This is a genomic window from Klebsiella sp. JN_Kp121 (assembly GCF_040062145.1).
Taxonomy (GTDB): Bacteria; Pseudomonadota; Gammaproteobacteria; order Enterobacterales; family Enterobacteriaceae; genus Klebsiella; species Klebsiella aerogenes.
Genome location: NZ_JBEAHX010000036.1, coordinates 1 through 115,343, shown reverse-complemented (window position 1 = coordinate 115,343; position 115,343 = coordinate 1). Strand labels below are relative to the sequence as shown.

Below are 115,343 nucleotides of genomic sequence, written 5' to 3'. Positions count from 1 at the left end.
AATAGTCCTTTTTTTGCACGTTCTCCGAGTTCGATCCGCACGTTAATTTTTTCACTCATCGCGCACAAACTTTCAAAATAAAATATTTATCTTTCATTTTGCGATCAATTTAACACTTTTAAACCTTTCAAAGTGATTAAAATCAGCCTCCAGTTAGCAAGAAAAATAACACGCTGAAGGAGAGAACAATGATTGAAATCGTTACCCACGGCGCTGAGTGGTTCATCGGCCTGTTTCAGAAAGGCGGCGAGGTGTTTACCGGTATGGTGACCGGGATCCTGCCGCTGCTGATAAGCCTGCTGGTGATCATGAACGCGCTGATCAACTTTATCGGCCAGCAGCGGATCGAAAAGCTGGCGCAGCGCTGCGCCGGCAACCCGCTTACCCGTTACCTGCTGTTGCCCTGCATCGGTACCTTTGTCTTCTGCAACCCCATGACCTTAAGCCTTGGCCGCTTTATGCCGGAGAAATACAAACCGAGCTACTACGCGGCGGCCTCCTATAGCTGTCATTCGATGAACGGGCTGTTTCCGCACATCAACCCCGGCGAGCTGTTTGTCTATCTCGGCATCGCCAACGGCCTCACCACGCTGGGCCTGCCGCTTGGCCCGCTGGCGGTGAGCTACCTGCTGGTTGGCCTGGTAACCAACTTCTTCCGCGGCTGGGTCACCGACCTGACCACCTCTATTTTCGAAAGAAAAATGGCGATTCAACTTGACCAGAAAGTGCATCTGTCAGGAGCGACATCATGACCCGTATTCGTATTGAAAAAGGAACCGGCGGTTGGGGCGGCCCGCTTGAACTCGACGTTGTTGAGGGCAAAAAGATTGTCTATATCACCGCAGGCACCCGCCCGGCGATCGTCGATACGCTCGCCAGCCTGACCGGCTGGCAGGCGGTTGATGGATTTAAAGAAGGTGAACCGGCGGAAAGCGAAATTGGCCTCGCCATTATTGACTGCGGCGGCACCCTGCGCTGCGGCCTCTACCCGAAGCGCCGTATTCCGACTATCAACATCCACGCCACCGGTAAATCCGGGCCGCTGGCGCAGTATATCGTCGAAGATATTTACGTCTCCGGAGTCAAAGAAGAGAACATCAAACTGCTGGAAGATGGCGGCGAGACGGCAGTGCAACCACTCCCCGCCGCGGGCCGCGATTACGATACCAGCAAGAAGATTACCGAACAGAGCGACGGCCTGCTGGCTAAGGTCGGGATGGGGATGGGTTCAGTGGTCGCGGTGCTGTTCCAGGCCGGGCGTGACACCATTGATACGGTGCTGAAAACCATTCTGCCGTTTATGGCCTTCGTCTCGGCGCTGATCGGCATCATCATGGCCTCCGGCATCGGCGACTGGATTGCCCACGGCCTGGCGCCGCTCGCCAGCCATCCGCTGGGGCTGGTGACGCTGGCGCTGATCTGCTCCTTCCCGCTGTTATCGCCGTTTCTCGGCCCCGGCGCGGTGATAGCCCAGGTGATCGGCGTGCTGATTGGCGTCCAGATCGGCCTTGGCAACATTCCACCGCATCTCGCCCTGCCCGCGCTGTTTGCCATTAATGCCCAGGCCGCCTGCGATTTTATCCCGGTAGGCCTGTCGCTGGCCGAAGCCCGTCAGGATACCGTACGCGTCGGCGTGCCGTCGGTGCTGGTCAGCCGCTTCCTCACCGGCGCGCCAACCGTGCTGATCGCGTGGTTCGTTTCCGGATTTATTTACCAATAAGAGGTTCCTGAAGATGACCGTCATTTACCACACCACTATTACCCGTATCGGCGCCAGCGCGGCGACAGCGCTGGAAGAACAGATGCTCATTACCTTCCGCGAGGGCGCCCCGGCGGATATCGAAGAGTATTGCTTTATTCACAGCCACGGCGAGCTGTGCGGCGAGCTGCGCCCGGGCGCAGAGCTACAGCTCGGCGATCGGCATTATCCGGTGACCGCCGTCGGCGAGGTCGCCGAGCAAAACCTGCGCGAGCTGGGCCACATCACCCTGCGCTTTGACGGCCATCGTCAGGCGGAGTTTCCCGGAACCGTTCACGTCGCGGGCCCGGTACCGGACGCCATCGCGACCGGCTGTGTACTGAAATTTGTTGCTTAGAAGGAGAGAAAGATGAATCAGGTTGCTGTTGTCATAGGTGGCGGACAAACCTTAGGAGAGTTTCTGTGCCGCGGTCTGGCCGCCGAGGGCTACCGCGTGGCGGTGGTCGATATCCAAAGTGAAAAAGCCAGCCGCGTCGCCCAGGAGATCAACGCTGAATATGGCGAAGGTACGGCATACGGCTTCGGCGCCGACGCCACCAGCGAAGCCAGCGTCACGGCGCTGGCTCACGGCGTGGATGAGATTTTCACGCGCGTCGATCTCCTGGTCTACAGCGCCGGTATCGCTAAGGCCGCCTTTATTAGCGACTTCGCGCTGGGCGATTTTGACCGCTCGCTGCAGGTCAACCTGGTGGGCTATTTCCTCTGCGCCCGCGAGTTCTCACGGCTGATGATCCGCGATGGCATTAAAGGTCGCATCATTCAGATCAACTCGAAATCCGGCAAAGTCGGCAGTAAGCATAACTCAGGCTATAGCGCGGCGAAGTTCGGCGGCGTCGGGCTGACCCAGTCGCTGGCGCTGGATCTGGCGGAATACGGCATTACCGTGCATTCGCTGATGCTCGGCAATCTGTTGAAATCACCGATGTTCCAGTCGCTGCTGCCGCAGTACGCCACCAAGCTCGGCATTGATGAGAGCGAAGTCGAGCAGTACTACATCGATAAGGTGCCGTTGAAACGCGGCTGCGATTACCAGGATGTGCTGAACGTGTTGATGTTTTACGCCAGCCCGCAGGCATCGTACTGCACCGGGCAGTCGATTAACGTCACCGGCGGCCAGGTGATGTTTTAAAAGGTTCCCGGATGGCGCTGCGCTTATCCGGGCAACAAAACTGTAGGTCGGGTAAGGCGTCAGCCGCCACCCGACAAAAAACGGTACCCGGGTTGTACCCGGCATCACACCTTCAGGAGACATTATGGTTACCGCACTCATTACCGTCGCCGCTATTGCCTGGCTTTGCCAACTGGCGTTCGGCGGCTGGCAGATCCGCCGCTTCAATCGCGCCTTTGATCGCCTTTGCCAGCAGGGCCGCGTCGGCGTCGGCCGCTCCTCCGGGCGCTTTAAACCGCGCGCGATTGTCGCTATCGCCGTCGATGAAAACGATCGTATTTGCGATACGCTGTTGATGAAGGGACTCACCGTCTTCGCCAGTCCGCAAAAAATCCCCACGCTTAGCGGTAAACATCTCGAGGAATTGCAGCCTGATGTGATCTTTCCCAATGATCCGCTCTGTCAGAATGCACTATCATTAGCGCTTAATCCGAAACATGCATAATTTCGTTGTGAAAGTTAATATCTTGCGAAATTATCACTTCGAAACTTAAACGCAGGATACAACGCCTATGAAACCACGTCAGCGCCAGGCAGCCATTCTCGAGTACCTGCAATCGCAGGGCAAATGCTCGGTCGAAGAGCTGGCGCAACACTTCGACACCACCGGCACCACTATCCGTAAGGATCTGGTGATACTGGAGAATGCCGGGACCGTCATCCGCACCTACGGCGGCGTAGTGTTAAATAAAGACGAGGCCGACCCGCCTATCGACCACAAGACGCTGATCAACACCCACAAGAAAGCGCAGATTGCCGAGGCCGCCGTGCGATACATCCACGATGGCGATTCACTTATCCTCGACGCCGGCAGCACCGTGCTGCAGATGGTGCCGCTGCTGAGCCGCTTCAATAACATCACGGTGATGACCAACAGCCTGCATATCGTCAACGCGCTTTCCGAGCTCGATAACGAGCAGACCATCCTGATGCCGGGCGGCACCTTCCGTAAAAAATCGGCCTCTTTTCACGGCCAACTGGCGGAAAACGCCTTCGAACAATTCAGCTTCGACAAGCTGTTTATGGGCACCGACGGCATTGATCTGGTCGCGGGCGTCACCACCTTTAACGAGGTCTATACCGTAAGTAAGGCGATGTGTAACGCCGCCCGCGAAGTGATCCTGATGGCCGACTCATCCAAGTTTGGCCGTAAAAGTCCCAACATTGTCTGCGGCCTTGAACGCGTGGATAAATTGATTACCGATGCCGATATTGACCCTGAATTCCAGCGGGCGCTGGAAGCCAAAGGTATTGAAGTCATTATTACTGGAGAACATCATGAGTAACTTTTTGTTAGAGGCCGGACGCCAGACCCTGATGCTTGAGCTGCAGGAGGCGAGCCGCCTGCCGGAACGCCTGGGCGACGACTTCATCCGCGCGGCGGAAACCATTATCCACTGCGAGGGCAAACTGATTGTCTCCGGTATCGGTAAATCCGGCCACATCGGTAAAAAGCTGGCGGCAACCTTCGCCAGCACCGGCACCCCGGCCTTTTTCGTCCATCCGGCGGAAGCCCTGCACGGCGATCTCGGTATGCTCGATAGCCGCGACGTGATGCTGTTTATCTCCTACTCCGGTAGCGCGAAAGAGCTGGATCTCATCGTGCCGCGGCTGGAAGAGAAATCCATTCCGCTGCTGGCGATGACCGGCAAATCCACCTCGCCGCTGGCGCTGGCGGCGAAAGCGGTGCTGGATATCGCCGTGGAGCGCGAAGCCTGCCCGATGCATCTGGCGCCGACCTCCAGCACCGTCAACACGCTGATGCTGGGCGACGCGCTGGCGATGGCGGTGATGCAGGCGCGCGGTTTCAATGAAGAAGATTTCGCCCGTTCCCACCCGGCGGGCGCCCTCGGCGCGCGTCTGCTGAACAAAGTGCATCACCTGATGCGCCGCGACGAAGAAGTGCCGCGGGTCAATGCCGAGGCCAACGTCATGGACGCCATGCTTGAACTAAGCCGAACCGGGCTCGGCCTGGTGGCGGTCTGCGATGAAGCCAACCGCGTGCAGGGCGTTTTCACCGACGGCGACCTGCGCCGCTGGCTGGTTGCTGGCGGTACGCTCAACGATAGCGTCACTCGGGCGATGACCCGCAACGGCGTAACGCTGCAGGCGGAAAGCCGCGCGGTGGAAGCCAAAGAGTGGCTGATGAAACACAAAATCAGCGCCGCGCCGGTCGTGGATGAAAACGGCCAACTGGTCGGCGCCATCAACCTGCAGAACTTTTACCAGGCAGGGATCCTTTAAGCCCCAGTCGTTTCGCCAGCCGATGCAGGTTGGCGACGTCCAGCTCCAGCGCACGGGCGGTCGCCGCCCAGTTGCGCTGGTTCGCCTCCAGGGCGCGGCTAATCGCTTCTCGCTGAAAAGAGTCAGTCGCCTCGCGCAAATTGACGTTTTCCGTCGCCGGCGCCGCTGCCGCCGTCTCAGTCGGCAACATCGGCGCCGTCACCGCAAACTGGAAATGCTGCGGCTCCAGTACCACTTCATCACCGGCCTGGGTGGCCCGCGCCAGCACCACCGCCCGGTGAATAGCATGCTCCAGTTCGCGCACGTTGCCCGGCCAGGACCACTGCTGCAGCCTGTTTCGCGCCGCCTCAGCCAAAATGACCCGCGCCAGCCCCATCCGCAGGCGGCACTGCTCACAGAAATAGCCCGCCAGCAGCACCACATCGTTCTCCCGTTCGCGTAGCGCCGGAACCGACAGCGGGAAGACGCTCAGCCGATGGTACAGATCGGCGCGAAAGCGCCCTTCCACCACCTCCTGGCGCAGATCGCGGTTCGTCGCCGCCAGCACCCGCACATCGACCCGCAGGCTGCGGTCATCGCCGACGCGCTGAATATCGCCATACTGCAACACGCGCAGCAGCTTCGCCTGCAACGCCAGCGACAGTTCGCCGATTTCATCAAGGAACAGGGTGCCGTTATCAGCCATCTCAAATTTACCGCTGCGGTTGCTGATAGCCCCGGTAAATGCCCCTTTAACATGGCCGAACAGCTCGCTCTCCGCCACGCTTTCCGGCAGCGCCGCGCAGTTGAGATAGACCAGCGGATTGGCGGCTCGCGGCGATCCCTGGTGCACCGCCTTCGCCACCAGCTCTTTACCGGTGCCGGTTTCGCCGCTTATCAACACGTTTAAATCCGAGGCGGCGACGATATCGATCTCTTTTTTCAGCTGCAGCATGGGCGCCGACAGGCCGATAATCTCCTGACGCTCAGGCTGCGCGTCATTCACCGGTTGCACCGGCAACACATTTTGCGCCTCTAGGCGGGCGATGAGCAGCGCGTTATTCAAGGCGCCAGCCACCAGCGCGGCAATCAGCCGCAGCTCTTCATCGCTGAAACTATCGAAACGATCGGCATCCATACCATCAAGGGTCAGCGCGCCAATCAGCGTCTGTCCGGCAAACAGCGGCAGGCCAACGCAGGCGTGAACCTTCAGGCTCTCATGACCGGGGATCAGCCCGTCGTAGGGGTCAGGCAAATCGCTATCCGCCGGGAAGCGCACCACATCCCCGGCGCGCGCAATCGCCTCAAGCCGCGGGTGTCCTTCCAGGGCAAAGCGCCGACCGAGCACATCCTGCGCCAGGCCATCGATCGCCAGCGGCACAAACTGATGCGCCTCATAGCGCAGCAGCGCCGAGGCATCGCAGCCGAGGATCTGCCGCAGGGTAGTAATCAGGCGCGAAAAACGGTCGGCATGACCGATATCGCTTTGTAAATCAATGGCGATTCTCGCCAACTCGTCGACGGAAAAACTCATTGCCGCTCCATTGTCATTGTGACAATACACATTGTCATAACGACTATTTTAATCATTGTCATTTTGACAGCAACTAAAATCAGAAAAAATTAAAAATAGCTAATTATCAATGAATTAAAAAGTTGGCACGCAACTTGATATAAGCCAATCAACTGAGTTTAAACACACTGTATTGATTGAGGTTGCTATGTCTATTGCGGTTAAAAATAACATTCTTTGGGTTGGCCAACGCGATTGGGAAGTGCGTGATTTCCACGGTACCGAATATAAAACGCTGCGCGGCAGCAGCTACAACAGCTATCTCATTCGCGAGGAGAAAAACGTGCTGATCGATACCGTCGATCATAAATTCAGCCGCGAGTTCGTGCAGAACCTGCGCAGCGAAATCGATCTGGCTGACCTCGACTATATCGTCATTAACCACGCCGAAGAGGACCATGCCGGCGCGCTGACCGAACTGATGATGCAGATCCCGGATACGCCGATTTACTGCACCGCCAACGCCATCGACTCGATCAACGGCCACCATCATCATCCGGAGTGGAACTTCCACGTGGTGAAAACCGGCGATACTCTCGATATCGGTAATGATAAACAGCTGATCTTCGTGGAAACGCCGATGCTGCACTGGCCTGACAGCATGATGACCTACCTGACCGGCGACGCGGTGCTGTTCAGCAACGACGCCTTCGGCCAGCACTACTGCGACGAACACCTGTTCAACGATGAAGTGGACCAGATTGAACTGTACGAACAGTGCCAGCGCTACTACGCCAACATCCTGACGCCCTTCAGCCGCCTGGTGACGCCGAAAATTACCGAAATCCTCGGCTTCAACCTGCCGGTGGATATGATTGCCACCTCCCACGGCGTGGTCTGGCGCGATAACCCGACGCAAATCGTCGAGAAATACCTCGAGTGGGCGGCGGATTACCAGGAAGATCGCATCACGATTTTCTACGACACCATGTCCAATAACACCCGTATGATGGCGGACGCCATCGCTCAGGGGATCACTGAAGTCGACCCGCGAGTAGCGGTAAAAATCTTCAACGTCGCCCGCAGCGACAAAAACGACATTCTCACCAATGTTTTCCGCTCGAAAGGCGTGCTGGTGGGCACCTCCACCATGAACAACGTGATGATGCCGAAAATCGCCGGGCTGGTGGAAGAGATGACCGGGCTGCGTTTTCGCAATAAACGCGCCAGCGCCTTTGGCTCACACGGCTGGAGCGGCGGCGCGGTAGACCGCCTGTCCACCCGCCTGCAGGATGCCGGCTTTGAGATGTCGCTGAGCCTGAAAGCCAAATGGCGCCCGGATATCGACGCGCTGGAACTGTGCCGCCAACACGGACGCGACATCGCCCGCCAGTGGGCCCTCTCGCCGCTGCCGGTTGCTGAAGCAGCGACAACGCCGGAACCACAGGATTGCGCCTGCGCCGCCGCCGCGGCCGCCGATCTCGGTCCCATGATGCAGTGCAGCGTGTGCCAGTGGGTCTATGACCCGGCGAAAGGCGAACCTAACCAGGATGTACAGCCGGGTACGCCGTGGAGTGAAGTGCCGGACAATTTCCTTTGCCCTGAGTGTTCTCTTGGCAAAGATGTCTTTGACGTACTGGCGACGGAGGCAAAATGAGTGATGGCATTGTCATCATCGGCTCGGGCTTCGCGGCCCGCCAGCTGGTGAAAAATATCCGTAAGCAGGATACGCAAATCCCGCTGACGTTAATCGCCGCCGATAGCATGGATGAGTACAACAAACCGGACCTCAGCCATGTCATCAGCCGCGGGCAGAAAGCCGACGATCTGACCCTGCAAAGCGCCGGCGAGTTCGCCGAGCAGTACAATCTGCGTCTGTTTCCCCATACCTGGGTAAGCGATATCGACGCCGAAAACCGGTTAGTGAAGAGCCAGGATAACCAGTGGCGCTACGACAAACTGGTGCTGGCCACCGGCGCGACGCCGTTTATCCCGCCGGTGCCGGGACGCGAGCTGATGCTGACGCTGAACAGCCAGCGCGAATATGGCGCGGCGCAGAGCCAGCTGCACGATGCGAAGCGCGTGCTGATCGTCGGCGGCGGCCTGATTGGCTGTGAACTGGCGATGGATTTCTGCCGCGCCGGTAAAGCGGTAACGGTAGTCGACAATTCAGCCAGCGTGCTGGCGGCGCTGATGCCGCCGGAGGCCAGCAGCCGCCTGCAGCATCGGCTTACCGAGATGGGCGTACATCTGATGCTCAAGGCGCAGCTTGAGGGGTTAGAGCAAACCGCCGACGGCATTCGCGTCAGTCTCGATCGCCAGCGCGCGATAACCGTCGATGCGGTGGTGGCCGCCGCCGGCCTGCGCCCGGAAACGTCGCTGGCGCGCCATGCCGGATTGCAGATTAACCGCGGCGTGGTGGTCAATAACCAACTGCAAACCAGCGACCCGGCGATTTATGCGCTCGGCGACTGTGCGGAAATCAACGGTACGGTACTGCCGTTCCTGCAGCCGATTTTACTCAGCGCCATGTGCCTGAGTAAAAACCTGCTGGCGCAAACGGGCGAGCTCACCTTGCCGCCAATGCTGGTGAAAGTGAAAACGCCGGATCTGCCGCTGCATCTGGCCGGCGACACCCGCCGCGACGATCTGACGTGGAATATCGTGGCCGCCAAAGAGGGGCTGGTGGCGAAAGGCGTGGATGCCGAAAACCAGCTGCGGGCCTTTGTGGTGAGTGAAGACAAAATGAAGGAAGCCTTTGCGCTGCTCAAGCAACTGGTGAGGTGATTACCGTCCAGGCGCCCCTGTTTTGCCGGGTGGCGCTACGCTTACCCGGCCTACGGTCCGTGCGGCCTGCCTTTAATTTATTCACCATGCTGGCTGTAACTACTGGTGCTGGTGCTCTCAAAACCCCCGGTGGCGCTGCCGCTTACCGGGGCTACAGCGCTGTGCGATTTGGTAGCCCGGAGAAGGCGCAACGCGCCGCCTCCGGGCCCCCCCTTAAAAAAGTTGCAAACCGATAACAGTATCTACAGTTCTGGTGAGGTGATGGTTTTCCCGGCTAAGCGCAGCGCAAGCCGGGAAAATAGCCAGGCTAGCGCGCCAAATTATCGTAGCCGCGCCAGCGATAATTAAGCACCGACAGCGCCCAACAAACGACGAACAACCCCACCACCGCAAACCCGGCATCGCCGAGGTTATCGTTTAACGCCCCTACCCAGCGCCACACCCCGCCGCTTAGGGCGAACTTATCCATTAACAGCCCCAGCGCTTCCAGGCCGCCGATAAACAGCGCCACCACCACCGAGGTGCCGGTGATGGTCATATTGTAATAGAGCTTGCGCTGCGGCTTGCTGAACGCCCAACCGTAGGCGCCGACCATCAGCACATTATCAAGCGTATCCACCAGCGCCATGCCGCTGGCGAACAGCGCCGGGAAGACCATTATCGACCAAATCGAAATGCCGCTCGACGCGCCGGCGGCGGAAATACCCAGCACGCCGATTTCGGTGGCGGTATCAAAGCCGAGACCGAACAAAAAGCCCACCAGATACATCTGCCAGCTGCGGCTTATCAGCCGGAAGGTTTTGCCAAACAGCCAGCTCATCATGCCGCCGCCGCTGACGATTTCGTCGCTGACCTTTTCACCGCGCTTCCACGCCTGGAAGCTGCGCCACACGCTGCGCAAAATCACCAGATTGACCAGCGCCATTGCCAGCAGAAACAGCGCCGATACCGCAGTGCCAATCACGCTGCCGGTATCGTGTAGCCAGCTCATCTGCTGGCTGAAGGCGGTGGCCGTCGCGGCGATCGCCGCCGACGCCAGCACCACGATCGACGAATGCCCTAGCGAGAACCATGCCCCGACGCCAAACGGCCGCCGCCCCTGCTGCATCATTTTGCGGGTGACGTTATCAATCGCCGCAATATGGTCGGCGTCGACCGCATGGCGCAGGCCGTAACCCCAGGCCAGCAGACTGGCGGCCATCAATGCCCCGCTGTCGCCAAACGCCTGAAACGCCCATAGCCAGGCCAGGGCGTTCGCGGCGATAAGTCCCAGTACCAGCGCCGCCGCACGCGGCTGTTGGCGTAAAATCATCGTTATCATCTTAAATCCTTTGAGACTGCCAGCGGGCAGCGGCCACCACCGCCTGACCGTAGGCGATCGCGCCATCGCCAGCAGGAAGCTGCTGCGGCAAAAGCAAAGTAAAGTCAGAGAGGTAATCGCTGAGGCGGGCGGCGAGCAGCTGATTATGCAGTACGCCGCCGCTACAAACGATCGTCGCGATCCCGCGGGAAGCGGCGCGGTCGCGCGCCAGCGCTGCCAGCCCGCAGGCCAGCGCATCATGAAAGGCCCAGGCTTTCTGCTCGGGCGTCGCCTGCCAGCGCAACCACTGTTGCCAGAAGGTGGCTAAATCCAGTTCGCCGCCACGACAGGGCAGCGTGACCGGATGGCTGACGCCCGGACAGCTGGCTGCCAGCGCCTCCAGCCGACAGGCAGCCTCGCCTTCGTAGCTCAGGGTTTCCGGCGCGCAATCCAGCGCGCAGGCGACGGCATCAAACAGCCGTCCGCAGGAAGAGGCGCGCGGCGAATTAATGCCGCGTTCGATGGCCTGCGCCAACAGCGGCCAGTTTCGCTGCCCCAGCGCGGCGGTTTGCGGGTATGACTGCCAGTCGGGAATAAATGCCAGGCACTGGGCCAACAAATTTCGCCACGGCTGGCGCGCCGCCAGATCGCCGCCCGGCAGCGCGACGGCCGGGAGGCCGCCAAGATGTTCGCATTCGCGGTAGCTCACCCGCAGGCATTCGCCGCCCCACAGCGCGCCGTTTTCCCCCATCCCGATGCCATCAAGGGTCAGGGCGATCACATCGCCGCCGTCGAGCGGCCAGCGGTGTTCCGCCAGGCAAGCCGCCGCGTGGGCATGGTGATGCAGTACCGGCTCGACCGGTAACGACATTGACGCCGCCCACTGTGTCGAGCGATAGCCGGGATGGGCGTCAACCGCTACCCGTTGCGGCGCAAATGCATAAATGCTCTGCATTAACCGCAGCGCACTGCGCCACTGTTGCTCGACGCCCTCCTCGCCGAGATCGCCAAAATGCTGGCTCAGCACCGCTTCGTCGCCGCGCGCCAGGCAGAAGGTATTTTTCATATCTGCCCCCAGCGCCAGCAGCGGCGGAATATTATCCAGGCCCGGCGGCAGCGGCAGCGCATCCGGCACGTAGCCTCGGGCGCGGCGCAGCATCTCACCGCTTGAGCGCACCAGCGAATCGTCCATACGCTGCACGATATCGCGATTATGTAGCAGAAAACCGTCGGCGATAGCGGCTAAGTCGGTGAGCGCTTCGTGATTACTCAATGCCGGAGGGCGGCCGCTGAGGTTGCCGGAGGTCATCACTATCGGGCGCGTCAGCGCCTGCAGAAGTAAATGCTGCAGCGGATTAGACGGCAGCATCACCCCGACTTCCGCAAGCCCTGGCGCAATCTCGTCACACAGGCCGGGAACCTGCGCTTTAGCCAGCAATACAATCGGCGCGGCGGGCGAGCGCAGCAGCGTTGCCGCCGCGGCGGGTAATCCCGTGGCCGTCGGCAGCATTACCGCCAGCGGTTTTGCCGGGCGCCGTTTTCGCGCGCGCAGCGCTGCCACCGCCACGCTATTGCCGGCATCGCAGGCCAGATGAAAACCGCCAATCCCTTTTATCGCCACAATATCGCCTGCCGCCAGCCGCGCGATGGCCGCCTGCAGCGCCGCTTCAGCGAATAGCGTTAGCGTCCCCGCCCGCCACTCCAGCTGTGGGCCGCAATCGGCACAGGCCACCGGCTGGGCGTGAAAACGGCGATCGGCAGGCTCCCGGTACTCGGCAGCGCAGCGCGGACACAGCGGGAACGGCGCCATCGCGGTATAGGGACGATCGTATGGCATGGCGCGAATGATGGTGAAACGCGGCCCGCAGTGGGTACAGTTGATAAAGGGGTAGCGGTAGCGGCGTTCTTGCGGATCGTTCATCTCCGCCAGGCACGCCGGGCAGGTTGCGGCATCGGGAACAATCTGCGTGCGCATACTGCCGCCGCCGCTGTGGCGAATGGTGAAATCCTGAGGAAGCCTGTGCCAGTGAAACGGGGTGCAGTCGGTGCTGTCAATACGCGCCAGCGGCGGGCAGTGACGAGCCAACGCGGCAGAAAAGCCACCATCGTCGCCGATCAGCCTGACCAGCACGCCGTCGCCGTCGTTACAGACATCGCCGCCACGCGCCATTTGCCGCGCCAGTTGCCAGACGAAGGGGCGGAAACCCACCCCCTGCACTTTGCCGCGAATGCGGATTTGCACCCCGTTCATGCGGCGTATTACCAGGCCAGCGCCGTACGGCGACGTTTTTCGAGGTTCATCTGCTCAAGCTTGTTGCGGTCGACGCAAACCAGCGCGTGGGTCGGGCAGGCTTCGATGCAGGCCGGACCGCTATCGCGCTGGTGGCACAGGTCGCACTTGTTGGCTTCGGCTTTTTCCGCCATGACGTTCAACCCGGCGCCGCTGTGGCGAACGACCGGGCGCACCACCACTTCCATCGCCCCATACGGGCAGGCAACAACGCAGGTTTTACAGCCGATGCAGCGCTCCTGCATCACGTGGACAAAGCCTTTATCGCGGCTGATGGCGCCGTTCGGGCAGACGTTGGCGCATGGCGCGTCTTCACATTGACGACAGGCCGTCGCCGTCGACACATTGACGCCTTTGATCACGTGAATACGCGGCAAGAACGACTGCGGCGTCAGCGCGGCGCAATCCTGATTTTCCTGATGAGAGACCACGCAAGCCACTTCACAGGTGCGGCAGCCGATGCATTTGCTCGCATCGGCGATAATGAAACGGTTCATCCATTTCTCCAGCGGAAAGAAGTTAACGCGCCGGATTATGCATAATACGTTCCAACTTTTATTTTATTGAAATATAAGAGAATTAAATTAAACTCCGCTGTCATCGTCACAACTGACGATGACAGATGACGACATCAGGCATGCGGGCCGCGCGCCAACGACTCGCGTTCAATCAGCTCGCCGGGGAAAGTTTGCTGATATTTAAATTCGCCGCCGTCGAGCATAAAGATCAGCCTGTTGATGCTCTCTTTCATCATTTCGGTGACCGGAATTTTAACGCTGGAGAGCGAAGGGATCACATACGGCGCCAGCGCGATGTCATCGAAACCGATCACCGATACCTGCTGCGGCACTGCAATCCCCTGCTGGTGCAGTTGCTTAATCGCGCCGATCGCCATGTCGTCATTACTGGCGACCAGCGCGCTGAAACTGACGCCGCGTTGGCAGAGCGCTTCGACAGCGGCGGCTCCGGTTTGTGGCGTCCAGCGCCCTTCAACGATCATTTCTTGCCGCACGGGAAGCCCCAGTCCTGCCAGCGCATCTCTATAACCAGAGAGACGCTCAACCCCGGTAGGCGAATCCAGCGAACCGGTGATAAAAGCAATGTCGCGATGCCCGCTGGCAATTAACTTTTCGACCGCCATCCGCGCCGAGGCTTTGTGATCGGACCATACGCAGTGGCTGGCGTGTCGGCGCAGGCGACGGTTCAGCACCACGATCGGCTGCTCATGATTGTCGATTATCTCATCCATCTCATCGACGCTAAGAAAGCGCGGATAGATGATGATCGCATCACAGCGCATATCGAGCAGATACTGAATCGCCTCACGCTCCTCTTGCGCGCTGTGTTTGCCGTCGGCCAGGATCAGCTGCCGCCCCTGATCTTCCGTCAGCCGCGCCACGTGAAACAGCAGCTCGCTGAAATAAACGCCGTGATAAAGAGTGTTGGTTACCACCAGTCCGATAGTCTGGCTTTTTTTGGTCGCCAGATTACGCGCCAGCAGATTCGGCCGATAGCCGCTTTCGGCAATTGCCTGAAACACCCGGTCTTTGGTTTCCTGGCTGACATAGCCGTTGCCCGACAGCACCCGCGACACGGTCGCCTTTGATACTCCCGCGCGCTTCGCAACCTCCAGCATCGTTGCCATGGGGTTCTTCCTGTAACTTAAGTTGCCTGCAGTGTACTGCACGTCTCGCCGTTTTTCAGCAGTCGGCATCGCCCTGATGTTGCTCTGCCCCTGCCCACAAAGCGATCAAAATCACAAATTTGCAAAGTGGTTTTTTTAGTTCTTGTATGACTCAATGAAACTCATCATGATTTTGTGGAACCGGTTTCCTATGCATATACCGCGCATAGCCGCCGTCAGGCGCTGGCGTGTAATCAGTACCCTATTGATAAAACAGGATAAAATCCGATGTCTAAAAATTATGCAGCCCTGGCGAACCAGATCCTGACGGCGCTCGGCGGCGCAGATAATGTCGTTGCCGTGACCCACTGCATGACCCGCCTGCGCTTCGTGGTGAAAGATAACCAACGCGTGGACGCCCCGGCGCTGAAAGCGCTGCAAGGGGTACTTGGCGTCGTGCGTAGCGATAACCAATGTCAGGTGATCATCGGCAATACCGTCTCGCAGGCGTATCGCGAGGTGCTGAATCTGCTGCCCGGCGAGTTGCGCCCGGCGGAGCCGCAGGGGAAACCGCCGCTGACCTTAAAACGCGTCGGCGCCGGGATCCTTGATGCGCTGATCGGCACCATGTCGCCGCTGATCCCGGCGATTATCGGCGGATCGATGGTCAAACTGCTGGCGATGATCCTGGAGATGAGCGGCGCGTTGCCAAAAGGCTCTCCGACGCTGACCATTCTGACGCTTATCGGCGACGGCGCGTTCTTCTTCCTGCCGCTGATGGTTGCCGCTTCCGCGGCGATAAAATTCAAAACCAATATGTCGCTGGCTATCGCTATCGCCGGGGTGCTGGTGCATCCGGGATTCATCGAATTAATGGCTAAAGCCGCGCAGGGAGAACACGTTGAGTTCGCCTTCATTCCGGTTACCGCGGTGAAATACACCTACACGGTGATCCCGGCGCTGGTGATGACCTGGTGTCTCTCTTATATCGAGCGCTGGGTCGATCGCATCACCCCGGCGGTGACGAAAAACTTCCTTAAACCGATGCTGATCGTGCTGATTGCCGCGCCGCTGGCGATCCTGCTGATTGGCCCGCTCGGCATCTGGATCGGCAGCGCGATCTCCGCGCTGGTGTACACGATCCATAGCTATCTCGGCTGGCTGTCGGTGGCGATCATGGGCGGACTCTGGCCGCTGCTGGTGATGACCGGGATGCACCGCGTCTTTACGCCCACCATCATTCAAACCATCGCCGAAACCGGCAAAGAGGGCATGGTGATGCCATCGGAAATCGGCGCCAACCTGTCGCTGGGCGGATCGTCGCTGGCGGTGGCGTGGAAAACCAAAAACCCGGAGCTACGCCAGACCGCATTAGCGGCGGCGGCATCGGCGATTCTGGCCGGGATTTCCGAACCGGCGCTGTACGGCGTGGCGGTACGTCTGAAACGCCCGCTGGTCGCCAGCTTAATCAGCGGCTTTATTTGCGGCGCGGTGGCGGGAATCGCCGGGCTGGCCAGCCATTCGATGGCGGCACCGGGGCTGTTCACCAGCGTCCAGTTCTTCGATCCGGCCAATCCGATGACTATCGTTTGGGTCTTTGGCGTGATGGCGCTGTCGGTGGTGCTCTCCTTTGTGCTGACGCTGCTGCTCGGTTTTGAAGATATCCCGGTAGAAAATGCCGCCGCCGACGCCAGACAGCGCCAGGGCGCGGCCACTCACGCCTGAACACTTTTTTGAACGCGAGGTAACGCATGTCGAGTTTTCCACACGGATTTTTATGGGGCGGCGCTCTGGCCGCCAACCAGTCTGAAGGCGCTTATCTTGAAGGCGGCAAAGGGCTGACGACCGTTGATACTATTCCGCACGGCGCCCATCGCCTGGCGGTGAAGCTGGGCCAGGAGAAGCGCTTTACGCTTCGCGAAAATGAATTCTATCCAAGCCACGTAGCGATCGATTTTTACCATCGCTATAAAGAGGATATCGCCCTGATGGCGGAGATGGGGTTTAGCGTCTTCCGCACCTCTATCGCCTGGAGCCGCCTGTTTCCGCGCGGCGATGAACAACAGCCAAACCCGGAAGGTATCGCCTTCTATCGTGCGATGTTTGAAGAGTGCAGAAAGTACGGGATCGAACCGCTGGTCACCCTGTGCCACTTTGATGTACCGATGCATCTGGTGACGGAATATGGCTCCTGGCGTAACCGGAAGATGGTCGATTTTTTCAGCCACTATGCGCGCACCTGTTTTGAAGCGTTTGACGGACTGGTGAAATACTGGCTCACCTTCAATGAAATCAACATTATGCTGCATAGTCCCTACTCCGGCGCCGGTCTGGTATTTGAGGAGGGAGAAAATCAGGAACAGGTGAAATACCAGGCCGCGCATCACGAGCTGGTGGCCAGCGCGCTGGCGACAAAAATTGCCCATCAGGTTAACCCGCAAAACCAGGTCGGCTGCATGCTGGCGGGCGGTAATTTCTACCCCTATTCCTGTAAGCCGGAAGATGTCTGGATGGCGCTGGAAAAAGATCGTGAAAACCTGTTCTTTATCGATGTGCAGGCACGCGGCGCGTATCCGGTGTGGGCCGCGCGGGTATTCCGCGAGAAAGGCGTCACTATTGCCAAACAGCCGGGCGACGACGAAATCCTCAAAAACACCGTTGATTTTGTCTCCTTTAGCTATTACGCCTCGCGCTGCGCGTCAGCGGAGATGAACGCCAGCAACACCAACGCCGCCAATATCGTCAAGTCGCTGAAGAATCCGTACATTGCGGCCAGCGAATGGGGCTGGGGCATCGATCCGCTCGGCCTGCGCATCACCATAAACATGATGTATGACCGCTATCAGAAACCGCTATTCCTCGTGGAAAACGGGCTCGGCGCGCGCGATGAGATCGACGCCAACGGCGAAATCAACGACGACTACCGCATTAGCTATCTGCGCGAGCATATCAAGGCGATGCGCGACGCCATCGATGACGGCATTCCGGTCATCGGCTATACCAGCTGGGGCTGTATCGATTTGGTCTCCGCCTCCACCGGCGAGATGAGCAAGCGCTACGGTTTCGTGTATGTCGATCGCGACGATGCCGGTAACGGCACGCTTGCGCGCAAGCGTAAGAAATCGTTCTGGTGGTATAAGAAGGTCATCGCCAGCAACGGGGCGGATCTGGAATAGCCGGTATTGCCGGGTGGCGGCTTACGCCTTACCCGGCCTACGGTCCGTACGGCCTGCCGTTATTTTATTCACCACGCTGGCTGAAACTGCCGGTGTTGGTGGCCTCAAAATCGCTGAGACGTTCCCGGCAGGCTGGGGCAGCCCGCATGGATGCGGGCTGAGGGCCGTGATTTGCATGGACGCAGCCTCGGCCCGACCCGAAGCCTGCCGGGATAAGTCGAAGGCACCACGAAGTGGCGATTTTGGCGGCCAAAGCCCGGGGGTACAGGGGGCGGCGGCGACTGGCCGCCCCCTGTGCGCTCCCTGCGCCATGAGAGCCATAACGCAGAAAAAATATCGGGAGCGCAATGTGCTCTGAATTAACACAAAACACGTGTTTTTCCCGGACCCAAACGGTTGCAAAACGATAACAATATCAACGGTCCGTACCATTTATAGCCCGGCGAAGCATTAGCACAAGCCGGGGAACGCCTGCTCCTCGGCCGCTTCCAGCGCGGCAAAACCGCCCTGCTCCTGCCAGCCATCAAGCCGCGCGTATACCGTCGCGACGGCGTCTTTCACAGGCTGAGTCATCGGGTAATAGAAACCGACTATATCGGGCTGAATGCCCACAAAAATCACCTCGCCAACATCCTCTTTTAACTGATCGATAAGATAGTTAAGCGGCATATTGTGAGTGGTCATCATAAACATGTCGGCGATATCGTCCGGGTCGACAATGCGGATTTCGCCGGGGTTGAGCCCCATATCGGTCGCGTCGACGATCAGCAACCGGGTCGGGCGCAGCTCGCGGATGGCGACGATATCGTTTTCCGGCGCGCTACCGCCGTCAATCACCACCCAGCCGCCGATCGGATTGGCCGCGCACATTTCCGCCAGCAGCGGGCCTGCGCCGTCATCGCCCATCATGCTGTTGCCGACACACAGTAAAACGTCAGTCACGTAGTCTCCTCACCATCAGATAGATGGCGCTTTCCTGGTGAATATCGTGCAGCATGCTGAGCAGGGTTTTACTCCACGCCTGCTGCTGCGGGGTCTGCGCGGACTGCGCTTTATCAAAGGCGTTAGCCAGCATCGCCACGTGATTGCTGTCGATAACGATCTCGCCATACTTCGGCACGCCCTCCATTTTGCGCCGCGCGGCGCTGCCCGCTTCCAGCGTACCGATCCACGCCAGATAGTCCTCCCACGGGCAGCTTAACGCCGCCTCCAGGCAGTCAATGACGCCGAGGTGGTGGCCAATCGCCAGGCTGTAATAGACCACCTGCTGCGCCTGATCCGGCGTCGCGTCGTTCTCATCAATAAATTTACGGCTCAGCTGACTGAACACCACCGTCTCGCTCATCGGATACGCGCCCCCTCGACCACCTGATTCAGGTGCGTGACGATCTCGGTCAGACGCGGATCTTTCTCCGCTTCCAGCCAGCGCAGTACCTGGTTATCGCCCTGCCCTAGTAGACGCATATAGTCGTCGGCGATCTGGCGGCCATAGCGATAGCCGGCCAGACGGCGCGCTTCGCGATCGATACGCACCCGCAGCGGCTGCACCATGTTGGGATGCAGCAATTCGGTTGGCTGGTCGTCAAGCTCGCCCGGCTGGCGGGCATGGATTTTTTGCTCCAGCAGACCAAGCGCCATCGCAAAACCGTACAGCGTGGCGGCAGGCGTCGGCGGACAGCCCGGAATATAGACATCGACCGGCACGATTTTGTCGGTGCCGCCCCATACGCAATACAGATCGTGGAAGATACCGCCGCTGTTGCCGCAGGCGCCGTAAGAGATGCAGATTTTCGGATCCGGCGCCGATTGCCAGGCGCGCAACGCCGGCGAACGCATCGCACGGGTCACCGCGCCGGTAAACAGCAGAATATCGGCATGGCGCGGCGACGGCACCACTTTAATCCCGAAGCGTTCGGCATCGAAAAGCGGCGAAAGGGTGGCGAAAATCTCGATTTCGCAGCCGTTACAGCCGCCGCAGTCGACACGGTAAACGTAGGCGGAACGTTTGATTTTTTTCAGCAGCGAGGCCTTCATGCTGGCGATGGATTCATCCACCGTCATCGGCAACGGAATGCCGTTTTCATCGCGCGGGCCTAATAAATTGCTCATCAGCTGGCCTCCCTCATGTGGCGAGTCAGTTCAATACGATCGGATGGCACCAGGCATTTCTGGCGTTTGCATTCCGGGCAGGTCTCAAAACTTTCGCGGTGCAATTCGGCGCGGGTATCGCCGTTGTGCTTAAGCAGCGCAATGGCGTAGTCGATCTCTTTTTGTACCGCGAAAGGCCGCGCGCAGACCCGACAGTGGCAAATGGCAAAGCGCGATTGCTGGAGGAAATCCTCTTTTTTCCACACCGCCAGTTCATACTCCTGCGACAGCTTAATCGCCGCCGTCGGGCAGACCTCTTCACAGCGGCCGCAGAAAATACAGCGCCCGAGGTTGAACTGCCACGCCAACTGGTTAGTCGCCAGATCGGTCTCTACCGTCAGGGCGTTAGACGGACAGGCATTCACGCAGGCCGCGCAGCCGATGCACTGCTGCGGATTGTGCTCCGGTTTGCCGCGGAAGTTTTTATCCACCGGCATCGGCTCCAGCGGATAGGAGTGGGTCGCGGTGCCGGTCTTGATGACTTTTTTGATAAAGGTAAACATGGCGATTCCTTATTTCAGCGGCGAGTTTTTACGCTCGATGCTGTAGCGCTCCAGCTCTTTGTACGGCACCACTTTGCTTTTCTTCTTACGTACATCGACCACCGTCATACGGTCGGTACAGGAGTAGCAAGGGTCGAGGCTGCCAATAATCAGCGGCGCGTCGGAGACGGTGTTGCCGCGCAGCATATAGCGCAGGGTCGGCCAGTTGGCGTAGGTCGCCGCACGGCAGCGCCAGCGGTACAGTTTTTGGTTGTCGCCGGTCATGCTCCAGTGGATATCGTCGCCGCGCGGCGCTTCCGAGAAGCCCAGCGCGAAGCGGTGCGGAATATAGGTGAAGCCATCCACCATCAGCGGGCCGCCGGGCAGATTGTCGAGACCGAAATCAATCATATTCAGCGCGGTATAAACTTCGTTGATACGCACCTTGAGGCGGGAAATCACGTCGCAGCCCTGCTCGCTGTGAACTTCCATCGGCAGCAGACCGTAACCAACGAACGGGTGATCGGCGCGAGTATCGCGGGCGTGGCCGCTGGCGCGGACCATCGGGCCGACGTTACTGAAGTCGCGGGCGATTTCTGGATCCAGACGGCCAATACCGACGGTGCGCTGTTCCATGTTCGGCGTGCTGAGCAACATATCCACCAGCTCCTGCACATCGCGGCGCATCTGCTGCGCCAGCTGGCGGGTCTGGATCATGTCCTCTTTCAGCAGATCGCGGCGAATCCCGCCGATCAGGTTCATACCGTAGGTTTTACGCGCGCCGGTGAGGATCTCCGCCATCTTCATTGAGGTTTCGCGCACGCGGAAGAACTGCATAAAACCGGAGTCAAAACCGGTGAAGTGGCAGGCCAGGCCAAGGTTCAGCAGGTGCGAGTGCAGGCGTTCCACTTCCAGCAGAATGGCGCGGATCATCTGCGCGCGCTCCGGCACCACGATGCCCATCGCGTTTTCCACCGAGGTGGTATAGGCGGTACTGTGGGCGAAGCCGCAGATGCCGCATACCCGGTCCGACAGGAACGTTACTTCGTTGTAGCCCATGCGGGTTTCCGCCAGCTTTTCCATGCCGCGATGGACATAGAACAGGCGGTAATCGGCGTCGATAATGTTCTCGCCGTCGACAAACAGACGGAAGTGTCCAGGCTCATCGGAGGTGACGTGCAGCGGGCCAATCGGCACCACGTTGTTTTTCTTACTGCCGAGCTCGTTAATGAACTCGTAGGTCTCCGCGTCGGTGGTCGGCGCCGGGCGCTGGCGGTAGTCCATGCTGTCTTTACGCAGCGGATAGAGTTCATCCGGCCAGTCATCCGGCAGCACCAGGCGGCGCTCGTCCGGCAAGCCCACCGGCACCAGACCGTACATATCGCGTACTTCGCGTTCACCCCATACCGCCGCCGGCACGCGCGGGGTCACCGACGGATATTCCGGTTTATTAGCGTCGACTTCCACGCGCACGGTGATCCAGCACTTAGTGCCCTGCTCCATCGACAGCACGTAGTAAACCGCGTAGTGGCCGTTCAACTTACGTTCGTCGTTGCCGAACAGTACCGACAGCCAGCCCCCCTGCTTGTAGTACAGGAACTCGACCACTTCCGGCAGGTAGTTAACCTTCACGGTGACGGTAAGCTGATCTTTGGTCTGCCAGGCTTCATCCAGCACCACGCCAGGAAAGGCCTGGTGCAGCGCCGCAAGATAGTGTTGACCGATTTTTTCTTCAGACATGCTCAAATTCTCTTAATCACGCCACCAGCAAGGAGACGAAAGCTAAAAAGGCGAAACCAAACCCGGCCCAGGTAACGCGGGAGGTGGCACAAAAGCGCAGACGCGCCATGCTGTTTTCGAACAGCGCGATAATCAGCACTCCCGCCACCAGCTTGACGATGGCGACCACCAGCGCCAGCAGCAGGCCTGGCGCGCTAAAACTGGTCATCTGTCCCCACGGGATAAATACGCCGACGAACATCTGCAGCACCACCAGCTGTTTCAGGCTGATGCCCCACTTCAGCACCGCGAAACCGCTGCCGCTGTACTCGGAAAGCGGCCCTTCCTGCAGTTCCTGTTCGGCCTCGGCTAAATCGAACGGCAGCTTGCCCATTTCGATAAAGGTGGCGAAAGCGCAGGCGCACAGCGCCAGGATCAGCGGGATGCTGCGCTCGGCGGGCCAGTGGTAAACGGTATCGGTAATCGCGCTAATATGGGTGGAGCCGGCAACCTGCGCCGCGACCCACAGCCCAAGCAGCAGGATCGGTTCGACCAGCACGCCGAGCATCGCTTCACGACTGCTGCCGATGGCGGTGAACGGACTGCCGGTATCCAGGCCGGAAATGGCGAAGAAGAAGCGGGCGATGGCGAACAGATAGATAAGCGTAATCAGGTCGCCCAGCCCCGGCAGCGGTGAATCTACGGTCACCACCGGCAGCGCGGCGGCGATGGTCAGCATCACGCCAACCATCACAAACGGCGTCAGGCGGAATACCCAGCCGGAAGCGTCCGGGCCCACGCTCTGGCGACCCAGCAGTTTCAGGATATCCCGATACTCCTGCAGTACCCCCGGCCCGCGGCGGTTATGCAGGCGCGCGCGGGCAACGCGGGTCAGGCCGGACAGCAGCGGCGCGACGGCAAACAGTACCAGCGCCTGTATTAATGCAACGAATAGGTTCACTCTCAGGCTCCTCGCGAAATCACAATCACCACCAGTACCGCCAGTTCGATCAGCGCCACGCCGCGCAGCAAGGCGGGCGCGGCGGCATTCTGCCAGCCGGGCACCAGCCGTACCGGATTCAACCAGTGACGCAGCTTCAGCAGCGGCGCAAAGGCTTCTTTCACCGGCATGGCGAAGCCGTGGGCGGTGACCACCATCGCTTGTTCATGGTCGTAGCCGCAGACCCACGCCGCGCCGCGCGAGCGCGCCGGCAGGCGGTCGCCTTTGAAGAAGATCATCAGCAGGAACGGCAGCAGCGGACAGGCAATCAGCAGAATGGCGATCAGCGGCTGCGACACGACGCTTGTAGCCTGCGCAGGAACCGGAATAACGTGGCCGACCAGCGGCAACAACCATGGCGCCGCCACGCCGCCGATGACGCAGCACGCGGCGGCCAGCACCACGCTTAAGGTCATCAGCCAGGGCGCGCAGGTGGCGTTTTCCGCCTCTTTACTGCGCGGCGCGCCGAGGAAGGTGACGCCGTAGACTTTGGCCATACACATCACCGCCAGCGCCCCGGTAATCGCCAGGCCAACCGCCAGCAGCGGCCCCAGCAGACGGCCGATAAACACCTCGCCGGTGCTCAGCTTGAAGAAGGATTGATAGATAACCCATTCGCCGGCAAAGCCGTTCAGCGGCGGCAGCGCGGCCATCGCCATCAGCCCCACCAGCATGGCGAGTGAAATCAGCGGCATTTTTTTACCGATGCCGCCCAGCTTCTCGATATCGCGATGACCGGTACGGAACCACACCGCCCCCGCGCCAAGGAACAGCGTGGTTTTGAACAGGCTGTGGTTGATCAGGTGGTACATGCCGCCGATAAAGCCCAGCACCATCAGCGCATTATTGCCGGTAGCAATACCGGTGACGAACGCGCCGAGGCCAAGCAGAATAATGCCGATGTTTTCCAGGGTGTGGTAAGCCAGCAGGCGCTGGATATTATGTTCCATCAGCGCGTACAGCCCGCCGATAAAGGCGGTAATCATTCCCAACACCAGCAGCAGCACGCCCCACCACAGCGGTGGCACGCTACCGGCCAGCGACACGGTCAGGATGCCGTACAGACCGACCTTCATCACCACTGTAGAAAACAGCGCGGCGGCCGGGGCGCTGGCGCCCGCATGCGCCTGCGGCGCCCAGCCGTGCAGCGGGATCACCCCGGCGAGCAGGGCAAAACCGAGCAGACCCGGCAGCCACAGCGCCATGTTCTGCGGCGCGCCAGCGGCCAACTGGCTAATCGCCGCCAGATCGAGAGTGCCGTAGAACGACCACACCAGCCAGCAGGTCCACGCCAGCAGCAGGGTACCGAGACGCCCCAGCGCAAACCACAGTTTGCCGGACTGCGCGCAGCCGGTAAGGAACGCGGCGCACAGCGCCATGATTTCCGCCATCACCACCAGGCTGCCGAAGTTAGTCACCACCACCGCGCAGGTGGCGGCAGCCAGCAGCAGGTTAACCAGCAGGCCGTTGGATTTGACCTGCGGATGACGATGCCAGGAAATGTTAAACAGCGAAATCGGCAGCGCCGACAGGCCGATAGCCAACAGCCACAGAGCGTTAATCCCGCCCACCCGCATCGCCAGATGCAGATACTGCAGCATGCCGCCGTTGATCCGCTCCGGCGCGATCAGCGCCGAGAAGCCGGCGACGATTAACATCGCGCTGGCGACCGCGCCGCCGATCCCGGCAATCGCGCCGCTCAGCGGTTTACGCAAACTAAATAAAAACGCCAGCACCGCGCTGGCGGCATACCAGGCAACCGCCTGATTCACTAATGCAACCACGCTCATTTCACGCCCCCTTGTTGCGCCTGAAACAGCGACAAATCGCCGAGGTCGGTATTAAAGGTCAGTTCGCGCTTACGCTTGCTGGACTTAGCAATGTCGCGAATATCCACCAGCACTAAGGCTTTGGTCGGACAGGTCCGCACGCACGCCGGGCCCTGCTCATCAAAGTGGCAGAGGTCGCATTTCACGGCGATAGCGCGAACGCCAGGCACCCAATCGAGCAGCGAGCTGACGCGGGCCGGAGCCGGCGGCGCGGCGGGCGCCATCGGCGTGTTAGCGTTGGCGGGAATATCCAACGGGCGGCTGCCGGAGAATTCAATCGCGCCGAACGGGCAGGCGATGCCGCACAGTTTGCAGCTCACGCACAGGCTTTCATTCAGCTGTACCGCGCCGTCAACGCGAGTAATGGCGTTGACCGGGCACACCGCGGCGCAAGGCGCGTCTTCGCAGTGGTGGCACATCTGCGGCGCAGACTCTTTTTCATTACGCATGACCTGCAGGCGCGGCATACTTTGCAGGCCATACTGGCGGTGCGTCTCGGAACAGGCGGCTTCGCAGGTGCGGCAGCCGATACAGACGCTGGAATCAGCAATTACAAAACGGTTCACCGGGTCATCCTCGGGTGAAAGTCACTTTTGACGAAATCAGGCCGCGCAGGTGTCGGTTTCGACACTTGTCGACACTTCATAATTAATGGACCTGCGCCAGATGGTTTAAATCCACCGGCTGGTCACGTTCCATGGCCTCATACAGGCGGTCATAGACGGTGGCGATGATCGCCAGGTAGTGTTCCAGCACCGCTTCGCGGGAACGGTTACTGATGCGACCGTCAATTACGCCTTCCGCATCCAGCGTCGCCTGGGCGATCAGCCGTTTGTCATCGCCATTTTTGCTTTCTACGTAATATTCAATGGTGTGGCTGTTAAAGCCTTCCGCCAGCGCGACATATACCTGAAAGTGGCCGAACAGCACGAAGCACAGCTCTTTGTCCGGCGCGCAGCTCATCGCGTGATGCAGACGCGCTTTCGACAGGGTGATGCCCTGAACCAGCGAGTTGCAGTAGGTGTGCCACTGCTCCTGATGCTGGCGGTGACGATCGGCGATGTAGTCCGCCTTTTCACTTAATTCCCAAATTGTCATCCCGGATCCTCCCGTTACATGAGATGCACCGGTTAAGCATTTTCCATGCCAAAATTTATTTATCTGAATTTAAAGGAATTATTAAAAATTCACGCGCCATCACGACATGTCGATGACAGCCGCACGTCGTCGTCATCGACAGTTCCCCCACCGTTTATGGTCTCCTGGCATCGTTATTGCATATAGCCGCCATAGTATTAACGGAGGCCAACATGCACGAAATCACGCTAAGCCAGCGGGCGCTGGAAATCATTGAGCAACAGGCGCGGCAAAACGGCGCGCGCCGGGTCACCGGTGTGTGGTTGAAGGTTGGCGCGTTTTCCTGCGTGGAGGCCAGCGCCCTCACCTTCTGTTTTGAACTGGTGTGCCGCGGCACGCTGGCGGAAGGCTGCGCGCTGCACATTGCCGAGCAACAGGCCGAATGCTGGTGTGAACGCTGTCAGCAGTATGTGCATCTTGTCTCTCAGCACGTCCGCCGCTGCCCGCACTGCGATAACGACCAGTTGCAGATCGTGGCGGATGATGGCTTACAGATTCAGCGTTTAGAATTGGAGTAAAAGATTATGTGTACGACATGCGGCTGCGGAGAAGGCAACCTTTATATCGAAGGCGATGAACATAACCCGCACTCGGCGTTTCGCAGCGCCCCCTTCGCCCCCGCCCCGCGCCAGACCATGACCATCACCGGCGTGAAAACCGATAACTTCTCCCCGACCCGCAGCGCGCAAGGCGATCTGCATTACGGCCACGGCGAAGCCGGTACCCACGCGCCGGGCCAGAGCCAGCGGCGGATGCTGGAAGTCGAAATCGACGTGCTGGATAAAAACAACCGCCTGGCGGCGCGCAACCGCGCGCGCTTCGCGGCGAATAACCAACTGGTGCTAAATCTGGTCTCCAGTCCCGGCTCCGGTAAAACCACCCTGCTCACCGAAACCCTGACCCGCCTGAAAGGCATCGTCGACTGCGCGGTCATTGAAGGCGATCAGCAGACGGTCAACGATGCCGCGCGCATCCGCGCCACCGGCACGCCGGCGATTCAGGTCAATACCGGCAAGGGCTGCCATCTCGATGCGCAAATGATTGCCGACGCCTCTGCGCGCCTGCCGGCTGGCGATAACGGCATTCTGTTTATCGAAAACGTCGGTAACCTGGTCTGCCCGGCCAGCTTCGATCTTGGCGAACGCCATAAAGTGGCGGTGCTGTCGGTCACCGAAGGAGAAGATAAACCGCTGAAGTATCCGCATATGTTTGCCGCCGCCAGCCTGATGCTGCTCAACAAAGTCGACCTGCTGCCGTACCTCAACTTTGACGTCGAGAAGTGCCTCGCCTGCGCGCGGGAAGTGAATCCGCATATCGAGATTATTTTGCTCTCCGCCACCAGCGGCGAAGGCATGGACCAGTGGCTTAACTGGCTGGAGACGCAGCGATGTGCATAGGCATTCCGGGGCAAATTCGCACGATTGACGGGGTGATGGCGAAGGTTGAAGTGTGCGGCATTCAGCGCGAAGTCGATCTGACCCTGGTCGGCGCCGTCGATGAACAGGGCCAGCCGCGCATCGGCCAGTGGGTGCTGGTACACGTCGGGTTCGCCATGAGCGTGATTAACGAAGCCGAAGCGCGCGATACCCTCGAGGCGCTGCAAAACATGTTCGAGGTGGAACCGGACGTCGGCGCGCTGCTATACGGCGAGGAGCGATAATGCGTTTTGTTGATGAATACCGCGCGCCGGAGCAGGTGCTGCAGCTGGTCGAACATCTGCAGCAGCGCGCCCGGCTGCTGGACTACAGTGAAGCCCGCCCGCTGCGGATGATGGAGGTCTGCGGCGGCCATACCCACGCCATCTTCAAATTCGGCCTCGACCAGCTATTACCGAACAATATTGAATTTATTCACGGCCCCGGCTGCCCGGTGTGCGTCCTGCCGATGGGCCGCATTGACGCGTGTATCGAGATAGCCAGCCGTCCGGGGGTGATTTTCTGCACCTTTGGCGATGCGATGCGCGTGCCGGGAAAAAACGGGTCGCTGCTGCAGGCAAAGAGTCGCGGCGCCGATGTGCGAATCGTTTACTCGCCGATGGACGCCCTGCGGCTGGCGCAGCAGAATCCGCAGCGCGAGGTAGTTTTTTTTGGTCTCGGTTTCGAAACCACCATGCCCGCTACCGCGCTGACGCTGCGTCAGGCTCGCGAGCGCAACGTCGACAACTTCTACTTTTTCTGTCAGCACATCACCTTGCTGCCGACGCTACGCAGCCTGCTGGACCAGCCGGACAACGGTATCGATGCGTTTCTCGCCCCCGGCCACGTCAGTATGGTGATTGGCACCGACGCCTACGGTTTCATCGCCAGCGACTATCATCGGCCATTAGTCGTTGCTGGATTTGAACCAGTTGATCTACTGCAAGGCGTGATCATGCTGGTTGAGCAGAAAATAGCGCAGCGCAGTCAGGTAGAGAATCAGTACCGTCGCGTGGTGCCGGATGCCGGTAACGCGCTGGCGCAGGAGGCAATCGCCGAGGTCTTTTGCCTGAGCGGCGATAGCGAATGGCGCGGCCTGGGGACGATCAACGATTCCGGTGTTTGCCTGACGCCAGATTATCAACGCTTTGACGCCGAGGCCCATTTCCGCCCGGCGCCGCAGCGGGTTTGCGACGACCCGCGCGCCCGCTGCGGTGAAGTGCTGACCGGGCGTTGTAAACCACACCAGTGTCCGCTGTTTGGCCGCGTCTGCAACCCGCAGAGCGCCTTTGGCGCGCTGATGGTCTCCTCAGAGGGCGCCTGCGCCGCCTGGTATCAATATCGCAGTCAGGAAAATAAAGCATGAAAAGCATTCAGTTAGCTCACGGTAGCGGCGGTCAGGCGATGCAGCAACTCATTGGCGAGCTGTTTATGCAGGCCTTCGCCAACCCCTGGCTGGCCGAACAGGAAGATCAGGCGCGTTTAGATCTCGCCGGGCTTGCCGTCCAGGGCGATCGGCTGGCCTTCTCAACGGACAGCTATGTTATTGACCCACTGTTTTTCCCCGGCGGCGATATCGGCAAGCTGGCGGTCTGCGGCACCGCCAACGACGTGGCGGTCAGCGGCGCCCTGCCGCGCTATCTCTCCTGCGGGTTTATCCTCGAAGAGGGGCTGGAGATGGCGACGCTGGAAGCGGTGGTGCGCAGCATGGCAACTACCGCTCAGCAAGCCGGGATTGCCATTGTGACCGGCGATACCAAAGTGGTGCCGCGCGGCGCAGCGGATAAATTATTCATCAATACCGCCGGTATTGGCGCCATCCCCGGCGATATTCACTGGGGAGCGCAGCAGATTAGCGCCGGCGATGTGCTGCTGGTCAGCGGCACGCTCGGCGATCACGGCGCCACCATTCTTAACCTGCGCGAACAGCTGGGGCTGGACGGCGCGTTATCCAGCGACTGCGCAGTACTGACGCCGCTTATCCAGACCCTGCGCGAGATTCCGGGCATCAAAGCGCTACGCGACGCCACCCGCGGCGGCGTCAACGCGGTGGCGCACGAGTTCGCCGCCGCCAGCGGCTGCGGTATCGAACTGCATGAAGCGAAGCTGCCGGTCAACGATACGGTGCGCGGCGTCTGCGAACTGCTGGGGCTCGACGCCCTGAATTTCGCCAACGAAGGTAAACTGGTGATTGCCGTCGCCAGAGAAGCCGCGCCGCGCGTACTTGAGCATTTACGGTCTCACCCGCTCGGGCAGAATGCCGCGATAATTGGTGACGTTGTCGAGCGCGCCGGCGTGCGCTCTGTCGGGTTATATGGCGTTAAACGTACACTCGATCTTCCCCACGCCGAGCCGCTGCCAAGAATTTGCTAACCACTGAACGGGCCTGGAAGGTGGCAGTCGCCATATCAGGGCGACCTCAACGGCGGCAACAATTGTTTTATTAACAGACTATTATTTGATTCATCTCTTTATTCTGCGCCGCGCTGCGGCGCTTTTTGGACTTAAGCAATGTCGTATACACCAATGGGCGATCTCGGGCAGCAGGGTCTGTTTGATATCACCCGTATTTTATTACAGCAGCCCGATCTGGCCGCGCTGAGTGAAACGCTAACCCGTCTGGTGCAGCAATCCGCGCTTGCCGACCGGGCGGCGATTATCTTGTGGAACCACGGCAACCATCGCGCCGCCAGGTACGCCTGCGACGACGCCGGGCAGCCGGCAAGCTACGAAGATGAAACCGTACTGGCGCACGGCCCGGTACGCCGCCTGCTGTCGCGCCCCGACGCGCTACATTGCGACAACGCGACCTTCGCCGAAACCTGGCCGCAGCTGGCCGCCAGCGGCATTTACCCGGAATTCGGCTACTACTGCCTGCTGCCGCTGGCGGCGGAAGGCCGCATCTTCGGCGGTTGTGAGTTCATCCGCGACGACAACCGGCCATGGAGCGAAAAAGAGTACCAGCGCCTGCATACTTTCGCGCAGATTGTCGCCGTCGTGACCGAGCAGATCCAAAGCCGGGTCAGCAACAACGTCGATTACGACCTGCTGTGCCACGAGCGCGATAACTTCCGCATCCTGGTGGCCATCACCAACGCCGTCCTGTCGCGCCTCGATATTGACGAGCTGGTCAGCGAGGTGGCGAAAGAGATCCACCGCTATTTCCGCATCGACGCCATCAGCGTGGTGCTGCGCAGCAACCGCAAAGGCAAGCTTAACATCTACTCTACCCACTATCTCGACGCCAGCCATCCGGTCCACGACCAAAGCGAAGTCGATGAAGCCGGCACGCTAACCGAGCGGGTGTTTAAGAGCAAAGAGATGCTGTTACTCAATCTGCATGAGCACGACTCGCTGGCGCCGTATGAGAAAATGCTCTTCGAGATGTGGGATAACCAGATCCAGACCCTGTGCCTGTTGCCGCTCATGTCCGGCAATACGCTGCTCGGGGTACTTAAGCTGGCGCAGTGCGATGAGCAAGTATTTACCACCACCAACCTTAAACTGCTGCGGCAAATCGCCGAGCGCGTATCGATAGCTATCGATAACGCCCTCGCCTACCGCGAGATCCAGCGTCTGAAAGAACGGCTGGTGGATGAAAACCTGGCGCTCACCGAACAGCTCAACAACGTCGAAAGCGAGTTCGGCGAAATCATCGGTCGCAGCGAAGCGATGCACAGCGTGCTTAAACAGGTGGAGATGGTGGCGCAGAGCGACAGTACGGTGCTGATCCTCGGTGAAACCGGCACCGGTAAGGAACTGATTGCCCGCGCTATTCATAACCTGAGCGGGCGCAACGGCCGACGGATGGTGAAAATGAACTGCGCGGCGATGCCCGCGGGCCTGCTGGAAAGCGATCTGTTCGGCCACGAGCGCGGCGCTTTTACCGGCGCCAGCGCCCAGCGCATCGGCCGTTTCGAACTAGCGGACAAAAGCTCGCTGTTCCTCGATGAGGTCGGCGATATGCCGCTGGAACTGCAGCCGAAGCTGCTGCGCGTTCTCCAGGAGCAGGAATTCGAACGTCTGGGCAGCAATAAACTGATTCAGACCGATGTACGGCTGATCGCCGCCACCAACCGCGATCTCAAACAGATGGTTATCGATCGTGAATTCCGCAGCGATCTTTACTATCGGCTCAATGTGTTCCCGATCCACCTGCCGCCGCTGCGCGAACGCCCGGACGATATTCCACTGCTGGTGAAAGCATTCACTTTCAAAATCGCCCGCCGTCTGGGGCGCAACATCGACAGTATTCCCGCGGAGACCCTGCGCACGCTTTCGCGCATGGAGTGGCCGGGCAACGTGCGCGAGCTGGAAAACGTCGTCGAGCGCGCGGTGTTGTTGACCCGCGGCAACGTACTGCAACTGTCGCTGCCGGAAATGCATATTGAACAGGAGACGCTGGCGCCGGAAGTGCTGCCGGAGGAAGGCGAAGATGAATATCAGCTGATCGTCCGGGTACTGAAAGAGAGCAACGGCGTGGTGGCCGGGCCAAAAGGCGCCGCCCAGCGCCTGGGGCTCAAGCGCACGACGCTGCTGTCGCGCATGAAGCGTTTAGGCATTAATAAGGATCGGTTAGTCTAGCCCGGCGATATGTCTCTAATGGCTTAAGGATTCTCCCGGAGGCGGCGCATTGCGCCTTCTCCGGGCTACCAAATCGCGCGGGACCGTAGGTCGGATAAGCGTAGCGCCATCCGACAAAATAACGGCACAACAGCTTGCGCTCTCCCCGGTGGCACTTACGCTTACCGGGGCTACCAAATCGCACATGAACCGTAGGTCGGATAAGCGTAGCGCCATCCGACAAAATAACGCGGCGCCCCATCAATTACCGGACCGAATCCGGATTCCCCCTCCTCCCCAATCCCTTCTCAGCCTAATCATTACGCCAACATCTAAATAAGAATTATTTTCATTTATAAATAGCTTGTGCTATATAACATAGCAAAGGCTATAAACGATGATTAATTAATCGCAATACCGTGAGGGATCCTATGACGCATCTGCCGCCGTTCAAGTGCCTGTTGTTCTCCGCCGCATTAGCGGTGCTTGCCATCGCCCCCGCTCAGGCGCAAGAAAAATTTAAAGTCATTACCACCTTCACCGTGATCGCCGATATGGCGCAGAACGTCGCCGGCGACGCCGCCGATGTCAGCTCAATCACCAAGCCTGGCGCGGAAATTCACGAATATCAGCCGACGCCGGGCGATATCAAACGCGCGCAGGGGGCGAAGCTTATTCTCGCCAACGGTCTCAACCTCGAACTGTGGTTCGCCCGTTTTTATCAGCACCTGAACGGCGTACCGGAAGTGGTGGTCAGCAACGGTATTCAGCCAATGGGTATCAGCGATGGCCCCTACAACGGCAAACCAAATCCGCACGCGTGGATGTCGGCGGATAATGCGCTGATCTACGTCGATAACATTCGCGATGCGCTGGTGAAATACGATCCCGTCAATGCCGACACCTATCGCCGTAACGCCGAGGCCTACAAAGAGAAGATCCGCCAGACCATGGCGCCGCTGAAGGCCGAACTGGCGAAACTGCCGGCGGACAAACGCTGGCTGGTCACCAGCGAAGGCGCATTCTCCTATCTGGCGCGCGATAACGGCCTGCAGGAGCGTTATCTGTGGCCGATTAACGCCGACCAGCAGGGCACGCCGCAGCAGGTGCGTAAAACCATCGACACCATGAAGAAGGAGCATATCCCGACCATCTTCAGTGAAAGCACCATCTCCGACAAACCGGCGCGACAGGTCGCCCGTGAAGCCGGCGCCCACTATGGCGGCGTACTGTATGTTGACTCGCTAAGCGCCGCCGACGGCCCGGTGCCGACCTATCTTGACCTGCTGCGCGTCACCACCGAAACCATCGTCAAAGGGATCAACGATGGCCTGAGGAAACAGTCATGATTGCGCCGCAAGCGGGACTTATCGTCGACCAGGTCACGGTGACCTATCGCAACGGCCACACCGCCCTGCTCGATGCCTCGTTCAGCGTACCGCGCGGATCGATTGCCGCGCTGGTGGGGGTCAACGGATCCGGTAAATCCACGTTATTCAAAGCGCTGATGGGCTTCGTGCGCGTCGGCCACGGCGATATCGCCATTCTCGGCCAGCCGGTCAACCGCGCGCTTCGGCAAAATCTTGTTGCCTACGTACCGCAATCGGAAGAGGTGGACTGGTCTTTTCCGGTGCTGGTAGAAGATGTAGTAATGATGGGCCGCTACGGTCATATGGGCTGGCTGCGGCGGGCGAAGCCCCGCGACCGGCAGATTGTCGATGCCGCGCTGGCCCGCGTAGGGATGAGCGAATACCGCAAAAGGCAAATTGGCGAGCTCTCCGGCGGGCAGAAAAAGCGCGTGTTCCTCGCCCGCGCCATTGCTCAGGAAGGCAAAGTGATCCTGCTCGATGAGCCGTTTACCGGCGTCGATGTGCAGACCGAGGCGCGGATCATTGCCCTGCTGCGAGAACTGCGCGACGAAGGCTGTACCATGTTGGTTTCTACCCATAACCTCGGTTCAGTCAGCGAATTTTGCGATTACACGGTGATGGTGAAAGGCACCGTGCTGGCCAGCGGCCCGACGGAGACCACCTTCACCGCCGAGAACCTGGAGCTGGCCTTCAGCGGCGTGTTGCGTCATGTCACGCTCACCGGCGCGGAAGAGCGTATTATCACCGACGATGAGCGGCCGTTTATCAGCCATCGCGCGGCGGGGGGCCAACGATGAGCTGGCTGCTGGAGCCGTTTGGCTATCAATACATGCTCAACGCGATGTGGGTCTCGGCATTAGTCGGCGGCGTCTGCGCCTTTCTCTCCTGCTACCTGATGCTCAAAGGCTGGTCGCTGATTGGCGACGCCCTCTCCCACTCGATCGTTCCCGGCGTCGCCGGCGCTTATATGCTCGGCCTGCCCTTTGCGCTCGGCGCGTTTCTCTCCGGCGGCCTGGCGGCAGGCAGCATGCTGTTTCTTAACCAGCGTTCGCGGCTTAAAGAGGACGCCATCATCGGGCTGATTTTCTCCTCGTTTTTCGGCATCGGTCTGTTTATGGTGTCGCTGAATCCGACCTCGGTGAACATTCAAACTATTATTCTCGGCAATATTCTCGCCATCGCTCCGGAGGATATTATCCAGCTGGCGGCAATTGGCTTTATTTCGATGGCGATCCTGTTGCTGAAGTGGAAAGACCTGATGGTCACCTTCTTCGATGAGAACCATGCCCGCTCGATTGGCCTTAACACCAGCGGCCTGAAGCTGCTGTTTTTCACCCTGCTGGCCGCCTGCACCGTGGCGGCGCTGCAAACCGTAGGCGCGTTTCTGGTCATCTGTCTGGTCGTGACGCCCGGCGCCACCGCCTGGCTGTTAACCGACCGCTTCCCGCGTCTGCTGGCCATTGCCGTCGCTATCGGCAGCCTGACCAGCTTCTTCGGCGCATGGCTGAGCTACTACCTTGATGGCGCCACCGGCGGCATCATCGTGGTGGCGCAGACGCTGCTGTTCTTAGCTACCTTTGTCTTCGCGCCGAAGCACGGCCTGCTGGCCAACCGCCGCCGCGCCAGGGAGGCCTCATGCTAACGATGCTGCTTGAACCATTACAGTTCCCGTTTATGGTCAACGCGATGCTGGTGGCGACGATCGTCGCCGTCCCCTGTGCGCTGCTGTCGGTATTTCTGGTATTAAAAGGCTGGGCGCTGATGGGCGATGCCATGAGCCACGCGGTGTTTCCCGGCGTGGTGGTGGCCTACATTATCGGCATCCCCTTCGCCATCGGCGCGTTTATTGCCGGCTTATTCTGCGCCGTCGCCACCGGTTTTCTCGACGATAACAGCCGCATCAAGCGCGATACAATCATGGGGATCGTCTTCTCGGGGATGTTCGGCGCCGGGCTGGTGCTGTACGTGGCGATTCAATCCGAGGTCCATCTCGACCATATTCTGTTTGGCGATATGCTGGGAATATCCGCCAGCGATATCGGGCAAACGGCGGTGATTGCGCTGGCGATTGCGCTGATTATCGGGCTAAAGTGGCGCGATTTTTTACTGCACGCCTTTGATCCCAATCAGGCCAAAGCCAGCGGCCTGCGCTGCGGGCTGCTGCATTATGGTCTGCTGTGCATGATCGCGCTGACTATCGTCGCGACGTTAAAGTCGGTGGGGATTATTCTGTCGATTTCGCTGCTGATAGCGCCCGGCGCTATCGCCCTGCTGCTGACGCGGCGCTTTGTCAGCGCATTATTGCTGGCAACGGTAATCGCCGTGGGCTGTTCGCTGGCGGGCGTCTGGCTGTCGTTTTATCTCGATAGCGCCCCGGCGCCAACCATCGTGGTGCTATTTACCGCGCTGTTCGTGCTGGCCTTTGTCGCCAGTACGGTCCGTGACGGTCAGAAACAGAGGGCGTCAGCAACGCTCCCCGGTGGCGGTTAACGCCAGCGCGAGCAGGGAGAATTGTCGGATGGCGCTACGCTTATCCGACCTACAGTCCGTGCGGCCTGCCTTTAATTTATTCACCACGCTGACCGAAACAGCCGGTGCTGGCGATCTCAAAACCCCCGGTGGCGCTACCGCTTACCGGGGCTACAGCGCTTTGCGATTTGGTAGCCCGGAGAAGGCGCAACGCGCCGCGTCCGGGAAAAACCCTTAAAAAAATTGCAAGCCGATAACAGCATCTACGGACTGTGCGGCCTGCCTTTAATTTATTCACCATGCTGGCTGAAACTGCCGGTGTTGGTGGCCTCAAAATCGCTGAGACGTTCCCGGAAGGCCGGGGCAGCCCGCATGGATGCGGGCTGAGGGCCGTGACTTGCACGGACGCTGCCTCGGCCCGACCCGAAGCCTTCCGGGATAAGTCGAAGGTACCACGAAGTGGCGATTTTGGCGGCCAGAGCCCGGGAGTACAGAGGGCGGCGGCGACTGGCCGCCCTTTGTGCGCTCCCTGCGCCACGGAAAACATATTGCATAAAAATCAAACGGGAGCGCAATATCCTCTGAAGCGACACTCGATAAACGTTTTTCTCAAGCGAAAAAGTTGCAAACCGATAGCAGTATCTACGATCCTTCAACCGCGATCCCGGTGCCGACGAAGCGCAGCGCAAACCGTGGAAAGGCCGCTATTTTTTCGGCCGGTATTTTTCCGGCAGCTCCGGCACCGGCCGCCTGTCGTCAATCAGGTGACGAATGGTCAGAATCGGATGCCGCCAGAGCATCCGCGGCCCGGCCCAGCGCATGATCCGCTTCATCTCTTCTCGCTTCGCCGGCTGATAGCAGTGTACCGGACACTGTTTACAGGCCGGCTTCTCTTCGCCAAATACGCACTTATCCAGCCGCTTGTCGGCGTAAGCGTTAAGCGCCAGGTAATGTTCGCCGTCGTTGCGCGCATCCGGGCAGCGGCGCTGATAAAGCCTGATCATATTGCCGATAGTCTTCTTTTCGCGATCGATGCGTTTGCCCATGTCACAGCCTCAAGCCAATAAGATGCATTGATTATACACCTTTGTATCTGTCAGGGCATCTCACTGCTTCAGATGCTGGATTAACTGCAGCGCGGCTCCGGATAACACGCCAAAATGGCTCCAGGCATAGAAATCTCGGACAAACACGCTGCCCTCCGCCTCCAGCGGGCGCAACAATCCAAGCTTCTCTTCCAGTCGATAGACGGGGGCAGGCATTGACGTTAAAAGATCGCTCTCAGCGATAAAGGATTTTATCGCCGCGGATGAAGCGCACTCGATAATAGGAACCGGACAGGGTAACTGATGCGAGCGAAAAATATCTTCAAGGATAAGCATCGGCGTGCTTAATGGCGGCGGCATGATCCACGGATAGTCGAGCATCGCCGCAAGCGACAGACGTTTTTCTTTTTGTAGCGGATGGCCTGGCCTTGAAATGATACAAATACGATCCTGCCAGTTAATTTTTCCACGAACTACGATTTTATCGTCGTGCGGTAAAGGCCCGCAGAGGGCGATATCAATTTCATGCATCAGCAGCAACTTAAACAACTCTGAGTCAATGCGGTCGAATATTTTGATGTGTATCCGGGGATGGCGTTTATGAAAGGCGGCTAATTTATCAATAAAATGGCTGGTTAACAGACTGGATACGCAGCCGATTCTCAAAATCCCCTTGCCCGCCCCGCGGATCAGCGCCATCTCCTCTCTGGCTTTATTCTCCGTGTTCAACATTGTCATGGCATAGGGTAAAAACGCGCTGCCATACTCGCTTAACGCCATTCCATGCTTATGTCGTTCAAATAAGGTGGCATTCAGATCCTCCTCCAGGGTCAGCAATAGTCGGCTGAGCCCGGATTGCGTAATCCCCATTTTCTCCGCAGCCAGGGTTAAATTTCCTTCGCTGGCGACGGTCAGAAAGGCTTGTATCTGTTTAATTTTCATAGCCATGACAATTACTCATTGAACGAATTATTTTTACATTTCCCTGACGCTTCTTTTTGTGTCAAGAATGCAGTAAGCAACGAAAAAAAAGAATAGTGCAACAGCGGCGCATTTCCGTGGGAAACACTCTCAATATTTATAGATCAACACCCTGACCCTAACGATAATTTATAATGAGAATAAATCACTATGACACAGAACAACATTCTATTAATCCTCGGCGCTATTTTACCCGTTATCATTACCGTTCTCATTGGCTATATCAGCGGTAAACGCAAAGACTTCAACTGGCAGCAGGCTGGTGATATTAATAAAATTGTGATGCTGTATGCTTTACCGCTGAGTATTTTCAGTAATATGGTCATGACGCCGCGGCATATCGTGATGAGCATGGGGCCGGTCGCTATCGCCATTATCCTGGCGCTAATTCTGAGTTTCCTTATTCCCTTAGCTATCGCCCGTTATATCTGTAAACGCTCCCTGGCGCTCAGTACCCTACAGGCTCTGGCCATCGGCTCGCCGGCCGTTCCCTTCATTGGCACCTCGGTACTGGCTTTTTTATTTGGCACCGTCAGCGCCTCACTCATTACTGTTTCCAGTATTACGCAAAATGTCTTCCAGCTCCCGCTAGTGATGATTCTGATGTCCGTTGCAACGGGGGATAAAAGCCAGAATATCTCTTTTGCCACGCGGGTCATCAACGCCATCAAGCAGCCGGTGGTATGGTCGCCGGTTGTCGCGCTGATATTAGTATTAATGGATATTCATATTCCAGAAACCGTATCAATGTCGCTAGGTCTGCTGGGTAAGGCCTCCGGCGGACTGGCGCTGTTTGCCGCAGGCATCGTGCTCTATACTCGCAGCATTGTCATCACCTCCGCCACCATTATCACCGTCATCGCCCGTAATATTCTGGTGCCCGGCGCCTGCTACCTCATTTTGTTAAAAATGGGTTTCAGCATGGAGCAAATAAAACAAGTGGTATTAACGATGGCGATTCCTGTGGGCTCGATCGCCATTATTATTGCTATGCAATATAAGTCCGGCGAACAAGAAATGGCCTCGACCATGGCGCTAAGTATTATTACTTCCATCATTACGATGGGCGCATTTATTTTCCTGACCTTTTAATCACGGCGATAACATCGCGTTAATCCGGAGAGAATATGACTTCTATCACTGTATCGGCCGCTGAATTATTACTGCACCGGCTTCAGGCCCTCGACGTGGCCTATATTTTTATTAATTCGGGTACCGATTATCCCCCGGTTATTGAAGCGTGGGCCAAAATGCGCGCCACGGGACAACAGGTACCGGAGCTGGTGATATGTCCCCACGAGAACGCCGCTATTGGCATGGCCCATGGCTATTATCTCGGGAGCGGGAAAGTGCAGGCCGTCATGGTTCACACTAACGTAGGCCTGGCCAATGCCGCCTGCGGCGTCATCAATCTGGCCAACAGCAATATTCCGGTACTGATTTTTGGCGGACGCACGCCGATTAGCGAGCATTCACACTTTGGTTGTCGCAACACGCCGATTGGCTACGGCCAGGAGATGCGCGATCAGGCGGCGCTCATTCGCGAGTCGGTGAAATGGGACTTTGAATTACGCATTGCCGATCAGATCGGCGAGCATGTTGACAGGGCATGGGCGATAGCCCGTTCATTGCCAAAGGGGCCGGTGTATTTGAGCCTGCCGCGCGAGCCGCTATGCGAAACGTTCACGATCGATGAACAAGCGCTTCATGCCTCCCCCACCCAGCAGCCGGTCCGCTACGCGCCAACGCGGGCGGATATTGCCAGCGCCGCCGATGCGATAGCCAATGCCAGACAGCCGGTCATCTTCGCCCAGCGCGGCGCAAGAACGTCTGGTGGATTTGCGCGGCTCAATACCCTGGTTAAGGAGTGGGCCATCCCGGTGGTGGAATACTGGGGCACTGAAGTCACCCTCGGCAGCGACAATCCTATGCTGGCCGGCAGCGATCCTGAAGGCTGGCTTTCCGCCGCCGACGTCATCATCGTTATCGACTCACAGGCCCCGTGGATCATCGAAGAAAGCCGCTGCAACGACAGCTGTAAGGTGATCCAGATCGGCCCCGATCCGCTTTTTTCCCGCTACCCCGTCCGCGGTTATCGCGCCGATATTAACCTGGCCGGAGAAACCGACGAGGTATTCGAACTTTTACAAGAGGCGCTCCAGCCGCTTGTGGCGGCGAAGCAACGGCAGGTGGCTGAACGTGAAAAACATGTGCTTAACCTGATTCAACACGCGAAGAACCAACGTGAAGCCCTCCTCCACGCCAACCAAAAAGGGGCGATTGGCAAACCCTGGCTGAGCTACTGTCTGGGTCAGCTTGCCAATCAACATCAGGGGAAGATCGTCTCTGAACTGACAACAATGCCGCAGTTTGCCGGCCTGACTCAGGCGGACAGTTATTATCAGGAAGCGCTGGCGGGCGGTCTGGGTGAAGCGTTGCCCATCGCCTTAGGGCTGCAGCTCGCCCGGCGGGGTGAGCTTATCATCGCCGCCGTTGGCGACGGCTCCTATCTCTTTGCCAATCCGGCGGTGTGTCATCACATCGCGGAAGTGATGAAGCTTCCCGTGCTGGTGGTGGTCGGCAACAATGGCGGCTGGGGAGCGGTGGCGGGCGGCACCCGGGCGCTCTATCCCGACGGCTATGCCGCTAAAATGGACGCGATCCCGGCCACCGCGTTCTCGTCGTCGCCAGATTTCGCCGCGCTCGCCGCCTCCAGCCGCGCGGCTGCGCTGACGGTTTCGCTGGCGGAAGATCTCCCCGGGGTACTGGAAGAGGCAGTCGCTATTATTCGCACTCGCCGACAAAGCGTACTGGTCAACGTTGAACTAGGACGTTAATCGCAACCAGCCGTTTTAGACCTGCTTCCCGGCATTATCCACGTGCCCCAGCGCTTTTTCCGGGAAGCAGACGTCCCTCACCCGCCGTTTCAGCTCGGCAGCGTCCGGGAAACCGCCGTCCCGTTTGCGCTCCCAGATGAGCGCCTCATCGACGCTCACCGTAAAAATGCCGCCGGTACCGGGCACCAGCGTGACCGAAGCGATATCGGTACTAAAGGTATGCAGCAGCTCCTGGGCCATCCAGCTGGCGCGCAGCATCCAGTTGCATTGGGAACAGTAGTGAATGGTAATCATCGCTTTATGGCTCATGTTGGCTTGCTCCCGTCCGCACGAATGTAAACAAAATGCAGAATATACCCGTCATACTTCAAGTTGCATGTGCGTTGGCTTCCTCGCTCACCCCAGTCACTTACTTGAGTAAGCTCCTGGGGATTCTCTGCGTCGCCGCCTGCCTGCAACTCGAATTATTTAGGGTATAGGTAAATATTTTGTTGCAAACGATAATGCCTATCATTACCATTCGCAATTACTAAATCAGGAATACCACTGTCCGCCAGGGAAAACACGGACCAACCTGCACTCTGGAAGTAACGCGTGAGCCGATACTAATAATTATCAAGGCGTGGCTACAAATGTACAAATCGACTCAATCAGCAGCATGGTGTAAGAAAAGCCTGCTGGCGACTTCTCTGCTCGCAGCAATCGCGCAGAATGCCGCTATCGCGGCCGTGACCCAGGATAACACGACGGATAGCGCGGAACAGATGGTGGTGACCGCCCCGGCCCCACAGCTGAAAGCCGGCAACGAGCACTCGGTGAGCGCGCAGGAACTGCAGGACAAAGGCGCCAACGACTTCGGCTCAATCATGCGTTATGAACCCCTCATCAGCGCCACCGGCGCCAGCGGCGGTTCCGGCAACGGTAAAAGCGGTTTCGATCGCGGCGGCTATACCGGCTACAACATCCGCGGCCTCGAAAGCAACCGCGTCGGCATCGATGTTGACGGCATTGCCCAGCCAAACGCCACCGGCCGCGGCTACGTTGGCCGTTCCGGCCTCAACACCTTTGGCATTGGCCGCGATTATATCGACCCCTATATGTACGGCAGCGTGGATATTCAGTCGGGCGCCACCTCAACCGAGACCGCTAACAGCTCAATCGGCGGCAACGTCTCCTTCCGCCCGAAATCGGCGGATGACTATCTGCGCCCGGGCAAAACCAGCGCCTTTGGCTATCAGAGCGGCTACGACTCTTCCGACCGCAGCTGGCATAACGGCGTCACCGTCGCCGGCGGCGATGAAACGCTGCGCGGCATTTTCGTCTACAGCCGCCGCGATGGCCAGGAAACCGAGAACAACAGCGGCAGCGTCGACGCTTACCCGGCAAACTGGCACTCTGACGCGTTTATGGCCTCCGGCATCTGGCAGCCGAACGATGAACATAAGTTCACCAGCACCTTCGACTACTATCACAAGACCAACCACAGCCACTTCGATTCGTGGGACTCCAGCGGTAACAGCGTGATCGGCACCGCCAACCAAACCAACCAGACGCGGCGCTGGGGGCTGAGCCTGAAAGACGACTGGACGCCGATGAACGATTACATCGACAGCGTCTCGACCAAGGTTTACTACCAGCATACCGAAGCTCACGACTGGACCTGGATGCCGGATAGCGTCACCCGCAAAATGCAGACGGTCAATTCCGACTACGATACCGATACCTGGGGCCTGCAGACCGCGCTCGCGAAAAGCATCGGCCGCCACGACCTGAGCGCCGGTTTTAACGCCAGCACGACCAAAACCCAGCGGCCATTTAGCCAATCGCCGATCCCTAGCGTCTACAGCGAAATTATGCAGCCGGAAGCGGACAGCCGTAGCTACACCATCGGCGGTTACGTGCAGGATCAGATCAACTTCGATCTCGATAGCCACAACTTCGCGATTATTCCCGGCGTACGCGTGACGCATCAGTCCACTAAACCGGAAGATCTGTCCGATCTTAGCGCTAACAGCAGCGTGCTCACCGAATCGTCGGTGGCGAATCTGTATGGTAAAAACAGCGACACCCAGGTGCTGCCGTCACTGACGTTCCAGTACGACATTACGCCGCGGCTGATGACCTATCTGCAGTACCAGCGCGGCGCGCAGTTCCCGAATGCCAGCCAGCTGTATGGTTCGTGGAACCTGGGCTCCAGCTATGCCGGCAGCCAGCAGTACGCGCTAATCGGTAACAACGATCTGAAAACCGAGACCAGCGACAATATTGAATGGGGTATCAAGGGCGAAGTCACCGAAGGCATCACCGTGCGTACCGCGCTGTTCTACAACAGCTATAAGAACTTTATCGCCTATACGCGTTATTCGCGCGCCAACAATCCGGGCAAATTCACTAACGTCCCGTCGAATATTTATACCATTTATCAAGCGGAAAACCGCGATAAGGCCTATATCTACGGCGGCGAGATCAGCACTAAATTTAACTTCGGCACCTGGTTTGAGCAGGTGGATGGCCTGAGCGCCACCCTCGCCTGGGGCTATAGCGAAGGGAAATCGAAATCCAGCTACTACGGCGATAAATACGTCGACCTCGACAGCGTCGCGCCGATGAAAGCGATCGTCGGCGTGGCGTGGGACGATCCGGCTAAGCGCTACGGTACGGCGCTGACCGCCACCTTTGTTAAGGGCAAACAGGCCACTGCCACCAGCCGCGAGAGCTACAACAACACCGGCTCCGCCATCGCCGATTCCAGCACCGAATATATGCGCGTGCCGGGCTACGGCATGCTGGACTGGACCGCTTACTGGCAGGTGGCGAAGAACGTTCGCCTCAACGGCGGGGTTTACAACATTACCGACCGTAAATACTGGGACTACCTGAGCAGCCGCAACATCGAGACCAGTACCAATCAGGATGCCAACGATAAAGCGCTGGCTGTGATGCCCGGAAGGACCTGGCAACTGGGCGTGAATATCGATTTCTGATCGCCCGAATAATAACAAACCTGCCCCCCGGTCCGCAGGCCGGGGAAATTCATCGTAGAGAAGGATGTGAATTATGCAAAACGCACACGACGATCTGTGGCAGCGCTACCAGGCCACCAAAGCCCGCTCCACCGCCAAATATGCCCGCGACATCGCCGCAGAGATGGGAATTAGCGAAGCCGAATTAACCGCCGCGCGCGTCGGTCACGATGCCGTGCGTCTGCACGACGACGTACGGGCGATTATCGCCGCCCTGAAGAGCGTCGGCGAAACCAAATGCATCTGCCGCAACGAATACGCGGTGCACGAGCAGGTCGGCGAATTTACCCATCAGCACCTGAGCGGCCACGCCGGGCTGGTGCTCAACCCGCGGGCGCTCGACCTGCGCCTGTTCCTCAGCCAGTGGTCGAGCGTGTTCCACCTCAACGATAACGGCCGCCAGAGCATCCAGTTCTTCGACCCGCACGGCGATGCGCTGCTAAAGGTTTACGCCACCGGGAAAACCGATATGGCGGCATGGCAAACGCTGGTAGCCAAATTCAGCGAGACGGCGCCCGGCGCGCTGACGATTCGCCCGGCCGACCGCGTGAAGTACGCCGACTCCGCCGACGCCGCGGCGCTGGAAAACGAGTGGCGCGCAATGACCGATGTGCACCAGTTCTTTGGCCTGCTGCGTAAACACAATCTTTCCCGTCAGCAGGCCTTCCGCCTGGTGAGCGACGATCTGGCCTGCCGCATCGACAATAATGCGCTGCCGGGACTGCTGGAAACGGTACGCCAGGACGGCAATGAAATCATGATCTTCGTCGGCAACCGCGGCTGCGTGCAGATCTTCACCGGCGCGCTGGAAAAGCTGGCGCCGATGCGCGGCTGGATCAACATCTTCAACAGCGCCTTTACCCTGCATCTGCGTGAAGACAGCGTGGATGAAATCTGGGTCACCCGTAAACCGACCTCCGATGGCCACGTCACCAGCGTCGAACTGTTTGCCAAAGACGGTACGCAAATCGCCCAGCTGTACGGCCAGCGAAGCGAAGGTCACCCGGAGCAAGAACAGTGGCGCGCGCAGGTGGCGCGTCTGTGCGCGGAAGGGCAGCCGGCATGAAACGTTGGGGAATACTGCTTGCCGCACTGCCGCTGTTCGCCAGCGCGGCCGCCGAACGAGTAATTTCCCTCGGCGGCGACGTTACCGAAATTGTCTACGCGCTGAACTCTGGGCAGCAACTGGTGGCGAAAGACAGCACCAGCACCTGGCCTGCCGCCGCGCAGAAGCTGCCGGACGTCGGCTATCTACGGCAGTTAAACGCCGAGGGGATCCTCTCCTTACGCCCGCAGCTGGTGCTGGCCAGCGCGCAGGCGCAGCCGTCGCTGGTGCTGCAGAAAGTGCAGGACAGCAAGGTGACGGTCGTCAACGTGCCGGGCGGCGATAACCTTGTCGCCATCGATAACAAAATCGCCGTTATTGCCAAAGCATTAGGTAAAACTCCGGCAGGCGACGTGCTGCGCCAGCAGGTCAAGCAGCGGATAGCCGCCATTCCCTCACGGCCTATAGCCAAACGGGTGCTGTTTATCCTCAGCCACGGCGGGATGAATACCATGGTGGCCGGACAGCACACCGCCGCCGATGGCGCGATCCGCGCCGCCGGGCTGCAAAACGCAATGCAGGGCTTTGACCATTATCGCGCGATGTCGCAGGAAGGCGTGGCCGCAAGCCAGGCGGATCTGGTGGTGATTTCCGCCGATGGTCTCAAGGGGATGGGCGGCGAAAGCGGGTTATGGAAATTGCCCGGTCTGGCGCAAACGCCCGCTGGCCGCCATAAACAGCTACTGGCGATCGACGATATGGCCCTGCTCGGCTTCGGCCCGCGTACGCCGCAGGCGCTCCTCGAACTGCGGAAAAAAGCGGAGCAGTTGCCCTGATGCGCCCTGCCCTCGTTCGCCATTTGCTGTTGATGACGCTGCTGCTGGTCGCATTGACGCTCTACGCCACCACCCTCGGCGCAATGCGATTGCCATTGATCAACCTGCTGCCCTCCGGCGATGAAATCCTGCGCCATATCTGGCTGACGATCCGTCTGCCGCGAGTGCTGCTGGCGCTGCTGGTCGGCGCCGCGCTGGCCCTGTCCGGCTGCGTGATGCAGGGGCTGTTTCGCAACCCGCTCGCCGACCCGGGGCTGCTGGGCATCAGCAGCGGCGCGGCACTGGCGGTGGCCTGCTGGCTGGTGTTGCCGCTCAGCGTGCCGGCGCTGTTAGCTCTGTATATGCCGATGCTGGCGGCGTTTATCGGCAGCCTGGCGGTGATGGCAGTGATTTTTATCCTCAGCCGCGCAGGCGACGGTTCGCTGTCGCGGCTGCTGCTGGTGGGGATCGCCATCAACGCTTTAAGCGGCGCTCTGGTTGGCGTGCTGGCCTGGCTAAGCAACGATGCTCAGCTACGCCAGCTGTCGCTGTGGGGAATGGGTAGCCTGGGTCAGGCCGAATGGCCGATGCTGCTGGTGGCGGCCAGCCTGATTATTCCGGCGTCAATAGCGGTGTGGAGGATGGCAACACGTCTTAACCTGCTGCAACTCGGCGATGAAGAGGCGCACTATCTCGGCGTTAACGTGCGGGCGCTACAGCGGCTGCTGCTGTTATGTAGCGCGGTGCTGGTTGCCGCGGCGGTGGCGATAAGCGGCGTCATCGGCTTTATCGGCCTGGTGGTGCCGCATCTGATGCGAATGTGGCTGGGGGCGGACCACCGCGGGCTTATCCCTGGCTCGCTGCTGGCGGGCGCGATTCTGCTGTTGATTGCCGATACCCTGGCGCGCACCGTCGCCGCGCCGGCGGAGATGCCGGTGGGGCTGCTGACCAGCCTGTTGGGCGCGCCGTGGTTCCTGTGGTTGATATTTCGTCGGGAGAAACCAATCCATGGATAAAGACTATCGGGCGCAAGGGCTGTCGCTGCGGCTCGGCCAACGTCAGGTGATTGACAAGGTTTCGCTGACGCTTCGCGGCGGCGAGATGACCGCGCTGATCGGCCCGAACGGCGCGGGCAAATCCACCCTGCTGCGGCTGCTAACCGGCTTCCTTACCCCGGATAGCGGCGAACGCATGATGGACGGCAAAGCGCTGGAGCGTTGGTCGCCGCAGGCGCTATCGCGCCGCCGGGCGGTGATGTTGCAGCGCACTCCACTCCAGGCCGACTGGACGGTGGAAACGGTTATCGCCATGGGGCGCTCGCCGTGGGAAGCGACCGCCAGTCCGCAGACCCTGCACGATATTATGGCGGAAACCGGCTGCGATCATTTGCGCGGCAGGCGCTATCCGTCGCTTTCCGGCGGCGAGCAGCAGCGGGTACAGCTGGCCCGCTGTCTCGCCCAGCTGTGGCAAAACGGCGCGCCGCAGGGCTGGCTGTTTCTGGATGAACCCACCTCGGCGCTGGATCTCTATTACCAGCAGCATCTGTTACGCCTGCTCAAGCGGCTGACCGCTTCCGGCCAGCTACATGTCTGCGTGGTGCTGCACGATCTCAACCTCGCCGCCCTGTGGGCCGACCAGATTCTGCTGCTGCACCAGGGACAGGTGGTCGCGCAGGGCACGCCGCATCAGGTTATCCAGCAGGAAATCATTAGCCGCTGGTACGGCGCGGACGTGCGCCTCGGCCAGCATCCGGAAAAAGCGATTCCACAGGTTTATCTGGCGCCCTGAACGTCACGCGCGGCCAGCTTAGCGAGGGCCGCGCGTTCGCGAAGTGGAATCAGGATCGCTGCATCTACTTCGTCACTTTCCCTCAAATGCCTATCTCCGTTATCATGTCTTCCTCATGCGATAACGACGACAATAATAAAATCGCACTCTATTAAAAATCAGGGACCTGGATAACACCCTATGAGCACAATCGACAATTTAGACGCCCATACCCCAATGATGCAGCAGTATCTGAAGCTGAAGGCTCAGCATCCGGAGATCCTGCTGTTTTACCGGATGGGCGACTTTTACGAGCTGTTTTATGACGACGCCAAACGCGCCTCGCAGCTGCTCGATATCTCGCTGACCAAACGCGGCGCTTCCGCGGGCGAACCGATTCCCATGGCCGGCATTCCCCACCACGCGGTGGAAAACTATCTCGCAAAGTTGGTAAACCAGGGCGAGTCGGTCGCGATTTGCGAACAGATTGGCGATCCGGCCACCACCAAAGGGCCGGTTGAACGCAAAGTGGTACGCATCGTCACGCCGGGCACCATCAGCGATGAAGCGCTGCTGCAGGAGCGCCAGGACAACCTGCTGGCCGCCATCTGGCAGGACAGCAAGGGCTTCGGCTACGCGACGCTGGATATCAGCTCCGGGCGCTTTCGCCTGAGCGAACCGGCCGACCGCGAGACCATGGCGGCGGAACTACAACGTACCAATCCGGCGGAACTGCTGTATGCGGAAGATTTTGCCGAATCGTCACTGATTGAAGGCCGCCGCGGCCTGCGCCGTCGCCCGCTATGGGAGTTCGAAATCGACACCGCGCGCCAGCAGCTCAACCTGCAGTTCGGCACCCGCGATCTGGTGGGCTTCGGCGTCGAAAACGCCCCGCGCGGGCTATGCGCCGCCGGCTGCCTGTTGCAATACGTCAAAGATACCCAGCGCACCTCGCTGCCGCATATCCGCTCCATCACTATGGAACGCCAGCAGGACAGCATCATTATGGATGCCGCCACCCGTCGCAATCTGGAGATCACTCAGAATCTCGCCGGTGGCGTTGATAACACCCTTGCCTCGGTACTCGACTGCACGGTCACGCCGATGGGCAGCCGCATGCTCAAACGCTGGCTGCATATGCCGGTACGCGATACCGCGGTGCTGGTTGAACGCCAACAAACGATTGGCGCCTTACAGGAACGCTATACCGAGCTGCAGCCGGTACTGCGTCAGGTCGGCGATCTCGAACGTATTCTGGCGCGTCTGGCGCTGCGTACCGCCCGCCCGCGCGATTTAGCCCGTATGCGCCATGCCTTCCAGCAGCTGCCGCTGCTGCGCGAGCTGCTGGCCGACGTTGACTGTCAGCCGGTGCAACAGCTGCGCGAGAAAATGGGCGAGTTCGCCGAACTGCGTGAACTGCTGGAACGCGCGATCATCGATGCGCCGCCGGTGCTGGTACGTGACGGCGGCGTTATTGCTCCGGGTTATAATGAAGAGCTGGATGAGTGGCGGGCGCTGGCCGATGGCGCGACCGATTATCTCGACAAACTGGAAATCCGCGAACGCGAGCGGCTGGGCCTTGATACCCTGAAGGTCGGCTACAATGCCGTTCACGGTTACTACATCCAGATCAGCCGCGGCCAGAGCCAGCACGCGCCGATCCACTACGTGCGCCGCCAGACGCTGAAAAACGCCGAGCGCTACATTATTCCGGAACTGAAGGAATACGAAGATAAGGTCCTGACTTCAAAAGGCAAGGCGCTGGCGCTGGAAAAACAGCTCTATGACGACCTGTTCGAAAAGCTGCTGCCGCATCTGGCCGACTTACAAACCAGCGCCAGCGCGCTGGCCGAGCTGGACGTACTGGTGAACCTCGCGGAACGCGCTGAGACCCTGAACTACTGCTGCCCGACCTTTATCGATAAACCCGGTATTCGCATTACCGAAGGCCGTCACCCGGTAGTGGAACAGGTACTGAAAGAGCCGTTTATCGCCAACCCGCTGCAGCTGGCGCCGCAGCGCCGCATGCTGATCATCACCGGCCCGAACATGGGCGGTAAAAGTACCTATATGCGCCAGACCGCGCTGATTGCGCTGCTGGCCTATATCGGCAGCTACGTGCCGGCGCAGAAAGTAGAAATTGGCCCGATCGACCGCATCTTTACCCGCGTCGGCGCGGCAGATGACCTGGCGAGCGGCCGTTCCACCTTCATGGTGGAGATGACCGAAACCGCCAATATTCTGCACAACGCCACCGAACACAGCCTGGTGCTGATGGACGAGATTGGTCGCGGCACGTCTACCTACGACGGTCTGTCGCTGGCGTGGGCCTGCGCGGAGAATCTGGCGAATAAGATCAAGGCGTTGACCCTGTTCGCCACCCACTACTTCGAGCTCACCCAGTTGCCGGAAAAAATGGAAGGCGTGGCCAACGTGCACCTCGATGCACTGGAGCATGGCGATACCATCGCCTTTATGCACAGCGTGCAGGACGGCGCGGCCAGCAAGAGCTATGGCTTGGCGGTCGCCGCGCTGGCGGGGGTGCCGAAAGAGGTGATCAAGCGCGCGCGGCAGAAACTGCGCGAGCTGGAGAGCATTTCGCCAAATGCCGCCGCCACGCAGGTTGATGGTACGCAGATGTCGCTGCTCTCCGCGCCGGAAGAGACCTCGCCGGCGCTGGAAGCGCTGGAGAATCTTGACCCGGATTCGCTGAGCCCGCGTCAGGCGCTGGAGTGGATCTACCGCCTGAAAAGCCTGGCGTAATTAAGCGTTAAATAACAAAAAGCCTGGCGTCATCGTCAGGCTTTTTGTTTTTAGCATCAGTTATATTGCAGGGTGATCGTCCCGGTGGCATTGGCGGTACCGGGGGTCACCGCCGAACCGGTTTTGTAGTAATCCGCCCGGAAGCGGATCGCTTCACTTGCCCCTGCCCCTCCCCTATTCGCATCATCGCTATAGGTCGTTGCGGAGCCAATATCGGAAATGGCATTGCCATCGGCATCCTGTCCGCTATTTGCCGCCGCCGCCGCGTCACGATCGGAGCTAAAGACGCCAAACGTCTGGCCAATAGGTAGAGAAATAAAAGATTGTCGATTCGGATTATAGGTTAGGATTTTCACGCCAACGCCGGTCGCTACGCCGTCAGAGCCGGCGTCGGTCAGTGCGAAGACCGAACCGTTGTCATTGTCTCCCGACGCCACCGCGCCACTAAATTTCAGCGTTACGTTAGTTCCCGGTTCGCATGAAAGCCCCACGCTCTGTTCAGGTCCTTCTACCGTTTGCTGGTTATCAAACGAAGAGACATCGACACTCCCCATATCAAAAAGCAAAGAAGAGACTGAAGCCGTACAGCCCATCGCATGTACTTCAACCGTGGTGGTCGACAGCGTCAGCGTGGAGGCGATGTCGCCATCGCTGCTATCAATACTCTGCGTTTCGCGATAATCGACCCGCGCCAGCGGGCTCGGTACGTTAAACGTGCCGCTGGTTATCGGCCCGCCGGTGGCGATAATTTGCACCCGATAAGCGGAATTGTTGAGGGTGTGGTCGGAGCCCGCCCCGGCATCGTGTTCCTGCCAGCTGTTATCGATCGCCCGTTCGTCATCAAACGGGCCTGCCTGATTAATGGTATAGACGCGAATACCGAGCCCTGTGGCGGTTGAACCATTGGTCAACGGATAGACATTATCCTGCAGCGGGCTGGCGGTGGTTAACGCGCCGGCGTAGTGAAAACCAACGTAATAAGTCCCCGCACAGTTCTTGATAGTTGTCGTGCCGCCGGACATATATCCGGAGTCATAAAGGATCTCGCCCGGCGCATAATTTTTACTGGAGACCAGTAGCTGCTGCGGCATCGCAACATAAGATTGCGACGGGGTGTCGTCGGTACGATGACAAACCGCCTGGACCGCCAGCGGAAACAGCCCCAGCAATAACAGGGTGGAATATAAAAATTTTAACACGTTGTTTGCCTTAAATCGGGGTTAGTTATAGGTCACGTTCAACGTGACCGCGGAGCTGAATTTACCCGCCGTTGGGGCGCCATGAGGGGTGTACATACGGGCAATAAATTTCAATGCGCCCGCGCCATTTTCAATGGGTACCGGATAACTCACCCCATTGGCCAGCGCCACGTGGATAGCTGGATAATCGAACAACTGCAATCCAACATCGGTAGCGCCATCGGCATCAGGCGTCACCTGATTGGCATAAATGACCGAGCCATAGGTCGGGTCTTCGGAATAGGGCGTGCCGGTGAAGGTGACGGTGGCCTGGCTGATTTCAGCAGTACAGCTGTCAAAACTGATGGTGACTGGAACATTACCGGTGTTACCGCCGGCAACAGAAAAGTCTCCTTTATAGTATTTCCCCAGATCTACGGTTTCAGGATTGGTGACATTACAGGTTCCTGCGGCAATCCTGCCGTGAAAGGTAATATCACGTGTCTCCCGGAGATTATTATCCCCAGCCAGAGCTGACATTGCGCTAACCAGCATCCCCGCGAAAAACAGAACAGCATATAAAAATTTTGACATGTCTCCTGCCTTTTATCAGGTAACTAGTTATAAACAACGTTCAGGGTGACGACGCTCTGGAACTCCCCGGTACCGGGGTTGTGGCCTGGGGTTGCCATTCTTGCGATAAAAATGATTTCACCGGCATGGCTGTCTGACTCGAGAGTGACGTCATGACTCTGCCCGTTAGACATTTGCCAGTGATCCGCATCGGTTAATAATTCCAGTGCAACATCGGTTGCGCCGCCCCCCTCTGCCGTAATCCCGTTGGCAAAATAGAATGGCTGGGTTCCATCTACGGCACCGGTAAACGCTACCGTCGCTTTAGTCAGCGAGGGAGAACAGTTAGTGAAAGAGACAGTGAACGGGACATTGTCCGTGCTATCGCCTTCATTAATAAAATCCGTTGGCAGATAGGTTCCCAGTTCAACGGTCGCGGGATAACTAACATTACAGCTGCCTGCCACAATATTCCCCGTGACGCTGAAGTTAATGACATCCTGTGTGTTGTACGCCAGTGCAGACGGCAGCCCGGCAACGAAAAGCAGGCTCGTCGCCGCCATGCGTCGGACGGTAGCAAAATGAAAGCGTGACATCAGTGAGCCCCCTGGACGGGATGGCATATCCCGTTGATAAACAGAATATCGGCCTGCGACTTCGCGCCCGCCAGTGTGTAGTCAACGGCACACTGTTTGTTCGCCCCGTCGCCCCACTTGACCATCAGTTGCCCTTTATCGGCGAGACCAACCAGGTACACTTCGCCACTGTCGCCGACGATGCTGCTGCGGGTGTCGTCCGAATCATCGCTGGTTTGCGTGACTACCGCGCCGAACGGCACCGGCTTACCGTTGAAGATCAATGTCATCATCGCCTTCCGGCCAATCCAGGTGTTGTACTTCACGCGGACCACCGCGCCTTTGGTTGGCACCACGGTTTTGGCGACGTTATCAATGGCCGCGGTGGCATCGCTGGCCTCCACGGTATTGAGGGAAATCTGATTACTGTGGTACGGACGCACGTACGGCACAATCGCATTACCAAAGTAGTCGGTATGGACGTTAGTCTGGCCATTGATCGGCACCCCGGAGACGCCCGGCGTTTCCACCAGCGCTACGCTGTCATTCAACTGACGGGCCAGGGTAATACCGCCACTGTGAACCACCATTCCGCCGCGCAGGCTATAGTTCAGACGACGGCTGTAGTCGTCGTAGCTGTAACCGGCGGACACATCGGCATACGAGCTCTGGTAGCCGACGGTAACGTTGCCGTTGGTCGCTTCTGAATCGGCGTTATAGCCTTCCGATACCTGCCAGTTGAGCTGGTTTTGTTGCATTGCGGTGCCGGAAATACCGATGTTATGCGTGGTATCGCCGTGTTTGCTGCTGTTCATCGAGTAGTTAGCCGAAATCGACTGCGCCGCTTCACTATTGCTGAAGGCGCTGAACGGTACGCTAAAGTTAAGCGAGAAGACGTTATCGTCATCGTATTCATCGGAATCGTTGCCATAACCGCCATCAACGTTCTTCGTGTGCGCATAGTTCAGCGAGTACGATACCGGCCCCAGCGTGCTGCTGAAGCCGAGGTTCAGCGAGTCGGCGTGCTGGCTATTCCAGTAGGAGGCGTCATACATGGTCAGGGACAACGTCCCGAAAGGCAGCGTCTGTGAGATAGTCACATCGAAACGATTACGTTCGCGACCGTTATCGATGGCGCTGTTGCCCGGGTCCCAATCATTGAGGAAATCCTGGAACGACAGATAACCGCGGGTTGAGAATTTGTAGCCAGCCACCGCAATATCGGTGTTGGTCTGCTGCAGCGTCTTGCTGTAGCGCACGCGGTACGACTGGCCGCTATGGTGTTCCATCTGCCGTATATTGTCCGGCTGCGGGACATCCGCCCACGACTGTGAAATATCAAAAGAGAGCGCACCGGCGCTGCCGAGGTTAAAACCGGTACCGGCAATCAGGTTGGAGTATTTGTCTTCCGCCTGAATATAGCCGCCGTACAGCGTCACGCCTTTGCCGACGCCCCAGGCCGCCGATCCCTGGACAAAGTTAAAGTCTTCCGCACGCGAATCCGAGCCGTCCTGGCGGGTTTTACCCGCCACCAGGCCATACTGCACCTGTCCTTCGCGCTGTAGCACCGGCAATGTGGCGTAAGGGACGATGAAGCTACTTTGCGAACCATCAGACTCCTTGATCACCACTTTCAGGTCGCCGGAGCTACCGGTCGGGTACATATCGCTGAATTCGAATGGCCCCGGCGGCACCGTAGCCTTATAGATGCTGTGTCCGTTCTGGTACACGGTGACCTCGGCGTTGCTGCGGGCGATACCGCGGATCACCGGCGCGAAACCCTGCATGCTGTCCGGCTTCATATCATTATCGGAATACATCTGTACCCCGGTAAAACCCACGCTATCGAACACACCGCCGCGGGTGGTGCCCTGCCCGAGAACCAGTTGGCTTTTCAGGGATTTAATATCGCGGGAAGCGTAGGTGTACACCGAATCCCACTCACTTTCGGATTCAGAGTGGCTGTAGGTGGAATAGTTACGCAAACGCCACGCCCCCAGGTTCAGCCCCGGCTGTAGGCTGACGAACTGGTTGCTACTGTCCACGCCATTACGGTGGTGCAAATCCTGCTGACCAGAGACGCTGTAGTTAAGCAAACCGGCGGCAATACCTTCATCCCATCGCTCTGGCGAAACGTAGCCACGGGCGGTGTTGAGCAGGGCAACCTGCGGGATAGTGAGATCAAAGCGCTGATTCGCCAGATCCATTTTCTGTTCCAGACCCGGAATAGCCTGCAGGCTGGCGCACTCTCTGGCTTTGTCCTGTTCGCTAAAGTAGTTATCGACCCGCACATTCCAGGCTTTCAGCTCAGACACGCTCAGGCACGCTCCAACAACCTGCCCGGCGGTGGTGTTTTTGTCGTCCGACAGCTTGCGAAAGGAAATGGTTTTAGTATCCACCAGGCTACCGTTGATATAAATATCGACGTTATAGTCACCAGGCGGTACCTCATCTTTGGCAAACAGACTGAGATCCATCATTGGCGTCTCTGTACTATCCGTTTCCAAAAGACGAGGGTTAAAATGTTCCTGAGCAATGGCGCTGAAAGAACTGAAGGCAATACTGAGCCCCAGCCCTAAAGAAAGGACATAGGTATGCTTAACTTTTTCCATTATTACCCTGTATCCGTACGGGATACGTACCGTGCCGATTAATATGAAGAGACTTTGTCCTGACCTTTCACGCCGTAATCATTAATCAGCGACCAGGTCACTTTGCCGTGGGAGGGGATCTTCCCTTCGGAAATATTCAGCGTAGAGAACGGTGCGACAAAATATTGGCCGCTGAGCGCATGATTATTAATTTCTATGCGGGAGAAGTTCATATAAAACGGTGTCGGGTTATTGACCTGCACACCGCCAGCAGCCGGCTTCCATACCACTTTATTTGCACTGCTTTCCGGCGACTGGCCTTTGAGTGCAACCGGGCGATAGATCAGCTTAATTTTCGAATTGATGGCAATCTGCATGGTATTTTTGCCAGCAGAACTATCATCCGTAGCGGGAATACCTTTTACGTTTAGCCACAATAATGATTCGCGATCTTCCGGAACCGGCATCCCTGAACGAACAATCCGGATCGACGCTTTTTTCCCGGCTTCGAGGCGAAACAGCGGCGGCGTAATAATCATAGTTTCTTTTTTCAGTGCGCTACCTTCGGCGGGACTGACCCAGGATTGCACCAGATTGGTAACTTTGTCCGAGTTTTCCACGGATAACGAGGCGGCCTGATGGGAGCCGTCAAAAATCACCCGCGTTCCACCGGTAACGATACTGGCAGACGCATTCAGACTGGCAACGGCGGCCACACAAAAAACAAAAGCTGCGATGGGTTTCATTATGCAATGCACTCACAGAAATATAAGGAGGGTTTCCCCTCCTTCAGGATTAGTTATAGCGGACGTTATAGGTCACGACGGACTGAACCGTACCAGCAACAGCCTGATCAACAGCAATCATCGATGCGGTGTAGGTCTCGGTAGCAGAGCCAGAGTCCAGGGTAATAGGATCGTTGTCTGCATTGTTCTTCACGATGGTGCCATTAGAACCGCCTTGCTTCAGTTGAACGGCAACGTTTTGTGCAGCAGTGACGCCAACCCCAGAGGCAGTATTCGCGAAGTACGAGTCATCACCAGCCACCGGGTCAACCGGCGCAGAGAAGACAATATTGACATTGGACGCAGTCGGGCACTGGTCCAGATTAAAAACGAACTGTTTCGGCGCGCCGAGGTCACCTTTTGCTACCAAATCAGTTGCTGCCACGCTGCCCAGTTCAACGGTTGCATCCGGAGTACCGCCATCAACAGTGATGTTGCAACCCGTCTCCAGCACTTCACCGTTAAAGGTAATGGTGTTAGATGCCATCGCTGCCGCGCTCATGCCAAAAGTCAGAACCAGAGCTGCGCCGATTTTAGTAAGTTTCATTCTTTAATATCCCAATAAAAATAATAAACATCGCAATTATTAATTGTTGTCAAAATGACAACCGAAAAGCATTATCAACAAACGCCCATTAAATAATGCACGTTCAGTGATAATGTTTATTAACTCGTTTAGAAAAAATGGACGTCAATATGCATTTTAAAATACCCCATCGAGTCCATATTTAGACTACAAGATATTTACAGATTGATTCAAATTGGATGCATTTAATTAAAAACTTATGGAGGGTTGACTGTTTAAAAAATAAACAGAGAGAAGCAGAAATGAGTAATGATAGCTGACAAGATGTGAATTATAATCATTAATGATTAAGTCACTAGTTATAATCTAATTGAAAATACTTGTCACGCCCTTTAATTCTAAATAAAAAGGCCCGGAATATCCGGGCCAGTCATTTAACGCTTATCTGCCGCCAACAGCGGTGGAATATGCGGCACCTGCGGCGCCTCATCAATATCTTTCTGCGTCATGCGGAACGCTTCCGGATAATGTTCGCGGCTGGTACGACGCAGCGGTTCAGTATTACGCCAGGTATAGAGGCAGTGCTGGCACTGGTAAACGATCCACCCCCCTTTTACCGGCGACGTCGCCATCACTTCAATCTGTTCATCAGCACAACGTGGACAAATCATCTTCTTCTCCTTATTTACGGTTGGCCAACATGGCGGTCAGTTTTTCAGCCCAGGCTTTGGTTTCCGGTAAATCCTGAACCGGCTGACTGTAGTGACCGCGAAGGTCAGGCGCAACAGGGGTGGTGGCGTCGATAATCAGTTTGTCGGTGATCCCCGCCGGACTGGAACCAGGGTCGAGCTCCAGTACCGACATGTTCGGCAACTGTACCAGGTCGCCCGCCGGGTTGACCTTCGAGGAGAGCGCCCACATCACCTGCGGCAGGTTGAACGGATCGACATCTTCATCGACCATGATCACCATTTTCACGTAACCGAGGCCGTGCGGGGTAGTCATCGCCCGTAATCCCACCGCGCGGGCAAAACCGCCGTAGCGTTTTTTGGTGGAGATAATCGCCAGCAGACCATGGGTGTACATGGCGTTGACCGCCTGCACTTCCGGGAACTCCGCCTTCAGCTGCTGGTACAGCGGCACGCAGGTCGCCGGGCCCATCAGATAGTCGATTTCGGTCCACGGCATTCCGAGATACAACGATTCAAAAATCGGTTTTGTGCGATAAGAGACTTTATCGATACGCACCACCGTCATATTGCGGCCGCCTGAGTAGTGGCCGGTGAACTCGCCGAACGGCCCTTCGATTTCACGCTTGCGCCCTTCAATCACCCCTTCAAGGATCACCTCTGAGCCCCAGGGAACGTCAAAGCCGGTCAGCGGCGCGGTGGCGATGGGATACGGGCTTTCGCGCAGCGCGCCCGCCATCTCATATTCTGACTGGTCATATTTCAGCGGCGTGGCGCCCATCAGGGTAATAATCGGATCGTTACCCAGGGTGATGGCAATGGGCAGATCCTCACCGCGCTCTTCCGCTTTATGCAGATGCAGCGCGATATCGTGCATCGGTACCGGCTGCAGGCCCAGCTTGCGCTTGCCTTTCACTTCCATCCGGTAAATACCGACGTTCTGCTTGCCGAAGTGGTCCGGGTCAAGCGGATCGCGCGAAACCACACAGGCTTTGTCGAGATAGAAACCACCGTCGCCATCGTTCAGGCGGAACAGCGGCAGAATATCGAACAGGTTGATATCGTCGCCATCAACGGTGTTTTCCGCCCACGCCGGATTGGCGCGACGCTCCGGCGTTACCGGGAATTTATCCCAGCGGCGAATAAATTCATCAATCTGCTTTTTCACCGGCGTGTTTGGCGGCAGCCCCAGCGAAATCGCGTGGTTTTGCCAGGAACCGATGGTGTTCATGGCGACACGGGCGTTGGTAAAGCCGCGAATGTTATCGAACCATAGCGCCGGCGCGCCGTCGCCGATGCGCCCAGTGGCGTTAGCGGCAGCGGCGAGATCCGGCTCGGCATTCACCTCTTCGCTAATTTTTAGCAGTTGCCCCTGCTCATCCAGCGCCTGCAAAAAGCTGCGTAAATCATCAAAAGCCATGACTAATTCTCCTGTGATAAATTCTCGACCGCGCGTAAGCCTTTCCAGCGACGCGCTTTGTGGTATTCGAGACCAAACTGATCCAGCACCCGGGTTACAATATGGTTGGTGATATCCTCTACCGTTTCCGGGTGGTTGTAATAGGCAGGCATGGGCGGCACCATCGCCACGCCCATGCGCGACAGCGCCAGCATGTTCTCCAGATGAATGGTGCTCAGGGGCATTTCACGCGGCACCAGAACCAGCTTGCGCCCCTCTTTCAGCACCACGTCCGCCGCGCGGCCGACTAACCCTTCCGCATAGCCAGCGCGAATACCCGCCAGCGTTTTCATGCTGCAGGGGATAACAATCATGCCGTCGGTACGAAACGATCCTGATGAGATGGTCGCGGCCTGATCCGCCGGGCTATGGCAGAAGTCCGCCAGCGCGGCGACATCACGAGCGCTATAGGGCGTTTCCAGCTCAATGGTGGTTTTTGCCCATTTCGACATGACCAGATGCGTTTCCACATCCGGCATTTCATTCAGCGCCTGCAACAGCGCGACGCCTAACGGCGCGCCGGTCGCCCCGGTCATCCCAATAATCAGTTTCATTCGCTACCTCATACATTGTTCGTATACGAACCTTTGTATTAAAACTACGCTCATTCTTAGGGGATCTCAATATCGTTCGTACACGATCGCATCAATAATCAAAAAAATGAGATGTGAAAAGAAGCCGAAAATACGGCTATCATAAAGGTGATATTTTTGTGACGGGGTGTCCATGGAGTTACGTAACGAGGCGTTCCACCTTCTACGCCAGCTTTTTCAACAGCATACCGCGCGCTGGCAACATGAATTACCGGAACTGACCAAGCCGCAATACGCGGTGATGCGCTCGGTCGCCGAACATCCTGGTATCGAGCAGGTGACGCTTATCGAAGCGGCCGTCAGCACAAAAGCGACGCTGGCGGAGATGCTTAGCCGGATGGAAAAACGCGGGCTGGTACGCCGCGAACACGATCCGAGCGATAAACGTCGCCGCTTTGTCTATCTGACGAATGAAGGGCAGGCGCTGCTGGCAAATTCCATGCCGCAAGGCAATCGGGTCGATGAAGAATTTTTGAGCCGCCTTAACGAAGAGGAGCGCGCGCAGTTTTCCCGGCTGGTGCTGAAAATGATGGAAAATAAAAACGCGGATTAAGCGGTTCGTTCGCGCAGAAAATCGATAAATGCCCGGACCTTGGTTGGCACATGCTGCGCGTCCGGGTAGACGGCGTATACCCCCTGCGATGGAAAAATATACTCCGGCACTACCCGCACCAGCTCCTGCCGCGCGATAGCTTCGGCCACCAGCCACTCCGGGAGTAGCGCCACTCCGCTTCCCGCCAGCGCGAAGCCCATTAACGCTTGTGCGCTATCGGCTGAGATCCGCGGTGGTTGCGTAATTTCAAAAGCGAACGATTGTCCTTCGGCGGTCAGGAGCTGCCAGCGCAGCGGCGTCGCTAAGCGCTCGTTAACTATCCACTCCGCCTGCGCCAGGTCGGCAAGCGTGCGCAGCGGATGTTTATCCAGCCAAATCGGCGAGGCCACGGGCACGATGGCGAAACGCGAAATCCGGGCCGCATGATAGCGCGAATCGGCCAGGGTACCGAGGCGTATCGCGACATCAAACCGTTCAGAGATCAAATCCGCGTGATAAGACGATGAGACGTGACGCACCCGCAGCGCCGGATGTCGACGAGCAAATTCCGCCAGTGCCGGGATAATCACCTGAGCGCCATATTCCGGGGTGGTGGTGATCCGCAGTTCACCGCTTAACCCGGCGTGGCTGGCGCGCACCTCATCCTGTAAATTCTCCGCGGCTTTCAACAGCCCGACGCCACGCTGGTAAAACACCGCCCCGGCTTCGGTGAGCGTTAACCGGCGCGTCGAACGCAGCAGCAACGTCACCCCCAGTTCACTCTCTAGCTGGCGAACGTTAAAACTGACCACCGCTTTGGTTTGCCCAAGCGCCGCCGCAGCAGCAGTAAAGCTTCCGGCATCAACAACGGCGACAAACATGGTAACGCGCTGCAGGTTTAGCATTTGAATAGGGCTTATTGTCAAAAATTATTAGACAGTATATCCCTGAAAAGCGCATTTATCCGCCCCTGAGACGCGGTTTACAGTAATCCCCTGCATTGCCTGCAGCTTAATCCGGAGAAAACATGAACCCATGGATCCAAGAAGTTATCGACGCCCACGTGATCATTGAACAATGGCTGGGCCGGAAAGAAGGTAGCGCACAAGCGCTGATGAGCCGTTTTGCGCAAGAATTTACAATGGTTCCTATCAGCGGCGCTAAGATGGATTACCCGACGGTAAGCGGCTTTTTCCATAGCGCGGGCGGCAGTCGCCCGGGATTAAGTATCGTGGTTGATAATGCGCAGGTGTTGAGCGAATGGCATGACGGCGGCGCGGTGCTCTACCGCGAAAGCCAGACCCTGCCGGAACAAGGCGAAGTCGTGCGCTGGTCCACGGCGATATTTCAACGCATTGAGGGAAAAATCCTCTGGCGTCATCTGCAGGAAACCCGTATCGGTTAATGCAAAGGAAAAGGCCCAATCGCAGGATTGGGCCTTTTTGAAAGAAAACGATTTATTCGCGGAATAGCGCTTCGATGTTTAGCCCCTGTCCCTGCAGGATCTCCCGCAGGCGGCGCAGGCCTTCCACCTGAATCTGACGCACGCGTTCGCGGGTCAGGCCGATTTCACGACCCACATCTTCAAGCGTTGCGGATTCATAACCCAGCAGCCCGAAACGACGAGCCAGTACTTCGCGCTGTTTGGCGTTCAGTTCGAACAGCCATTTGACGATGCTCTGTTTCATATCATCGTCCTGCGTGGTGTCTTCCGGGCCGTTGTCTTTTTCATCGGCCAGAATATCCAGCAGCGCTTTTTCTGAGTCACCGCCCAGCGGGGTATCCACTGAGGTAATGCGCTCGTTCAGACGCAGCATACGGCTAACGTCATCAACCGGTTTATCCAGCTGTTCGGCTATCTCTTCGGCGCTTGGCTCGTGGTCCAGCTTATGCGACAACTCGCGCGCGGTACGCAGATAAACGTTCAGCTCTTTCACAATATGGATAGGTAAACGAATGGTACGGGTTTGGTTCATAATCGCCCGTTCAATCGTTTGACGGATCCACCAGGTGGCGTAGGTTGAAAAACGGAACCCACGCTCCGGGTCAAACTTCTCAACTGCGCGGATCAGGCCGAGGTTACCTTCTTCAATCAGATCCAGCAGCGCCAGACCACGATTGCTGTAACGACGAGCAATCTTCACCACCAGACGCAGGTTACTTTCAATCATGCGACGGCGTGAAGCAACATCTCCACGTAGTGCGCGACGGGCGAAATAGACTTCTTCTTCGGCCGTCAGCAGCGGGGAATAACCAATCTCACCAAGATACAGCTGTGTCGCATCGAGAACGCGCTGGGTGGCGCCTTGCGACAGCAGCTCTTCCTCAGCCAGATCGCTATCACTGGGTTCCTCTTCTACTAAGGCTTTCTCGTCGAAAACCTCCATTCCGTTCTCATCAAATTCCGCGTCTTCATTTAAATCATGAACTTTCAGCGTATTCTGACTCATAAAGGTGGCTCCTACCCGTGATCCCTGAGCAAAGCACCTTCCGCGACCCATCACTAAACGACGCCGGAGTTATCCTCTTTATGCCTCCACTGAAGGAGGCATATCGCGACCGCCCTGGCGCCTTTCATGGTGTTACGCTTATCCGTACTTTGCCAAATTATCGCTGCGGTAAGTACTGCAGCGGGTTGACGGATTTCCCCTTGTAACGAATTTCAAAATGTAATCTTGTTGAGCTGGTTCCGGTGCTACCCATGGTAGCGATTTTCTGCCCCGCTTTGACTTCCTGTTGCTCCCGAACCAGCATGGTATCGTTATGAGCGTAGGCACTCAGGTAATCATCGTTGTGTTTGATGATAATAAGATTACCGTAACCGCGCAGTGCGTTACCGGCATAGACGACGCGCCCATCGGCGGTCGCGACAATAGCCTGTCCTTTACTGCCTGCAATGTCGATACCTTTATTGCCGCCTTCCGCGCCGCTAAAGTTCTCGATAACCTTGCCATCAGTCGGCCAGCGCCATGATGAGATCGGCGAACTGGTAGACGTACTGCTTGCAGTCGGTTGGGTTGTGCTAACGGTTGATGGCGCCGTAACCGGAGCGACCGCTGTCGTGGTCGTAGCTGGTTTATTATTCGGCAACATCTTAGTAGCACTCTGTTCACCTGAAGATTCAGAATACGTAATAGTCGGTTGTGACGCAACCACTGCGGTGGATTTTTGTGCAGAAGTTGTGGTGGCCGTCGCACCGCCGCTCGCTTGCGCGCTAGCCTGAGATACCGGGTTTTCGCCGGTGATCGGCTGGCCTGCGGAGTTGCCGACCTGCAGCACCTGGCCCACGTTCAGCGCGTACGGCGCCGGGACGTTGTTGCGTTCCGCAAGGTCGCGGAAATCGTTGCCGGTGACCCATGCGATATAGAACAGGGTATCGCCGCGCTTGACGGTATAGGTGCTGCCGCCGGTGTAGCTGCCTTTCGGAATATCGCCATATTTACGGTTGTAAACAATCTTACCGTTCACCGTCTGCACCGGTTGCTGAGCCATCGGCTGAACCTGGGTCGGCTGAGTCTGAATTGGCTGGGTCTGCATCGGCTGAATCGGCTGAGCCGGCGGAACTTGCTGCGCGCCGGAGGATGGCGGTGTAATCAGCATCCCGGAATTGGTGCTGGAGGACGCAGCGCCGCTTGCCGAATTCACCGGCGCAGGCGGATTATTGGTATTTGTACACCCGGCCAGCCAGAGTGAAACCAGTGACAACGCCGCAATACGGCTTACGGTAAATTTTGGGCTTCCCGCGCTCATTTATCCCCCAGGAATATGTTAACTGCCAATATCTTGCTTACCGGGCAGCGCCCGGCCAGGACACTGAAAAATGTGTCCACCCTACGCCTAAACTTAGGCAAAAAAAACCTGGAATAATCCGGGTTCAGGCCAGTTCCCCTCTGACGAGCGGAACAAAGCGAACGGCTTCGACGGTATCGATGAAAAATTCGCCGCCGCGGCGACGGATCCGCTTCAGGTACTGATGTTCTTCACCGACAGGCAAAACCAGCACGCCGCCTTCATCAAGCTGCGCCATCAGCGCGGCCGGAATTTCCGGCGGCGCGGCGGTGACGATAATCGCGTCAAAAGGCGCGCGAGCCTGCCAACCCTGCCATCCATCGCCATGACGGGTTGAAACATTATGTAAATCAAGTTGTTTAAGACGCCGACGCGCCTGCCACTGCAGGCTCTTAATCCGCTCAACCGAGCAGACGTGGTGCACGAGGTGCGCCAGGATCGCCGTCTGATAGCCGGAGCCGGTGCCAATTTCCAGCACCCTTGAGTCCGGCGTCAGTTCCAGAAGCTCCGTCATCCGCGCCACCATATAAGGCTGCGAGATGGTTTGCCCCTGGCCAATCGGCAGCGCGGTGTTTTCCCACGCCTTATGTTCAAAGGCTTCATCAACGAATTTTTCGCGCGGAACCTGCGCGATTGCCTCGAGGACCCGCTCATCGACGATGCCCTGAGTGCGTAGCTGATTCAACAAACTTTCAACACGTTTACTTACCATTGCGTATCAACCCCGACGCGTTCTAACCAATCGGTTACCACCTCATGTGCCTGATGAGCGGTTAAATCGACATGCAATGGCGTTACGGAAACATAGCCTTCATCCACCGCCGCAAAATCGGTCCCCGGCCCGGCATCGCGCTTGTCACCCGGCGGGCCGATCCAGTACAGCGTATTGCCGCGCGGATCTTTTTGCGGGATGACCTGGTCGGCCGGGTGCCGGTTGCCGCAGCGGGTGACGCGAATGCCTTTGATTTGCTCGAGGGGAAGATCCGGCACGTTGATGTTGAGGATCCGCCCGGTACGCAGCGGCTCGCGGCTTAACGCGCGCAGAATGGTGCACGTCACTGCCGCCGCGGTATCGTAATGTTGATAGCCGTTCAGCGAAACGGCAAGGGCGGGAAAACCAAGATGGCGGCCTTCCATCGCGGCCGCGACGGTACCGGAATAGATAACATCATCGCCAAGATTGGGGCCCGCGTTGATTCCAGAGACCACAATATCCGGGCGCGGGCGCATCAGCGCGTTAACGCCGAGATAAACGCAGTCGGTCGGCGTGCCCATCTGGACGGCGATATCGCCATTTTCAAAGGTGAACGTGCGCAGAGAAGATTCCAGCGTGAGCGAATTTGAGGCGCCGCTGCGATTACGATCGGGTGCAACGACCTGGACCTCGGCAAATTCGCGTAAGGCCTTCGCCAGGGTTTGGATCCCCGGCGCGTGGATACCGTCATCGTTACTCAGCAATATTCGCATAGTCACCCGTTGTATTGATAAGTTCCCTTACCACGCTGGTGGCAAAACTTCCCGCTGGCAGCCAGAAGCGCAGTTCAACAGTGACATCATCCCACCAGTTCCAGCACAATTGCTGCGGATACAGCAGCATCGCCCGGCGCGCGGCTTCAACTTTTTCGCGCGCCAGCAGCGCCTGTAGCGACGTTTCTTCGGCTATCGCGGCTTGCTCGGCGGCCAGCGCGTCGCGTTGGCTGCCCCAGTCGCCGCTGCCCGGTAGCGCAGCGGTAATCATCAGCTCGCGGTTATCGACCCGCGCCTGCAATTCCGCCAACTCTTCGGTGGTTGCCACAAACCAGCTTCCGCGCCCCGCTAATTGTAGCGCATCGCCATCAACAACCTGATTAAATTCCGTTTTTTTTAATCTAATTGCAACTTGCTGATTAAACAACGCGCTGCGAGCCGCCGACAACCAAAAACTGCGTTTATTGCGATCGCGCACCGGTTCGCCGTTCTCGGCCCAGCGCAAAGCGCCCTGCAGGTTACTGCCGCCGATACCAAAGCGTTGCGCGCCAAAATAGTTCGGCACGCCGCCGTCGGCAATCGCCTGCAAGCGCTTTTCGACATCGTCGCGATCGCTGATTTCCCGCAGGATCAGCGTGAACTGGTTGCCCTTCAGCGCGCCTAAACGCAGCTTACGCTTATGGCGTGCATACTCCAGCACCTGGCAGCCTTCGAGCTGAAACTTGCTCAGATCCGGCATCTCTTTGCCCGGCACGCGGGCGCACAGCCACTGTTCGGTGACCGCGTGCTTATCCTTTTGCCCGGCAAAGCTCACTTCGCGCGCATGGATTTTAAGAAATTTCGCCAGCGCGTCGGCAACAAAACGGGTGTTGCAGCCATTTTTCAGAATCCGCACCAGCACATGTTCGCCTTCGCCATCAGGAGCGAAACCGAGGTCTTCGACCACCAGAAAGTCTTCCGGATTGGCCTTCAGCCGCCCCTGACCCAGCGGCTTGCCGTGCAGGTATGTTAAGTCATCAAAGGCGATCATTGCGCAGCCTTACGCAGCAGCGCCACCGCTTCACAGGCGATGCCTTCGCCACGGCCAGTGAAGCCAAGCTTCTCGGTGGTGGTCGCTTTCACATTGACATCGTCCATATGGCAGCCGAGATCTTCGGCGATAAACACGCGCATCTGCGGGATATGCGGCAGCATTTTTGGCGCCTGGGCGATGATGGTGACGTCAACGTTGCTAAGGGTATATCCCTTCGCCTGTATCCGCCGCCACGCTTCACGCAGCAGCTCCCGGCTATCCGCGCCTTTAAAGGCCGGATCGGTATCCGGGAACAGTTTACCGATGTCGCCGAGCGCCGCGGCGCCCAGCAGCGCGTCGGTCAGCGCATGTAGCGCGACATCGCCATCGGAATGGGCGAGCAGCCCTTTCTCATAAGGAATACGTACCCCGCCAATAATAATTGGCCCTTCACCGCCAAAAGCGTGTACGTCAAAACCGTGTCCAATTCGCATTAAGCCTTCTCCTGGTGTCGGGAACGGGTAAGGTAAAATTCGGCCAGCGCCAGATCTTCCGGGCGCGTTACTTTAATATTATCAGCTCGTCCGGCGACCAATTCGGGATGGAAGCCGCAGTACTCCAGCGCCGACGCTTCATCGGTGATGGTCGCGCCTTCATCCAGCGCGCGCGTCAGGCAGTCAAATAGCAGTTCACGCGGGAAAAATTGCGGCGTCAGCGCATGCCATAAATCATTGCGTTCAACGGTATGGGCGATCGCGGTTTTGCCCGGTTCGGCACGCTTCATGGTATCGCGCACCGGCGCCGCCAGTATGCCGCCGACGCGGCTTGTCGCGCTCAGCGCCAGCAGTCGCGAGAGATCGTCCTGATGCAGGCACGGTCGCGCGGCATCATGAACCAGCACCCATTGCGCATCCGCTAACGCTTTTAGCCCCGCCAGTACCGAATCGGCGCGCTCGGCGCCGCCGTCAACGACGGTGACCTGCGGATGATGGGCTAAGGGAAGTTGACTAAAGCGGAGGTCGCCGGGGCTGACGGCGATCACCACCCGCTGAACGCGTTCGTTCGCCAGCAGCGCGGCGACCGAATGTTCGAGAATCGTTTTGTTACCGATTGAGAGATATTGTTTCGGGCACTCCGTTTGCATACGGCGGCCAAAACCGGCTGCCGGCACCACGGCGCAAACGCCCGGAAAAGTGGCTGCCATATTGTCATCCTGGGCTTGTTTATCGATTATTCTGCGCAGAACCCTGATTGCGTTTTGATGCATCCGGCACCAGACGATAGAACGTTTCGCCCGGGCGGGTCATGCTGAGTTCATTGCGTGCGCGTTCTTCGATCGCTTCCTGACCGCCGTTGAGATCGTCAATTTCGGCGAAAAGCTGATCGTTGCGCGCTTTTAATTTGGCGTTAGTGGCCTGCTGAGCGGAGACATCGTCATTAACCCGGCTATAGTCGTGCAAACCATTTTTGCCAAACCACAGCGAGTACTGTAGCCAGACCAGCAAAGCTAATAATAGCAGCGTTAATTTACCCATCCTGCCCCCTGAAAAACGGCATCATCATCCCATAACTCGCCGGAGTACTCTACCCTGGCGCGCGGACGATGCCGCGTAACGCGGGGACTGTACCACATTTTTGCGATGGATACCCAGGCTTGATTCATCCCAAAAAGGCTATCCCAACAGCCAGAGGAACAGCAGACCAAACATCAGCCCGACGGTTAAAATCGTCGCGCAAACGCTGTAAATCAGCTTGCCGTCCAGTAATGAATGTAGCGCAATACCGACCACCACGGCGACCGGCATAATGGCAAGGAAGAAAGGCCAGGTGTAGAGGAAGAAAAAGAGCGTATTACCGCCATACAAGAGGAAGGGAATACCCAGCGCCAGCAGCCACGAAATAAAGCCCACGGCGGCGCCCGACAAAGACCAGGTGGTCTCGTCGCTGGCCGCCGGAGGCGGTTCTGAACGAATAATACTGAGGTTCTGGGTATTGCGCATATCGAATCCTGTTGACCGGCCGACCGGCACCCCTCGATGCCGTTGCCTTTTCAGGATCTGATAATATCGCTCTGTCGAAGCAGGTCTAATAGTTGGTGCACCAAATTTGTTACCAATTGTTCACCATCCAGATGAATTTCAGCATTCTCCGGGGATTCATAGACCGAATCAATACCGGTAAAATTGCGCAACTCCCCTGCCCGCGCCTTCTTGTACAATCCTTTTGGATCCCGCGTCTCACAGATGGCTAACGGGGTATCGACAAAGACCTCGATAAAGCGTCCTTCCCCCAAACGCTCACGTACCATCTGCCGTTCCGCTCGATGCGGAGATATAAACGCCGTCAATACAACCAGCCCGGCATCGACCATCAGCTTAGCCACTTCACCGACGCGGCGAATGTTCTCTTTGCGATCGTCGTCACTGAATCCCAGATCGCTGCACAGCCCGTGACGCACATTATCGCCGTCAAGCAAATAGGTGCTTACGCCAAGCTCGTGCAGCGCCTCTTCCAGCGCCCCGGCGACGGTGGATTTACCCGACCCCGAGAGGCCGGTAAACCACAGCACCACGCCGCGATGGCCATGGTGCTGCTCGCGCTGCTCTCGGGTCACCGGATGCGCATGCCAGACGACGTTTTCGTCATGCCGGGCCATTACTTGCCTCCCAGCAGATCGCGCGCGTCCCAGTGCGGGAAGTGTTTCCGAATCAGCTGATTCAGTTCCAGTTCAAACGCGCTGTACTGCGACGTCGGGGCCTGCACCTGCAGGTGCGGTTCGTTGACCATTCCCGCGCCAACCGTCACGTTGCTCAGGCGATCGATAAAGATAAGCCCGCCGGTCACCGGGTTGTTCTGATATGGATCAAGCACCAGCGGCTCGTCAAAGGTCAGCTCCACCAGCCCAATGCCGTTCAGCGGCAGGGTTTCGACTTCACGCTGGGTCAGATTGTTGATGTCCACCTGATAGCGGATAGCGTCAACGCGGGCGCGGGTTTTCTTGCCAGCCACTTTAATGTCATAGCTCTGGCCCGGCGACAGCGCCTGTTCCGCCATCCACACGACGTCGATGCTGGCGCTTTGTACCGCAGGCAGCGAGGCTTCAGCGTCAACCAGCAAATCGCCGCGGCTGATGTCGATTTCATCTTTCAGAACGATAGTGATCGCTTCCCCCACCCCGGCCTGCGGCAGGTCGCCGTCAAAGGTGACAATACGCGCCACGTTCGACTCCACGCCCGACGGCAATACCTTCAGGCGCTGGCCAACGGTGACCGTACCGGAAGCGACGGTGCCGGAGAAACCGCGGAAATCCAGGTTCGGACGGTTCACGTACTGCACCGGGAAGCGCAGCGGCTGGCTTTCAACCTCGCGCTGGATGTCAACGGTTTCCAGCACTTCCAGCAGCGTCGGGCCGCTGTACCACGGCATTTTATCGCTCTGGGTGGCGACGTTATCCCCTTCCAGCGCCGAGAGCGGCACGAAACGGATATCAAGCTTGCCCGGCAGCTGTTCGGCGAAGGTCAGATAATCTTCACGAATTTCATTGAAGCGCGCTTCGCTGAACTCGACGAGATCCATTTTGTTCACCGCGACCACCAGGTGCTTAATCCCTAATAGCGTAGAGATAAAGCTGTGGCGGCGAGTCTGGTCGAGCACGCCTTTGCGGGCGTCAATCAGCAGGATCGCCAGATCGCAGGTGGACGCGCCGGTCGCCATATTACGGGTGTACTGCTCATGGCCCGGCGTGTCGGCAATGATAAATTTGCGTTTCTCAGTCGAGAAGTAGCGATAGGCGACATCAATGGTGATGCCCTGCTCGCGCTCGGCCTGCAGGCCATCCACCAGCAGCGCCAGATCCAGTTTCTCGCCCTGAGTGCCGTGACGCTTGCTGTCATTGTGCAGGGAAGAGAGCTGATCTTCATAAATCTGGCGCGTATCGTGCAGCAGGCGGCCAATCAAGGTACTTTTGCCGTCATCGACGCTGCCGCAGGTCAGAAAACGCAGCAGGCTTTTGTGCTGTTGCGCGTGCAGATAAGCTTCTACGCCACCTTCTTTAGCAATTTGTTGTGCAATCGTAGTGTTCATGGCGGCTCCTTAGAAATACCCCTGACGTTTTTTCAGCTCCATGGAGCCTGCCTGGTCGCGGTCAATGACGCGCCCCTGACGTTCGCTGGTGGTGGATACCAGCATCTCTTCAATAATTTCCGGCAGCGTTTGCGCGTTGGACTCTACCGCGCCGGTCAGCGGCCAGCAGCCGAGGGTACGGAAGCGCACCATCTGCTTTTTGATCATCTCGCCCGGCTGCAGATCGATACGGTCGTCATCAATCATCATCAGCATGCCGTCACGCTCCAGTACCGGGCGCTCTGCCGCCAGGTACAGCGGAACGATTTCAATATTTTCCAGATAGATGTACTGCCAGATATCCAGCTCGGTCCAGTTAGAGAGCGGGAAGACGCGAATGCTTTCGCCTTTGTTAATCTGGCCGTTGTAGTTATGCCACAGCTCCGGACGCTGATTTTTCGGGTCCCAGCGGTGGAAACGATCGCGGAAGGAGTAAATGCGCTCTTTAGCGCGGGATTTTTCTTCATCACGACGCGCGCCGCCGAATGCGGCATCAAAGCCGTATTTGTTCAGCGCCTGCTTCAGGCCTTCGGTTTTCATGATATCGGTGTGCTTGGCGCTGCCGTGAACGAACGGGTTGATGCCCATCGCCACCCCTTCTGGGTTTTTATGCACCAGCAGTTCGCAGCCATAGGCTTTGGCGGTACGGTCACGGAATTCATACATCTCACGGAATTTCCAGCCGGTATCGACGTGCAGCAGCGGGAACGGCAGGGTCCCCGGATAAAACGCTTTGCGCGCCAGATGCAGCATTACGCTGGAATCTTTACCGATGGAGTACATCATCACCGGGTTAGAGAATTCGGCGGCCACCTCACGAATGATATGGATGCTTTCCGCCTCCAGTTGCCGCAGGTGAGTGAGTCGTTTTTGGTCCATAACCGTTCCTTAAGCCAGATTTACCACAGAAGAGTTAAACCCTTCCGCTGTCGTTGTGTGTTGAAACCAGGCGAGCTGCTGATGCAGCTGTACCACTTCGCCCACCACCAGTAGTGCGGGCATTGGGGCATCTTTCGCCAGATGTTCGAGCTGTTGTAACGTTCCTGTCAGCGTCTGCTGATCCTCGCGGGTGCCGCGGGAAATCACCGCCACCGGGGTATTCGCGTCGCGGCCATGGGCGATCAGCTGAGCGCTGATGTCCGCCGCTTTCATGGTGCCCATGTAAATCGCCAGCGTTTGTTGGCTCTTCGCCAGCAGCGCCCAATCAAACGGCGCGCTGTCAGATTTATAGTGACCGGTGACGAAAACTGCGCTTTGCGCATAATCGCGATGGGTCAGCGGAATGCCGGCATAGGCCGTCGCGCCCGCCGCGGCGGTAACGCCTGGCACCACCTGGAACGGGATCCCGGCGGCGGCGGCCGCCTGCAGTTCTTCCCCGCCGCGTCCGAAAATAAACGGATCGCCGCCCTTCAGGCGCACCACCGTTTTCCCCGCTTTGGCAGCCTCCACCAGCATTTGATTCGTTTCGTGCTGCGGCACGGAGTGCTCGCCCGCGCGCTTGCCAACGCAGATCATTTCGGCATCGCGGCGCACCAGTTCCCGCACGCTCTCGGTCACCAGATGGTCATAAAACACCACGTCCGCCTGTTGAATCGCTTGCAGGCCGCGTAGCGTCAGCAAGCCAGCATCCCCCGGCCCGGCGCCTACCAGAATAATTTCGCCCACGCTGCGTTCCGGCCTGTCGAGTTCATCCTGCAGCGCCCGTTCCGCCGCCGCGTGGTTACCGGCCACCATCAGGCTGGCAAAACGCCCGGTGAATACGCGCTCCCAGAAGCGACGACGCGCTTCGGTGGTGGTCAGCCGGGTTTTCAGATGATGGCGCCAGTAGCTCGCCGTTTCAGCCAGTCGCCCCAAATTTGTGGGCAGTAGCGCTTCGATTTTTTCACGCAGAATGCGCGACAGCACCGGCGCCTTGCCGCTGGAGGAGATCGCCACCAGCAGCGGCGACCTGTCGACAATAGAAGGAAAGACGAATGAGCACAGTTGCTGGTCATCCACCACATTTACCAGGCGGTAACGCGCGTTAGCCGCGGCAAACACCCGCTGGTTAAGTTCACGATCGTCGGTGGCGGCAATCACCAGAAATACATCGTCCACCTGCTGCTCATCAAAGGCGGTTGCCCGCCAGCTGATTTGCTGACGTTCAACCTGTTCAGCGAGCTCCGGCGACAGGACGGCGGCGACCACCTGTACCTTCGCCTGCGCCCGCAGCAAGAATTTAATCTTACGGACGGCAATTTCACCGCCGCCGATAACCAGCACGGGTCTCTCTTTCAACTCGGCAAACAGGGGCAAGTAATCCACGGCGCAACAACTCTCTTACATTCAGCAATAGAGGGACTATAGGGGGCGGCCTTGAGCAAATGAAATTACGAAATGGAATGAGTTGTGACGCAAAAGAATAACGAGCTGGAAATCTAAATATCAAAAAGTGCTTAACACGCTCATTTTCCGCTATTTAAGAGCAAATGAAATTGTTTAAGCGCCGTCACAGTTTCATACTAACGCGGTCGAAATGTTTCGCTTGTGTAAGGACCCATTATGTTTTCCGCGATGTGCCGCCGTCTGCTGCCGCTGGCGCTTGGCACAGGTTTTGTCTTCTCCGCCGCTCCGGCATTCAGCGCCCTGGGCGACACCGCCAATACCCAGGCCCGCCATATTGCTACCGTCTTCCCCGGAAGAATGACCGGTACGCCGGCCGAGATGCTATCAGCCGATTATCTTCGTCAACAGTTTGCCCAGATGGGTTATCAGAGCGACGTACGTAGCTTTAATACCCGCTACATCTATACCGACAGCAATCAACGTAAGAACTGGCACAACGCCACCGGCAGCACGGTTATCGCCGCGCATGAAGGCCAGTCTCGCCAGCAAATCATTATTATGGCGCACCTCGATACCTACGCGCCGCAGAGCGATAAAGACGTTGAGAACAACCTTGGCGGCCTGACGCTGCAGGGGATCGACGATAACGCAATGGGGCTCGGCGTGCTGCTGGAGCTGGCGGAACATTTAAAGAACGTCCCCACCCGTTACGGCATTCGCTTTATCGCCACCAGCGGCGAGGAAGAAGGCCGCCTGGGCGCGCAAAACATACTTAAGCGCATGAGCGAGGCGGAAAAGAAAAATACGCTGCTGGTGATTAATCTCGATAACCTGGTGGTCGGCGATAAGCTCTATTTCAATAGCGGGCGCAGCACGCCGGCATCGGTACGCAAGCTGACCCGCGATCGCGCGCTGGCTATCGCCCGTAGTCACGGTATCGCCGCGTTCACCAATCCAGGGCTGAATCCGGAGTTCCCGAAAGGCACCGGTTGCTGTAACGATGCCAGCGTTTTTGATAACGCCGGGATCCCGGTACTCTCCGTGGAAGCGACTAACTGGTCATTGGGTAAAAAGGATGGCTATCAGCAGCGCAGTAAAACCCGTAGCTTCCCGCAGGGTACCAGCTGGCATGATGTACAACTGGATAACCAACAGTATATCGACAAAGCGCTGCCGGGAAGGATCGAGCACCGCGGGCGCGATGTTGTCAAAGTGATGCTGCCGCTGGTGAAAGAGCTGGCGAAAGTTGAGAAGAAAAACTGATTTGCGCAAAGCGAACCCGCGGTATAGCCCGCGTGTCCGCTTTGGAATAACACTCTCCGGCATAGCGCATCGCTTAGCCTTCGTGCAATCCGCACTCCCGCTTGAGGCCAAAGAATCGGGTTTCTTCTTCCGCCATACCGGGTTCCCATTTACGGGTAGTGTGAGTGTCACCAACGGACAAATACCCCTGCTCCCATAGCGGGTGGTATTTCAGGCCGTGCTTTTGCAGATACTGATAAACCGTCCGGTTATCCCAGTCGATAATCGGCAGCAGCTTAAAGACGCCGCGCTGGATAGCCAGCACCGGTAAATGCGCCCGGCTGCCGGACTGCTCGCGGCGCAGGCCAGCAAACCAGGTGCGGGTGTTGAGCTCCTTCAGCGCCCGGTTCATCGGCTCAACTTTGTTGATTTCATTGTACTTCTCAATGCCTTCAACGCCCTGCTCCCACAGTTTGCCGTAACGCGCTTCCTGCCAGGCGGCGCTTTCCGTCGCCCGGTAGACTTTAAGGTTCAGGTTGAGCTTCTCGGTCAATTCATCAATAAACTGATAGGTTTCCGGGAACAGATAGCCGGTATCGGTCAGGATCACCGGAATGTCCGGGCGCAGCTGGTTCACCAGATGCAGGCTGACTGCCGCCTGAATACCAAAGCTTGAAGAGAGCGCATAGTCGCCGGGCAGGTTTTCCAGCGCCCACGCCACGCGTTCTTCGGCGCTGAGTTTTTCCAGCTGAGTGTTAACTTCCGCCAGCGCCATGACGCGTTCTACTTTAGGCAGATCGTTCAGCGCGTTTAGATCGAGTTTGGACATAGATTCCTCACTGTGTGCCTTGCCTGATGGCGCTTCGCTTATCAGGCCTACACGAACGGTAGGCCTGATAAAGCATTCATGCCGCTATCCGGCAATTCAGGTTATTCCCAGAAATCACGCGCCGGGTCGAGCACCGGGCGAATGATGCCCGCACGCACCGTAAAGTCGCCGAAGCCTTCACCCGCTTCGCGCTCTTTCGCCCAGCGCCCTACCAGCTCGTCGAGCGAAGCAAGGATCTCCGGCTCGGTGATATTTTCACGATACATTCGTGGAATGCGCGTCCCGCTGCGGTTGCCGCCGATATGCAGGTTATAGCGGCCAGGGGCTTTACCCACCAGGCCAACTTCCGCCAGCATCGCGCGGCCACAGCCGTTCGGGCACCCCGTGACGCGGGTTACGATATGCTCATCGCCAACGCCGTGCTTGCTCATCACCTCTTCGACCTTGTCGATAAACGACGGCAAGAAACGCTCGGCTTCGGCCATCGCTAACGGACAGGTCGGGAACGACACGCAGGCCATTGAGTTCTCACGCTGCGCCGTGACGGCATTCATCAGGCCATGATCGCGGGCCAGTTTCTCGATCCGCGCTTTCTGATCTTCCGGTACGCTGGCGATGATCAGGTTCTGGTTGGCGGTGATACGGAATTCACCTTTGTGAATCTTCGCGATCTCCAGCAGGCCAGTTTTCAGCGGGCGGCCCGGATAATCCAGAATACGGCCGTTCTCAATAAACAGCGTCAGGTGCCAGTTATTATCGATACCCTTAACCCAGCCGATGCGGTCGCCGCGGCCGGTAAACTCGTACGGACGAATCGGTTCGAATTTGATCCCGGCACGACGCTCAACTTCCGCCTTGAAGGTCTCCACGCCGACGCGCTCAAGGGTATATTTGGTTTTCGCGTTTTTACGATCGGTACGATTACCCCAGTCGCGCTGGGTGGTCACGACCGCTTCCGCCACTGCCAGGGTATGCTCCAGCGGCAGATAGCCAAACTCGCTGGCGGTACGCGCATAGGTTTTCTTATTACCGTGCTCGATAGACAACCCGCCGCCCACCAGCAGGTTAAAGCCGACCAGCTTGCCGTTTTCCGCAATCGCCACGAAGTTCATATCATTGGCGTGCAGATCGATATCGTTCTGCGGCGGGATCACCACCGTCGTTTTGAATTTACGCGGCAGATAGGTCTGGCCGAGGATCGGTTCCTCGTCGGTGGTGGCGACCTTTTCCTGATCCAACCAGATCTCAGCATAGGCGCGGGTACGCGGCAGCAGATGTTCAGAGATCTTCTTCGCCCACTCGTAGGCTTCGGCGTGCAGCTGCGACTCAAACGGGTTCGAGGTGCACAGCACATTGCGGTTCATGTCGTTGGCGGTCGCCAGCGCGTCCAGGCCAACGGAGTGCAGCATCTGATGCACCGGCTTCACGTTCTTCTTCAGAATACCGTGGAACTGGAAAGTCTGACGGTTGGTCAGACGAATACTACCGTAGATGGTGTTATCCGCGGCGAATTTATCGATCGCCTGCCACTGTTTGGTAGTGATAACGCCGCCCGGCAGACGGCAGCGCAGCAGCATCGCGTGGCGCGGCTCCAGTTTCTGCGCCGCGCGTTCCGCGCGAATATCGCGGTCGTCCTGCTGGTACATACCGTGGAAGCGGATGAGCAGGAAGTTGTCGCCTTTAAAACCGCCGGTCAGGCCGTCATTTAAATCTTCCGCGATGGTGCCGCGCAGGTAGTTGCTCTCGATCTTCATACGCTCGGCGTCGGAGAGTTTACCTTCGACCACCAGTGGGCCAGGATGTTTTTCGCTCATTAGTAGACATCTCGCTGATAACGGCGCTCAACGCGCAGCTCACTTAAAAATTCGTCCGCCGCTTCGGCGTCCATCGCGCCGTATTCGGCAATCACTTCCAGTAACGCCTGCTCGACGTCTTTCGCCATACGATTGGCATCGCCGCAGACATAAATATGGGCGCCGTCGTTAATCCAACGCCACACTTCAGCCCCCTGCTCGCGCAGTTTGTCCTGTACATAGATTTTTTGTTGTTGATCGCGGGACCAGGCCAGGTCGATTCGGCTCAGCACGCCCTCTTTGACGTAGCTCTGCCATTCCACCTGATAGAGGAAATCTTCCGTGAAGTGCGGATTGCCGAAGAACAACCAGTTCTTCCCTTCCGCCCCTTCCGCCGCGCGCTGCTGCATAAAGGCACGGAACGGCGCAATCCCGGTTCCAGGGCCAATCATGATAACCGGGGTTTGCGGGTTAGCAGGCAGACGGAAGTTGTCATTGTGTTCGATAAAGATGCGCACTTCGCCATCTTCTTCCACGCGGTCGGCGAGGAAGCTGGACGCGCCGCCGGCGCGAGCGCGGCCTTCGATGTCATAACGCACGACGCCAACGGTAACGTGGACTTCGTTTTCCGCTTCCGCCTGTGAGGACGCAATAGAGTAGAGGCGCGGCGTTAGCGGGCGCAGCAGACCGATTAAGGCTTCGGCATCCAACTGTGCCGGCGAGAAGCGCACCATATCGACGATAGGCGTCGTGGCAGCGTAGTGCTGCAACTGCGCTTTATCGCCGACCAGCGGCAGCAGCGTTTCGCTGCGGGTCAGGGTGGCATAGTTCTCAACAATATTGGCGGTATTGACCGTCAGCTCAAAATGCCACTCCAGCGCTTGCGCCAGCGGCAGCGTTTTGCCTTCTACCGTGACCGGTTCATCACCCTTAAGCCACAACAGCTCCACCAGCTCTTTGACCAGCGCCGGATCGTTCTGATACCACACGCCTAGCGCATCTCCCGGCTGATAACGCAGGCCGGAATCACCCAGATCGATCTCGATATGACGGACATCTTTTTCCGAGTCGCGACCGGTTATTTTCTGATTCACTGCAAGCGTCGCCGTCAACGGCGCTTCTTTAGTATATGGGCTGGTGTGAATTTCATTGACCGCGCCGCTGGTAGCAAGCTGGGCCGGCGCAGCCGTCGGCGCGCGCGCCTTCAGCACATCCACTACGCGAGCGCGCCATTCCGCCGCCGCGGCTTGATATTCAACGTCGGCATCAACGCGGTCTAGCAGGCGTTCGCCGCCCAGTTCGGCCAGTTTGCTATCGAAATCTTTGCCGGACTGGCAGAAAAACTCATAGGAGGTATCGCCGAGGCCAAACACCGCGAAGGCGGTGCCATCGAGCTTCGGCGCTTTCTTTGAAAACAGGAATTTATGTAATGCGACGGCTTCTTCCGGCGGTTCACCTTCACCCTGGGTCGACGTCACCACGACCAGCAGTTTTTCACCGGCGATTTGTTTGAATTTATAGTCGCCAGCGTTCACCAGTTTCACGTTCAGCTGCGCGGCCTGCAAATCGTCGCGCAGCGCTTCGGCAACCCGACGCGCGTTGCCGGTCTGCGAAGCGGAAATCAGGGTGATGGCCGGCGCTTCTACCGCCTGAGCGGGCGCGCTTACCACGGCGCCGGGCTGCTGATTCAGCATGCCCCAGAAGTAGCCGGACACCCAAGCCAGTTGGGTTGGCGTAAAGTCAGTCGTGGCCGCCTGTAGGCGCGCCAGTTGCTCCGGGTTTAGCGGCAGCAGATTGGAAGGTGGGGCCTGTGTCGTCATGCGTCGTTATGTTCCAGTAAGCAAAGCTGTTATTCACGCCCTGTCAGCGCGACAAAAACAGAAGAGATTGTAAGGTTAACGGCGGGCATACTAACAATTAAAGAAGGGATGGAAATAACAAATAACCAAATGGACTAACCTGTTTTAGTTATAGTTATTAACAACAAAAAAGATTAGTTAACCTATTGAAAAACAATAAATTAAATCATCAAAACACCACAAAAATGGCGATTTAGCGTTCAGGGCCGTTTTAGTTAATGCTAAAAAATGTACTTTCCGGTACCCTACGGCGGTTTTTTTCGTCCTGTTGAGAGTTAATGATGTCCACCACGCTGTTTAAAGATTTCACCTTCGAAGCCGCCCACCACCTGCCGCACGTACCGAAAGGCCACAAATGCGGTCGCCTGCATGGTCACTCTTTTATGGTGCGTCTGGAGATTACCGGTGAAGTCGATCCCCATACCGGGTGGATCATGGATTTCGCCGAGCTGAAAGCCGCGTTTAAACCGACCTACGATCGTTTAGACCACTATTACCTGAACGATATCCCAGGACTGGAGAACCCAACCAGCGAAGTGCTGGCCAAGTGGATTTGGGATCAAATGAAACCGCTGGTTCCTCTGCTGAGCGCGGTAATGGTAAAAGAGACCTGCACCGCAGGCTGCGTCTATCGCGGCGAGTAATGCCCTGTCTATCCGCCATCGGGCTGCTGCCATGGCGGTTTTCTGTTTCATCCCACGCCGTTGGAATCAACGCACCAGATAGCCGCCATCCACCGCCAGAATATGACCGTTAACGTAATCCGAGGCCCGGCTGGCGAGGAACACAACGGCGCCCATTAAATCCTGCGCTTCTCCCCAACGGCCTGCGGGTATATGCGCCAGCACGCGTCGGTTCTCTTTTGGGATACTGCGGGTGATAGCGGTCATGGCGGTTTCGTAATAGCCAGGCGCGATGCCGTTAACCTGAATATTATGCGGGCCCAGCTCATCGCAGTAGGCTTTGGTTAAGCCAGCCAGCGCATGCTTGGTGGCGGCATAGGCCGGCGACCAGCTGCCGCCGAGATAAGAAAACACCGAACAGATATTAATAATCTTACCGCTTCGCCGCGGAACCATAATTTTCGCGGCTTCGTGGCTGAGCTCGAACGCTGCGGTCAGGTTAGTCTCGATCATCGGATCCCAGTCTGTTCGCCCAAAGCGCAGCACCTTATTCAACTGACAAATACCGGCATTGTTCACCAGAATATCAACGGTACCGAAACGTTCGCAGCAGGCGGCGATAATCCGCTGCGGCATACCGCCATCGGTGATATCCGCCAGCATGAATTCCAGCTCAACGCCCTGCTGTTCGATAAGTTTGCGGGTTTGCGTGTGTTCTTCGCGCAGAGCGGGAACAAACAAATTCGCGCCGGCGGTCGCCAGAGCAACGGCAAAGGCCTGCCCCAGGCCGCTATTACCACCGGTAACGATAGCGGTTTTCCCCTTGAGCGAGAAGAAGTCCATAGAGAAGGCAGTGGGTGGATCAATTGGCTGCATGGTTAACTCGTTCCTTAAGTCAACGTATCAGCCGCCCGCTTCAGCGGCTGAATTAATGCGCCAATGATAGCACTGCTGTCATGAAGGCGTATCTCAACCCCGGCGCTGAAATCGAGTGCAAAGATGAATTCATATATGAAGAAGAGAGCTGCCGGGCGGTTAGCAACCTACCCGGCAATGAAAGCGGGGATCAGGCGATGTTCAGGTATTTATGCATCTGCATGGATAAGCGCCAGTTTCGGGCGATACAGGTCTCAATGCACAGCCGCGTGGCATCTTCTTTTTGGCTAATCGGCTGCAAGGCAATAATACGCGGCTTTTCATCGGCCAGCGTTTCCAGCAGTTCATCCAGCGCTTCGATATCGCGCACGCGGCCAACCGGATGCTTGATTTCATCGGCGCGCTGCAGCGCCTGCGAAAGCACATCATAGCCGCCGCGCATGTTCACTTTCGGCGAGACCGTGACCCAGGTGTTGTGGCTGCAGCGCACTTCATGCGTGCCGCTGGTTTCAATCTGGCAGCTGAAACCATTTTGCTCAAGCAGGTCGGTCAACGGCGTGAGATCGTGAATACAGGGCTCGCCGCCGGTAATCACGACGTGACGGGCGGTCCATCCCTGACGGCCAATGATCGCCAGCAGATCGTCGCTGGTCGCCGGGCCCCACTTATCGCTCTCTTTGGTTTTAGCGAGGATACTAAATAGAGACACTTCCCGATCGGCCAGCTTATCCCAGGTATGTTTGGTATCGCACCAGGCGCAACCAACCGGGCATCCCTGCAAACGAATAAAAATGGCAGGCACGCCGGTAAAGTAACCCTCGCCTTGCAAGGTCTGGAACATCTCATTAATCGGGTACTGCATAGTCATCTCTGTTCAGGTGGTAAAAAGGTATTATCGCAGATTCAGGCGCTCAGGTCTTGTCCTCAGCTGCGATTACCAGACCCCATCGTCAGCTTTTCGTAAGCCATCTTTTTATATTAGCTAGCAAACTATAAAATAAGCACAAAATGTATTTACGATATTTTTAGTATTATTTTAGCATGCGCCGCACTTGGTCATTGAATTGGATTATTTATTACTTTATTCAGATGTATCTGCGCGCGGATAAAGATGTAACAAAGAATGTCTTTGATGATCGTAATGACATTATTCATCGCTGTCCAAAGCAACAAAAAGAAATTATTAATCAATGATGTACAAACCGATACATGAAACAATGAATCTTTTAACTTCGCTCAGGGTCAAATTCAATTCACTTGATTTCCATAGCTTAAAATAAGCTTAAGAAAGCGCTTGTTGCCGCCTGTTTTTATTTAATCTCCGTTTAATTTTCTGCGCCTAGAATCCAGTGGACCAACCATGAGAGACTGCATTCATGAATACATTATTAATTACAGGCGTTACCGGATTTCTGGGTGGAGCGGTATTAGAGAATATCCTCAATAATGAAAATGGGATTAATCTACTGCTCCTGGTGCGAGCCAATAACGATGAAGCGGCTCTGGCCCGGGTGAAGGAAAACCTGCGTAAATTCAATATTGCAGAGGAGAAGCTGGCCGCATTAACCCCCCGGCAGATCCTGCTCGGCGATTTGTCATCACCGGAGACGTTCCTGAGCGACCCGCGCCTGGAGCAGGTCACTCACGTGATCAACAGCGCCGCCGTCGCCTCATTTGGTAATAACCCACTCATCTGGAAGGTGAATGTCGAAGGAACGTTCAAATTTGCCCAACGGATGTCCCGCGTAGCTGGACTACAACGTTTTCTGCACGTCGGGACCGCGATGTCCTGTACCCCGGAGCCAGATTCACTGGTCGCTGAAAGCGCTGAATTCCGCGAACACGCCGAGCATCTGGTGGAGTATACCCATTCCAAATCGACGATTGAGCGTCTGATGCAGGAGCAATGTCCGACGTTACCTTTAGCCATCGCCCGCCCTTCTATCGTCGTTGGCCATACTCATCACGGTTGCCAGCCCTCAAGCAGCATTTTTTGGGTGTTCAGCATGGGGCTGATGCTGCAAAAATTCCTCTGCTCCCTGGAAGACCGTGTTGACGTGATCCCGGTCGACTACTGCGCCGACGCGCTGTTGATGTTATTACAACGTCCGTTGGCGCGTGGTGAAGTCGTGCATATCTCCGCCGGAGAAGAAAACAGCGTGAAATTTGCGGAAATCGATCGCGCAATGGCCTCAGCGCTGGAGCAGGCTCCGGTAGGCGACCGATACGCGCAGGTCAGCTACGAGACGCTGGTTAAAATGCGCCGTGAGTTGAAAGATATTTTTGGCCCGTGCAACGAGCGCCTGATGCTCAAAGCGATGCGCCTGTATGGCGCCTTCGCGACGCTGAACGTCCGCTTCAGCAATGATAAGCTGCTGAGCATGGGCATGCCTAAACCGCCGCGTTTCACCGATTATATCGACCGCTGCGTACAAACCACCCGCGGGCTTTCTATCCCGCAGCAGATGGCCGTCGATTTCAAGTAAGTGCAATTAGCAGGTAAAAAAAATGCCAGTCCGCAGACTGGCATTTTTATTTCACAAAAAGTCAGGATTAAGCCTGGCCTTTGATCTCTTTACGACCGTTGTACGGCGCTTTTTCACCCAGCGCTTCTTCGATACGAATCAGCTGGTTGTATTTAGCAACGCGGTCAGAACGGCTCATAGAACCAGTTTTGATCTGGCCTGCAGCGGTACCAACAGCCAGGTCAGCGATGGTAGCGTCTTCAGTTTCGCCAGAACGGTGAGAGATGACAGCGGTGTAGCCAGCGTCTTTCGCCATCTTGATTGCAGCCAGAGTTTCGGTCAGAGAACCGATCTGGTTGAATTTGATCAGGATGGAGTTAGCGATGCCTTTTTCGATGCCTTCTTTCAGGATCTTGGTGTTGGTTACGAACAGATCGTCACCAACCAGCTGGATTTTGTCGCCCAGTACTTTGGTCTGGTATGCGAAACCGTCCCAGTCAGACTCGTCCAGACCATCTTCGATGGAGACGATCGGGTACTGTTTGGTCAGCTCTTCCAGGAAGTGGGTGAACTCTTCAGAGGTGAACGCTTTGTTGCCTTCGCCAGCCAGAACGTATTTACCGTCTTTGTAGAATTCAGAAGCTGCGCAGTCCATCGCCAGAGTGATGTCTTTGCCCAGTTCGTAGCCTGCTGCTTTAACCGCTTCAGCGATAACAGCCAGCGCTTCGGCGTTGGAACCCAGGTTCGGCGCGTAGCCGCCTTCGTCACCAACTGCAGTGTTCATACCTTTGGATTTCAGAACTTTCGCCAGGTGATGGAACACTTCAGAACCCATACGTACGGCTTCTTTCAGAGTTGGCGCGCCAACCGGCTGAATCATGAATTCCTGGATGTCGACGTTGTTGTCAGCGTGCTCACCACCGTTGATGATGTTCATCATCGGAACCGGCATAGAGTATTTGCCCGGAGTGCCGTTTAGTTCAGCAATGTGTTCGAACAGCGGCTGGCCTTTAGAAGCAGCAGCTGCTTTGGCGTTCGCCAGGGATACCGCCAGGATTGCGTTCGCACCGAAGTTGGATTTGTTTTCAGTACCGTCCAGGTCGATCATGATCTTATCGATGCCAGCTTGATCTTTAGCATCTTTACCCAGGACTGCCTGAGCGATCGGGCCGTTTACCGCAGCAACAGCTTTGGTTACGCCTTTACCCAGGAAACGGGATTTGTCGCCATCGCGCAGTTCCAGCGCTTCGCGGGAACCAGTAGAAGCACCTGACGGAGCAGCTGCCATACCGACGAAACCACCTTCCAGGTGTACTTCGGCTTCAACAGTCGGGTTACCACGGGAGTCGATGATTTCACGACCGATGACTTTAACGATTTTGGACATTAGGTTTTCCTCAGTACAAGTTAAACTAAAACTCCAGACAAACAATGCACCCAATTGGGTGCATTGCCGTTCTAACTCTTTTTACTTCGCCTGACGCTTCTGGTACTCGCTCGCGGCTTTCACAAAGCCTGCAAACAGCGGGTGGCCGTCACGCGGCGTCGAAGTAAACTCCGGGTGGAACTGGCAGGCCACAAACCACGGATGGTTCGGCACTTCGATGATCTCGACCAACTGATCATCCCCGGAACGGCCCGCAACGCGCAGGCCGGCAGCTTCAATAGGTTTCAACAACATGTTGTTGACTTCGTAGCGGTGACGATGGCGCTCGGTGATAGTCGGCTCGCCGTACAGCTGACGGACCAGAGAATCATCACCCAGTTGGCACTGCTGCGCGCCAAGGCGCATGGTGCCGCCGAGGTCGCTCTTCTCGGAACGAACTTCAACGTTGCCTTCTTCGTCACGCCATTCGGTAATCAGCGCCACCACCGGGTACTTACAGTCTGGCACAAATTCCGTAGAGTTGGCGTTTTCCATGCCCGCTACGTTGCGCGCGAACTCAATCAGCGCAACCTGCATACCCAGGCAGATGCCCAGATATGGAATATTGTTCTCACGCGCATAGCGCGCGGTGGCGATCTTACCTTCAACGCCGCGGTAGCCGAAGCCGCCCGGGATGAGGATCGCGTCCAAATCTTTAAGGATTTCGACGCCGCGCGTTTCAACATCCTGCGAATCGATAAGCTTGATGTTGACGGTCACGCGGTTTTTCAGACCACCGTGTTTCAGCGCTTCAATCACCGATTTGTAGGCATCCGGCAGTTCAATGTACTTACCAACCATACCAATGGTGACTTCGCCTGCCGGGTTAGCTTCTTCATAGATTACCTGTTCCCATTCGGCCAGGTTTGCTTCCGGACAAGTTAAGCTGAATCGTTTACAAATATAATCGTCCAGCCCCTGAGATTTCAACAGGCCTGGAATTTTATAAATGGAATCGACGTCTTTCAGAGAAATCACAGCCTTTTCCGGGACGTTACAGAACAATGCAATTTTTGCACGTTCGTTGGCCGGAACCGCGCGATCGGAGCGGCAAATCAGGATATCTGGCTGGATACCGATGGAGAGCAGCTCTTTAACAGAGTGCTGAGTCGGTTTAGTTTTGACTTCACCCGCCGCCGCCATGTATGGCACCAGGGTCAAGTGCATGAACAGGGTATGCTCACGGCCGATTTCTACCGCCATCTGGCGAATAGCTTCGAGGAACGGCAGGGATTCGATATCGCCTACGGTACCGCCGATTTCAACCAGCACCACGTCATGGCCTTCGCCGCCAGCCAGTACGCGCTCTTTGATGGCGTTGGTGATGTGCGGGATAACCTGTACGGTTGCGCCCAGGTAGTCGCCACGGCGCTCTTTACGCAGAACGTCGGAGTAGATTCGACCGGTAGTGAAGTTGTTGCGGCGAGTCATCTTGGTGCGGATGAAGCGCTCATAGTGGCCCAGGTCCAGATCGGTTTCAGCGCCGTCTTCAGTAACGAACACTTCCCCGTGCTGGATTGGGCTCATGGTGCCCGGATCGACGTTGATGTACGGATCCAGTTTCATGATAGTTACATTGAGCCCACGGGCTTCAAGAATGGCTGCCAGGGAAGCTGCGGCAATGCCTTTACCCAGAGAGGATACGACCCCGCCGGTCACAAAAATATAGTTCGTTGTCATGCTGAACCTGAGAAGTTAGGGTAAAACGATGGAATAACCAGGACGGGAAAGTAGTATACCCGAACATGCGTGACGCCACAAACTTTCATTCTCCCCTCCTCTTCTTTCTACCAGCCGCACCTGCGTTGCGACTCGAACAACTCGAAGAGGCAGGCTACATGGTGTTTCAACAACATAACGGAATGAGAAAATAGCCGCTTTTGGCGAAATGTTTTTGACGTAAATCAAGCGCTTGTTATTTATAAAATCACACAAATAGCGCTTGATCACGAAAACTCGTTAGAGATCAGTTTCCTGGCGTTTTACTTCCTGCCACACTTCTTCCATGGTTTCGAGGTTAACGCCGGTCATTTCCAGACCTCTGGCGGCGACAATACGCTCAACTTCGCGGAAGCGGCGCTCAAATTTGAGGTTCGCTTTCTGCAATGCGACCTCGGCTTTAACCCCTAAATGACGGGACAAATTCACCGTGGCGAACAGCAAATCGCCCACTTCTTCCTCAAGTTTAGCTTCATCAACCACCGCCTGCTGCGCTTCATGCATGACTTCATCTATCTCTTCATGCACTTTATCGAGCACCGGGCCAAGCGAGGTCCAGTCAAAGCCCACCGCCGAGCAGCGACGCTGAATTTTATGCGCGCGCATCAGCGCCGGCAGGCTATGCGGAATATCATCCAGCGCCGAGTGTTGCGCCTTTTCCGCTCGTTCCGCGCTCTTAATCTGCTCCCAGCGCGCCAGCACTTCCGCACTGTTCCCGGCCGAAGCATCGCCAAAGATATGCGGATGACGACGTTCCAGTTTGTCGCTGATGGCGGCGCAGATATCGTTGAAATCAAAACGCCCTTCTTCCTGCGCCATCTGCGCATAGAACACCACCTGGAACAGCAGATCGCCAAGCTCGCCGCGCAGATCGTCAAAATCTTCGCGCGCAATGGCGTCCAGCACTTCATAGGTCTCTTCAAGGGTGTAAGGGGCGATAGTGGCAAAGGTCTGTTCTTTATCCCACGGGCAGCCGTTTTCCGGGTCGCGCAGGCGACGCATAATACCGAGCAGGCGGTCAATTTGAGTCATGTAACAATCCTGGAAATTTAAAAATAGTAGGCCGGATAAGGCATCTATGCCTTATCCGGCCTACAGACGAATTAACCGCCGTGCAGACGACGCGCGTCGATCACATCCGGCACCTGGTTCAGCTTGCCGAGCACCCGGCCCAACACCTGCAGGTTGTAGATTTCAATGGTCATATCGATGGTCGCCAGCTGCTGTTTGGTATCGCTGCGGCTGGCCACCCCCAGCACGTTCACCTTCTCGTTGGCAAGAATAGTGGTAATGTCGCGCAGCAGGCCGCTGCGGTCGTTGGCGACCACGCGCACCACCAGCGAATATCCCGCCGAATAGCTCTCGCCCCATACCGCATCAACGATGCGTTCCGGCGCGTGAGACTGCAGCTCAGCCAGCTGATCGCAGTCGGCGCGGTGTACTGAAATCCCGCGACCCTGGGTGATAAAGCCGACGATTTCGTCGCCGGGGATCGGCTGGCAGCAGCGGGCAATGTGATGCATCAGATTGCCGACGCCCTCAACCACCACCCGGCCATTGTCTTTGCTGCGGTTCTGCGGGGTGTAGGTTTTTTGCTGCAGTTGCTTCAGCGCGGCCGCATCCTGCTCGGCGGCGCTCGGTTTGTTGAACTGCGCCTGCAGGAAGTTGACCATCTGGTTAAGGCGAATATCGCCGCCGCCGATAGCCGCCAGCAGTTCATCCAGTTCATTAAAGTTGTAGCGCGGCAGCAGATGTTTCTCGGCATCCTTCAGGCTGATGCCCAGATGCTCGAGCTCATCGTCAAGGATCTGCCGCCCGGCGAGAATGTTTTTATCGCGATCCTGTTTACGGAACCAGGCATGAATTTTGGAGCGTCCACGGCTGGTGGTCACGTAGCCAAGGTTCGGGTTCAGCCAGTCGCGGCTTGGGTTCGGCTGCTTCTGGGTGATTATCTCAATCTGATCGCCCATCTGCAGCTGATAGGTGAACGGCACAATGCGCCCGCCAATTTTGGCGCCGATGCAGCGGTGCCCGACATCGCTATGGATATGGTAGGCAAAGTCGAGCGGAGTTGAGCCCGCCGGCAGATCAACCACGTCGCCCTTCGGGGTAAACACGTAGACCCGGTCGTCGAAGACCTGGCTGCGCACTTCGTCGAGCATTTCGCCGGAATCGGCCATCTCTTCCTGCCAGGCGATCAGCTTACGCAGCCAGGCGATACGGTCTTCATGGCCGCGACCGCCGCTCGCCCCGGCGCTGGCACCCTCTTTATACTTCCAGTGCGCCGCCACGCCGAGCTCGGCGTCTTCATGCATCTGTTTGGTGCGAATTTGGATCTCAACCGTTTTCCCGCCCGGCCCAAGCACCACGGTGTGAATAGACTGGTAGCCGTTCGGTTTCGGGTTGGCGACGTAATCATCAAATTCGTCAGGCAGATGACGATAGTGGGTATGCACGATCCCCAGCGCCGCGTAGCAATCCTGCAAACGTTCAGCGACGATACGTACCGCGCGCACGTCAAACAGCTCATCAAAAGCGAGATGCTTCTTCTGCATTTTGCGCCAGATGCTATAGATATGCTTCGGACGCCCGTATACCTCAGCCTTCACGCCTTCATTTTTCATTTCTGAACGCAGGTGGCCGACGAACTCATCGATGTAATGTTCGCGGTCGATACGGCGTTCGTGCAGCAACTTAGCAATACGCTTATATTCGGCTGGATGCAGGTAACGGAAGCAGTAGTCTTCCAGTTCCCACTTCAGTTGACCGATGCCTAAGCGGTTCGCCAGCGGCGCATAGATGTTGGTACACTCTTTTGCTGCCAGTACGCGCTCATCTTCGGGTTCATCTTTTACCTCGCGCAGGTGAGCGATACGTTCCGCAAGCTTGATAACCACGCAGCGGAAATCATCGACCATCGCCAGCAGCATGCGGCGAATATTGTCGACCTGTTCTGAGGAGACGGTGTCGGTGTGCGTGGCTTTAAGCTGGCGAATCGCCGCCATATCACGCACGCCGTGAATCAGGGTAACGACGGATTTGCCGACGCTCTCTTGCAGGACCTCTTCGCTGACTACGTTGCCGTCCGCCAGCGGAAACAGTAAAGCCGCCCGCAAGGTATCGATATCCATATTGAGCATGGAGAGAATTTCTACCATCTCCACGCCGCGCCAAAGCAGGAGATCCGCCTGCGGGTGTCCCTGCGTTGTTACGCGACAATAATCCCAGGTCTCGGCTAAGCGCTCACACGACTGCTGGCTGGAAATCCCCAGACTCGCGATCCATTTCTTCGGGTCAAACTCACCAGCTTTATTAAGATGTGCACTTCTTACCGCAACCATTGTCCTCTCCTTAAGGGACTCAGCCTACCGAAGTCAGCAAGCCGTATTTTATACCCGTCATACTTCATCCTTCAGTCCACACCGCCATCAGGCATCTTCACTGTCGCCTCGATGCGGGCTGAACAATTTTATGTAAGCTCGCGCTCAAACAATACTATCGATTCCAGGTGCCCGGTGTGCGGGAACATGTCCAGCATCGCCAGACGTTGAATGCGATATCCCGCCTGAAGCAACGCTTCGCTATCGCGCGCCAGCGTCGCCGGGTTACATGAAACATAGACCACCCGCCGCGGCGCCAGCTTGATAATATGCGCCATCACGCCCGGCGCCCCGGCTCTTGCCGGGTCGAGTAGAATTTTATCAAAGCCATGCTTCGCCCAGGCCTGCCGGGTAACATCTTCTTCCAGGTTTTCATGAAAGAAAGTCACGTTCTGCAACCCATTGAGAGCGGCATTTTCCCGCCCCTTTGCCACCAGCGCGGGTACGCCTTCGACGCCCACCACGCTCGCCGCCGCTTTGGCCAGCGGCAGGGTGAAATTGCCCATACCGCAAAACAGATCCAGAACGCGGTCCTGCGGCTGAATATCTAACCAGGCCAGCGCCGTACGCACCATTTTCTGGTTTACGCCATCGTTGACCTGGATAAAATCGCGCGGACTGAACACTAAGCGTAGTCCGTCTGACGTGTACCATGGTTCATCGCCGCGAATATGTTCAAGTATCTCGCTTTGCGGCGCGAGGTACAGGGATAGACCGTGAGTTTGCGAAAAACGTTCCAGTTTTTCTTTATCCGCCGCTGTCAGCGCAGCGGTATGGCGTAAAACCATCAGCGGGCCATTATCCGCCTGCACCAGTTCAACGTGGCCAAGTTGACGTTGTGATTGCAGGCTGGTTAAACACTCGCGCACCGCGGGTAACAATGCCTCAAGTTGGGGCACCAAAACGGGGCACTGCACCACATCGATGATTTCGCTGGAGTTGGCCTTGCGAAAACCCATCTGCAGTTGTTGGGTCTTTGGCTGATAATTCAAGCTCAAACGCGCCCGACGCCGGTAGCCCCAGGGTTCAGCGGCTATAATGTCGTCAACGTCACGTTTCATCAGGCGGGAGAGCGCGGCGCGCTTGCTTTGCTGCTGTAGTTCAATGCTCGCATGTTGCTGCTGACATCCGCCGCAGACGCCGAAATGCGGGCAGCGCGGCGCGACGCGCTGTGGGCTGTCGTTGAGGCGGCGTTTAACCTGAGCGCGGGCATACTGTTTTTTATCCTCTACCAGCACGACTTCCGCCTGCTCTTGCGGCAGCAGGCCGGGGATAAACAGCGCCTTACCCTGATGACGGGCTACGCCCTGGCCAAAGGGATCAAGGTCATTTACCGTCACGGTTATGATCTGGCGCGTCGTCACACGCCGTTTTGCAGAGTAGAATTGCGCCATCGTAGAGGATTATCTCAAAAATATACTGCTCTATACATGAAATCATTCGGGCTACCAATGCAGAAGCCGTCTGAAGGTTGATATGTATATTCTCCCATAATGGAACCGCATGACCAACTACAGCCTACGTGCTCGCATGATGATTCTTATTCTGGCGCCGACCGTTTTGATTGGTTTGCTGCTCAGTATTTTCTTCGTTGCCCACCGCTATAACGACCTGCAGCGGCAGTTGGAAGATGCCGGCGCCAGTATTATCGAACCGCTGGCGGTATCCAGTGAGTACGGCATGAATTTGCAAAATCGCGAGGCGATCGGCCAACTTATCAGCGTGCTTCACCGCCGCCATTCCGATATCGTGCGGGCTATTTCTATTTATGATGCTAAAAACCGGCTGTTCGTTACCTCTAACTTCCAGCTCGATCCGCGCGAAATACAGCTCCCGCGCGGCGCGCCCTTCCCTCGCCGACTGAGCGTCACCCGCCACGGCGACATCATGGTGCTGCGCACGCCTATTGTGTCAGAAAGCTATCTGCCCGATGAGTCGCCGGAAAGCGATGCTAAAATGCCGGACAATATGCTCGGCTATGTGGCGCTGGAGCTCGACCTTAAATCTGTGCGCCTGCAGCAGTACAAAGAGATATTTATCTCAAGCGTCATGATGCTGTTTTGTATCGGCATTGCGCTGATTTTCGGCTGGCGCCTGATGCGCGACGTGACCGGGCCGATTCGTAATATGGTCAACACCGTTGACCGCATCCGCCGCGGCCAGTTGGATAGCCGCGTTGAAGGTTTTATGCTCGGCGAGTTGGATATGCTGAAAAACGGCATTAACTCGATGGCGATGTCGCTGGCGGCCTACCACGAGGAGATGCAGCACAATGTCGATCAGGCGACCTCGGATCTGCGCGAAACGCTGGAGCAGATGGAGATTCAGAACGTCGAGCTGGATCTGGCGAAAAAGCGCGCCCAGGAGGCCGCGCGCATCAAGTCCGAGTTCCTTGCCAATATGTCGCACGAGCTACGAACTCCGCTTAACGGCGTGATTGGCTTTACCCGCCTGACCTTGAAAACCGATCTCAACGCTACCCAGCGCGACCACCTGACCACCATCGAACGTTCGGCGAATAATCTGCTGGCCATCATCAATGACGTGCTGGATTTCTCCAAGCTCGAAGCGGGCAAGCTGATTCTGGAAAGCATTCCTTTCCTGCTGCGTAATACCCTGGATGAAGTGGTGACCTTGCTGGCACATTCGGCGCACGATAAAGGTCTTGAGCTCACCCTCAACATTAAAAGCGATGTCCCGGATAATGTGATTGGCGATCCGCTGCGCCTGCAGCAGGTGATCACCAATCTGGTGGGTAACGCGATTAAATTCACCGAACACGGCAACATTGATGTGCTGGTTGAACAGCGGGCGATGAGCAATTCGCGAGTACAAATCGAAGTACAGATTCATGATACCGGCATCGGCATTCCGGAGCGCGATCAGTCGCGGTTGTTCCAGGCCTTCCGTCAGGCCGATGCCAGTATCTCACGCCGCCACGGCGGCACCGGCCTGGGGCTGGTTATCACTCAGCGGCTGGTCAAAGAGATGGGCGGCGATATCTCATTCCATAGTCAGCCGAACCGCGGTTCCACTTTCTGGTTCCATATCAGCCTTGACCTGAATCCGAACGCCATTACCGACGGTTTCGATACCCATTGTCTGGCGGGCAAGAAGCTGGCCTACATTGAAGCCAATACCACCGCTGCGCAAAGCACGATGGGACTGCTGGCAACCACACCGCTGGAAGTGGTCTACAGCCCGACGCTGTCAGCGCTGCCGGATGCGCACTACGATATTTTACTGGCCGGTATTCCGGTGTCGATGCGCGATCTCAGCAACCAGCGGGAAAAACTGGTCCGCGCTTGCTCACTTTCCGATACCCTGGTGCTGGGGCTGCCTTGCCACGCGCAGGTTAGCGCCGAAGAGCTGAAAAGAAACGGTGTTACCGCCTGCCTGCTTAAACCATTGACCTCCACGCGGCTTTTCCCGGTGCTGATGGCCTCTTGCCGCGCGCAGCCGCCGGTGCCACAGCCCTATATCGATAGCGATAAACTGGCGATGACGGTAATGGCGGTAGATGATAACCCGGCCAACCTCAAGCTTATTGGCGCGCTGCTGGACGATCTGGTGCAGCATGTCATTCTGTGCGATAGCGGCCAGGATGCCGTAGAGCAGGCCAAACAGTCGCAGTTGGATCTCATTCTGATGGATATTCAAATGCCGGATATGGACGGCATTCGCGCCTGTGAATTGATCCGCCATCTCCCGCATCAGCAGCAGACCCCGGTGATCGCGGTGACCGCCCACGCCCTTGAGGGGCAGCGCGAGAAACTGCTGGCCGCCGGGATGAACGATTATCTGGCGAAGCCAATTGAAGAAGATAAGCTTAGCACCCTGCTGTTGCGCTATCAGCCCGGCATGCACGTCGCCGCGCCGCAATTAGCCGAACCGGTGGAGCCGGTTATCGATCATAACGTCACGCTCAACTGGCAGCTGGCGCTGCGTCAGGCTGCCATGAAACCAGACCTCGCGCGGGAGATGCTGCAAATGCTGCTCGCCTTTATGCCGGAGGTGCGCAATAAAGTTGAAGAACAGCTGGTTGGCGAAACGCCGGAAGGGTTGCTGGATTTAATTCATAAACTGCACGGCAGCTGCAGCTATAGCGGCGTACCGCGGCTGAAAAAACTGTGCCATACCCTTGAAAGCCAGTTGCGCGCAGGTACCGCGCCGGAAGAGCTGGAGCCGGAGCTGCTGGAACTATTAGACGAGATGGATAACGTCGCCCGCGAAGCGTGCAAGATGGGAGTGTAAACCCCGGATAGCGGCGCTGCGCGCCTTATCCGGGCTACGATCCGGTACTCGGTTGGTAGCCCCGGTAAGCGTAAGCGCCACCGGGGAGGGTTCCCGGATCGCGCCGCTACGCACCTTATCCGGGCTACCAATACCACTGCGCCGGCCAGGTTACCGCTTGCCGCCCATCTCTAATACCGCGGCCACGTTACGTGCCGTCATCCGCACGTTGGCGGCGGCGTTCGCCAGCGCCTCGTCCAGGGTACAGACGGAATAGAGCACGCTAAAGACGGCATCGAGGCCATGCTGATGCACGACGCCAACATCGGCGGTCAGGCTGCCGGCAATCCCAATCACCGGCACGTTGAAGCGTTTCGCAACCTTCGCCACCCCCACCGGTACCTTGCCGTGAATGGTCTGGCTGTCGATACGCCCTTCACCGGTAATCACCAAATCGGCATCAGCCACTAGCTCTGCCAACCCCAGCGCATCGGTCACAATCTCAATTCCCGGACGTAGGTTAGCGCCGCAAAACGCATACAACGCCGCCCCCATACCACCCGCCGCCCCTCCCCCTTCCAGGTTCAGCACGTCAATATCTAAATCACGGTCGATAATCTGCGCAAAGTGTTGCAGGCCGCGGTCAAGACGCTCAATCATCGCCGCCGTCGCCCCTTTTTGCGGGCCAAACACCGCGCTTGCGCCCTGCGGGCCGGTTAACGGATTGGTAACGTCGCAGGCGACATCAATCCGGCAATCCGCCAATCTTGGATCCAGTTCGCTAAGATCGATCCGCGCCAGCGTCTCCAGCGCGCCGCCGCCCGGCGCAATTTGCTGTTGCCCGGCGCTCAACAGTTTTGCCCCCAGCGCCTGCGCCATGCCGGCGCCGCCGTCATTGGTCGCACTGCCGCCGATGCCAATAATAATCTGCGAAACCCCCGCATCCAACGCGTGACGAATCAGCTCGCCGGTTCCCCAGGAGGTAGTCAGTAGCGGATTACGTCGCGTGGGCGGCACGCTTTCCAGTCCGCTGGCTGCCGCCATTTCGATATAGGCGCAGCGCATATCGCCGGACAGGCCGTAAAAGGCGTTGACCGGTTCGCCAAGCGGCCCGGTAACGCTGACCTGTACGATATGCCCTTGGGTCGCGGCCACCATCGCCTCAACGGTACCCTCGCCGCCGTCGGCAACCGGGACTTTAACGTACTCCGCATGGGGATAAATTTCGCGGAACCCCGTTTCTATCGCGGTGGCGACGTCCAGCGCACTCAGGCTCTCTTTGTAAGAATCCGGCGCGATCACTATCTTCATAAGTGTCCTTAATATGAATAACCCCGGCGACCGGCAGTTGCCGACCCTTACAGGGTCGGCGTTATCTTAGCGAACCATGCAAGGACGTTTGTTATCAAAGGTCCAGTTCGGGATTAAATATTGCATCGCCATGGCGTCATCACGCGCACCCAGGCCATGTTTCTTATATAGCTCATTAGCCTGCATCACGCGGTCCATATCCAGCTCAACACCCAGACCCGGCGTCGCCGGCACCTGCACCATACCGCCTTTGATTTCAAACGGCTGTTTGGTCAGACGCTGGTTACCCTCCTGCCAGATCCAGTGGGTATCGATAGCGGTAATTTTACCCGGCGCCGCCGCGGCCACATGGGTAAACATCGCCAGCGACACGTCGAAGTGGTTATTAGAGTGCGAGCCCCAGGTCAGGCCAAATTCATGACACATCTGCGCCACGCGTACCGACCCTTGCATGGTCCAGAAGTGCGGGTCCGCCAGAGGAATATCCACCGATTGTAGCGACAGCGTATGGCCCATCTGCCGCCAGTCGGTGGCGATCATGTTGGTCGCGGTCGGCAGCCCGGTCGCCCGACGGAATTCAGCCATCACTTCGCGGCCGGAGAAACCTTGTTCAGCGCCGCAAGGATCTTCCGCATAGGCCAGCACGCCTTTCAGCTGTTTACCTATCTGGATGGCTTCATCCAGCATCCAGGCGCCGTTCGGGTCGAGGGTCACGCGCGCATCAGGGAAACGCTTCGCCAGCGCGCTAATCGCTTCGGCTTCTTCAAAACCGGCCAACACCCCGCCCTTCAGTTTAAAGTCATTGAAGCCATATTTTTCGTAAGCGGCCTCCGCCAGGCGAACCACCGCCTCCGGCGTCATCGCCTCTTCATGACGAATACGATACCAGTCGCACTGTTCATCCGGCTGGCTTTGATAAGCCAGCGGCGTCGCGTGGCGGTTACCGACAAAGAACAGGTAGCCCAACATTTCGACTTCGCTCCGCTGCTGGCCGTCGCCAAGCAGAGAAGCAACGTTCACGCCCAGATGCTGGCCCAGCAGATCCAGCAGCGCCGCTTCAATCCCGGTCACCACGTGAATGGTAGTGCGCAGATCGAAGGTTTGCAGGCCGCGGCCGCCGGCATCGCGGTCGGCAAACTGGTTACGCACGGCGCTCAGCACATTTTTGTACTCGCCCAGCGTTTTACCCACCACCAACGGCGCGGCGTCTTCCAGGGTCTGGCGGATCTTTTCGCCGCCGGGGATTTCGCCAACGCCCGTGTGCCCGGAGTTATCTTTGATGATAACGATATTACGGGTGAAGTACGGCGCGTGCGCGCCGCTCAGGTTCATCAGCATGCTGTCATGCCCGGCGACCGGGATAACCTGCATAGCGGTCACAATTGGCGTTGAAGATGATGTAGTCATAGCGTAATCCTTTTTAATTAATGACGGCCGAAAACGGGGCGTTTACGGTCGAATGTCCAACCGGGAATCAGATACTGCATCGGGCCCGCATCGTTACGCGCGCCGCCTGGCAGCGCCTTATAGGCCTCATGAGCTTTATGCACCTGTTCCCAGTCCAGCTCCACGCCGAGTCCCGGCGCGTCTGGCACGGCGATTTTGCCGTTGATAATCTGCAGCGGATTTTGCGTCAGGCGCGCATCGCCCTCCTGCCAAATCCAATGGGTATCGATAGCAGTCGGATTACCCGGCGCCGCGGCGCCGACGTGGGTAAACATCGCCAGCGAAATATCAAAGTGGTTGTTCGAATGACAGCCCCAGGTCAGCCCCCAGTCATCGCACAACTGCGCCACCCGAACCGCGCCGGAGAGCGTCCAGAAGTGCGGGTCCGCCAGCGGAATATCGACGGCGTTGAGCATGACCGCATGCCCCATTTCGCGCCAGTTGGTGGCTATCATGTTAGTCGCCACCGGCAACCCGGTGGCGCGGCGGAACTCAGCCATCACTTCCCGACCGGAAAAGCCCTGTTCAGCGCCGCACGGATCTTCGGCATAGGTCAGGACATCCTGCAGCCCTTTGCACAGCGTAATCGCTTCATCCAGCAGCCAGGCGCCGTTCGGGTCAACGGTAATGCGCGCGTCAGGGAAGCGTTTTTTCAGCGCGCGGGCGGTGTCGATTTCCTGCTCGCCAGGTAATACGCCGCCTTTTAGCTTAAAGTCTTTAAAACCGTAGCGATCCTGCGCCGCCTCCGCCAGTCGCACTACCGCGTCGCTATTCAGCGCCTGCTGGTGACGAAGACGGTACCATTCGTGGTCGCCCGGCGTCCGCGCAAGATAGTCCAAATCGGTTTTTTCGCGGTCGCCGATATAGAACAGGTAGCCCAGCACGGTCACCGCATCACGCTGTTTGCCCGGCCCCAATAGTTCGCACACCGGGACATTCAACACCTTGCCAAGCAGGTCGAGCAGCGCGGCTTCCAGCGCCGCTACCGCATTGACTTTCAATTCGAAGGTCCATGCCCCTTTGCCGAAGGTGTCGAAATCCGCCGCCTGATTGCCTTTATGTACCTGCTGCACTACGCGGTTGAGGCGAGCGACTTCCTGCCCAACCACCTGGGGTATGGCATCGACCAACGTCTGGTAGATGACTTCGCCGCCGGGCGCTTCGCCGACGCCGGTATGGCCGGCGTTGTCGGTTAACACCACAATATTGCGGGTAAACCAGGCATTATGCGCGCCGCCGATGTTCATCAGCATGCTGTCGTGCCCGGCGACCGGAATCACCTTCATTTCGGTAACGATTGGGCTGGATTGGGTATTCATGATTAACGCCCCGCAATCGGTTTAAGTTCGATACGTTTGATATCGCCAACCAGCACCAGGTAGCTGAATACCGCCACCAGAGCGTGGATACCGACGTAAATCAACGCGCCGTTGAAAGAGCCGGTGGTGCCGACGATATAGCCGATAGCGATAGGGGTGACGATGCCGGAAATATTACCGAACATGTTGAACAGACCGCCGGACAGGCCGCTGATCTCTTTCGGCGCGGTGTCCGCCATTACCGCCCAGCCCAGCGCGCCAATGCCTTTGCCGAAGAAGGCCATCGCCATAAAGCCGATGATCATCCATTCCGCGTTGACGTAGTTACACATCAGCATGGTCATGGACAACAGCATGCCCAGTACGATCGGCGTTTTACGCGCGATATTCAGCGAGCCGGTACGGCGCATCAACCAGTCGGAAATAATTCCGCCCAACACGCCGCCGACAAAGCCACACACCGCCGGAATCGAGGCGACAAAGCCCGCTTTGAGGATCGACATGCCGCGCGCCTGCACCAGATAAACCGGGAACCAGGTGATAAAGAAGTAGGTTAACGCGTTGATGCAGTACTGGCCGATATAGATCCCGACCATCATTCGCGAGCCGATCAACTGCTTGATTTGGCCCATTTTTACGCTAAAGGGCACCTTCTGCGCACTGCTCTTCTGATCCATATTGATCAACGCGCCGCCTTCGGCGATGTAGTCCAGCTCTTTCTGGTTAACGCCTGGGTGGTTATTGGGATCGTGGATCACTTTCAGCCACACGAAGCTGATGACAATACCCAATCCGCCCATAAAGAAGAATACGTGCGACCAACCCACTTCATGGGTCAACCAGCCCATAATCGGCGCGAAAATAACGGTGGCAAAATACTGCGCAGAGTTAAAAATCGATACCGCCGTCCCTCTCTCCTGCGCCGGGAACCAGGCGGCCACAATGCGGCTATTACCCGGGAACGAGGGCGATTCGGCAAGGCCGACGAGGAAGCGCAGGGTAAACAGCGCGATGATAATGCCAAAGCCGCTAAAGATATCCACGAAGCCCTGCAGCAGGGTAAACACGGACCAGATAAAGATGGACCAGAAATAGACGCGTTTAGAACCAAAGCGGTCAAGCAGCCAGCCGCCTGGGATCTGTCCGATCACATAGGCCCATGAAAACGCGGAGAAAACGTAACCCATGCCAACAGGATCGAGGCCGATATCCTTGGCCATTTCAGAACCGGCGATCGACAGCGTCGCGCGGTCGCCATAGTTAAAGGATGTGACGATAAACAGCATCACCACTATCCAATAGCGAGCATTGGTGCGCTTTTCAGCGGCGCTCGCAGCCTGACTTAATGAACTCATCGTTGTACTCCTGAATCATAGCGTTTAGCTACGTTCATTCTGAACAGCACAACCTGTAGGGTAATCAGAATGACGTGTTAGTGTTTTTTTCGTTATATCTGGCGTACTGCTTTTGTCACTGGCAGGAAAAGTATAAAAAGAGGCGTCGGCGGGCTCACCGTGCATATACACAGCTTTAGCGGGTGATACTGCGTTAGTTTATGGCGTATGCCTAAGGTTGTGGGGAGTAGTTCACGGAAATGGAAAACCGCCGCCCGCTGATGGGTCGATGGACGACATTACCTTCAGAGTGTGAATCGGCTCTCTTGACGCCGGGGAAACGCAAAGAAAAAAGCCATATCGATAAAGTGGTTATCAGGCAGATGCCCGAAGCCGGGCGCGATGGATAACGTTAAGATAACCCTGACCGTTTATCCGGCCACTGGCAGCTTAAGCGCGCCCTCTACGTAGGGAGAGGGCGTTCTTAATAGGATTAGTCGAGCAGTTTAGCCCACGCTTCTACCCAAGGGTTGGAAACGCTTTCCGGTTCCGGGTCTTCGCTGGCGTCAATGGTGAGCATCTCGCCAATACGACGCGCGCCCTGCTCCTGCAGCAATGCATCAAAGGTTTTACCGCCGCCGCAGAAGTTGGCGTAGGTACTATCGCCAAGCGCGATAATGCCGTAGCGCAGATGCGGTTGATACATATCTTTAATGCCTTCATACAGCGGAACGATGCTGTCCGGCAGATCGCCCTGCCCGGTGGTCGAGGTCACGACCAGCACGTATTTGCCGGTATAGGATTCCCAGTCTTTTACTTCCGGGTCCTCAAAGACCGTCGCTTTATGCCCCAGCCCGCTCAGAATGGCTTCCGCCTCTTCGGCGACCAACAGCGAGTTTCCGTACATCGTGCCGACAAAAATTCCGACTTCTGCCATGTGATTATCTCCCTGGATTATCCGCGATACTCTCATCCTGACCGCTGTCGTCGGCAAACTCAACCCTTTCATTTAACGGGAGAAGCCCGCGCCAGCCAAACTGCGACAGCGCGCGCATCCAGACATCATCCAGACCCGCGCGAATCGTCAGCGGCTCGCCGGTAAACGGATGCGTTAATGACAGCTGACTGGCATGCAGCATCAGGCGATTACAGCCGAAATATTCAGCGGCGCTGCGGTTTTGCCGTAGATCGCCATGTTTGCTGTCGCCGAGGATCGGATGGCGCAGATGGGCCAAATGGCGACGCAGCTGATGCTTACGCCCGGTTTTCGGCTCCAGCTCCACCAGCCCGTAGCGGGTGGTCGGGTAACGGCCGGTGGCGACCGGCATTTCTACCGTCGCCAGCCCGCGATAGTGGGTCACCGCCAGCTGCGGGCCTTTATCTTCACGAGCGAATTTATCGGCGATTTTATCCAGCTCTTCTACAAGCGGATAATCCAGTACCGCCTCTTCAGTCAACCAGCCGCGAACGATGGCGTGATAGCGTTTTTGCATCTGGTGTTGTTCAAACTGCTGCGCCAGCAGCCTGCCCGCCTCGCTCGACAACCCCATCAACAGCACGCCGGAAGTCGGCCGGTCCAGGCGATGAGCGGTGAAGACGTGCTGGCCGATTTGATCGCGCACAGTCTGCATCACTACCACTTTCTCGTCGCGATCCAGCCAGCTGCGGTGCACCAGCCAGCCGGATGGTTTGTTCACCGCCACCAGCCACTTATCCTGGTAAATGATCTCCAGCATCAGGCGTCTTCATCCGCGAATAATGCATCCAGCAGCAGCAACTCGGCCACGATAGCTTCGCGCGCCGGATGGGCTTTATCCAGCGCCATCTCGTAATAGGGCGCGACGGCAAAGTTCTGCGGCAGCGGCATACCGCTGGCAATCAGTTGATGCATACGTGGGATCAGCACCCACTGTAGCCATTCCAGCGGCTCGAGCGTGTCCAGGCAAAACGGCTGCTCGCTGGCGAAAGCGCGGCTATCCGGGGCCTGTTCCTGCCAGTGGTTTGTTTCGCGCAGCAGCGCTTCAATGGCGTGCAGACGATCGCGCACGCTAGCGTGAAGGGTCATGGGGAAACCTCGATGAATTGTAAACCGGGCGCAGGATAGCAAATCCGCGAGAGAAATAAAAAAAGGGAGCACTGTATAAACAGTGCTCCCGGTTCGTTTTGCAGCATTCCAGCTACATTGGTGCTCCCTGCTCGTCCTTGAAAACTTTTCCTGAGGTCTCCTGACCAAGTTCATCCATAAACTAGCGCATCCTGCTTTCACACCACCCCGATGTGAAATAACTTATCCCTAAGTGTGTCCAGATCTTCCTGATCCACCGTTCATCCTGAGCGGCTCTCGTTCTCCATCCTGGAGGTGTCCTTTACGCTTTCCTGCGTTATCCTTGCTTCATCCTGAAGCCTGTCCTTGCAACGCCATCCTGGCGGGTCCTGTAGAAGAGCCATCATCCTGATGTTCTCTTCATCCGCGACTTCCTGTCGACGTACATAGGATCACTGATTCCGCCTCTTCTTACAAGACTTACTACGACAATCTCTTAAGATTAGTGGCCAAACTAAAAGCGCACACAATCATCAAATCATTAAATAACAATGAGTTATATGTAATCACTGCGTAAAAAATTGCTGAAAATGATGACGATCTCTTACAGGTCTTGTAAGAGATCTCTCACAAACAACTTGGGGAAATGGATTACAGAAGGGGCTCAAGCTGATTCAGGAAACTCGCAAGCGAGTGAGAAAGGGTCTCTCTTTTTCGGGTACCGAGCGTCTCTTTAATCACTTCGCCGCTCAGGTTGCAGACCGAAATAACCTCCAGTTCGCTATCCAGCGTGGCGATAAACAGCGTCGGCGATAGCTTCAGACGTTTTTGTACCACCAGGTGACCAATGAGGTTTTCCTGTACTCGCTGGAAATCATCCGGGCTCCATGCCTGCAGCAGAGTGAGGTTCTGTTCCGCGAAGCGGGCGTGCATATCGCCAGCGAACTGAGTGGTATAATAACTATGAATCGGCTGTTGTACCACAATCTCCAGCGCCCGTTCAACCCCATCGAGATGGTGTTCTAACGTAAACGGCTGCGGCTGCCAGAAAACGGCATCGTCTTCACTGGCGCTAATACAGGGAGATGGGATGCCATAAAGGTCTTCGCTACGCGGCAGGCTGGCATAACGCTGCTGCCACGCATCGCAGTAACGTTGGGTAAATGATTGCAGCGCTTCTATGGTCTGATGATCCACCGGTTTCTCTCTTCACGTTAGACAGGATACACTTGGCATATAGTGTACCCGCTTTACTATGGTGAAACATGTCTTCTTACGATAATCATCAGGCGCTGGCCGGCCTGACGCTCGGTAAATCAACGGATTACCGCGATACCTATGACGCTTCGTTGCTGCAGGGCGTGCCCCGCAGCCTGAACCGCGATCCGCTCGGCCTGCATGCCGATAATCTGCCGTTCCACGGCGCCGATATCTGGACGCTGTACGAACTGTCGTGGCTGAACGCCAAAGGCCTGCCGCAGGTCGCCGTCGGCTACGTGGAACTGAGCGATACCACCATCAATCTGGTGGAATCGAAAAGCTTCAAACTGTACCTGAACAGCTTCAACCAGACCCGCTTCGCCGACTGGCAGGAAGTTCAGGCCACGCTGACCCGCGATCTTAGCGCCTGCGCCCAGGGCGAGGTCAAGGTTTCGCTGTACCGACTCGATGAGCTGGAAGGGCAACCGGTCGCCCATCTGCATGGCACCTGCATCGACGATCAAGATATAGAGATTGATAACTATCAGTTCAGCGCCGACTACCTGCAGGACGCGGCCAGCGGCAAAGTCGTCGAAGAGACGCTGGTCAGCCATCTGTTGAAATCGAATTGTCTGATCACCCACCAGCCGGACTGGGGCTCGGTACAGATTCAATATCGCGGGCCGAAAATCGATCGCGAAAAACTGCTGCGCTATCTGGTGTCGTTCCGCCACCACAATGAATTCCACGAACAGTGCGTCGAACGCATCTTTAATGATGTGCTGCGTTTCTGCCGCCCGGAATCGCTTTCCGTGTACGCTCGCTACACCCGCCGCGGCGGCCTGGATATCAATCCGTGGCGCAGCAACGGTGAATTCGTGCCGGCAACCGGCCGTCTGGCGCGGCAATAAGCGAAATTTTTCACACTTTGCGTGCGTTAACGCGTACGCAAGGTTGTGGAAATACTACGGCCAGGGCTATTGTAATCACAGGAAGACGATAATCGTCCTGTAAGGAGTTCACTTGATTACACACGTTAGCCCGCTTGGTTCAATGGATATGCTGTCACAGCTGGAAGTGGATATGCTTAAACGCACCGCCAGTAGTGACCTGTATCAACTCTTTCGCAACTGCTCGCTTGCTGTGCTCAACTCGGGGAGCCTGACCGATAACAGCAAGGAGCTACTGTCTCGTTTTGAAAACTTCGATATTAACGTGCTGCGCCGCGAACGCGGCGTGAAGCTGGAACTGATCAACCCGCCGGAAGACGCTTTCGTCGATGGCCGTATTATCCGTTCCCTGCAGGCCAACCTGTTTGCCGTGCTGCGCGATATCTTGTTCGTCTACGGGCAGATCCACAACACCGTCCGCTTCCCGAATCTCGATCTCGAAAGCTCAATTCATATCACCAACCTGGTGTTCTCGATTCTGCGCAACGCCCGCGCGCTGCACGTCGGCGAAGCGCCGAATATGATTGTCTGCTGGGGCGGCCACTCTATTAATGAAAATGAATACCTGTACGCGCGCCGCGTCGGTACCCAGCTTGGCCTGCGCGAACTGAACATCTGCACCGGCTGCGGGCCAGGCGCCATGGAAGCGCCAATGAAAGGCGCCGCCGTCGGCCACGCCCAGCAGCGCTATAAAGACAGCCGCTTTATCGGCATGACCGAACCCTCCATTATCGCTGCTGAGCCGCCAAACCCGCTGGTCAACGAACTGATCATCATGCCGGACATCGAAAAGCGTCTCGAAGCGTTCGTGCGCATCGCCCACGGTATTATCATCTTCCCCGGCGGCGTGGGTACTGCGGAAGAGCTGCTTTATCTGCTGGGCATCCTGATGCATCCGGATAACAAGGCGCAGGTGCTGCCGCTTATCCTCACCGGGCCGAAAGAGAGCGCCGACTACTTCCGCGTGCTGGACGAGTTCATCGTTCATACCCTCGGCGAATCGGCTCGCCGCCACTATCGCATTATTATTGACGATGCCGCGGAAGTGGCGCGCCAGATGAAAAAAGCGATGCCATTGGTCAAAGAGAGCCGCCGCGAAACCGACGACGCCTACAGCTTCAACTGGTCGATTCGTATTTCGCCGGACCTGCAGATGCCGTTCGATCCGACGCACGACAATATGGCCAATCTCAAACTTTATCCGGACCAACCGGTGGAAGTGCTGGCCGCCGACCTGCGTCGCGCCTTCTCCGGTATTGTCGCCGGCAACGTGAAAGAAGTCGGTATTCAGGCTATCGAGAAATATGGCCCTTACAAGCTGCATGGCGATCCGGAAATGATGCGCCGCATGGACGATCTGCTGCAGGGCTTCGTTGCCCAGCACCGCATGAAGCTTCCGGGCGGCAGTGCCTACATTCCGTGCTACGAAATCTGCTCCTGATAACGTGATACCTCTCCCGGGCGGCGGTCGATACCCTGCCCGGGCACCCCCGTCCTCAATTTCCAGTTAATTAATTTTTCTAATTAATGATTCGTAGAGTTTCCACATAGCCAAACGTTTGCGTTTCCAAAAAGAGCAATAAAATTCACCATAAAAATAACATTCTGGCGAAAAAACGTCGTTTACATCACTTTTTTGCAGCAAAAACCTCGTTATTTGGTAACAGAGCTTTTATCTCATGTGCTGCAAATGATAGCCTTCGCGCCACATTTATCTGGCTGATCACCATAAACAGACTGTTGGGCTAAAAACGTTCAGATTTAAAGTGGATTATTGCATTTGGGATCCCGATCACTGATGTATTTCCGATATAAATGTATCTTGCCGCCCAATTGTTACGGAGAAAATTTCTAAAAAACCGTAAAGCAACGAATTTCATATTATTTAATCGTTTTTATTTACTAGATTTTGTTGATTCCTCCAGGAGATACAGATGGAAACCACACAAACCAGCACTATCGTTTCGGGTGAATCCCGCAGCGGATGGCGCAAAACGGATACCATGTGGATGCTGGGCCTGTACGGCACGGCGATCGGCGCGGGCGTTTTGTTCCTGCCAATCAACGCCGGCGTCGGCGGTATGATCCCACTGATTATCATGGCGATTCTGGCCTTCCCGATGACCTTCTTCGCACATCGCGGTATGACCCGCTTCGTGCTGTCCGGTAAAAATCCGGGCGAAGACATTACCGAAGTCGTTGAAGAACACTTTGGCGTAGGCGCAGGTAAACTGATTACGCTGCTCTACTTCTTCGCAATCTACCCGATCCTGCTGGTTTATAGCGTGGCGATCACCAACACCGTCGAAAGCTTCATGGCGCACCAGCTGCACATGACGCCGCCGCCGCGCGCCATTCTGTCCCTGATTCTGATTGTCGGCATGATGACCATCGTGCGTTTCGGCGAGCAGATGATCGTTAAGGCAATGAGTGTCCTGGTATTCCCGTTCGTTATCGCGCTGATGGTTCTGGCGCTGTACCTGATCCCGCAATGGAACGGCGCGGCGCTGGAAACCCTGTCGCTGAGCAGCGCGTCAACAACCGGTAACGGTCTGCTGATGACCCTGTGGCTGGCGATCCCGGTAATGGTCTTCTCCTTTAACCACTCGCCGATCATCTCCTCCTTCGCGGTAGCGAAGCGTGAAGAGTACGGCGAAGGCGCAGAGAAGAAATGCTCCAGCATCCTGGCGCGCGCTCACATCATGATGGTGCTGACCGTTATGTTCTTCGTCTTCAGCTGCGTACTGAGCCTGTCTCCGGCGGACCTGGCGGCGGCGAAAGAGCAGAACATCTCGATTCTGTCTTACCTGGCGAACCACTTTAACGCACCGGTTATCGCCTGGATGGCGCCGATCATCGCGATGATCGCTATCACCAAATCCTTCCTCGGCCACTATCTGGGCGCTCGTGAAGGTTTCAACGGCATGGTGATTAAGTCTCTGCGCGGCAAAGGCAAAACCATCGAAATCAACAAACTGAACAAGCTGACCGCGCTGTTTATGCTGGTCACCACCTGGATTGTGGCCACGCTGAACCCGAGCATCCTCGGCATGATTGAGACCCTGGGCGGTCCGATTATCGCGATGATTCTGTTCCTGATGCCGATGTACGCTATCCAGAAAGTTCCGGCCATGCGCAAATACAGCGGCCACATCAGCAACGTCTTCGTTGTGATTATGGGCCTGATTGCCATCTCCGCGATTTTCTACTCTCTGTTCAGCTAATTCTCTTAAGACCTCCCCTCGCGCCGCTTAACGGCGGCGCGCTTTCCGACAGTACTGGAATACATCATGATCAGCGTATTCGATATTTTCAAAATCGGCATTGGCCCATCCAGCTCCCATACCGTTGGACCGATGAAAGCGGGCAAACAATTTACTGACGACCTGATTGCGCGCGGCCTGCTGGCCGACGTCAGCAAAGTCGTCGTCGACGTTTACGGCTCCCTGTCTCTGACCGGTAAAGGCCACCATACCGATATCGCCATTATCATGGGACTGGCCGGCAATCTGCCGGATACCGTCGACATCGACGCGATCCCGGGCTTTATTCAGGACGTTAACACCCACGGCCGCCTGCTGCTGGCGAACGGTCAGCACGAAGTCGAGTTCCCTGTCGACCAGTGCATGAATTTCCATGCCGACAACCTTTCTCTGCATGAGAACGGCATGCGCATTACCGCGCTGGGCGGCGACAAGGTGCTCTACAGCCAGACCTACTACTCCATCGGCGGCGGCTTTATCGTCGATGAAGAGCACTTCGGCCTGACCACCGAGGCGCCGGTTGCTGTGCCTTATCCGTACAAAAACGCCGCCGACCTGCAGAAACACTGCAATGAAACCGGCCTGTCGCTCTCCGGTCTGATGATGCAAAACGAGCTGGCGCTGCACAGCAAAGAAGAGCTGGAACAGCACTTCGCCGCGGTGTGGGAAGTGATGAGCGCCGGTATCGAGCGCGGCATTACCACTGAAGGCGTGCTGCCGGGCAAACTGCGCGTTCCGCGCCGCGCCGCCGCGCTGCGCCGCATGCTGGTAAGCCAGGACAATACCAACAGCGACCCGATGGCGGTAGTGGACTGGATCAACATGTTCGCGCTGGCGGTGAACGAAGAGAACGCCGCCGGTGGCCGCGTGGTGACCGCGCCAACTAACGGCGCGTGCGGTATCGTTCCGGCGGTACTGGCCTACTACGACAAGTTTATCCGCAAGGTGAACACTAACTCTCTGGCCCGCTATATGCTGGTCGCCAGCGCCATTGGTTCGCTGTATAAGATGAACGCCTCTATCTCCGGCGCCGAAGTCGGTTGCCAGGGCGAAGTCGGCGTGGCCTGCTCGATGGCCGCGGCCGGTCTGGCGGAGCTGCTGGGCGCTAGCCCGGCTCAGGTGTGCATCGCCGCGGAAATCGGTATGGAACATAACCTCGGCCTGACCTGTGACCCGGTTGCCGGCCAGGTGCAGGTACCGTGCATCGAGCGTAACGCCATCGCGGCGGTCAAAGCGGTTAACGCCGCGCGCATGGCCCTGCGCCGTACCAGCGAACCGCGCGTGTGCCTCGATAAGGTTATCGAGACCATGTATGAAACGGGCAAAGATATGAATGCTAAGTACCGCGAAACCTCTCGCGGCGGCCTGGCGATGAAAATCGTCGCCTGCGATTAACGCCTCTGGCCCGGCACGCTTCGGCATGTCGGGCCAACTCTCCTCCAGCCCTGGCTCATTCTGCGAGCCTGCTTCCCGAACTTCGCGCTACCAATAGCCTCATCTTGCCACCGATGTTACCCTTATAGCCTGAGAACAAAGGGAGGTATCTTGTGGCTGTTCATCTGTTAATTGTCGACGCGCTCAACCTGATCCGCCGTATTCATGCGGTACAGGGTTCACCCTGCGCGGATACCTGCCTGCACGCCCTGGAACAGCTTATCGTCCACAGCCAGCCGACGCATGCCGTGGCGGTGTTCGACGATGAAGACCGCGCCCACGGCTGGCGCCACCAGCGGCTGCCGGACTATAAAGCCGGGCGCGCGCCGATGCCGGAAACGCTGGAAACGGAAATGCCGGCGCTGCGGGCGGCTTTCGAACAGCGTGGTATCCGCTGCTGGGCGCTGCCCGGCAGCGAAGCGGACGACCTGGCGGCCACGCTCGCCGTTAAAGTTGCCCAGGCCGGGCATCAGGCGACTATTGTCTCGACCGATAAAGGCTACTGTCAGCTGCTGTCGCCGACCATTCGCATCCGCGACTATTTCCAGAAACGCTGGCTGGATGCGCCGTTTATCGCCAATGAATTCGGCGTGACGCCGGAGCAACTGCCGGACTACTGGGGCCTGGCGGGGATTAGCAGTTCGAAAGTACCGGGCGTTGCCGGAATTGGGCCGAAAAGCGCGGCGCTGCTGTTAACGGATTATCAGGATTTAGAAGGCATCTACGCGCGGCTTGCCGAAGTGCCGGAGAAGTGGCGTAAGAAGCTTGAAGAGCATAAAGAGATGGCGTTTACCTGCCGGGAAATCGCCCGCCTGCAAACGGATTTACAGCTCGATGGCAACCTGCAGCAGCTGCGGTTGCCATCCGCGTGATCCCCGGCCGCGCTGATGCGTGGCCGGGGCAGCTGAGCGCTGATTAGCGCTCGTCGCGGCGGCCGCCGACCGCCGCCCACAGGCGACGCACGTGTACGGTCACTTCTTCACGGTCGTGATACAGCTGACGGGCCTGAATCTGCGCGTTAATACCGTGCTCATCAAGCTGCGCCTGAATATAGGCCAGGTTTTGCGACACCTCTTCATAGCGCTTTTTCATCGGCAGCTTAAGGTTAAAAATGGTCTCGCGGCACCAGCCGTTCACCAGCCACTGCGCCATTAACGCCGCCACCTTCGCCGGTTTCTCAACCATGTCGCACACCATCCACGAGATGTTGTTGCGGTTCGGACGATAGCGGAAGCCATCTTCACGCAGCCAGGTCACCTGTCCGGTATCCATCAGGCTCTGCGCCATCGGGCCGTTATCGACCGAAGAGACCCACATGTTGCGCTTCACCAGCTGATAGGTCCAGCCGCCCGGGCAGGCGCCGAGATCCACCGCGTACATGCCATTCGCCAGACGCTCGTCCCACTCATCCGCCGGAATGAAGACGTGAAATGCCTCTTCCAGCTTCAGCGTCGAACGGCTCGGCGCATCGGAAGGGAACTTCAGGCGCGGGATCCCCATATAAAACGGCGAGTTGTTATTGCTAAAGGAGTAGCCGGTGTAACAGCAGCCGGGGGCGATAAAGAACACGTGCACCACCGGACGCTTCGGCGTTTCATAGTTGGTCAGCACGCCGGCTTCACGCAGCGCCGCGCGCAGCGGCACCGTGAACTTGCGGCAGAACTTCATCAGCTCTTTGCTTTCGTTGGTATCCGCGACCTCAACGCGCAGATCACCGCCCTTTTCCACCACGCCCTGCAGCATGCCGACGATCGGCGTGATGCGGTCTTCCGGCGGCAGGTCGCGCAGCAGTTCGCCAACAACGAACATCTGACGCGCGAAAATCAGCGAGCTAAACGGTAGATCGCGCACCAGCTTCTCGCCATCGCCCTGCTGATAGCACTCAAAAATCACATATCCGGAGTCGTCTTTGACCCGGGCAAAACCAAATACCTCAAGGCGGGCTGCCTTATCGGTAATTTCTGCTGCGCACTCTTTCTCAAACCCGGGGCGACAATAGAGGACAACCTTATTCATGAACAACGCCCTTACGTTTCAGACGAATTGCACCAATTAACATTAATACCCAACCGGCAAGGAAGCAGACGCCGCCTACCGGGGTAACGAACGCCCACAGGCGTAAATGCGACAGCGCCAGGCAATATAAGCTGCCGCTGAACAACACGGTTCCCAGCGCCAAAAACACGCTGCTCCAGTAAAACCAAATGCTTATCCGCCGCTGCATGGCGACAGACAGGCCTAAAATCGCCAGCGTATGAAACGCCTGATACTCAAGGCCGGTGTGAATCCAGGCCATTTCGGCCGCACCCAGCGATTTACTTAATACGTGTGCGCCAAAGGCGCCCAGAGCCACAAAGATAAAGCCGCTGATGGCGGCAAAAATCAGCATAAAACGGCTGGTCATGTTGATACCCTACAAAGTCAGTTAACGCCTGGTCATCAGGCCGTTATTGTTCGTAACGAAAGCGGAATTTTTCTTGTTCGCTCGCCGCCTTCGCTAAAATCCACTGGCGGAAAGCGGCTATTTTACCCAGTTCAGCCTGACTGTCATGACAAACAAGGTAAAACGCGTTCTTACTGACCAGAACATCATTAAACGGGCAGACCAAACGGCCTGCTTCAATTTCGGACTGAGCCATAACGTTATTGGCCAGTGCGACGCCTTGTCCATGGATTGCCGCCTGCAGCACCATCGCGCTGTGGCTGAATATCGGTCCCTGTTGCACATTGATATGATTTAGACCCAGTTGCCGGGTATAAGTTTGCCAGTCGCGGCGAGAGGCATCATGTAACAGCGTATGTTGCGCCAGATCGGCAGGCGTTTTCAACGCTTTGTCACCGGTTAACAACAACGGCGAACAAACCGGTAGTAAATATTCGGCGTACAGTTTTTCAACACGCAGCCCCGGCCAGTTGCCGCGGCCATAGAAAATCGCCACGTCGACGTCGTCGGCCAGTTTGTCTTCCTGACGGTCCACCGCCTGGATCCGCACGTCGATCCCCGGATAAGCTGAGTTAAAGCTTGAGAGTCGCGGCACCAGCCACTGAATGGCGAAACTGGGCAATAAACTAACAGTTAGCGCCCCTTTCGCGCTGCGCGCCTGCAGTTTACGCGTGGCTTCGGTGAGCTGCGAAAAAATCTCTTTAATATCCTGAAAATAGCTTTGCCCCTCTTCCGTTAACAGCAGCGAGCGATTGCGTCGACGAAACAGCTTCAGGCCCAGAAAGTCCTCTAGTGACTTGATTTGGTGACTTACTGCGGCCTGCGTCACAAAAAGCTCATCGGCTGCGCGAGTGAAGCTCAGATGACGTGCGGCTGCATCAAAAACACGTAATGCATTCAGAGGTGGTAATCGCTTCGACATGGTTATTCTGACTGAGATGTTAACGAGTTTTAACAAATAGGAAACAACAGTTAACCTATTAGTTTTTTTTATCTGAGCCATTATAAATTGTCCGTTGAGGTTCTACCAGCAAATACCTATAGTGGCGGCACTTCCTGAGCCGGAACGAAAAGCTTTTTTTGGAATGCGTGTTCCAACAAGCTTTTGGCTTACGGTTGTGATGTTGTGTTGTTGTGTTTGCAATTGGTCTGGGTTTGCAGACCATGGTAGCAAGGCTACCTTTTCACTTCCTGTACATTTACCCTGTCTGTCCATAGTGATTTAATGTAGCACCGCAATACGCGGTGCTTTTTTTTGCCGAAAAATCACCGTTCTCCCCGCCTCCTCGCTATCACCAGCCTTGCCCTAATGGGGAATTTGCGCGACGATCGTGATATCGATATGAGGAATTCCATGAACGCATTCAATCCCGCCCACTTCCGCGCCCAGTTTCCAGCCCTGACGGATGCCGGCGTCTACCTGGATAGCGCGGCGACGGCGCTAAAACCGCTGGCCGTGATCGATGCCAGCGACCAGTTTTATCGCCTGAGCGCCGGCAACGTCCACCGCAGCCAGTTTGCCGCCGCCCAGCGTCTTACCGAGCGCTACGAGGCGGCGCGCGAACGCGTCGCCAGCTGGCTTAACGCCTCTTCCGGCAAAGAAATCGTCTGGACCCGCGGCACCACCGAAGCCATCAATATGGTCGCGCAGAGTTACGTGCGCCCGCGCCTGCATCCTGGCGATGAAATAATCGTCAGCGAAGCCGAACACCACGCCAACCTGGTGCCGTGGCTGATGGTTGCCGAACAAACCGGCGCGCGGGTGGTCAAGCTGCCGCTGGGCGCCGATCGTCTGCCGGATATCGCTCAACTCCCTTCGCTTATCTCTCCGCGCAGCCGGGTGCTGGCGATTGGCCAGATGTCTAACGTCACCGGCGGCTGCCCCGATCTGCGACTTGCTATTGATTTCGCCCATCAGGCGGGAATGATAGTGATGGTTGATGGCGCGCAGGGCGCGGTGCACTTTCCGGCCGACGTGCAGGCGCTGGATATCGATTTTTATGCCTTCTCCGCCCACAAGCTGTATGGCCCAACGGGTATTGGCGCGCTGTATGGCAAAAGCGAGCTGCTGGCGGAGATGTCGCCATGGCTCGGCGGCGGCAAAATGATTACTGAAGTCTCATTCGATGGCTTTAAAACCCAGCCCGCCCCCTGGCGGCTTGAAGCCGGGACGCCCAACGTCGCCGGCGTTATCGGCCTCAGCGCCGCGCTGGAATGGCTGCAGGAAATCGATCTTACACAGGCGGAAAGCTGGAGCCGTAGCCTGGCGACGCTTGCGGAAGATGAACTGGCAAAGCGGCCCGGTTTTCGTTCGTTCCGCTGTCAGGATTCGAGCCTGCTGGCCTTTGATTTCGAGGGCGTACACCATAGCGATATGGTTACGTTGCTGGCGGAGTCCGGCATTGCGCTACGCGCCGGGCAGCATTGCGCGCAACCGCTGCTGGCGGCATTAGGCGTCAGCGGTACGCTGCGCGCCTCATTCGCGCCGTACAATACGCAAGATGATGTTTATGCGCTGGTGCACGCTATCGACCGCGCGCTGGAAATACTGGTGGATTAATGATGACCTCCCAACCTTTAAGCGCCGCGCTCAGCGAAGCGACGCTGCGCCAGATCTTCGCCCCGCTAACTCAGTGGGAAGATAAGTACCGCCAGTTGATTTTAGTGGGTAAGAAACTGCCGCCATTAACGGATGACCAGCGGGCGCAGGCGAAAGAGATCGCCGGCTGCGAAAACCGTGTCTGGCTGGGGTATCAGGTTGATGCTGAGGGCAAGATGCACTTCTTTGGCGATAGCGAAGGGCGTATCGTGCGCGGCCTGCTGGCGGTGCTGTTAGCCGCCTGCGAAGGAAAAAGCGCCGCTGAGATTTTAGCGAAAGATCCGTTGGCGTTATTCGATGAGCTGGGTTTGCGCGGGCAGCTTAGCGCTTCGCGCAGCCAGGGGCTGCAGGCGCTAAGCGACGCGGTGCTCGCCGCCGCCCGCGAGAACTAATTCAAACGCCGTCTCCCCGGCTTGCGCTACGCTGAGCCGGGCTACTCCCACTACAACCGCATCAATGCTGACTGAAACTGCCGGTGTTGGGGGCCTCAAAATCGCTGAGACGTTCCCGGCAGGCCGGGGCAGCCCGCATGGATGCGGGCTGAGGGCCGTGTTTTGCACGGACGCTGCCTCGGCCCGACCCGAAGCCTTCCGGGATAAGTCGAAGGAACCACGAAGTGGCGATTTTGGCGGCCAGAGCCCGGGAGTACAGAGGGCGGCGGCGACTGGCCGCCCTCTGTGCGCTCCCTGCGCCATGAGTGCCATAACGCAGAAGAAATATCGGGAGCGCAATGTGCTTTGAATTAACACAAAGCACATGTTTATCCCCAACCAAAACCGTTGCAAACCAATAACAGTATCTACGGTTCCAGGCCAATAAAGGAAACGCCTGCCGGACTATTCCCCCTGACGCTGCGCTTTCGCCAACATCTTCTTCAACGCATGGGATACGGCGACAAAACCAAAGGTCGCCGTCACCATGGTCGCCGCGCCAAAGCCGGAGGCGCAATCCATCCGCTTCGGCCCTTCCGCCGTGCTTTTCATTGCACATACGCTGCCATCCGCCTGCGGGTAGACCAATGCTTCGGTCGAGAAGACGCAATCAATGCCCAGCTTTCCTTTACTATTTTTCACTACGCCAAACTGGCTTTTCAGCCGTTCGCGCAGTTTCGCTGCCAGCGGATCCTGAATAGTTTTCGCCAAATCGGCCACCTGGATCTGCGTCGGATCGATTTGCCCGCCGGCTCCGCCGGTCGTCACCAACGGCACTTTATAACGACGGCACCAGGCGATCAGCGCCGCTTTTGGCCTGACGCTATCGATCGCGTCGATAACATAGCTAAAGCCCGCTCCCAGGTATTCCGCTACGTTCTCGGGCGTGATGAAATCATCGATAACCGTGACCCGACACTCCGGGTTAATCAGACGTATACGCTCGGCCATCACTTCCGCTTTCGCCAGCCCAACGTTGCCGCCAAGGGCGTGGATTTGGCGATTGGTATTGGTGACGCAAACATCATCCATATCAATCAGCGTAATCGCGCCAATCCCGGTACGCGCCAGCGCTTCCGCCGCCCATGAGCCAACGCCGCCGATCCCGACCACGCAAACATGCGCCTCGGCAAAACACTGCAGCGCCTTTTCGCCATATAAACGCGCCGTGCCGCCAAACCGCTGGCGCCAGGCATCGCTGATTACTACAGACATAAAACCTCAGAATAAAGTAGAGACCCCGGATCCGGCGCGTTGCACGGATCCGGGTTAGAAACGTACGGACGTTTGAACGTTAACCGCTAAAGACGCTACCGGCGCCTGGCGCGTTTTTCAGTACCCACACGCGGCCATAGTGGTTATACCAACCGGCGCGATGACCGGCATCCGGGCCGATGCCCTGGTAGATATCGAAATGCTGGCCTTTAATCGCCCCGCCGACATCCAGCGCCACCATCAGGCGTAGCTCGTATTGACCATTAAACTTACCGTTATTATCCAGCAGAGGCACCTCGGCCAGCAAGGTGGTTCCCGGCGGAATAATCGAACGGTCAGAGGCGACCGACGCGCGGCCAATCAACGGTACCGCGCTCGCCCCTTTCACCGGCGCGTAGGACTGCGGTTTAAAGAAGACAAAAGATGGGTTCTGTTCCAGCAGCTCGCGGACTTCCGCTTCGCTATGTTTTTCGCCCCATTCACGGATCGCCTGCATCGACATATCTTCCCGCTTCACTTCACCGCGGTCGATAAGCACTTTACCGATACTACGGTAAGGCCAGCCGTTTTTCCCGGCGTAGCTGAAGAAGTTAAGCGGCGAACCGTCGCCGAAATCGATATAGCCGCTGCCCTGCACGTCCATGATGAAGTTATCCATCAGCGAGTTGCTGTAGGCCAGCACGTAGTTATCGCTGAGCGCTCCGGCATAGATGCTGGCGCGGGAAGGGAGCTTGCCGTTTTTCGGCGGCATACGGTAAATAGGATACTGGAACTCGCCCTGGCGAGTGTGGCGGGCCTGTACGACCGGGGTGTAGTAGCCGGTAAACTGCACGTTGCCGTAGTTATCAGCCCCCTGCATCTGCCAGGCATCAATACCAAACTGGCGTAACGTGCGGGTATCGCCGCCGGAACGCAGCCACTCCTGAATCGCGTTATAGACGCTGCTCTGGCTATTATAGAGACGCGGAGAGGCGCTACGAATCTGACCAACCTGCTGGGAGAAGTCGCCGGCGTTAATCGGCGCGCCTACCGCATCAGGTTGGTTTACCAATGAAAACGGCTGGGTAAACTTGCCATCACTATATTGCTGACCGCGATCGGTCGGTTTCGAGGTACAGGCGGCGAGCATCGCCAGCATTGCCCCCGTCGCTACATATTTTGCCCAACGTCCTTTCATGGTATCTCTTCTTTATTGCTGCTAAGCCTTAGTGCGTGATGAAGATAACAAACCCATGCGGCTAATGAAATGCACGAAAGCGCCCCGCAGCCCAAATTGTGTAAAAATTCGCCCATCACTGTATTTTTAGCCGCCGTTTTTTACAAAATTGACGATTTCTACGAAAAAAGGTTGCATCAGAACGCTAGCGGAGTATAGTGCGCTTCCACGGACGCGGGGTGGAGCAGCCTGGTAGCTCGTCGGGCTCATAACCCGAAGGTCGTCGGT

Annotated in this window: 105 protein-coding genes; 42 read left to right on the top strand and 63 right to left on the bottom strand. The window is 57.2% G+C overall.

The genetic code is table 11. The features are described from left to right. Positions 1 to 188 precede the first annotated feature (188 nt). From ABLU86_RS23660 to gutQ, 7 genes are all read left to right on the top strand, one after another. Positions 189 to 752: a PTS glucitol/sorbitol transporter subunit IIC gene (locus ABLU86_RS23660; RefSeq protein WP_020078113.1), complete on the top strand. Its 564-nt coding sequence runs from the start codon at positions 189 to 191 to the stop codon at positions 750 to 752. Further along, the gene (locus ABLU86_RS23655; RefSeq protein WP_047053616.1) at positions 749 to 1,720 is read left to right on the top strand and encodes a PTS glucitol/sorbitol transporter subunit IIB; all 972 of its coding nucleotides are present in this window, start codon (positions 749 to 751) and stop codon (positions 1,718 to 1,720) included. The genes ABLU86_RS23660 and ABLU86_RS23655 overlap by 4 nt, the downstream gene beginning before the upstream one ends. Positions 1,721 to 1,733: 13 nt before the next feature. Then, positions 1,734 to 2,096: a PTS glucitol/sorbitol transporter subunit IIA gene (srlB, locus tag ABLU86_RS23650; protein WP_032715686.1), complete on the top strand. Its 363-nt coding sequence runs from the start codon at positions 1,734 to 1,736 to the stop codon at positions 2,094 to 2,096. A gap of 12 nt (positions 2,097 to 2,108) precedes the next feature. Beyond that, a complete protein-coding gene (srlD, locus tag ABLU86_RS23645) occupies positions 2,109 to 2,888 on the top strand; it encodes a sorbitol-6-phosphate dehydrogenase (RefSeq protein ID WP_008806161.1) in 780 nt (259 codons plus the stop codon). A gap of 124 nt (positions 2,889 to 3,012) precedes the next feature. Further along, positions 3,013 to 3,372, top strand: a complete 360-nt coding sequence (gene gutM / locus ABLU86_RS23640; RefSeq protein ID WP_015370045.1) for a transcriptional regulator GutM — start codon at positions 3,013 to 3,015, stop codon at positions 3,370 to 3,372. Between the two features lie 67 nt (positions 3,373 to 3,439). Next, a complete protein-coding gene (locus tag ABLU86_RS23635; protein WP_015370044.1) occupies positions 3,440 to 4,213 on the top strand; it encodes a DNA-binding transcriptional repressor in 774 nt (257 codons plus the stop codon). After that, complete coding sequence (gutQ, locus tag ABLU86_RS23630; RefSeq protein ID WP_348796354.1) at positions 4,206 to 5,171, top strand: arabinose-5-phosphate isomerase GutQ; 966 nt, start codon at positions 4,206 to 4,208, stop codon at positions 5,169 to 5,171. Before ABLU86_RS23635 ends, gutQ begins: the two co-directional genes overlap by 8 nt. On the opposite strand, the gene norR is transcribed toward gutQ, so the two are convergent. Continuing rightward, on the bottom strand, positions 5,134 to 6,684 hold the full coding sequence (norR, locus tag ABLU86_RS23625; protein WP_015370042.1) for a nitric oxide reductase transcriptional regulator NorR: 1,551 nt from the start codon (positions 6,682 to 6,684) through the stop codon (positions 5,134 to 5,136). The two genes, gutQ and norR, sit on opposite strands and share 38 nt — an antisense overlap. Positions 6,685 to 6,871: 187 nt before the next feature. Between norR and norV the strand changes: the two genes are divergently transcribed. Next, the gene (norV, locus tag ABLU86_RS23620; protein ID WP_348796355.1) at positions 6,872 to 8,320 is read left to right on the top strand and encodes an anaerobic nitric oxide reductase flavorubredoxin; all 1,449 of its coding nucleotides are present in this window, start codon (positions 6,872 to 6,874) and stop codon (positions 8,318 to 8,320) included. Next, positions 8,317 to 9,450, top strand: a complete 1,134-nt coding sequence (gene norW / locus ABLU86_RS23615; protein WP_032712394.1) for an NADH:flavorubredoxin reductase NorW — start codon at positions 8,317 to 8,319, stop codon at positions 9,448 to 9,450. Before norV ends, norW begins: the two co-directional genes overlap by 4 nt. Before the next feature lie 307 nt (positions 9,451 to 9,757). On the opposite strand, the gene ABLU86_RS23610 is transcribed toward norW, so the two are convergent. From ABLU86_RS23610 to ABLU86_RS23595, 4 genes are all read right to left on the bottom strand, one after another. Next, positions 9,758 to 10,771: a HoxN/HupN/NixA family nickel/cobalt transporter gene (locus tag ABLU86_RS23610; protein ID WP_348796356.1), complete on the bottom strand. Its 1,014-nt coding sequence runs from the start codon at positions 10,769 to 10,771 to the stop codon at positions 9,758 to 9,760. Position 10,772: 1 nt separating this feature from the next. After that, the gene (gene hypF / locus ABLU86_RS23605) at positions 10,773 to 13,001 is read right to left on the bottom strand and encodes a carbamoyltransferase HypF (protein ID WP_047058928.1); all 2,229 of its coding nucleotides are present in this window, start codon (positions 12,999 to 13,001) and stop codon (positions 10,773 to 10,775) included. A gap of 8 nt (positions 13,002 to 13,009) precedes the next feature. Continuing rightward, positions 13,010 to 13,537, bottom strand: a complete 528-nt coding sequence (hydN, locus tag ABLU86_RS23600; RefSeq protein ID WP_015370036.1) for an electron transport protein HydN — start codon at positions 13,535 to 13,537, stop codon at positions 13,010 to 13,012. A 134-nt stretch (positions 13,538 to 13,671) separates the two neighbouring features. Next, complete coding sequence (locus tag ABLU86_RS23595; protein WP_042895010.1) at positions 13,672 to 14,685, bottom strand: LacI family DNA-binding transcriptional regulator; 1,014 nt, start codon at positions 14,683 to 14,685, stop codon at positions 13,672 to 13,674. 267 nt (positions 14,686 to 14,952) lie between these two features. On the opposite strand from ABLU86_RS23595, the gene ascF reads away from it, so the two are divergent. Further along, positions 14,953 to 16,389, top strand: coding sequence for a PTS cellobiose/arbutin/salicin transporter subunit IIBC (gene ascF, locus ABLU86_RS23590; protein ID WP_042895012.1), 1,437 nt, complete (start codon positions 14,953 to 14,955; stop codon positions 16,387 to 16,389). 26 nt (positions 16,390 to 16,415) lie between these two features. Continuing rightward, entirely contained in the window at positions 16,416 to 17,840 is a 1,425-nt protein-coding gene (locus tag ABLU86_RS23585) for a 6-phospho-beta-glucosidase (RefSeq protein ID WP_042895015.1), read from the top strand. A gap of 450 nt (positions 17,841 to 18,290) precedes the next feature. On the opposite strand, the gene hycI is transcribed toward ABLU86_RS23585, so the two are convergent. From hycI to hycA, 9 genes are all read right to left on the bottom strand, one after another. Continuing rightward, positions 18,291 to 18,782, bottom strand: coding sequence for a hydrogenase maturation peptidase HycI (gene hycI, locus ABLU86_RS23580; protein ID WP_020078101.1), 492 nt, complete (start codon positions 18,780 to 18,782; stop codon positions 18,291 to 18,293). After that, positions 18,775 to 19,185 (bottom strand): formate hydrogenlyase maturation HycH family protein, encoded by a 411-nt coding sequence (locus ABLU86_RS23575; RefSeq protein ID WP_015370031.1) that lies wholly within the window; start codon positions 19,183 to 19,185, stop codon positions 18,775 to 18,777. Before ABLU86_RS23575 ends, hycI begins: the two co-directional genes overlap by 8 nt. Further along, positions 19,182 to 19,949 carry an NADH-quinone oxidoreductase subunit B family protein gene (locus ABLU86_RS23570; RefSeq protein ID WP_015370030.1) on the bottom strand — a complete coding sequence of 256 codons (768 nt, stop codon included), beginning with the start codon at positions 19,947 to 19,949 and terminating at the stop codon, positions 19,182 to 19,184. Before ABLU86_RS23570 ends, ABLU86_RS23575 begins: the two co-directional genes overlap by 4 nt. Beyond that, on the bottom strand, positions 19,949 to 20,491 hold the full coding sequence (locus tag ABLU86_RS23565; RefSeq protein ID WP_032715695.1) for a formate hydrogenlyase complex iron-sulfur subunit: 543 nt from the start codon (positions 20,489 to 20,491) through the stop codon (positions 19,949 to 19,951). The genes ABLU86_RS23570 and ABLU86_RS23565 overlap by 1 nt, the downstream gene beginning before the upstream one ends. 9 nt (positions 20,492 to 20,500) lie before the next feature. After that, positions 20,501 to 22,210 (bottom strand): formate hydrogenlyase subunit HycE, encoded by a 1,710-nt coding sequence (gene hycE / locus ABLU86_RS23560; protein ID WP_015370028.1) that lies wholly within the window; start codon positions 22,208 to 22,210, stop codon positions 20,501 to 20,503. Between the two features lie 16 nt (positions 22,211 to 22,226). Continuing rightward, positions 22,227 to 23,150, bottom strand: coding sequence for a respiratory chain complex I subunit 1 family protein (locus ABLU86_RS23555; RefSeq protein ID WP_042895019.1), 924 nt, complete (start codon positions 23,148 to 23,150; stop codon positions 22,227 to 22,229). Between the two features lie 2 nt (positions 23,151 to 23,152). Further along, positions 23,153 to 24,979 carry a formate hydrogenlyase subunit 3 gene (gene hycC, locus ABLU86_RS23550; protein WP_015370026.1) on the bottom strand — a complete coding sequence of 609 codons (1,827 nt, stop codon included), beginning with the start codon at positions 24,977 to 24,979 and terminating at the stop codon, positions 23,153 to 23,155. Further along, the gene (locus ABLU86_RS23545; RefSeq protein WP_015370025.1) at positions 24,976 to 25,584 is read right to left on the bottom strand and encodes a 4Fe-4S dicluster domain-containing protein; all 609 of its coding nucleotides are present in this window, start codon (positions 25,582 to 25,584) and stop codon (positions 24,976 to 24,978) included. The genes hycC and ABLU86_RS23545 overlap by 4 nt, the downstream gene beginning before the upstream one ends. 82 nt (positions 25,585 to 25,666) lie before the next feature. Beyond that, positions 25,667 to 26,116, bottom strand: a complete 450-nt coding sequence (gene hycA, locus ABLU86_RS23540) for a formate hydrogenlyase regulator HycA (RefSeq protein WP_015703262.1) — start codon at positions 26,114 to 26,116, stop codon at positions 25,667 to 25,669. Positions 26,117 to 26,328: 212 nt separating this feature from the next. On the opposite strand from hycA, the gene hypA reads away from it, so the two are divergent. The 10 genes from hypA to ABLU86_RS23490 all read left to right on the top strand — a co-directional run bounded on the left by hypA (position 26,329) and on the right by ABLU86_RS23490 (position 35,993). Then, positions 26,329 to 26,673 carry a hydrogenase maturation nickel metallochaperone HypA gene (gene hypA / locus ABLU86_RS23535; RefSeq protein WP_015370023.1) on the top strand — a complete coding sequence of 115 codons (345 nt, stop codon included), beginning with the start codon at positions 26,329 to 26,331 and terminating at the stop codon, positions 26,671 to 26,673. Positions 26,674 to 26,679: 6 nt separating this feature from the next. Then, a complete protein-coding gene (gene hypB / locus ABLU86_RS23530) occupies positions 26,680 to 27,552 on the top strand; it encodes a hydrogenase nickel incorporation protein HypB (protein WP_015370022.1) in 873 nt (290 codons plus the stop codon). Continuing rightward, the gene (locus ABLU86_RS23525; protein WP_015703264.1) at positions 27,543 to 27,815 is read left to right on the top strand and encodes a HypC/HybG/HupF family hydrogenase formation chaperone; all 273 of its coding nucleotides are present in this window, start codon (positions 27,543 to 27,545) and stop codon (positions 27,813 to 27,815) included. Before hypB ends, ABLU86_RS23525 begins: the two co-directional genes overlap by 10 nt. Next, positions 27,815 to 28,936, top strand: coding sequence for a hydrogenase formation protein HypD (gene hypD, locus ABLU86_RS23520; RefSeq protein ID WP_348796357.1), 1,122 nt, complete (start codon positions 27,815 to 27,817; stop codon positions 28,934 to 28,936). Before ABLU86_RS23525 ends, hypD begins: the two co-directional genes overlap by 1 nt. Next, positions 28,933 to 29,943 carry a hydrogenase expression/formation protein HypE gene (gene hypE / locus ABLU86_RS23515; protein WP_348796358.1) on the top strand — a complete coding sequence of 337 codons (1,011 nt, stop codon included), beginning with the start codon at positions 28,933 to 28,935 and terminating at the stop codon, positions 29,941 to 29,943. Before hypD ends, hypE begins: the two co-directional genes overlap by 4 nt. 138 nt (positions 29,944 to 30,081) lie before the next feature. Next, entirely contained in the window at positions 30,082 to 32,154 is a 2,073-nt protein-coding gene (gene flhA / locus ABLU86_RS23510) for a formate hydrogenlyase transcriptional activator FlhA (RefSeq protein WP_020078095.1), read from the top strand. A 410-nt stretch (positions 32,155 to 32,564) separates the two neighbouring features. Beyond that, the gene (locus ABLU86_RS23505) at positions 32,565 to 33,482 is read left to right on the top strand and encodes a metal ABC transporter substrate-binding protein (protein ID WP_047039465.1); all 918 of its coding nucleotides are present in this window, start codon (positions 32,565 to 32,567) and stop codon (positions 33,480 to 33,482) included. Beyond that, complete coding sequence (locus tag ABLU86_RS23500; protein WP_045361366.1) at positions 33,479 to 34,300, top strand: manganese/iron ABC transporter ATP-binding protein; 822 nt, start codon at positions 33,479 to 33,481, stop codon at positions 34,298 to 34,300. The genes ABLU86_RS23505 and ABLU86_RS23500 overlap by 4 nt, the downstream gene beginning before the upstream one ends. Next, positions 34,297 to 35,145 (top strand): iron/manganese ABC transporter permease subunit SitC, encoded by an 849-nt coding sequence (gene sitC / locus ABLU86_RS23495; protein WP_015370015.1) that lies wholly within the window; start codon positions 34,297 to 34,299, stop codon positions 35,143 to 35,145. Before ABLU86_RS23500 ends, sitC begins: the two co-directional genes overlap by 4 nt. Further along, the gene (locus tag ABLU86_RS23490) at positions 35,139 to 35,993 is read left to right on the top strand and encodes a metal ABC transporter permease (protein ID WP_020078092.1); all 855 of its coding nucleotides are present in this window, start codon (positions 35,139 to 35,141) and stop codon (positions 35,991 to 35,993) included. The genes sitC and ABLU86_RS23490 overlap by 7 nt, the downstream gene beginning before the upstream one ends. Before the next feature lie 683 nt (positions 35,994 to 36,676). Here ABLU86_RS23490 and ABLU86_RS23485 read toward each other — a convergent pair. Together ABLU86_RS23485 and ABLU86_RS23480 are read right to left on the bottom strand one after the other, a co-directional pair. Then, positions 36,677 to 37,018 (bottom strand): nitrous oxide-stimulated promoter family protein, encoded by a 342-nt coding sequence (locus ABLU86_RS23485; RefSeq protein ID WP_015370013.1) that lies wholly within the window; start codon positions 37,016 to 37,018, stop codon positions 36,677 to 36,679. Positions 37,019 to 37,078: 60 nt separating this feature from the next. Next, the gene (locus tag ABLU86_RS23480; protein ID WP_020078089.1) at positions 37,079 to 37,966 is read right to left on the bottom strand and encodes a LysR family transcriptional regulator; all 888 of its coding nucleotides are present in this window, start codon (positions 37,964 to 37,966) and stop codon (positions 37,079 to 37,081) included. Between the two features lie 183 nt (positions 37,967 to 38,149). On the opposite strand from ABLU86_RS23480, the gene ABLU86_RS23475 reads away from it, so the two are divergent. Both ABLU86_RS23475 and ABLU86_RS23470 read left to right on the top strand, forming a co-directional pair. Further along, positions 38,150 to 39,091: an AEC family transporter gene (locus ABLU86_RS23475; protein WP_015370011.1), complete on the top strand. Its 942-nt coding sequence runs from the start codon at positions 38,150 to 38,152 to the stop codon at positions 39,089 to 39,091. A gap of 35 nt (positions 39,092 to 39,126) precedes the next feature. Continuing rightward, positions 39,127 to 40,836 (top strand): thiamine pyrophosphate-requiring protein, encoded by a 1,710-nt coding sequence (locus ABLU86_RS23470; protein WP_058676376.1) that lies wholly within the window; start codon positions 39,127 to 39,129, stop codon positions 40,834 to 40,836. 15 nt (positions 40,837 to 40,851) lie between these two features. Here the strand turns inward: ABLU86_RS23470 and ABLU86_RS23465 are convergent, their stop codons facing one another. Continuing rightward, the gene (locus ABLU86_RS23465; RefSeq protein ID WP_015370009.1) at positions 40,852 to 41,145 is read right to left on the bottom strand and encodes a SelT/SelW/SelH family protein; all 294 of its coding nucleotides are present in this window, start codon (positions 41,143 to 41,145) and stop codon (positions 40,852 to 40,854) included. 323 nt (positions 41,146 to 41,468) lie between these two features. On the opposite strand from ABLU86_RS23465, the gene ABLU86_RS23460 reads away from it, so the two are divergent. The 6 genes from ABLU86_RS23460 to mutS all read left to right on the top strand — a co-directional run bounded on the left by ABLU86_RS23460 (position 41,469) and on the right by mutS (position 50,249). Next, a complete protein-coding gene (locus ABLU86_RS23460; protein ID WP_126028233.1) occupies positions 41,469 to 43,820 on the top strand; it encodes a TonB-dependent receptor in 2,352 nt (783 codons plus the stop codon). Positions 43,821 to 43,893: 73 nt separating this feature from the next. Further along, positions 43,894 to 44,925 (top strand): ChuX/HutX family heme-like substrate-binding protein, encoded by a 1,032-nt coding sequence (locus ABLU86_RS23455; protein ID WP_101739297.1) that lies wholly within the window; start codon positions 43,894 to 43,896, stop codon positions 44,923 to 44,925. Continuing rightward, positions 44,922 to 45,740 (top strand): ABC transporter substrate-binding protein, encoded by an 819-nt coding sequence (locus tag ABLU86_RS23450; RefSeq protein WP_126028234.1) that lies wholly within the window; start codon positions 44,922 to 44,924, stop codon positions 45,738 to 45,740. Before ABLU86_RS23455 ends, ABLU86_RS23450 begins: the two co-directional genes overlap by 4 nt. Then, entirely contained in the window at positions 45,740 to 46,735 is a 996-nt protein-coding gene (locus tag ABLU86_RS23445) for an iron ABC transporter permease (protein ID WP_058676378.1), read from the top strand. The genes ABLU86_RS23450 and ABLU86_RS23445 overlap by 1 nt, the downstream gene beginning before the upstream one ends. Continuing rightward, positions 46,728 to 47,507: a heme ABC transporter ATP-binding protein gene (locus tag ABLU86_RS23440; protein ID WP_058676379.1), complete on the top strand. Its 780-nt coding sequence runs from the start codon at positions 46,728 to 46,730 to the stop codon at positions 47,505 to 47,507. Before ABLU86_RS23445 ends, ABLU86_RS23440 begins: the two co-directional genes overlap by 8 nt. 180 nt (positions 47,508 to 47,687) lie before the next feature. Next, positions 47,688 to 50,249 (top strand): DNA mismatch repair protein MutS, encoded by a 2,562-nt coding sequence (mutS, locus tag ABLU86_RS23435; protein ID WP_015703281.1) that lies wholly within the window; start codon positions 47,688 to 47,690, stop codon positions 50,247 to 50,249. Between the two features lie 56 nt (positions 50,250 to 50,305). Here the strand turns inward: mutS and ABLU86_RS23430 are convergent, their stop codons facing one another. The 9 genes from ABLU86_RS23430 to ABLU86_RS23390 form a co-directional block, all read right to left on the bottom strand. Then, complete coding sequence (locus ABLU86_RS23430; protein WP_032712417.1) at positions 50,306 to 51,448, bottom strand: type 1 fimbrial protein; 1,143 nt, start codon at positions 51,446 to 51,448, stop codon at positions 50,306 to 50,308. A 21-nt stretch (positions 51,449 to 51,469) separates the two neighbouring features. Beyond that, positions 51,470 to 52,021, bottom strand: coding sequence for a fimbrial protein (locus tag ABLU86_RS23425; protein ID WP_015370001.1), 552 nt, complete (start codon positions 52,019 to 52,021; stop codon positions 51,470 to 51,472). Positions 52,022 to 52,044: 23 nt separating this feature from the next. Beyond that, on the bottom strand, positions 52,045 to 52,596 hold the full coding sequence (locus ABLU86_RS23420) for a fimbrial protein (protein ID WP_015703284.1): 552 nt from the start codon (positions 52,594 to 52,596) through the stop codon (positions 52,045 to 52,047). After that, positions 52,596 to 55,187 (bottom strand): fimbria/pilus outer membrane usher protein, encoded by a 2,592-nt coding sequence (locus ABLU86_RS23415; RefSeq protein WP_046883027.1) that lies wholly within the window; start codon positions 55,185 to 55,187, stop codon positions 52,596 to 52,598. Before ABLU86_RS23415 ends, ABLU86_RS23420 begins: the two co-directional genes overlap by 1 nt. A gap of 38 nt (positions 55,188 to 55,225) precedes the next feature. Beyond that, positions 55,226 to 55,912, bottom strand: a complete 687-nt coding sequence (locus ABLU86_RS23410; RefSeq protein ID WP_015703286.1) for a fimbria/pilus periplasmic chaperone — start codon at positions 55,910 to 55,912, stop codon at positions 55,226 to 55,228. Between the two features lie 49 nt (positions 55,913 to 55,961). After that, positions 55,962 to 56,498: a hypothetical protein gene (locus ABLU86_RS23405; protein WP_015703287.1), complete on the bottom strand. Its 537-nt coding sequence runs from the start codon at positions 56,496 to 56,498 to the stop codon at positions 55,962 to 55,964. Positions 56,499 to 56,911: 413 nt separating this feature from the next. Further along, positions 56,912 to 57,148 (bottom strand): non-oxidative hydroxyarylic acid decarboxylases subunit D, encoded by a 237-nt coding sequence (locus tag ABLU86_RS23400; RefSeq protein WP_087876656.1) that lies wholly within the window; start codon positions 57,146 to 57,148, stop codon positions 56,912 to 56,914. A gap of 10 nt (positions 57,149 to 57,158) precedes the next feature. Beyond that, entirely contained in the window at positions 57,159 to 58,586 is a 1,428-nt protein-coding gene (locus ABLU86_RS23395) for a non-oxidative hydroxyarylic acid decarboxylases subunit C (protein ID WP_032715718.1), read from the bottom strand. Between the two features lie 2 nt (positions 58,587 to 58,588). Next, positions 58,589 to 59,179, bottom strand: a complete 591-nt coding sequence (locus ABLU86_RS23390; RefSeq protein ID WP_047076608.1) for a non-oxidative hydroxyarylic acid decarboxylases subunit B — start codon at positions 59,177 to 59,179, stop codon at positions 58,589 to 58,591. A 172-nt stretch (positions 59,180 to 59,351) separates the two neighbouring features. Here ABLU86_RS23390 and ABLU86_RS23385 point away from each other — a divergent pair, with 172 nt between their 5' ends. After that, positions 59,352 to 59,771: a MarR family transcriptional regulator gene (locus ABLU86_RS23385; RefSeq protein WP_015703289.1), complete on the top strand. Its 420-nt coding sequence runs from the start codon at positions 59,352 to 59,354 to the stop codon at positions 59,769 to 59,771. Here the strand turns inward: ABLU86_RS23385 and ABLU86_RS23380 are convergent. Further along, complete coding sequence (locus tag ABLU86_RS23380) at positions 59,768 to 60,655, bottom strand: LysR family transcriptional regulator (protein ID WP_045361376.1); 888 nt, start codon at positions 60,653 to 60,655, stop codon at positions 59,768 to 59,770. The two genes, ABLU86_RS23385 and ABLU86_RS23380, sit on opposite strands and share 4 nt — an antisense overlap. A gap of 122 nt (positions 60,656 to 60,777) precedes the next feature. On the opposite strand from ABLU86_RS23380, the gene ABLU86_RS23375 reads away from it, so the two are divergent. Further along, a complete protein-coding gene (locus ABLU86_RS23375) occupies positions 60,778 to 61,155 on the top strand; it encodes a DUF4440 domain-containing protein (RefSeq protein ID WP_015703291.1) in 378 nt (125 codons plus the stop codon). A 52-nt stretch (positions 61,156 to 61,207) separates the two neighbouring features. Here ABLU86_RS23375 and rpoS read toward each other — a convergent pair whose 3' ends face one another. From rpoS to cysG, 13 genes are all read right to left on the bottom strand, one after another. Next, complete coding sequence (rpoS, locus tag ABLU86_RS23370) at positions 61,208 to 62,200, bottom strand: RNA polymerase sigma factor RpoS (RefSeq protein WP_015369990.1); 993 nt, start codon at positions 62,198 to 62,200, stop codon at positions 61,208 to 61,210. Between the two features lie 157 nt (positions 62,201 to 62,357). Beyond that, the gene (gene nlpD, locus ABLU86_RS23365) at positions 62,358 to 63,500 is read right to left on the bottom strand and encodes a murein hydrolase activator NlpD (RefSeq protein ID WP_015703293.1); all 1,143 of its coding nucleotides are present in this window, start codon (positions 63,498 to 63,500) and stop codon (positions 62,358 to 62,360) included. Between the two features lie 124 nt (positions 63,501 to 63,624). Next, a complete protein-coding gene (locus ABLU86_RS23360) occupies positions 63,625 to 64,251 on the bottom strand; it encodes a protein-L-isoaspartate(D-aspartate) O-methyltransferase (protein WP_015369988.1) in 627 nt (208 codons plus the stop codon). Next, a complete protein-coding gene (gene surE, locus ABLU86_RS23355) occupies positions 64,245 to 65,006 on the bottom strand; it encodes a 5'/3'-nucleotidase SurE (RefSeq protein WP_015369987.1) in 762 nt (253 codons plus the stop codon). Before surE ends, ABLU86_RS23360 begins: the two co-directional genes overlap by 7 nt. Then, entirely contained in the window at positions 64,987 to 66,036 is a 1,050-nt protein-coding gene (truD, locus tag ABLU86_RS23350) for a tRNA pseudouridine(13) synthase TruD (RefSeq protein ID WP_015703295.1), read from the bottom strand. The genes surE and truD overlap by 20 nt, the downstream gene beginning before the upstream one ends. Further along, positions 66,033 to 66,512 carry a 2-C-methyl-D-erythritol 2,4-cyclodiphosphate synthase gene (gene ispF / locus ABLU86_RS23345; protein WP_110916222.1) on the bottom strand — a complete coding sequence of 160 codons (480 nt, stop codon included), beginning with the start codon at positions 66,510 to 66,512 and terminating at the stop codon, positions 66,033 to 66,035. The genes truD and ispF overlap by 4 nt, the downstream gene beginning before the upstream one ends. Beyond that, positions 66,512 to 67,222 carry a 2-C-methyl-D-erythritol 4-phosphate cytidylyltransferase gene (gene ispD / locus ABLU86_RS23340; RefSeq protein ID WP_020078075.1) on the bottom strand — a complete coding sequence of 237 codons (711 nt, stop codon included), beginning with the start codon at positions 67,220 to 67,222 and terminating at the stop codon, positions 66,512 to 66,514. Before ispD ends, ispF begins: the two co-directional genes overlap by 1 nt. Before the next feature lie 19 nt (positions 67,223 to 67,241). Next, positions 67,242 to 67,553: a cell division protein FtsB gene (gene ftsB / locus ABLU86_RS23335; RefSeq protein WP_015369983.1), complete on the bottom strand. Its 312-nt coding sequence runs from the start codon at positions 67,551 to 67,553 to the stop codon at positions 67,242 to 67,244. A 138-nt stretch (positions 67,554 to 67,691) separates the two neighbouring features. Beyond that, positions 67,692 to 68,018 (bottom strand): DUF3561 family protein, encoded by a 327-nt coding sequence (locus ABLU86_RS23330; protein WP_015369982.1) that lies wholly within the window; start codon positions 68,016 to 68,018, stop codon positions 67,692 to 67,694. A gap of 50 nt (positions 68,019 to 68,068) precedes the next feature. Next, positions 68,069 to 68,674: an adenylyl-sulfate kinase gene (gene cysC, locus ABLU86_RS23325; RefSeq protein WP_015369981.1), complete on the bottom strand. Its 606-nt coding sequence runs from the start codon at positions 68,672 to 68,674 to the stop codon at positions 68,069 to 68,071. Then, positions 68,674 to 70,101, bottom strand: coding sequence for a sulfate adenylyltransferase subunit CysN (gene cysN, locus ABLU86_RS23320; RefSeq protein WP_063443425.1), 1,428 nt, complete (start codon positions 70,099 to 70,101; stop codon positions 68,674 to 68,676). The genes cysC and cysN overlap by 1 nt, the downstream gene beginning before the upstream one ends. 9 nt (positions 70,102 to 70,110) lie before the next feature. Further along, positions 70,111 to 71,019 carry a sulfate adenylyltransferase subunit CysD gene (gene cysD / locus ABLU86_RS23315; protein WP_015369979.1) on the bottom strand — a complete coding sequence of 303 codons (909 nt, stop codon included), beginning with the start codon at positions 71,017 to 71,019 and terminating at the stop codon, positions 70,111 to 70,113. Between the two features lie 9 nt (positions 71,020 to 71,028). Continuing rightward, positions 71,029 to 72,435: a siroheme synthase CysG gene (gene cysG, locus ABLU86_RS23310; protein WP_162184003.1), complete on the bottom strand. Its 1,407-nt coding sequence runs from the start codon at positions 72,433 to 72,435 to the stop codon at positions 71,029 to 71,031. Positions 72,436 to 72,681: 246 nt separating this feature from the next. Here cysG and ABLU86_RS23305 point away from each other — a divergent pair, with 246 nt between their 5' ends. Next, a complete protein-coding gene (locus tag ABLU86_RS23305) occupies positions 72,682 to 73,728 on the top strand; it encodes an aminopeptidase (RefSeq protein ID WP_015703300.1) in 1,047 nt (348 codons plus the stop codon). Between the two features lie 73 nt (positions 73,729 to 73,801). Here ABLU86_RS23305 and cysH read toward each other — a convergent pair whose 3' ends face one another. The 3 genes from cysH to cysJ all read right to left on the bottom strand — a co-directional run bounded on the left by cysH (position 73,802) and on the right by cysJ (position 78,149). Further along, entirely contained in the window at positions 73,802 to 74,536 is a 735-nt protein-coding gene (gene cysH / locus ABLU86_RS23300) for a phosphoadenosine phosphosulfate reductase (RefSeq protein ID WP_015369976.1), read from the bottom strand. A gap of 101 nt (positions 74,537 to 74,637) precedes the next feature. After that, positions 74,638 to 76,350 carry an assimilatory sulfite reductase (NADPH) hemoprotein subunit gene (gene cysI / locus ABLU86_RS23295; RefSeq protein ID WP_015369975.1) on the bottom strand — a complete coding sequence of 571 codons (1,713 nt, stop codon included), beginning with the start codon at positions 76,348 to 76,350 and terminating at the stop codon, positions 74,638 to 74,640. Continuing rightward, entirely contained in the window at positions 76,350 to 78,149 is a 1,800-nt protein-coding gene (gene cysJ / locus ABLU86_RS23290; RefSeq protein WP_015369974.1) for an NADPH-dependent assimilatory sulfite reductase flavoprotein subunit, read from the bottom strand. Before cysJ ends, cysI begins: the two co-directional genes overlap by 1 nt. A gap of 317 nt (positions 78,150 to 78,466) precedes the next feature. Here cysJ and queD point away from each other — a divergent pair, with 317 nt between their 5' ends. After that, on the top strand, positions 78,467 to 78,832 hold the full coding sequence (gene queD, locus ABLU86_RS23285) for a 6-carboxytetrahydropterin synthase QueD (RefSeq protein WP_015369973.1): 366 nt from the start codon (positions 78,467 to 78,469) through the stop codon (positions 78,830 to 78,832). 66 nt (positions 78,833 to 78,898) lie between these two features. Here the strand turns inward: queD and ABLU86_RS23280 are convergent, their stop codons facing one another. Both ABLU86_RS23280 and queE read right to left on the bottom strand, forming a co-directional pair. Then, positions 78,899 to 79,687, bottom strand: a complete 789-nt coding sequence (locus ABLU86_RS23280) for an SDR family oxidoreductase (RefSeq protein WP_072207341.1) — start codon at positions 79,685 to 79,687, stop codon at positions 78,899 to 78,901. A gap of 190 nt (positions 79,688 to 79,877) precedes the next feature. Beyond that, positions 79,878 to 80,549, bottom strand: coding sequence for a 7-carboxy-7-deazaguanine synthase QueE (gene queE / locus ABLU86_RS23275; protein WP_348796335.1), 672 nt, complete (start codon positions 80,547 to 80,549; stop codon positions 79,878 to 79,880). Positions 80,550 to 81,063: 514 nt separating this feature from the next. Here queE and ABLU86_RS23270 point away from each other — a divergent pair. Continuing rightward, a complete protein-coding gene (locus ABLU86_RS23270; RefSeq protein ID WP_015369969.1) occupies positions 81,064 to 82,173 on the top strand; it encodes an SDR family oxidoreductase in 1,110 nt (369 codons plus the stop codon). A 67-nt stretch (positions 82,174 to 82,240) separates the two neighbouring features. On the opposite strand, the gene eno is transcribed toward ABLU86_RS23270, so the two are convergent. The 5 genes from eno to rlmD all read right to left on the bottom strand — a co-directional run bounded on the left by eno (position 82,241) and on the right by rlmD (position 90,071). Further along, a complete protein-coding gene (gene eno, locus ABLU86_RS23265; RefSeq protein WP_015369968.1) occupies positions 82,241 to 83,539 on the bottom strand; it encodes a phosphopyruvate hydratase in 1,299 nt (432 codons plus the stop codon). Positions 83,540 to 83,620: 81 nt separating this feature from the next. Beyond that, positions 83,621 to 85,258 (bottom strand): glutamine hydrolyzing CTP synthase, encoded by a 1,638-nt coding sequence (pyrG, locus tag ABLU86_RS23260; protein ID WP_015703305.1) that lies wholly within the window; start codon positions 85,256 to 85,258, stop codon positions 83,621 to 83,623. A 279-nt stretch (positions 85,259 to 85,537) separates the two neighbouring features. Beyond that, positions 85,538 to 86,329: a nucleoside triphosphate pyrophosphohydrolase gene (gene mazG / locus ABLU86_RS23255; RefSeq protein WP_042895334.1), complete on the bottom strand. Its 792-nt coding sequence runs from the start codon at positions 86,327 to 86,329 to the stop codon at positions 85,538 to 85,540. A 71-nt stretch (positions 86,330 to 86,400) separates the two neighbouring features. Beyond that, complete coding sequence (relA, locus tag ABLU86_RS23250; protein WP_015369965.1) at positions 86,401 to 88,638, bottom strand: GTP diphosphokinase; 2,238 nt, start codon at positions 88,636 to 88,638, stop codon at positions 86,401 to 86,403. 128 nt (positions 88,639 to 88,766) lie between these two features. Then, a complete protein-coding gene (gene rlmD / locus ABLU86_RS23245; protein WP_047041927.1) occupies positions 88,767 to 90,071 on the bottom strand; it encodes a 23S rRNA (uracil(1939)-C(5))-methyltransferase RlmD in 1,305 nt (434 codons plus the stop codon). Positions 90,072 to 90,180: 109 nt separating this feature from the next. Here rlmD and barA point away from each other — a divergent pair, with 109 nt between their 5' ends. After that, positions 90,181 to 92,931 carry a two-component sensor histidine kinase BarA gene (barA, locus tag ABLU86_RS23240; protein ID WP_348796333.1) on the top strand — a complete coding sequence of 917 codons (2,751 nt, stop codon included), beginning with the start codon at positions 90,181 to 90,183 and terminating at the stop codon, positions 92,929 to 92,931. A 150-nt stretch (positions 92,932 to 93,081) separates the two neighbouring features. On the opposite strand, the gene ABLU86_RS23235 is transcribed toward barA, so the two are convergent. The 8 genes from ABLU86_RS23235 to syd form a co-directional block, all read right to left on the bottom strand. After that, positions 93,082 to 94,221, bottom strand: a complete 1,140-nt coding sequence (locus tag ABLU86_RS23235) for a glycerate kinase (protein WP_046883031.1) — start codon at positions 94,219 to 94,221, stop codon at positions 93,082 to 93,084. A gap of 66 nt (positions 94,222 to 94,287) precedes the next feature. Continuing rightward, positions 94,288 to 95,628 (bottom strand): glucarate dehydratase, encoded by a 1,341-nt coding sequence (gene gudD, locus ABLU86_RS23230; protein WP_015369961.1) that lies wholly within the window; start codon positions 95,626 to 95,628, stop codon positions 94,288 to 94,290. A gap of 17 nt (positions 95,629 to 95,645) precedes the next feature. Then, positions 95,646 to 96,986 (bottom strand): enolase C-terminal domain-like protein, encoded by a 1,341-nt coding sequence (locus tag ABLU86_RS23225; RefSeq protein ID WP_015703311.1) that lies wholly within the window; start codon positions 96,984 to 96,986, stop codon positions 95,646 to 95,648. Between the two features lie 2 nt (positions 96,987 to 96,988). Next, positions 96,989 to 98,341: an MFS transporter gene (locus ABLU86_RS23220; protein ID WP_015369959.1), complete on the bottom strand. Its 1,353-nt coding sequence runs from the start codon at positions 98,339 to 98,341 to the stop codon at positions 96,989 to 96,991. A 472-nt stretch (positions 98,342 to 98,813) separates the two neighbouring features. Continuing rightward, positions 98,814 to 99,257 carry a flavodoxin gene (locus tag ABLU86_RS23215; protein WP_015369957.1) on the bottom strand — a complete coding sequence of 148 codons (444 nt, stop codon included), beginning with the start codon at positions 99,255 to 99,257 and terminating at the stop codon, positions 98,814 to 98,816. Between the two features lie 4 nt (positions 99,258 to 99,261). Next, positions 99,262 to 100,056 (bottom strand): tRNA pseudouridine(65) synthase TruC, encoded by a 795-nt coding sequence (gene truC, locus ABLU86_RS23210; protein ID WP_042895349.1) that lies wholly within the window; start codon positions 100,054 to 100,056, stop codon positions 99,262 to 99,264. After that, on the bottom strand, positions 100,056 to 100,385 hold the full coding sequence (locus ABLU86_RS23205; RefSeq protein ID WP_015369955.1) for a YqcC family protein: 330 nt from the start codon (positions 100,383 to 100,385) through the stop codon (positions 100,056 to 100,058). Before ABLU86_RS23205 ends, truC begins: the two co-directional genes overlap by 1 nt. A gap of 630 nt (positions 100,386 to 101,015) precedes the next feature. Beyond that, complete coding sequence (gene syd / locus ABLU86_RS23200; protein ID WP_015369954.1) at positions 101,016 to 101,561, bottom strand: SecY-interacting protein; 546 nt, start codon at positions 101,559 to 101,561, stop codon at positions 101,016 to 101,018. 68 nt (positions 101,562 to 101,629) lie between these two features. Between syd and queF the strand changes: the two genes are divergently transcribed. The 5 genes from queF to xni all read left to right on the top strand — a co-directional run bounded on the left by queF (position 101,630) and on the right by xni (position 108,083). Then, positions 101,630 to 102,475 (top strand): NADPH-dependent 7-cyano-7-deazaguanine reductase QueF, encoded by an 846-nt coding sequence (queF, locus tag ABLU86_RS23195; protein WP_015369953.1) that lies wholly within the window; start codon positions 101,630 to 101,632, stop codon positions 102,473 to 102,475. Positions 102,476 to 102,587: 112 nt separating this feature from the next. Beyond that, positions 102,588 to 103,955, top strand: coding sequence for a nucleotide 5'-monophosphate nucleosidase PpnN (ppnN, locus tag ABLU86_RS23190; RefSeq protein WP_015369952.1), 1,368 nt, complete (start codon positions 102,588 to 102,590; stop codon positions 103,953 to 103,955). Positions 103,956 to 104,448: 493 nt separating this feature from the next. After that, positions 104,449 to 105,738: an HAAAP family serine/threonine permease gene (locus ABLU86_RS23185; protein WP_015369950.1), complete on the top strand. Its 1,290-nt coding sequence runs from the start codon at positions 104,449 to 104,451 to the stop codon at positions 105,736 to 105,738. Positions 105,739 to 105,804: 66 nt separating this feature from the next. Next, positions 105,805 to 107,172, top strand: coding sequence for an L-serine ammonia-lyase (locus tag ABLU86_RS23180; RefSeq protein ID WP_171829664.1), 1,368 nt, complete (start codon positions 105,805 to 105,807; stop codon positions 107,170 to 107,172). A 152-nt stretch (positions 107,173 to 107,324) separates the two neighbouring features. After that, positions 107,325 to 108,083, top strand: coding sequence for a flap endonuclease Xni (xni, locus tag ABLU86_RS23175; RefSeq protein ID WP_171829663.1), 759 nt, complete (start codon positions 107,325 to 107,327; stop codon positions 108,081 to 108,083). A gap of 43 nt (positions 108,084 to 108,126) precedes the next feature. On the opposite strand, the gene rlmM is transcribed toward xni, so the two are convergent. From rlmM to gcvA, 3 genes are read right to left on the bottom strand one after another with little or no spacing between them, the layout of a single operon-like run. Further along, positions 108,127 to 109,227: a 23S rRNA (cytidine(2498)-2'-O)-methyltransferase RlmM gene (gene rlmM / locus ABLU86_RS23170; protein WP_015369947.1), complete on the bottom strand. Its 1,101-nt coding sequence runs from the start codon at positions 109,225 to 109,227 to the stop codon at positions 108,127 to 108,129. Then, the gene (locus ABLU86_RS23165; protein WP_015369946.1) at positions 109,220 to 109,615 is read right to left on the bottom strand and encodes a DUF423 domain-containing protein; all 396 of its coding nucleotides are present in this window, start codon (positions 109,613 to 109,615) and stop codon (positions 109,220 to 109,222) included. The genes rlmM and ABLU86_RS23165 overlap by 8 nt, the downstream gene beginning before the upstream one ends. A gap of 43 nt (positions 109,616 to 109,658) precedes the next feature. Further along, on the bottom strand, positions 109,659 to 110,576 hold the full coding sequence (gcvA, locus tag ABLU86_RS23160; protein ID WP_015369945.1) for a glycine cleavage system transcriptional regulator GcvA: 918 nt from the start codon (positions 110,574 to 110,576) through the stop codon (positions 109,659 to 109,661). A gap of 432 nt (positions 110,577 to 111,008) precedes the next feature. On the opposite strand from gcvA, the gene csdA reads away from it, so the two are divergent. After that, positions 111,009 to 112,214: a cysteine desulfurase CsdA gene (gene csdA, locus ABLU86_RS23155; RefSeq protein ID WP_348796334.1), complete on the top strand. Its 1,206-nt coding sequence runs from the start codon at positions 111,009 to 111,011 to the stop codon at positions 112,212 to 112,214. Next, a complete protein-coding gene (gene csdE, locus ABLU86_RS23150; protein ID WP_101739289.1) occupies positions 112,214 to 112,645 on the top strand; it encodes a cysteine desulfurase sulfur acceptor subunit CsdE in 432 nt (143 codons plus the stop codon). The genes csdA and csdE overlap by 1 nt, the downstream gene beginning before the upstream one ends. A 444-nt stretch (positions 112,646 to 113,089) precedes the next feature. Here the strand turns inward: csdE and tcdA are convergent, their stop codons facing one another. Then, positions 113,090 to 113,899, bottom strand: a complete 810-nt coding sequence (tcdA, locus tag ABLU86_RS23145; protein ID WP_015703318.1) for a tRNA cyclic N6-threonylcarbamoyladenosine(37) synthase TcdA — start codon at positions 113,897 to 113,899, stop codon at positions 113,090 to 113,092. A 79-nt stretch (positions 113,900 to 113,978) separates the two neighbouring features. Further along, positions 113,979 to 115,076: a murein transglycosylase A gene (gene mltA, locus ABLU86_RS23140; RefSeq protein ID WP_015369941.1), complete on the bottom strand. Its 1,098-nt coding sequence runs from the start codon at positions 115,074 to 115,076 to the stop codon at positions 113,979 to 113,981. Between the last annotated feature and the right edge of the window lie 267 nt (positions 115,077 to 115,343).

Bases quoted from the DNA above. Each gene is read 5' to 3' on its own strand.
- ABLU86_RS23660 (WP_020078113.1), top strand. From the start codon at position 189: ATGATTGAAATCGTTACCCACGGCGCTGAGTGGTTCATCGGCCTGTTT.
- ABLU86_RS23655 (WP_047053616.1), top strand. From the start codon at position 749: ATGACCCGTATTCGTATTGAAAAAGGAACCGGCGGTTGGGGCGGCCCG.
- srlB (WP_032715686.1), top strand. From the start codon at position 1,734: ATGACCGTCATTTACCACACCACTATTACCCGTATCGGCGCCAGCGCG.
- srlD (WP_008806161.1), top strand. From the start codon at position 2,109: ATGAATCAGGTTGCTGTTGTCATAGGTGGCGGACAAACCTTAGGAGAG.
- gutM (WP_015370045.1), top strand. From the start codon at position 3,013: ATGGTTACCGCACTCATTACCGTCGCCGCTATTGCCTGGCTTTGCCAA.
- ABLU86_RS23635 (WP_015370044.1), top strand. From the start codon at position 3,440: ATGAAACCACGTCAGCGCCAGGCAGCCATTCTCGAGTACCTGCAATCG.
- gutQ (WP_348796354.1), top strand. From the start codon at position 4,206: ATGAGTAACTTTTTGTTAGAGGCCGGACGCCAGACCCTGATGCTTGAG.
- norR (WP_015370042.1), bottom strand. From the start codon at position 6,684: ATGAGTTTTTCCGTCGACGAGTTGGCGAGAATCGCCATTGATTTACAA.
- norV (WP_348796355.1), top strand. From the start codon at position 6,872: ATGTCTATTGCGGTTAAAAATAACATTCTTTGGGTTGGCCAACGCGAT.
- norW (WP_032712394.1), top strand. From the start codon at position 8,317: ATGAGTGATGGCATTGTCATCATCGGCTCGGGCTTCGCGGCCCGCCAG.
- ABLU86_RS23610 (WP_348796356.1), bottom strand. From the start codon at position 10,771: ATGATAACGATGATTTTACGCCAACAGCCGCGTGCGGCGGCGCTGGTA.
- hypF (WP_047058928.1), bottom strand. From the start codon at position 13,001: ATGAACGGGGTGCAAATCCGCATTCGCGGCAAAGTGCAGGGGGTGGGT.
- hydN (WP_015370036.1), bottom strand. From the start codon at position 13,537: ATGAACCGTTTCATTATCGCCGATGCGAGCAAATGCATCGGCTGCCGC.
- ABLU86_RS23595 (WP_042895010.1), bottom strand. From the start codon at position 14,685: ATGGCAACGATGCTGGAGGTTGCGAAGCGCGCGGGAGTATCAAAGGCG.
- ascF (WP_042895012.1), top strand. From the start codon at position 14,953: ATGTCTAAAAATTATGCAGCCCTGGCGAACCAGATCCTGACGGCGCTC.
- ABLU86_RS23585 (WP_042895015.1), top strand. From the start codon at position 16,416: ATGTCGAGTTTTCCACACGGATTTTTATGGGGCGGCGCTCTGGCCGCC.
- ABLU86_RS23575 (WP_015370031.1), bottom strand. From the start codon at position 19,185: ATGAGCGAGACGGTGGTGTTCAGTCAGCTGAGCCGTAAATTTATTGAT.
- ABLU86_RS23570 (WP_015370030.1), bottom strand. From the start codon at position 19,949: ATGAGCAATTTATTAGGCCCGCGCGATGAAAACGGCATTCCGTTGCCG.
- ABLU86_RS23565 (WP_032715695.1), bottom strand. From the start codon at position 20,491: ATGTTTACCTTTATCAAAAAAGTCATCAAGACCGGCACCGCGACCCAC.
- hycE (WP_015370028.1), bottom strand. From the start codon at position 22,210: ATGTCTGAAGAAAAAATCGGTCAACACTATCTTGCGGCGCTGCACCAG.
- hycC (WP_015370026.1), bottom strand. From the start codon at position 24,979: ATGAGCGTGGTTGCATTAGTGAATCAGGCGGTTGCCTGGTATGCCGCC.
- hycA (WP_015703262.1), bottom strand. From the start codon at position 26,116: ATGACAATTTGGGAATTAAGTGAAAAGGCGGACTACATCGCCGATCGT.
- hypA (WP_015370023.1), top strand. From the start codon at position 26,329: ATGCACGAAATCACGCTAAGCCAGCGGGCGCTGGAAATCATTGAGCAA.
- hypB (WP_015370022.1), top strand. From the start codon at position 26,680: ATGTGTACGACATGCGGCTGCGGAGAAGGCAACCTTTATATCGAAGGC.
- ABLU86_RS23525 (WP_015703264.1), top strand. From the start codon at position 27,543: ATGTGCATAGGCATTCCGGGGCAAATTCGCACGATTGACGGGGTGATG.
- hypD (WP_348796357.1), top strand. From the start codon at position 27,815: ATGCGTTTTGTTGATGAATACCGCGCGCCGGAGCAGGTGCTGCAGCTG.
- hypE (WP_348796358.1), top strand. From the start codon at position 28,933: ATGAAAAGCATTCAGTTAGCTCACGGTAGCGGCGGTCAGGCGATGCAG.
- flhA (WP_020078095.1), top strand. From the start codon at position 30,082: ATGTCGTATACACCAATGGGCGATCTCGGGCAGCAGGGTCTGTTTGAT.
- ABLU86_RS23505 (WP_047039465.1), top strand. From the start codon at position 32,565: ATGACGCATCTGCCGCCGTTCAAGTGCCTGTTGTTCTCCGCCGCATTA.
- ABLU86_RS23500 (WP_045361366.1), top strand. From the start codon at position 33,479: ATGATTGCGCCGCAAGCGGGACTTATCGTCGACCAGGTCACGGTGACC.
- sitC (WP_015370015.1), top strand. From the start codon at position 34,297: ATGAGCTGGCTGCTGGAGCCGTTTGGCTATCAATACATGCTCAACGCG.
- ABLU86_RS23490 (WP_020078092.1), top strand. From the start codon at position 35,139: ATGCTAACGATGCTGCTTGAACCATTACAGTTCCCGTTTATGGTCAAC.
- ABLU86_RS23485 (WP_015370013.1), bottom strand. From the start codon at position 37,018: ATGGGCAAACGCATCGATCGCGAAAAGAAGACTATCGGCAATATGATC.
- ABLU86_RS23480 (WP_020078089.1), bottom strand. From the start codon at position 37,966: ATGGCTATGAAAATTAAACAGATACAAGCCTTTCTGACCGTCGCCAGC.
- ABLU86_RS23475 (WP_015370011.1), top strand. From the start codon at position 38,150: ATGACACAGAACAACATTCTATTAATCCTCGGCGCTATTTTACCCGTT.
- ABLU86_RS23470 (WP_058676376.1), top strand. From the start codon at position 39,127: ATGACTTCTATCACTGTATCGGCCGCTGAATTATTACTGCACCGGCTT.
- ABLU86_RS23465 (WP_015370009.1), bottom strand. From the start codon at position 41,145: ATGAGCCATAAAGCGATGATTACCATTCACTACTGTTCCCAATGCAAC.
- ABLU86_RS23460 (WP_126028233.1), top strand. From the start codon at position 41,469: ATGTACAAATCGACTCAATCAGCAGCATGGTGTAAGAAAAGCCTGCTG.
- ABLU86_RS23455 (WP_101739297.1), top strand. From the start codon at position 43,894: ATGCAAAACGCACACGACGATCTGTGGCAGCGCTACCAGGCCACCAAA.
- ABLU86_RS23450 (WP_126028234.1), top strand. From the start codon at position 44,922: ATGAAACGTTGGGGAATACTGCTTGCCGCACTGCCGCTGTTCGCCAGC.
- ABLU86_RS23445 (WP_058676378.1), top strand. From the start codon at position 45,740: ATGCGCCCTGCCCTCGTTCGCCATTTGCTGTTGATGACGCTGCTGCTG.
- ABLU86_RS23440 (WP_058676379.1), top strand. From the start codon at position 46,728: ATGGATAAAGACTATCGGGCGCAAGGGCTGTCGCTGCGGCTCGGCCAA.
- mutS (WP_015703281.1), top strand. From the start codon at position 47,688: ATGAGCACAATCGACAATTTAGACGCCCATACCCCAATGATGCAGCAG.
- ABLU86_RS23425 (WP_015370001.1), bottom strand. From the start codon at position 52,021: ATGTCAAAATTTTTATATGCTGTTCTGTTTTTCGCGGGGATGCTGGTT.
- ABLU86_RS23420 (WP_015703284.1), bottom strand. From the start codon at position 52,596: ATGTCACGCTTTCATTTTGCTACCGTCCGACGCATGGCGGCGACGAGC.
- ABLU86_RS23415 (WP_046883027.1), bottom strand. From the start codon at position 55,187: ATGGAAAAAGTTAAGCATACCTATGTCCTTTCTTTAGGGCTGGGGCTC.
- ABLU86_RS23410 (WP_015703286.1), bottom strand. From the start codon at position 55,912: ATGAAACCCATCGCAGCTTTTGTTTTTTGTGTGGCCGCCGTTGCCAGT.
- ABLU86_RS23405 (WP_015703287.1), bottom strand. From the start codon at position 56,498: ATGAAACTTACTAAAATCGGCGCAGCTCTGGTTCTGACTTTTGGCATG.
- ABLU86_RS23400 (WP_087876656.1), bottom strand. From the start codon at position 57,148: ATGATTTGTCCACGTTGTGCTGATGAACAGATTGAAGTGATGGCGACG.
- ABLU86_RS23395 (WP_032715718.1), bottom strand. From the start codon at position 58,586: ATGGCTTTTGATGATTTACGCAGCTTTTTGCAGGCGCTGGATGAGCAG.
- ABLU86_RS23390 (WP_047076608.1), bottom strand. From the start codon at position 59,179: ATGAAACTGATTATTGGGATGACCGGGGCGACCGGCGCGCCGTTAGGC.
- ABLU86_RS23385 (WP_015703289.1), top strand. From the start codon at position 59,352: ATGGAGTTACGTAACGAGGCGTTCCACCTTCTACGCCAGCTTTTTCAA.
- ABLU86_RS23380 (WP_045361376.1), bottom strand. From the start codon at position 60,655: ATGCTAAACCTGCAGCGCGTTACCATGTTTGTCGCCGTTGTTGATGCC.
- ABLU86_RS23375 (WP_015703291.1), top strand. From the start codon at position 60,778: ATGAACCCATGGATCCAAGAAGTTATCGACGCCCACGTGATCATTGAA.
- rpoS (WP_015369990.1), bottom strand. From the start codon at position 62,200: ATGAGTCAGAATACGCTGAAAGTTCATGATTTAAATGAAGACGCGGAA.
- nlpD (WP_015703293.1), bottom strand. From the start codon at position 63,500: ATGAGCGCGGGAAGCCCAAAATTTACCGTAAGCCGTATTGCGGCGTTG.
- ABLU86_RS23360 (WP_015369988.1), bottom strand. From the start codon at position 64,251: ATGGTAAGTAAACGTGTTGAAAGTTTGTTGAATCAGCTACGCACTCAG.
- surE (WP_015369987.1), bottom strand. From the start codon at position 65,006: ATGCGAATATTGCTGAGTAACGATGACGGTATCCACGCGCCGGGGATC.
- truD (WP_015703295.1), bottom strand. From the start codon at position 66,036: ATGATCGCCTTTGATGACTTAACATACCTGCACGGCAAGCCGCTGGGT.
- ispF (WP_110916222.1), bottom strand. From the start codon at position 66,512: ATGCGAATTGGACACGGTTTTGACGTACACGCTTTTGGCGGTGAAGGG.
- ispD (WP_020078075.1), bottom strand. From the start codon at position 67,222: ATGGCAGCCACTTTTCCGGGCGTTTGCGCCGTGGTGCCGGCAGCCGGT.
- ftsB (WP_015369983.1), bottom strand. From the start codon at position 67,553: ATGGGTAAATTAACGCTGCTATTATTAGCTTTGCTGGTCTGGCTACAG.
- ABLU86_RS23330 (WP_015369982.1), bottom strand. From the start codon at position 68,018: ATGCGCAATACCCAGAACCTCAGTATTATTCGTTCAGAACCGCCTCCG.
- cysC (WP_015369981.1), bottom strand. From the start codon at position 68,674: ATGGCCCGGCATGACGAAAACGTCGTCTGGCATGCGCATCCGGTGACC.
- cysN (WP_063443425.1), bottom strand. From the start codon at position 70,101: ATGAACACTACGATTGCACAACAAATTGCTAAAGAAGGTGGCGTAGAA.
- cysD (WP_015369979.1), bottom strand. From the start codon at position 71,019: ATGGACCAAAAACGACTCACTCACCTGCGGCAACTGGAGGCGGAAAGC.
- ABLU86_RS23305 (WP_015703300.1), top strand. From the start codon at position 72,682: ATGTTTTCCGCGATGTGCCGCCGTCTGCTGCCGCTGGCGCTTGGCACA.
- cysH (WP_015369976.1), bottom strand. From the start codon at position 74,536: ATGTCCAAACTCGATCTAAACGCGCTGAACGATCTGCCTAAAGTAGAA.
- cysI (WP_015369975.1), bottom strand. From the start codon at position 76,350: ATGAGCGAAAAACATCCTGGCCCACTGGTGGTCGAAGGTAAACTCTCC.
- cysJ (WP_015369974.1), bottom strand. From the start codon at position 78,149: ATGACGACACAGGCCCCACCTTCCAATCTGCTGCCGCTAAACCCGGAG.
- queD (WP_015369973.1), top strand. From the start codon at position 78,467: ATGATGTCCACCACGCTGTTTAAAGATTTCACCTTCGAAGCCGCCCAC.
- ABLU86_RS23280 (WP_072207341.1), bottom strand. From the start codon at position 79,687: ATGCAGCCAATTGATCCACCCACTGCCTTCTCTATGGACTTCTTCTCG.
- queE (WP_348796335.1), bottom strand. From the start codon at position 80,549: ATGCAGTACCCGATTAATGAGATGTTCCAGACCTTGCAAGGCGAGGGT.
- ABLU86_RS23270 (WP_015369969.1), top strand. From the start codon at position 81,064: ATGAATACATTATTAATTACAGGCGTTACCGGATTTCTGGGTGGAGCG.
- eno (WP_015369968.1), bottom strand. From the start codon at position 83,539: ATGTCCAAAATCGTTAAAGTCATCGGTCGTGAAATCATCGACTCCCGT.
- pyrG (WP_015703305.1), bottom strand. From the start codon at position 85,258: ATGACAACGAACTATATTTTTGTGACCGGCGGGGTCGTATCCTCTCTG.
- mazG (WP_042895334.1), bottom strand. From the start codon at position 86,329: ATGACTCAAATTGACCGCCTGCTCGGTATTATGCGTCGCCTGCGCGAC.
- relA (WP_015369965.1), bottom strand. From the start codon at position 88,638: ATGGTTGCGGTAAGAAGTGCACATCTTAATAAAGCTGGTGAGTTTGAC.
- rlmD (WP_047041927.1), bottom strand. From the start codon at position 90,071: ATGGCGCAATTCTACTCTGCAAAACGGCGTGTGACGACGCGCCAGATC.
- barA (WP_348796333.1), top strand. From the start codon at position 90,181: ATGACCAACTACAGCCTACGTGCTCGCATGATGATTCTTATTCTGGCG.
- ABLU86_RS23235 (WP_046883031.1), bottom strand. From the start codon at position 94,221: ATGAAGATAGTGATCGCGCCGGATTCTTACAAAGAGAGCCTGAGTGCG.
- gudD (WP_015369961.1), bottom strand. From the start codon at position 95,628: ATGACTACATCATCTTCAACGCCAATTGTGACCGCTATGCAGGTTATC.
- ABLU86_RS23225 (WP_015703311.1), bottom strand. From the start codon at position 96,986: ATGAATACCCAATCCAGCCCAATCGTTACCGAAATGAAGGTGATTCCG.
- ABLU86_RS23220 (WP_015369959.1), bottom strand. From the start codon at position 98,341: ATGAGTTCATTAAGTCAGGCTGCGAGCGCCGCTGAAAAGCGCACCAAT.
- ABLU86_RS23215 (WP_015369957.1), bottom strand. From the start codon at position 99,257: ATGGCAGAAGTCGGAATTTTTGTCGGCACGATGTACGGAAACTCGCTG.
- truC (WP_042895349.1), bottom strand. From the start codon at position 100,056: ATGCTGGAGATCATTTACCAGGATAAGTGGCTGGTGGCGGTGAACAAA.
- ABLU86_RS23205 (WP_015369955.1), bottom strand. From the start codon at position 100,385: ATGACCCTTCACGCTAGCGTGCGCGATCGTCTGCACGCCATTGAAGCG.
- queF (WP_015369953.1), top strand. From the start codon at position 101,630: ATGTCTTCTTACGATAATCATCAGGCGCTGGCCGGCCTGACGCTCGGT.
- ABLU86_RS23185 (WP_015369950.1), top strand. From the start codon at position 104,449: ATGGAAACCACACAAACCAGCACTATCGTTTCGGGTGAATCCCGCAGC.
- ABLU86_RS23180 (WP_171829664.1), top strand. From the start codon at position 105,805: ATGATCAGCGTATTCGATATTTTCAAAATCGGCATTGGCCCATCCAGC.
- rlmM (WP_015369947.1), bottom strand. From the start codon at position 109,227: ATGAATAAGGTTGTCCTCTATTGTCGCCCCGGGTTTGAGAAAGAGTGC.
- ABLU86_RS23165 (WP_015369946.1), bottom strand. From the start codon at position 109,615: ATGACCAGCCGTTTTATGCTGATTTTTGCCGCCATCAGCGGCTTTATC.
- gcvA (WP_015369945.1), bottom strand. From the start codon at position 110,576: ATGTCGAAGCGATTACCACCTCTGAATGCATTACGTGTTTTTGATGCA.
- csdA (WP_348796334.1), top strand. From the start codon at position 111,009: ATGAACGCATTCAATCCCGCCCACTTCCGCGCCCAGTTTCCAGCCCTG.
- csdE (WP_101739289.1), top strand. From the start codon at position 112,214: ATGATGACCTCCCAACCTTTAAGCGCCGCGCTCAGCGAAGCGACGCTG.
- tcdA (WP_015703318.1), bottom strand. From the start codon at position 113,899: ATGTCTGTAGTAATCAGCGATGCCTGGCGCCAGCGGTTTGGCGGCACG.
- mltA (WP_015369941.1), bottom strand. From the start codon at position 115,076: ATGAAAGGACGTTGGGCAAAATATGTAGCGACGGGGGCAATGCTGGCG.